We start from the raw sequence: 115,343 nt of genomic DNA, 5'->3' as shown, positions 1-115,343 counted from the left end.
ACCACGATGGATAAGTTTCATTAAATAACAATTTATAGACCATATCTACTTCTCCCATATCGTCTAAAACTCTTGACAACAATGGTGTTCCTAAAAAGCCTGTTCTTAAATGATAATCTGCATCTTTAAGCTTGCGTAACAAATTAGTCTGTGCGTTCTTGATTTTAGATTCAGGTAATAAATCGAATGCTAATGCCAATAAATAAGAGGTTTGGGTTTCTGTGACGCCTTTTACTTTTCCAGTCTCATCAAAAAACTTATCATCAAAGGCTTTTGCTACAGTTTGGTATAGTGCTTCGTATTTAGCTTGCTCTTCTGTTTTACCAAGAACTTCGGCAGTAAGAGCCGTTAATTTTGCAGAATGTGCAAAAAATGCCGTACCAATTAAATTTCTAGAAGTATCTCCTCTATTATCACCACTTTCAGGAAAAGGTTGCAACCAATCTGAAAACGACATCATATTAGAAATATGTTTATTTGACTTTTTTTGATGATACCTAACCCAATTTTTCATCATCTCAAAATTATCTTCTAAAAAACCTACATCGCCAGTTCGCATATAGATTTTCCAAGGAATAATTGTGCCTACATCACCCCAACCCGAACTTCCAATTTTATTGCCGCGAGAATCTGGAACCGTCCACGGAATGGCACCATCTTCTAGTTGCGCTTCACGTACACTTTGCAACCAACTTGCCCAGAATTTATAAACATCGGCATTAAACATAGATGTTGGCCCGAATACTTGTGCATCACCTGTCCAACCCAAACGTTCATTACGTTGTGGACAGTCGGTTGGGATATCTAAAAAATTTCCTCGCAAACCCCAAACAATGTTGCTTTGTAGCTGGTTCAATTTATCATGCGAAGAGGTAAACGTACCGTTATCTTCAAAATCGGAATACTGCACAATACCTGTTACCCAATCCTTCGTTGGTGTTTCTGAGGTATCAAAACCACTTAATTCAACAAATCGAAAACCATGAAACGTAAATTTTGGTTGATATTCAATATCTCCATCTTTCGCGGCAATATAATAATCTGTAGAATGTGCGCTTCTATAATTTTTAGTATAAAACGTACCATCTGGCGATAACATTTCGGCAAACCTTATTTTAAGGGTATCTCCTTTTTTCATTGGAACATTTACAACAGGTACACCTACCATATTTTGTTTTAAGTCAAATACAGCCACTCCGTCATTACTCGTAATATCTTGTGGTACTAACTTGATTTTATCTTTTACTGCAGTATGACGTTTTGGTTCTAACTTCACCTTAGCATCAAGAGCTGCAACTTCAACAGACATCCAATCTTTATCATCAAAATTAATAGTCGTCCAATCAGGCATTTCCAAATTCGCGTTGTAGATTTCGCCATCATAGATTTCAGCAAATTGAAGTGGTCCGTTGGTCATTCCTTTCCAACTATCATCAGAAACAATGATTTCTTTAGAACCATCACTCATCGTCATTTCTAACTGTGCTAAAACTTTTGGTGAAATTCTATTATCCCATGGTGTGGTTCCCCAAAGTAAACGACCAGAATACCAACCCGAAGCCAGTTCAACACCAATCATGTTTTGTCCTGATTCGATTAAATCCGTAACATCATAAGTTAAGGTCTCAATACGTTTGTCATACGTTGTAAAACCAGGCGACATCGCATCGTCTGAAACGTTTTCACCGTTTATAGACACATCAAACACGCCTTTAGAGGTAATGTATAAGCGCGCTGAAGTGACATCATCGGATAATTCAAATCCTTTTCTTAAATATTGTGGTTTGTGTATAAGCACTTTTCCTCGTCCTCTAATACTGTCCTTAGCGGTATCTAAACCAATCCAATTGGCTTTCCAATCGCTATTGTTTAATAAACCCAATTCAAAATGATTAGTTTCACTCCACGTTGAAGCTTCACCATCTTGATTCCAATATTTCACTTGCCAATAGACTTTTTGGCGGGATTCGAGTGGTTTTCCTTTATATGTAATCCAAGTTGATTGCTTCGACGTTTGCTTTTCTGAATCCCATAAATCTGCATTATCAGGTAATAAATCTGGACTACCTGCCACTACAATGTGATAAGCCGACTGACTTTTATTGCTTTCTGACACAGGCAACTTCCATGAAAATGTTGGGTTAGCATTATAAAACCCTAATGGATTTTCAAACCCTTCGGACACTGTTAAATCTAGTGCATTTTCTAATGAGCCTTTAGAGTCACAAGACATTATTACACTCAAAAAGACCAAAGCGCACGCGAAATATTTGAAATTTGATTTTTTAAACATGATTTAAAGTTTAGTTTGAAAGTTATACGTTCCTGGTGCTGCTAAAATCTCTATTGAATCACTATCAGAACTGATTAATTTTAAATTTGAAGTTTCTTTGAAAGCACCTCCATTTATGATTAAATTATCTTGTATTCCATAAGGAATTTGAATCTCAGCAGTTGTATTTGGTGGAATCACAACATCAAGGTTAAAAGTACTATTTTCTATTTTCCAAGATGATGCTGCTTTTCCATAAGGCGTTTTCACACTTGCAGAAGCCGATGTCAAAAACTCGGTATTCGGTAAAGGTGCAATTCTAATCTTCTTGTATCCTGGTTTTAATGACGCTAAACCAGCCATGCGCTCGTATAGCCATTGGCCAATGGCTCCGTATGCATAATGATTCAAACTATTCATTGGCTGTGGATTATAGCCATCTGCTTTACTATAACTATTCCAACGTTCCCACATGGTGGTTGCTCCTTGATTTATGGAATAAAACCAAGATGGATAGCTTTCCTTAAAGAGGATTTTATACATCAAATCTATCTCGCCCATATCATCTAATACCTTTGGTAAAACAGGTGTTCCTAAAAATCCTGTTCCTAAATGGTAATCGGCATTTTTAATTTCTTCAAGCAAATGATTTTGTGCTTTTAGCTTGGTTTCTGGTTTAAATAAATCGAAATAAATGCCTAGTAAATAACTTGTTTGGGTTTGTCTGTCTTGTTTAAACTTTCCGTTTTCATCAAAAAACTCATTTTCAAAAGCATTAGCAACAGCTTTATATAAGTCTACATATTTTTTTTCATCCTCTGTTTTGCCTATAACACCAGCAATTTTAGATATTAAATGTGCAGAATGCGCAAAATAAGCCGTATTAATTAATTCTTTTGGTGTATCGCCTCTATTTGCTTTTTTAAGTGTTTCAGATGGATAAGGTTGTAACCAATCTCCAAACGAATGCATTATTGGTATATAAGGTTTCTTTTTAACTTTTGATTGATAGTACCCAACCCATTTTTTAGCCGATTCATAGCTTTCTTCAAGTACTGTAATATCTCCTGTTGCATTATAAATATCCCAAGGAATAATTACAGCGGCATCACCCCAACCAGAACTTCCGTTTTTGGTTTGCAAAACATCGGGCACAATAAAAGGCACCATGCCATCTTTATGTTCAGACTGGTTTTCTCGAAGACTTTGCAACCAAGCTGTCCAAAATGCATGTGTATTATAATTGAACAATGCCGTTGGTGCAATTACCTGAGCATCTCCTGTCCAGCCTAAACGTTCATCACGTTGTGGGCAGTCTGTTGGAATATCGAAAAAATTACCTCGCAAACCCCAAGTATTATTATCTTGAAGTTGATTCAGTTTGTCATGTGAAGATGTAAATGTTCCTTTAGCTTCAAAATCTGAGTGCTGTACCAAACCTTGCACCCAATTTGATTCTGGCTTTACTTTTTCATCATAACCACTTAATTCCACATATTGAAAACCGTGGAAGGTGAATTTAGGTGTATATTCTATAACGCCGTCTTTAGATGCTATATAATAATCTGTAGAATGTGCCGAACGGTAATTTTTGGTGTAGAATGTTTTATCTGCTAATAACATTTCAGAAAACCGTATTTTCAAAGTATCTCCTTTTTTCATAGGTACTTTTACTCTTGGTACACCTACCATGTTCTGTTTCAAATTAAAAACAGCCGAATTATCATGTACAGAAATTATTTCTACATCATCAATAGTGGTTTTATTTTTTACTGCATGATGCCTTTTAGGTTCTAACTTTACACTAGAAGAGATTGATTCTGTCTCTACAGCTTCCCAAGATGCATCATCGAATTCCGCATTTCTCCAATTTGGAATTTCAAGATTTGAGTCGTAAACCTCGCCATCATAAATACTTGCTAATCGTATTGGTCCATTCGTAGTTCCTTTACAAGACTCGTCTGATATAATTGTTTGTTTAGAACCATCTTTCATTGTAACTTCTAACTGACATAATATTTTGGGTGATGCAAAATTTTCGTAAAGTGCTTTCCCTCTGCTAATTCTTCCTGAATGCCATCCAGAGGCTAACTCAACCGCTAAAGCGTTTTTACCGGCTTGTAAAAGTTCAGTAACATCATAAGTCAATGTTTCTATGCGATGATTGTATGGCGTCCAACCTGGTGGCATGACATCATCACTTACATTTTTTCCATTTAAATGTACATCAAAAACTCCTTTTGCCGTAATGTACAATCTTGCAGAAGCAACATCCGAAGACAACTCAAATCCTTTTCTTAAATATTGTGGTCTGTGCATTAAAAATTTTCGAACGCCTTTAATGCTATCTTTTGCAGTATCTAATCCTGCCCATTTGGCTTTCCAATCGGCATTATGTAGCAAGCCTAATTCAAAAGTATTTATGTCGCTCCAATCAGATACCTCTTCATCTTGGTTCCAATACTTTACTTGCCAAAACACCTTTTGTCGAGATTGTAACTCCGAACCTTGATACTTTACAAAAGTAGATTGCGAACTTTTTTGCTTTTTAGAATCCCATAAATCAGGATTATTTGGCAATAAATCCGATGAAGATGCCAGAACGATTTGGTATGCCGATTGCGATTTAATATCTTCTGAAACCGGCAATTGCCATGAAAATGTTGGCTTAGCATTGTAAAAACCTATCGGATTTACAAAATTTTCAGAAAGCACTAAAGATTCAGGTCTTTTTATCTCTTCTTGATTGCACGACACGCAAACAAAAAATGACACAAAGCAGCACCAAAATAATAAGGGAAGTTTTGATTTTTTTGATTGTTTCATTTTACAAACACTGAGCTATATTTTTAGAGCTCTCCTAAGATTGACATAGTAATTACCAAAGTCTAATTTTTTCATATAAAAACTATCCTGTACAATTGGGTATTCACTAAACAGAAAGTACAGGTCAGTTTTTAGGTAATGATATTTTAAATTTGGTATTTAACAATTAAATGATGCAAAAAAATGCACTAATACAATCAAAAAATTAATTAATTATGAGCAAAAACTACAATATTGCGGTTGTCCCAGGTGATGGCATTGGAAATGAAATTGTACCTGAAGGCTATAGAGTTTTAGAAGCAGTAGCCAAAAAGCATAACTTTGGTTTAACATCTAAAACCTTTGATTGGGGCGCAGGATACTATTTAAAGAATGGGAAATTCCTTCCAGATGGGGGCCTGGAAATACTTAAAAATTTTGATGCTGTATATTTTGGTTCAGTAGGATTGCCAGCTGTTGATGATACACTTCCAGCAAAAGATTACACGTTTAAAGTTCGAACGACTTTTAATCAATACGTCAATTACAGACCTGTGAGAACGTATCCTGGTGTACAAAGACCATTAAGAACTGAAAAGCACATCGATTTTATTATTATTAGAGAAAATGTAGAAGGCGAATTTGTTCAAATGGGAGGTCAGTATTTACCTGATGAGGCTAACGGCATGGGAATAGATACAAGTGTTTTTACTAGAAAAGGTATTGAACGTGTGGCACATTTTGCATTTAAATTGGCTAGAAAAAGACGCAACAAAGTAACACATATTACAAAGTCGAATACCTTGATTAACAGTTTATCTTATTGGGATCGTATTATTGGAGAAGTGGCCGCACAATATCCAGATGTAGTGCATGACCAAATGTATATTGATAATTGTACCGCTAGTTTTGTTTTAAAACCAGAGGTTTTTGATGTCGTTTTAACAACTAATCTTTTTGGTGATATTTTAAGTGATTTAGGCGGAGCAATTATGGGAAGTCTAGGTCTTGGAGGTAGTGGTAATATTAATCCTGAAAAAGAGTTTCCATCAATGTTTGAACCTATTCATGGTTCTGCGCCAGATATTGCTGGTCAAAACATTGCGAATCCTTATGGGCAAATCTGGTCCGCAGCTATCATGTTAGAGCATTTAGGCGAAGTTGAAGCTGCTAATAATATTATGGAAGCCATTGATAAATCTACCTCTGAAGGTGTTTTAACAATTGATTTAGGTGGAAATGCAAAAACATCCGATGTAGCAGATGCGGTTATTAAAAACCTTTAAAAAATGCAAATTGTTGATCTTACATTAACCTATACCAATAGTGCTACAGGCTTCTCAAAGGAAACCAGTAGAACTATTGAAAAACATGGATGGAACGCAAGTACTTTATCCTTCTATTCGCATTGCGGCACACATATGGATGCCCCTATTCATTTTAATGTAAGTAATCAAACTATTGATAAAATCCCTGTTTCAGATTTTGTAGGTAAAGCTTGGGTTATTGATGTTCGTCAAATAGGTCCAAAGGGATTAATAACAGTATACCATATTCCTAAAGATATTTTGAATACGTTTTCTTCTGGAGATAGTTTAATTTTTTGGACTGATTGGTCAAAATATGTCAACACCTCAAAATATAGAGACGACTTACCAAGAATAAGCGAAGACTTAGCTCGTTGGTGTGTTGAAAATAAAGTTAAAATGATTGGTGTTGAACCACCTTCAGTTGCTGACGTGAATAATATTGAAGAAGTCACTAAAATTCATCAAATATTATTAAAAGGAGTTGTGATTATAGAAGGGTTAACCAATCTTGAAAAATTACAATCAAATTGTGTAGAATTAATTGCTTTACCTCTAAAAATAGGAGGAGGCGATGGCGCGCCAGCAAGAGTTATAGCTATTGAAAAATATTAATGAGCATTCCAGTTACAGACATATTAAATAATTTACCTGAAGAAGACAGCACTAATTTTAGATCTAAAAATAAAACTTTATTCGAGGCTAACAACAAAGTTTGTATCGTTATAGATGATGATCCTACTGGAAATCAAACTGTTTATGGCATTCCGTTATTAACAGCTTGGGATGTTGATACTTTAGTTTATGAACTAAAGCAATCTTCAACTTTTTTTATTCTAACAAACTCTAGGAGTTTAAGTGCTAAAAATTCAAAAAAAATCTATAAGGAAATAGCCCTTAACATTAAAAAAGCTTCTGAAATTACTTATAAAAATTTTACGCTTGTAAGTAGAAGTGATTCTACTTTACGCGGCCATTTTCCGTTGGAACCTAAAACACTTAAAGATTCTTTGGGCTTAGACGAAGCAATTTCTGTTTTTATTCCGGTAATGTTTGAAGGCCATAGAGTTACCTTAAATGACACACACTTTATTATTGAGGGAGATGCTCTAATACCTGTTAGTGAAACACCTTTTTCGCAAGATCATTCTTTTAAATATTCACAATCAAATCTCAAAGCATATATTGAGGAAAAATCTCAAGGAGAAATCAAATCTTCAGAGGTGTATTCTTTTTCTTTGGACAGCATTAGAAATTCAGATGCAGAAGTCCTTTCCGAAAGTATTCTCAAAATTCCTACCGGTCGTTATTGTATTTTTAATAGCCTAAACTATTCCGATTTAGATAAAGTTGCACAAGCCCTATTGCTTGCCGAAAAATCTGGTAAACATGTTATTTATAGAACGTCAAGTTCATTTATACCTTCTTATATCGGTTTAGAGTCAAAGGGCTTAATTGACAAGGATAATTTGTTAAGCTATAAAACCAGTCATGGTGGATTAACTGTTGTTGGCTCTTATGTTAAAAAATCATCAGAACAACTTAAAAAGGCCTTAGAACTTTTTGATTCGAATACTATAATTGAGGTAGATATAGCAAGTATTTTAGGAGATGCTTCAAAGGATTACATAACATCTATAATTCAAAAAACGGATACCAATTTAAAATCTGGTAAGGATACTATTGTTTTTACCAGTAGAAAATTAGTAACCGGAAAAGATGCTTCATCGACTATAAACATAGCATCCACTATTTCTAACGCATTGGTTAGTATTATCAATGGTTTAAAAACAAGACCTAAGTACCTCATTGCCAAAGGTGGTATTACATCACATGATTTGGCTACTAAAGCTTTAAAAATGAAACGTTCTGAAGTCATTGGGCAAATAAAACAAGGTATTCCTGTTTGGAAAATGGGAAATGATACCAAATTCCCAAAATTACCTTTTATCGTATTTCCAGGTAATGTTGGAACTACGAATACATTAAAAGAAGTAATAACTAAACTATCATAATATGGGCACTCGCATACCAACAAAAAGATATGGCTTTTTTTTAGGATCATTTTTAATAACGCTTCTATTGTATGTTGATCGCGTGTGTATTTCATCAGCAAAAGATTCAATAAGTGCCGATTTAAGTCTTACCGATATTCAAATGGGATGGGTTTTAAGTGCATTTGCTTTGGGCTATGCCTTATTTCAGGTTCCTGGAGGTACGTTGGGAGACAAATTTGGTGTACGGAAAGTAATGACCACCATTATGGTGTTATGGTCAATTTTTACGGGATTAACAGGAGTTGCATGGAATTATATTTCTATGCTGTTTTTTAGGTTTGTTTTTGGAGCTGGAGAAGCAGGAGCTTTTCCAAATATTTCAAGAGCCGCTTTTTCTTGGGTGCCAACAAAAGAAAGAGGCATCTTTCAAGGTATAAACTTTTCTGGTTCCCGGCTAGGTGCTGCTTTCGCTTTGCCTTTAGTAGCATACTTAATTGATGCTTGGGGATGGAAAAATATATTTTATTTTTTCGGCGCCATAGGAGTCGTTTTCGCCGTATTGTTTTTTACATTTTTCAGAAATAAACCAGAGGAACACTCAGGTTTATCCGATATTGAAAAAGAATATATTGTGAAAAATAGACAGCAGGAAGTTGAAAAAATAGGAGGACATCTACCGATAAAAACGGTTTTAAGTTCTAAAAACGTGATACTGGCTATGATTCAGTACATAGGAAGTAACTTTATTTTCTTCTTTATGTTAACATGGTTATTCCCTTATATAAAGGTCAAATATGAACTTAGCTTGGTAACAACTGGTTTTTACGCTATGCTACCTCTATTAGCTGGTGCGGTAGGAAATTGGGTGTCTGGCTTTATGGTAGATAGCATTTATAAAAAAGGGAAATGGAAACAATCCAGACAAATACCAGCTACCATTGGTTTTATTTTAGTAGTAATTGGCATATTATCAAGTTTATATATGGACACTGCTTTAGCATCTGTTTTATGCTTATCTGTTGCTATTTTTGGTGCCGACATGACCTTAAGTCCATCTTGGTCGTTCTGCATGGATATTGGTGAAGAGAATTCTGGTAAAGTATCTGGCATGATGAACATGGCAGGGAATTTAGGAGCATTTTCAACAGCTTTGGCATTTCCCTACTTACGCGGATGGACAGGCTCTGACGAACCCTTCTTTTATGTTGCGGCTGTCTTGGGAGTAATAGCCATATTTTGTTGGTCTTTTATGAACCCAAACAAAAAACTAAATGATGACATCTAAATTAAAAGGGGTTGCTATAGGGGCAGGATATTTTAGTAAGTTTCAATATGAAGCGTGGACTCGTATTCCTGAAGTTGAAATAACGGCACTCTGTAATTCAAATTTAGAACGCGCAAAAGGTATTATGGAGCCTTATGGTGTTAAGAATCACTATACAGATTATAAAGAAATGATTCTTAAAGAACAACCAGATTTTGTAGACATCATAACACCACCTGAAACACATTTTGAAATGTGTAAGTTTGCCGCAGATCATGGTGTGCATATAATTTGTCAAAAACCTTTGGCTCCAACTATTGAGGAGTCACAAAAAATTGTGAATTATGTTTCTAAAAAAAATGTTCGATTTGTGGTACACGAAAATTTCAGGTTTCAACCTTGGCATAGAGAAATAAAGAATATTCTAGATCATGACAAAATTGGAGAGCTTTTCAGTCTTAACTTCAGGTCTCGTATGGGAGATGGTTGGGGAGAAGATGCCTATTTAGCAAGGCAACCCTATTTTAGAGATTATAAAAGGCTGCTTATTTATGAAACGGGTGTGCATTTTATAGATACCTTCCGATATCATGCCGGAGAAGTTAAAAGCGTATATGCTATTTTAAAAAGATTAAACTCCGTTATTAAGGGAGAAGATTCAGGTTTAATGTTATTAAATTTTGAAAACAACGCTCATGCTATTTGGGACGCAAATAGATATAATGAGAACAATTTTAAAAAATCCCGCTATACTTTTGGTGAATATTTAATTGATGGCTCTAAAGGCTCTATTCGGTTATATTCTGATGGTAACATTACTATTCAATATTTAGGAGAAAAAGAAAAAAAACATGAATATGTGCACAACGATATTGGTTTTGCAGGTGACTGTTGTTATATTTTCCAGAGGGATTTTGTCGATAAACTTATATCTGGAGATGAATTCGAAACCAGTGGAGAAAACTATTTAAAAACCCTACAAGCTCAAGACGCTGTCTATAAATCTGCAGAAATCAATAGACCTATATTTCTTTATAATTAATTATAAATACAAACAAAAGTCAGAAAAAATAAACTTTTCCTGAATCTGTAATAAATTATTATGCTATTACCTAGACCTTGTTTAAAGACTATATCTATTCAATAACTATTTTACTATTATATATACGTTGATTATCGCCAATAACCCTTAAGATATAAATCCCAGACTTAAATCTATTATCTGTATTTATTTCTATGGCACCTGATGTAATAGCGTTTGTATAAACAGTCTTACCTAAAATATCGTAGATAGTAACCGTCGCATTATTAAAACCTTTTAATGCTATTGTAAATTTATCATTAGCTGGATTTGGAAAAACCATTACTGAAAAAGGGTCAACATCTACCTCTGGAGTACTTAGTGTTGTTGATTCCACGAACCATTTAGCTCTATCATCATTGCCTGAAGAGTGAATGATTGTGCCGTCAGCGTGGTGATACAGGTATCTATTTAGGTTTCTAGTTTCAAAAGTATAAGTCCCATCTGCATTAGGAATAACCGTCCATATTTTATCAACATCAACCCTAGGCGGAGTAAAATTTGTGTTTATCATGGTACCTGCTGAACCTCCTGTAAATCTTAGGATGCCTCTATCACCATTATCGATATTGTAATAATCACCTGAGCCAGAAGCTATAAATTCCCATTCGCTTACCACACCATCTCCCGTGTCACTAGTAACAACAGCAGAACCATCAGACATTAAGTATTTTCCAGTTACAAAATTTTTCAATCTATAAATATCGCCTGATAAATCTGTTGGATCATCAATTTCTATATTAACAGTAATTTCGTTAGAAGTTACAGTTTCATTATTTGCATTATAGGCCACAGCCTGAATATCGTAAGCACCCTCTGTATCTGGTGTCCAATCTAAAGTATATGGCGCAGTGGTATCTTCTCCAAACAACGCACCATTAAGCAAAAACGCTACTTTAGAAATACTTCCATTCTCATCAACAGCGTCTGCGGAAATGGGTATTGTTTCACCTAAGTCATAAGTTTCATCATTAAACGGTGACGTTAATGATACTCTAAATGGTTCTTGAATGATATCTAAATCAATGATTTGTAAATACAATGGTCTCGTATCATCTGAATGCCCACTTTCCATTAAATAGTAGTATAATTTACCATCCGCTATATAAACTCTGCCATGTCTGAAAGTTCTACCTGTTGTAGGCTGATATACCGTTGTAAAATTATTAGTGCCACCTGCAGCTTTTTGTATTCGAACGCGACCGTTTGTTAGACCAATTAAAAATATATCATTACCAGCCGTGTAAATGGCTTCTGCTCCCGAAAAACTCTCTGTAGTAATAAAATCCGTAACACCTGCTGGTCTGTAAGTATGTAAATTCTTGGTCACATTAAATTCGTCATCCCTAACGCGACTAATAATGTGTTCATCTCCATTCTCGGTAACGGTCCAATCAAATCCTTGTACGATGTAAACTTGATTAGTTTGGGTCGTTTGTACGTAATCTCCTGGTTCCATTACTTTTATCTCATCAGCATTACGTAGCGGTAAAGTAATACTTGTACCTTCATGGTTTTTCCAATTAGTGGCACCACTTTGATCGTCAGCATACGCATAATACACGCCATTTTGATACTGATACTTATCTGTATTATTTCCAGAACGTCGTTGAAAACCGATTCTAATTTTTCCACCAACATATTTTAATCTTCCATACATGCCCCAATTATAATCTTGACCAAAATTACTAGCATTTTTATCTGCAAACTTTATAAAATCAGACCAAGTGGACGTAGCTGCATCATATTTTGCGAAGTGATAACCTCCATTTGAGCTTGAGCCCTTTCGCATCGAAAAAAACAAATCTCCTTGATTATTTAGAAAAAATTGCGGATAAGTAAACTCAGAAAATGCACCATAAATTTCAACACCGTTTAAACTTAAATGCTTATAACCACCATTAGTATTTTGAACAAATTTGTCTAAAGTGAATTCTGTATCAGGAACTGAGGCTGCATTTGCAATAGAATACGAATATCTAAAGTAATCATCACTTAAACTTCCGTCAGATGGTCTCGTATTAGTATAAGCATGCATATCAAAAAGCAGATGAATGGTTCCATCTAAAGGACTTACACCTACACCAATGGTATTATGAGATTCACCAATATACCATATATTACGCCAACCTGTATGTTTATGCGGAAACTCAATGGTAGCCACAGTCCCTGTAATGGTATTGTAACGGGTTAGCATCATATTTCTATTGGCCTTACCACCTTTATACCAAGTCATAAACACATATTCATTATATGTGGTTATGCAATCTCCATGCGCAGAAATTTGTGGCCCAAATTTATAGTCGTAACCTGTAGTTGAATTTGGTGCAGATTCATCATTTACTTGTACACCATCAAAGTGTAAAGCGATATCTGTAATTTCAACTTCATTTTCTAGAACTACTTGACCAGAAATAAAATAAGTAGTAAATAATAAAAGTAAACAGACATATTTGATACTCCAACTTGTCTTAAAGTATTTTTCTTTCATAGTTTTTAAAATCTAAACAGTTGAAAATACAGTGAAAATGCCTTTAAACTATCCTGTACTATAAGGTGAGTTGAATATCACAATTTAAATTTGGTTTCAGATCAATAAAAAAAGCTAGAGCTATTAAAACCTCTAGCTTCTTTAAGCAGTTGAGTGTTATTTATAATTTATCTAATCATAAGCTTTGTATGGAAAACCCTTTGGTTGTCATCAACAACTTTTATGAGGTATAGTCCTGATTTGAATTGCCCGTTATTTTCAATATTAATTTTATCAGAATCCATAGTATCTTGATAAACAATTTTTCCGAGCATATTGTAAATTATAACATTGGCTTTATTGACACTATTTAACTGAATGGTAAACGCGTCCTCAGCTGGATTTGGAAAAATCTTTGCCGAAAAGACATCAGCTTCAACCTCAGGAGTACTAAGCGTTGTTGATTCCACGATCCATTTTGATCTATCGTCCGTGTTTCCGACATGTTCAATTATACCATTAGCATTATGGTATATATAATTTGAACCGTTTCGAGTTTCAAACTGATACGTGCCATCAGTGCTATTATAGACTACTGTAAATTGTTTATCGGAATCTTCTCTTGGTGCGGCAAAACCAGTATTGATGATATCATTTGCTGGATTTCCTGCTGACCTTAAAATTCCTCGGTCAGATCTTTTGCTTTCGATATTATAATAAGCACCAGCCAGCACAAACTCCCATTCTTTATCTCCAGGAGCGACATTGGTACCATCATCAGCCTCAACCACATCTGCACCTACAGAATGTAGGTATTTCCCCGTGACGAAATTCTTGATGCGATAAATATCACCTGTTAAATCGTTAGGATCAAAAACTTGAATATTAACTGTAATTTCGGCAGAATTCACAGTTTCATTACTCGCGCTATAAGCTACAGCTTGAATATCATAAGCACTTTCCGTAGTTGGTGTCCAATCTAAAGTGTAAGGTTCTGTGGTATCTTCTCCGAACAAAGTACCATTAACTAAAAAATCCACTTTAGATATACTTCCATTTTCATCAATCGCATCGGCTGATATTTGAATAGTTTCTCCTATATCATAAGTTTCACCATCAAATGGTGATGTTAATGATACTCTAAATGGCTCTTGAACAATATCTAAATCAATGATTTGTAGGTATAACGGTTGCGCACTGCCTGAGGCATTTTCCATTAAATAATAGTATAATTTACCGTTATTAACATGTACACGCCCATGGTCAAAAGTTTTACCTGTTGTAGCCTGATATACGGTTGTAAAATTATTAGTGCCACCTTCCGTTTTTTCAACTTTAACTCTACCGTTACTTAAACTAATGATAAATACATCATCTCCGGCAGTGTAAATAGCATCCGCACCAGAAAAGTTTTCTGAGGTTATAAAATCGGTAGCACCAGCCGGTTTATAAGTATGTAAATTCTTCGTCACATTAAATTCGAGATCTCTTACTCGACTAATGATATGCACATCGCCATTATCGGTAACCGTCCAATCAAAACCTTGTACGATGTAAACTTGATCAGTCTGGGTAGTTTGCACATAATCTCCAGGTTCTATAACTTCTATAAAATCAGCATCGTAGAGTGGTAGACTAAAACTCTGTCCTTGATGATTTTTCCAATTAGAAGCGCCCGTCTGGTCATCAGAGTAGGCATAATATACCCCATTTTGTAATTGGTACTTATCATTGCTATTAGCAGATCTTCTTTGGAAACCCACACGCATTTTACCATTAACATACTTTAAACTACCATAAAGCCCCCAATTATAGTTAATACCTGGTTGGCTACTGGCATTTAATGCATTAAAATCCGTAAAATTAGACCATGTACTAGTACTGGCGTTATAAGTAGTAAATTTATATTTACCATTAGTATGACCACCCTCACGCATGTTCATCAAAAGTTCTCCTGCATCGTTTAGAAAAAAAGATGGATAGGTTAATCCATCAAATTCATTTTGATTTTCGTTACCCGTTAACTTTAAATGCTTGTAGCCACCACTTCCGTTTTGGACAAATTTATCTAAGGTAAAATCTACATCAGGAAGTGTTGCAGTATTTGCAATTGAATAGGAATATCTAAAATAATCATTGGCTAAACTCCCATCTGATGGCCTTGTTGCACTATAGGCATGCATATCGTACAATAAGTGTATGGTTCCGTCTAAAGGGCTTACACCAACAGCAATAGTATTGTGAGATTCTCCGAGCCACCACTTATTTTGAAAACCAGTGTGCGTATGCGGAAACTCAATAGTCGCCATCGTACCAGTAACGGTGTTGTACCGCGTTAGCATGACATGTCTATCTGTTTTTCCTCCACGATACCAAGTCATAAAAACATAATCCCCGTAAGTCTTTATACAATCGCCATGGGCAGAAATGTTCCGTCCGAAAACATAATCGTAAGTAGTGGTACTTCCATTATCAGATGATGTATTTGCCACTTTGCTTCCATTAAAGTGCAAACCAAAATCAGTAATATGTACTTCATTTTCTAAAACTACTTGTCCAAATTGGAGTTGAACAAAGCACAACGTAAGAAGAAGGCATAAGTTTTTTCTTAAAAGCCTTATGCTTAGTGTATTTTTTTTCATGCTTTTCTTTTTCTTTTTGTCTTCAAGTTGAAGAACGTTATAAAAATAGTTAGAAAAGCGATTCACAGTATCCTGCTCTATCCTGAGAAATAGTTAAAAAACTTACTCCATAAAGAATACTTCTTCCAGAGGAATAGAAACTGGTGAATTATCTGGATTCACCTCCATAATATCTGCCATAAAATCCCACCATTTTTTCACGATAGTATTTGATGCTAAATCTTGAGAACCTCCAGAACCTGAGACTTTTTGAAAAGCGAACAACATATTAGTTTCTTCGTCTAAAAAAATGGAATACTCACTAACACCATTAGCTTTTAAAAGCGCTTTAAGTTCTGGCCATAAATCACTATGCCTTTGAATATAAGCTTCTTTTTGACCCTTATTTAATTTCATTTTAAAGGCTAGTCTTTGCATTTCTCTATTTTTTATTCTTGTAATAAACAAATCATCCCATCTTTTATAATTAGAAAAGATGGGATGATTCTAAAAAACATGTTATATCAAATATATAATGTTTATTCTTTTATTATTTTTTTGGTGAGACTCTGACCGTTTTCTCCTTCTAATTTCACAATGTATAAACCACTATTTAATGAACTTACATCTAAATTAGCTGAAGTTGTATCATCTACAAGATTACTATTAATTACTTGTTTTCCAAGTAAGTCATACACAGAAATTTGTTTAATGCTTTGATTCAAGCCCTCTATTTTTAATTCATCTTTCACAGGGTTTGAGATAAAAACAGAACTCGCATCAAACTCTTCAGTGCTTAATGCTTCAACAAGAATGAAACGAATATCGTTAATTGTACCCCCATTTTGAAACAGTACTTGATCACCTGCTGCCGTTGGAGCTACACTATATCTTAAGTTTCCTTGTCCTACAGGTTTAGCGAACAATGCATTATTTCCAGCACCGCTCCAACCAGTCGCTTTTCTTCTTTGAAACTGGTCATAACCGTAGTTTGCATCATTTGTATCGCTTACCGGCAGACCAGGTCTAACATTAACTCTAATTTCAGGATCTGCTCCAGACCCATCATAAGTTGATTGATCTACAATCATGGTAAAGGCTCCAGGACCAGGTGTGATGTCTGCAGTAATTTCCACATATCCAGAAGAAGCTGGCTCTCTATGGTCTATTACAGTCCAAAGTTGTGTTGCATCATCACCTGCTAATTCTTCAGCCCATACTAACTCGCCAGAAGTACCATCAATGGTCATATAAAATTCCGTAGTCAGACCGCACGTTGCAAGTTTATAAACACCTGGTTCAAGCCATAGTTCAGGACAATTCTGAGCCTGTACTTGAAGCGCAGACATTGCAAATAATACAAATGCGCTAATTTTTAAAGTAATTTTTTTCATAATTTATTGTTTTAGTTAATTAAAATTTAGTCAGTTACAAGAACACTAACCCTTTAAAAGATAAATTTATATATATAATGTCAGTATAGTATCCTGCACTTACCTGCACCTATCTTAAATGAGTTACTATTAAGATTACTATTTTTTAGTTTTGGTTGAATACTGTAAAACATGCACAATTTTTATTGCGGTATTAATTCAATCAACTTAACACTATGTGGGGTCAAATCGATTTTTATACTGCTTAGGGAATAATCATTTTAAAAAGAACATATTGTAGTAAGGATATAACTTTTCACTTTAATCGTTATTCACTTTACTTTTCCACCACGTTTTGTTAGGTTGAAAATCTTCTGAAAGCACCTCCATTCTATGTCTTTCTAATGATGGCCACTTGTTCTTTATGGTATTAAGTCTTCTCTTTTCAGCTTTTGCCTTATCGAATTCAGGATCTTCAGTTGGAAACTTTGCGTTGACTTCTTTTAACCACGATATTAAATTGTCGCTGAGATTTTTGGCAATTTCTGAATGTTTAGAAATTACATTTAAAGTATCATGTTCTGTTGATGGTAATTTATAAAGCTCTTGACGTCCATCTTCCCAATAGTGAATCAATTTCCAACCCTCTAGTTGAATTACAGAACTTGGTTCTCCACCTTGATTACCGTAATGCGGATAATGCCAATACAAGGGTCTTTCTATTTTCAAATCTTCATCAGTCAATAAGGGTTTTAAGCTTAAACCATCTACATGTTGATCTTCATTAAGCGATAAATCTGCTAAATCTAATAGTGTTGGGTAAAAATCCGTTGCAATAACTGGATAATCTGTTTTAGCACCAACATTATTCAACCAAGGTACTCTAATAATAAAAGGCTCTTTTAAACCACCTTCCCATTGATAGCCTTTGCCCCCTCTTAGTGGTAAATTACTCGTAGCGTAATGATCTCCAGAAGCGACGCCACCATTATCTGATGTAAAAACCACAATAGTATTATCTGCGATTCCATTGGCTTCAAGAGCCTCTAGTACTAGCCCAACTGCGTCGTCCATAGTTTCTACTAAACCACCATAAATAGGATTGTCTTGAACTTGACGAATGGGTAAAACGCGCTCCATCATATAACCTTTATCTACAATTCCTATACTATCTGCTTTATTCCTGTATTTATTCCACTTCTCTTCTGTAGTTTGAATAGGTGCATGCACGGCATAAAAGGATAAAAAAGCAAAAAAGGTTGAATCTTTATTTTGACTGATAAAATTGGCTGTTTCCTTAGCTAATCGCATCGATAGGTTTTCTCCTTTCGCTTTGTTTGACAACTTAGGATTGTTCCAAGGTGAAAAAAAACCACCTCTAGGCGAACCTGCTTCTGTGCCTCCAATATTAATATCGAAACCATGGTCTTCTGGATAAGACCCTTCACCACCTAAATGCCACTTCCCTGCAAAGAATGTTGTATAACCGTTTTCCTTAAAAGCTTCCGCAATTGTAATTTCGCCTTGTGGCAATTGCCTAACATATTCGGCGGGCAACAGTTTATCATGTCGGTTTCTTGTGCGCCAATCTTCTCCAGCTTTGGCACCAATCCAATCCGTAATACCATGGCGTGCTGTAAATTTACCTGTCATGATGCTAGCCCTCGAAGGGCTGCAAACCCGACTTGAAGCATAACCATTAGTAAACATCACCCCGTCAGTAGCCAATCTATCTACGTTTGGAGTTTCGTAAAACGTGCTTCCAGTAATACCCAAATCATGATACCCTAAATCATCAACAAGAATAAAAAGAATATTGGGTTTACCATGTTTATTTACCTCCTCGTTTCTACAATTAAAAAAAAGGATTACACTTAATAATAAACTTCTAAAAACCTTAATCAACTTACAATTTAGGGAGGTTATATTTTAATGATTTTTTTTACAAAATAATTATTTTTATCAGAATTGGATATAAAATAAATACCGCTTTCTAAATCACTAACATCAATAATTTCTAATGATTTTGTTGTGTGTATCTCCTTGATGATGGCTCCAGAAAAATTAAAAATAGTTAAATTAGAATTTATAGGTAGGTTGCTAATTTCTATTTCCCCCATTGTTGGGTTTGGGTAAATTTTTGTTTCTGATTTGTTTACATCATTTATAGATAAAGCGTCGTAGCAGGAAGACTCTGGATTATTTAAATTAAATGCTGTACTATCAGAAACATCCGTTCTGCGCAATACCATTTTATCCATAAAAAAGAAACTAGACCTAGCATCTACAATAACGGAATAATTACCTGGAGCATTAAAAGTGGCCCATATAAACCTAAAAGAACTACCATCGTTTGTATTTGTAACGAAACCCCAACGCTGATCGACAGGGAGATTTACAGGGTGTCTATTCATAAAGGCTTTAAAATACCCATTAGTACTAGAACCTGCTGGACAATCTCTATCTGGATTACTGACACAACTAGGCCTTGGCTCTAACTGAGGAGTAGCCGTTGCATTGTTTTGATTAGTAGCATAAAAGTCATCAGCTACTATACGAAGCCATGCATCATTGTGTTCTCCTCCTGAGGTACCTGTACCTATTCTTCCGCGCCATGCGAGTCTGTAAGTACCAGGATTATTAATTTTTATATTGTAAGTAATAGGAGCTCCACTTAATGCATTGAAAGACTGTGGCCCATCCCAATATATATAATTTATGGTCGATCCAGGTAAATTGGGATCAGCTTCACTACCAGTTTGCCAATCTGACCCAGAAGGTAAGATACCGGATTCCATTTCAATAGTTAGTAACCCATTCTCCTCTTCAAAAGGTAATATACCATCGCAAGTTGCGGTTTGAGAAAACGTTTGATTGGATACTATTGAAAGTATAAATAGAAGCGCAATTTTGGATATTTTTTTTTTCATAATTTTATGATATTAGAAAATAATTATCTCTGCATTATTTAACTTTAAGCGTCACTTTTTGCAAGTCTTTTTCTGAGGAAGATGAACCAACTGAAATTGTGAATGTTCCAGGCTCAACTACTTTCTTCATCTCTTGATTTAAAATATTAAGCTCATCAAAACCTAAACTAAAGCTGACCGTTTTTGTCTCTCCTGGTTTTAAAGTGATACGCTCAAAACCTTTAAGCATTTTTAGGTAACGCCCAACCGAAGCATAATCATCTCGCACATACATTTGCACCACTTCATCGCCTTCTCTTTGCCCTGTATTTGTAACATCTACAGAAACCGTAGTTGAACCATCTGCATTGATGGTTGTGCTCTCAAGTTTAGGTATACCATGCTTAAAAGTGGTATAACTCAACCCAAAACCAAATGGATATAATGGCGATTTATCTGCATCTTTATATAAGCCTTTACCAGAACCTATAAAATCCGGTCGCTCTAAATACGTTACAGGCAACTGACCTACATCGCGAGGAAACGACACTGTAAGCTTACCACCTGGATTGGCATCTCCAAAAATAGCATCGGCAATGGCATCGCCAGAACGCATTCCTAAGTACCAAGTTTCCAGTATCGATGGAATATTTTCTGCTATATAGTTAATTGTTAAAGGACGACCATTTATTAAAACCACAATTACTGGTTTTCCTGTTTTATGGATAGCTTCCACCAATTCATTTTGGACTCCATATAAATCTAAATTTGAGCGGTCTGCACCTTCACCACCTGTCTTGCGAGAACCACCAACCACAAGCACAACAGCATCTGACTTTTTTGCGGCTGCAATAGCATCCGAAAATCCTTCTTTTGAATTGCTCAATAAATCACAACCTTTGGCGTAGTTTATTTGTACTTTGCCTTCAGTTTTACTCGTTAAGCCTTCTAAAACTGACGTGTAATACGGTGGTAATCCAGAATAGCCTCCTAATAGAGAATAAGTCCCTTTTTTTGGTTGTTCTTCATGAGCATTAGGTCCAATTACTGCTAAGGATTTAATATTATTGATATCTAGTGGCAATAAGTTATTGTCATTTTTCAATAAAATCATGGCCTTTTTTGCCATTTCATAAGAAAAGTCTTGATGCTCTTTTCTACCAGCATTTACAGTTTCCGTGTCAATCTCTTTTGGTTCTGTATCAAATAAACCCAATTTATATTTTGCAGTTAAAATACGAGACGTTGCTTTGTCAATATAAGTCATCAATTCAGGATTTTGTATAATCGTATCCTTCAATACATTGGTATGATATGCTGCTAGTTTTTCATTTTTTCCTATTACTAAATCCATATCTACACCTGCTTTTAAACCTAAGATAGCCGACTTGGCTCTAGTTTCAGCAATAAAATGCATGGTTCCTAACCTTGCAACATCATTATTATCAGAAACAATAAAACCGTCGAAGCCTAGCTCATCTCGTAAAATATCTTTTAGTAACCATGTATTCATATGGTTTGGCACGCCATTATAATCTTGATGCCCTGGCATAACAGAACCTACCTTTGCTTCCTTCACAGCGGCCTCAAAGGGTGGAAGATAAACCTCTCGCAAACGACGCTCAGACATATCACTAAAACCACCATTGATACCACGTCGATTTTCTGGATAACCAATAAAATGCTTAGCCGTTGCCATCACATGATTTTCATCAAATTGCTCATCACCAGTACCCTGTAAACCCTCGATAAATGCAACACCCATCTTAGACACCAAATAGGGGTCTTCCCCATAAGATTCTTCAACCCGACCATATCTTGGATCACCAGAAATTACATCTAAATTAGGTGAATAACAATGTGTAACACCTAAAGCACGCGCTTCTAGTGCTGTTTGAGAGGCCATTTTTTTGACCAGCTCGGGTTCCCAAGTAGAACCAGCGGCAATAGCTTGAGGATAAACCGTGGTGTTTCCATAATAGTCAAGAACAAGCCACATACCGTGCAATGCTTCTGCATACTTCATATACGGAATTCCTAAGCGTTCATTAGCTGGTGCATCTTGGGTCATTTCAGCAATCTTTTCCTCCAAAGTCATTTTGCTGATAAGACTTTCCACTTTTTTAGCAATTTCAGCATCTTTCTTACTCTTCGTTTGCTGGTTATTCGTTTCTGATTTACAGCAGAAAAAAGTTGTAACAATACATGCGACTAGCAGTAATTTCTTCATTTTTTATCTTTTAGTTTATTAGTCAAAATTTCGTATTCCTGGTACAATTTTAATATTGAGATAGTCTTGATTCTTTGGCCATTTTAAAATCACTAATTTTTGTGTATTAGCATCCCAAATATAATTAGTTGGATCAAAATAATTTGTTGATTTATAAGTTTCTAACCCCACATTTTTTAATGGATTATAATACATAACAATATCCGAATCTATGAGGATTGAAAATCCATCGGGATAATGTCGATTAGCGCCAACGAATATTTTTGAGGCGCCATTACTGTTGTCAGTTTTAATTTTTAAATCAAGCGTTCGCGTTGCATGATTAAAGAAAAATGAGCGGATATCGCCTGCTATCGCTTGCGGAAATGGTCTTGATATAACATCGGTAATGTACTTGCGTTCCACAGTACCAGCATCTGTACTATCACTAAAGATTGACCATGTTGATGGCCCACCAGGTAGAAAATGCTGCATGGTTCTGTTCCCTAAAAACCAGGCTTTGATTGTACCTACTCCCATACGATCAAAAACCTCAGCGGTTCTAATATAGAGCTCGCGATATTTTAACTGACCTAATTTACCTTCAATCAGCGTATCTGTGATTGCAAAGGTTGGAAAACCCCATTCACCTATAAGAATTGGTGCATTTAACATGTCTGATTCTTTATCAAACCGATCCATATTACGTTTGATAAAGTCAATATCGTTTTGGTATATATGTGGAGCAAAAATGATGTTCTTTCTGTTGATTGGTGACTTTATTTCTGAATATTGATTATTATCTATTTTATGTCCTTTATTCATAAAGATAGATTGAAACAATATCATCTTATCTGCATTGATTTTTTGGCTTTCATCAATAATTTCTTGATATAATGGAATGAGATATGTATTGGTTAAATCGTCATAAGAAATATCCATAGTTAGCTTCCGAGGTTCATTAACTACATCATAACCTAGGACTGAATCATCATTAGTAAATCGCTTCCAAATGACTTTCCATGCGTCAATATAGGTCTCGTATTCGTTTTTTTTATTCTGCCAAAACGCTTCCCACACAAATTTATCGACACCATAAACCGTCATTTTAAAAACCGTTTTTATACCATGGTGCCTCCCTAAATCAACAAGTGTGTCGAGTTTTTTAAGGTAATTTGGTTCAAGTTTGCCTCCAGGAAAGTTACTTAGCTTACCTAATTCTAAACGAATGACTTGAGTATTGGCACCCATTCTTACCATTCGCGCATAGTCATCACCGTTAAAAAATACTTCACCCTTATGATCATTTGTATTAATAACAAAACCTCGAGGAATGATATGCCGACCTTGCTCATCCCTAAGTCCATGTTTAATTTGCGAGTAGGCCAGAAATGGTGCTATAATACATATCCAAAAAACAACTTTTGATTTCATTAAACAAGGTATTACCTAATAGCAGAACAAGATAAGTTTCATAAATAGTATTTGTACCCTGTACTATACTGTATTTATGTTCTTAGGATTTTATTAAAAAATTATTGTTTAGCAAAGAAGACCGAAATTGAAATATTCCGGTCTTCTATTGTTTAAAAACTAGCTAACTCAAATACTAATTCTTATCTATATCCACTATTTGTTGGATCTGACTCCAATAAATTTGGGTTTAAATATTACTTATTCAAATAAATTGGTCACATAATATTTTATGTTTTTATTTGAATTATAAATTTTGTATTCCATGTTATCATCAACATCCAAAATGAACTATTAATAACCTGGATTTTGAGTTAAATTTGGATTTAGCTGTAATTCATTTAATGGAATTGGCAATAAAACGTGATAATCCTGTATATTTTCATCAGGATTATAAGTTATGAATTCCGCATTACGAACAACATCTAAATAAATACCCCATCTTATTAAATCGTATCTTCTGTGTGCTTCCGCTGCCAACTCCCATTTACGCTCATCATAAATAGCCTCTCTAAACGCTTGTTGACTTAGACCTAAAATAGCTTCAGCCTCTCCTACAGTCGCATAAGCACGCTCTCGTATACTCCTAATATACTCAAAAGCTGTATTAGCATTACCACCTGGACGTTCGTTTTCACATTCTGCAGCCATTAGATACACATCCGCCATTCTGAATACTAATCTATTATCTCCGTGATTAAATCTTGGGGAAGTCTCAAAATTAAGACTCATAAACTTAGGTATATATGTATGATTCAATTGAAAACCCTCATAAGAATCCATAATATTTAATGGTCTTCTTAAATCATTAGCAGGAAATTTATTAGCAAAGTCTAATGATGCAATCTGAAGTCCAGTACCATTAAATTCTTCTCCATTTGCAGTTAGAGCTGCCCTCAGAGGATCTCTATCATCTGAATTTGCTGGCTCATCTCTTATACGTGGATTAAAGAGACTTGGTCTCCAATAATTATTTCCAGCAAATGCACGGCCTGGAAATGCTGGCTCAAATTGTCCTGTAACATCCTTAGCAAAATCTAATGACCAAATAATTTCTGCATTATATTCGTTAGAAGGGTCAAACACTTCCGCATAAGTTGGTAATACGATATGAGGAGATCCATTGACAATCTCTAAACATTTATCTAAGCCCATTTGCCATTCTTCAGCTTTCATATGTATTTTTGCCTCAATAACAGCCGCTGCCCACTTAGAGGCTCTTCCTCTATCTTCATCTGGTAAAACAGATGGCAAATTATTTTGTGCAAACTCCAAGTCATCTAATACGCTTGCCAAAATAATATCTTTATCAGTTCTTCCTAGTGAACCAATCTCTTCTAGGGTAAGAACTTCTGTATAAAAAGGAGCATCACCCCAAAGGTTGGTAATATGCCAATAAGCCATAGCGCGCAGAAATCTCGCATTTGCGATAGTATTGGTCTGCACATCTTCAGAAATGGCTTCATTTCCTGAAACCCTATCAATAAAAACATTTGTATTTAAGATAACTCTATACAGATTCTGCCAAGTATCAGACACACTCATTTTTTGGTTTGAAATATCAGCGGTAGCCGCACTTAAACTGTAATTACCCATTACCTCAAAAATTGGATGTGAACGATTTGGCTCTATAATATCGACTCCGTTATCATACCAATTATCTAACCCTGCTTGTCCATAAATAGAGTTGTTTTTAATTAGCGAGTATATACCGGTAATACCCTGTTTTGCATCCTCATCAGTGGCAAAGAAATTTTCTGGAGTAATAATATCTCTTGGGTCTTCCTCTAAAAATTCTTCACAACCAAAACATGTGAACATAATTAAGGAAATACATAAAAATAATTTATTTGTTTTCATAATTCAATTTTTTTAAAAAGTTACGTTAAGTCCTAAACTTAAAACACTGGCATTAGGATACTCTCCTCTTGAAAATCCTTGGGCTAGGTTACCTAATCCTTGCCTACCAAAAGCACTGGTCTCAGGGTCAATTAATCTAAAATCTGAAAGTAATAGTAAATTGGTTCCAGTTGCATAAATCGCCATGCCATCTATACCTTTCCAGCCCATTTCTTTAACTGGTACATTATAAGTAAATCTAACATTTTTTAGACGCAAGTGTGTAGCGTCCTCGACATCAAAAGAATTGGGCTGATAAGCACCCTCAACAAATCCAGGTCTAGGAATATTAGAAGTTGGGTTATCAGGCGACCAATAATTAGCAACTTCTGCATACTTTGGAAGCTCCCCACGAATGAAAAAACTATTACGTGTTCTTAAATTATAAACTTCATTACCAACCGTTCCCTGAATATAAATACTTAAATCAAAGTTCTTGTAAGAAAAATTGTTTTCAAATCCAAAAATTAAATCTGGAAAAGGATTCCCAAGTACCTCAAAGTCTTCATTAGTTATAAAACCATCTCCATCTGTATCTTTATATTTTGGACCCCCAACAAAATTTGTAGCGGCATCTTGTCCTGAAGCATCAATTTCCTCTTGACTCTTCCAAGTTCCTAAAAACTGGACTCCCGTAAACACTGGTGCCGTTTCTCCAACGATTAACCTTAGGTTTCCAGCACCTAAAATCTCGTCTACAACTACGTCAATGAACTCCTCACCTCCTAGATCTAACACCTTATTTTTATTAGAAGAAAGCGTCAATGTAGAATTCCAATTAAAATTATCGTTATTGATATTAGTAGAATTTACTAGAAATTCCCATCCTTTATTTTCTAAAGAACCTATATTTTGTAATTGATTTGTATACCCTGTTTGTCTAGGTATAGTAACATCTAATAGTAAATCTTCTGTTTTTTTATAATAGTAATTAAATTCTGTAAAAACTCTACCTCCGAAAAGCGAAGCTTCTAAAGCAATATCAAAAGACGTTGTTGTTTCCCAAATTAAATTAGGATTTGCTGGTCTACCTAAGAGAAGACCAGGAAGCTCAATGCCATTAGTGGATGTGTTTGCCTCGGCATAAACGGCTAAAGTGCTGTATGGATCTATAGCTTGGTTACCTGCTTGACCATAACTAGCTCTTAGTTTTAGATCACTAAATATGTCTTGATCTTGCATAAATGACTCTTCACTAATTTTCCATGCAGCCGCTATAGAGGGGTAAAAATTATATTTATTACCAGGTGCAAACACAGAACTACCATCACTTCTACCAACCAATGTTAACAAATACTTGTCTTTATATGTATAATTAAGCCTACCGAAAAAAGAAACAAGTGTTCTTTGACTATAACCAGAACTCACTATATTTCTTGTAGGATCAGTTCCTAATCCTAAAGAGTTGAATGATGTGGCATCCGTAGTAAACCCAAAAGCCTGAGCTGAAGCAGTTTCGATAACATCTTTCTGGAAAGAGGCACCACCTAAAACCGTATAACTATGATCCTCTCCGACTGTTCCAGAATACTGCACGGTATTTTCGTTATTCCAATTAATAGTTGATATAGTACTTATTCTAGCATTACTGTCTCCAACTTGTAAATCTGGTCTTTGGCTAGACGTAAATTCGTTCCTTTTAGAATTGGTAATATCTGGATTAAAAGTAGAGCGGATAATTAAATTTTTTATAGGACTATATTCTAGATATATCGTTGCTAATAAATTGCTAGAAATAGTCTCATCTATATCTAGTTTTGCTGTTGCAACAGGATTGTTAAATGGATTTCCGGTTACTTCATTAGCCCCATTGAAAGAACCATCGTCGTTGTAAACAGGTTGGGTTGGCAAAATACCTAGAAGACCGCTATATCCAACTACACCATTGTCCAGTTTAATTCTTGAATAATTAATACGAGTTCCCGCTTTTAAATTATCAGTTATTTTAAAATCTAAATTAGACCTAAAGATATATTTTTGTATTCCTGAATTCTCAATAAGACCATCTTGATCGAAAAAATTTAACGAATTATAATAACTTACACTTCCGTTTTCTGAAGAACCAGCTATAGAAACATCTACATTCGTAATAGGTGATGGATCTAATAAAAGGTCTAAATAGTCATTATCTGGGTAATCCGTTGGATCCCCAGGAAATGGCTCGGCTACACCTCTTAATATAGCATCCTGATTGGTGTATTCAATTTGTTGTTCCTGACTTAAATAGTCTGGTCTTTCAGGTACTAACTGTGTGCTTGTAAAAATACCTACATTAATTTGTGGTTTACCACCACCAATATTAGCACCACTTTTTGTGGTTACTAAAATTACGCCATTCGCACCTCTTGACCCATAAATAGCAACAGATGAGGCATCTTTTAAGACCTCAATAGATTTGACATCATTTGCATTAAGATTGTTTAAATTAAAGTTTGTTCCAACAATAATACCATCAATAACCCAAAGTGGTTCGTTACTACCAGTAATGGAATTACCTCCACGCACTCTGATGGCGGTACCAGCACCTGGTGCACCACTAGTTTGCGTTACTTGTACACCTGCTGCCCTACCCTGCAGGGCTTGATCAACTCTTGAAACTGGCACATCAGCTACATCTTGAGCACTAACCGAAGAAACAGAACCTGTTAAGTCAGATTTTTTTTGGGTTCCATAACCAATGACAACTACTTCATCTAGTTTGTTGTCTGGTTCTAAATTGACATTAATTGTAAGTTGATTTCCTACGACTATCTCTTTTGAGAGATAACCGACATAAGAAAACACGAGTGTGCTTTCTTCGCTTGCCGTGATAGTGTAACTACCATCAAGATCTGTACTTGTTCCTGTTGTGGTTCCTTTAACTAAGACTGTAGCACCAGGAAGAGGGAGTCCTTCTGCTGTAACCGTACCGCTAACGGTTTGCGCGCCCGACATTGCAATAAATGAGCATGCAACCATAAGACACAGCCATGTTTTAGGAAAACCCAAACATTTGTTCAATTTGATTAATAAATTCATAAAAATATTGTTTGATTGTTATTAGTCTTCTAAATTATTATGAAAATATTTGAAAACTATCCTGTTCTATCCTACTCTATTGTATAAGGGCAATCAAGATGCATGTGAAGCTTAATGTGAGTAAACGGTAAAGACTAGAAAAGTGACATAAAAAACATCTCGTCGTATTTTTATAAATCCTTTAATTTTATAATTCTGTATTCAATCTTATAGTTTCCTGAACCTATAATTACTGCACCTCCCTTAATTTCGAGTGAATTTTGCTTTTTGAAATCTTTAACTGATTGACCATTTATTTCTAGGGTTTCAAGTTCAGAAGACGTGACTACAAGCTTAGCTTTGGTGTTAAAAGGCACTTCCAAATTCATATTTAACACGTTATCATTAGCATTCCATTTATTGATAATATTGCCATAAGGTGTTGGGATAGACACCTCTGTATTTGTTATGTTACTCGGAAATTCTGGATTAACCAGAAACAGCTTGTATCCGGGGTTTGATTCCGAAGACTTTATACCTCCTAAAGATTCGTAAAAATAAGCTGCGAAACCACTATGCATAGGATGATTAAGTGAATTAGTTGGCCCCTCCATTTCTTCCCAAACAAATTGGCGTTCTGGCCAGGTAGTGAATCCTGAATTCATCACATAAGCCTGACTCGGAAAATCTGGCGTTGTCAATATTCGGTATGCTAAATCTGCTCTTCCATACTTACTTAAAACAGTGTATATATATCTGTTACCATGAATTCCTGTAGCATGATGTCCTCCTTTCACTACAACTACATCGTGAACCAATCCGTTCACTACATTTTCAATTTGTTTTTCGGGCACCATATTAAATTGCAAAGCTTGAACCGTAGCTGTTTGACTTTGATACCATTTATATTTTGTATTAGGAATACTAACTAAAAACTCTTTATTAAAGGCTTTCTTTAAGGCTTCTTTTTCAGCATTCATTTTAGCCTCGTACTGATCATCATTATTCATTTTAGCGAACATTTCCATAATACCCAAAACATCATAGAAATACGCATTTGCAGAAATAATAGGGTCGCACTCCATGGCACTTGGATTCTTTCGTCTATCCCAGAGCGGTGGACACCAATCACCCATACCATCTTGCATGATCCCATTTTCGTCTTTAAAATTCAAGTAGAAATCGGTCAAGTTTTTCATGTCCTCATAGTATTCCGTTACGATAGCATCATCACCATAATACTTGTAATTATACCAAGGCAAATACATGGTAGCCACTCCCCAATCTATTTTTGCATAGGTTGATGTACGTTTGCCAGGTGCAATCATTGTTGGCACTTGAAACTTAATTTCTGGATTATTATGACCCTTGGTTGGTCGCATTTGTGTGCGAATGTCTTCCATATATTTTTTGTAGAAATCGTACATATCGTAATTGTACAACGCATACTCGCAAAACGCATGTGCATCTCCCAACCATCCGCATTTTTCGCGGTGTGGACAATCCTCAGGAATTCCATGTAAGTTATCTACAATGGTCCATTTACTGATGCTGTGCATTTTGTTTAATAATTCATCTGAAGATGTAAAGCTTCCTGTCTCCTGAATGTTTGTCGCCACCAAAACTGCTTTAATCATAGTAGCATCGGGTTTAGATGAAATACCTTTAATTTTGGCATATCTAAAACCATGGTAACTAAATTTTGGTTCCCAAGACTCGATGCCATCCCCTTTACAGATGTACTTATATATTTGAGGCATCCCATTGGCCCCACCACCTGTTGAACCTTGGAAAATATCTTTACCGTTACTTAGCAAGGCTTCTGTTGTGATGACTTCAATCAATTGCCCTTCTTTTTCTTGAACATTTAATTTTACCCAACCCGCAATATTCTGGCCAAAATCGACAATCCATTCTCCATCTGCTCCTTTAAACACCTTTTGAGGTTCAAATTCTTTTAATCTTTTAATTGGCGGAATTTGACTCGCACTTATTTTTTTAACCTTTGGTAATGCTACTTTAGCATTTCCCCAGGTTTTATCATCATAGTTAACTGTCGTCCAATCACCTAATTCATAACGTGCATCGTAAGTATCACCACCATAAATATTATTGAATACAGTTGGACCTGTAGTTTCTTTCCAGGTTTCGTCTGTGTAGAAATCTGCTGATGTGCCATCTGTATATTTCAATTTTACCAAAAGCTTAACCGCTGGTGAACCATAAGACACACCTTTTTTATTTGATTCTGGATCTCGGTTCCAAGAAATATTTTGACCGTAAAACCCGTTTCCTAAAATAATTCCAAAGGCATTCTTTCCAGATTTTAGTTCTTCGGTAATATCATAGTTAACATAATAGGCTTGCTTATCGTAGTTTGAAGGTGCAGGATCTAAAACATGGTCGCCTACTTTTTCTCCATTTAGGTACAACTCATAATAGCCTAACCCGCAGATATACGCTTGTGCATTTTTAATGGTTTTTTCAATAGCAACCTCATTTCTAAAATAACTAGCTGCAAATCCATCAACAGGTTCTGGTTTTTCCATTCTTCCTGTTTTGTAATCTCTAAAACGGTGTTCTGAAGTTCGTGTATCTTCATTCAAGGTAATCCATTTTGAATCTCCCCAATTATCAGAAGTCATCAATCCAGTTTCGAATGTTTGAACTTTTGACCAATTTGAAGTTGCTCCAGTTTCATCCCAAATTTTCACTTTCCAATAGTACGTTTTCATTGGTTCTATTGAGTTGCCTTTGTACTTAACAAAAGTGGATTGCTCACTACTTACTTTATCTGAATTCCATATATCAGCGTCATTTTCATTTAATTTTTTTTCTGATAACGCTACCAAAATATGATAAGCCGATTGTGATTTATTGTAACCTTCAGCATTAACAATCCATGAAAACAATGGTTGTTCACTTTCTATAGTTAATGGATTTTCTTTTGAATCAACAGTTAATTTTTCTAAAGATATTGGTGTTGTTAAGGTAGAACCCTGTTTACAGGATATAGAGAAAACAGCTATTAAAAAAATTGAAAATAGGGCTTGTTTGTTTACCATTATAATATTACATGGATGGATATTGATTTTGTGTATTATTTAAAAACTAAAGATATTAGAAAACACTAAAAGAGCTATCCTGTACTATGATGTTAGAGAAAAAGAAAACTATCAAAATCATGTAAGTACAGGATGGCAAAATTTTATGAATATCTTAATTTTAAGGAAGTAACAAGATTTTTTGTAGCAAAGTCTCAAAGAACCAATATAAACTTTAATACCAAATTAAAATGACAAAAAGTAATCTACTAAATCTAAAAAATATAGCTTTAATTCTATTATTAACTATTTCTATTTCTTGCTCTACAAATGACGTAATAGATTCATCAGTTGATGAATCTACCTTACAAGAATCAACAGACTTGACGGAATTACATGCAAAAGCAAGTTGTGACACATCGTTTCCAAACCTTGGTCCAGGATCACCTCAGTCCTGTTCTGATGTATCGAGTCCTAATAATAAGGGAACCCTAGACTGTAGAACTAGTGAAAGTTATGGAGGTTATGATAATATTTCAGGAGGTTGGGGTAGATACAAAATTATAGGAGGCACTATAAGATATAATAATACTAAAACTAGAGTGGAACGATTTTTCAACAACCTTTCTCGCAGCCCCAATAAAGAAACAGTACTTACTGGCAGGTTTAGAATTTATGATTTAAGCGATGGCAATACATGTATTATTCAATCTCATGCAGGCGGTATAATTAAAAAAGGGGTTGAGGCACTTAAAAAGAATAGTAGTGCACAATTTTTATTATACGCCAGAAAAGTTACAGAAAAAGGTGTTGATAAAATTAGATTAGAAACTCATGTAACGACAAATCCTTACACACCAAGTGGAGGAGGTCGAACAATAACAAATTTCAAAACCATTAACTACGGGCAAGAATATACTTTTAGATATGAAACAGGATATAATTCATCTAACACAGCATTTTCGAAAATAAAAGTTGGAGGTACAGAAAAACACATAGTACATAACCATACTACTGAAAGAGTTTATACAAGATATGGTGCTTATGGCACAAGTGATACTGGAGATAAAACTGCACATATTCAATTTAAAGACATTAATCATTGTAGAGATTAAAACAGAATTTCAAAATAAGCAATACTAATTATATAATAAAAAAGGAGACTCTTTAACTACAGTCTCCTTTTCTTAAAGCTCGTCTTAGAAGTATTCTTAAACACGTTCTAATTTTATAGGATAGGCCTTGTTGGCATTCCATTGGCAGACGTATACGTTTTCATCATTATCGACACAGACATCGTGGCAATGACGAAAAATAGGTCGGTCCTGAACCATGCGTTGTAACTTTCCTTTCTTATACTTAGGCTTTGTTCCGCCTGGATTAGACACTACTTTTCCTTTTTCATCTAAAATAGTTACAAAACCTGATTTAGGACTTGTTTTAAATGGATGTGTACTTTGGTCGCTTTCTACATAATCGGTTTCTGAAGACCAACACACGCCAGAGTATAAGTTTTTATTATGAATTACAGGACGACATACAAAGGCTCCTGGCAAATCTATTTGCTCAATATATGTACCATCTAGTGTAAACCGTTTAAAGCAATTTGCAGCTCTCGATGTGATTAGTAAAGTGGGCTCGCCATCACCTCTGTAATCGATACAAACACCATGTGCCGTTTGAAATTGGTCTTTTTCCGTACCTCTACCACTTCCTATTTTTCGAATAAACTCACCATCTTTTGTAAATTGAAGAATATAATTTGAGCCATAGCCATCTGCTATATAAATATCGCCATTAGGACCAATGGCACTCTCCGTTGGCTTAAACGCATCTTTTTTTTCATAAGCTCCGTATTTAGAGGGATGCCCGATAATCATCAACTCTCTGCCGTCTGTTGTTGTTTTAATGACGCTTTCTCCTTTAGCATCACAGATAAATAAAAAATCTTCGGAACCGTCATTCCATAACGACAAACCATGACCACCTTTATAACGAATTCCCCAAGAATCGAGAAGCTTTCCTGATTTGTCATAAATCAAAATATTATTCTTGGTGTTGTCACCTACCATAATCAATCGGCCTTTAGAGTCCATAACCATTTCATGACAATTTTTCACAGGTGTTACGGCTCTATCTAAATCTCCCCATGATTTATGCACTTTATATTTAAAATCTCCATGACCTATAATGGTATCATACATTTTCGGCTTCGACTTTAAAATATTAAAATGAGGAACAATCGCTAAACCTATACCTGCTTTGGCTGTGGTGTTGATAAATGTTCTACGACCGATTTTAGACTTTGTCATGATTGCAATACATTTTTAAGCGACATTTTCTTTTGATGATTTTATTTCTTTTCCGAACAAATCCAATATAGGCTGACCCTTTCCATCTGGTGTGGTGTAAAATGGCCTGCCTTCGATTTCGTAATGGGTTTGAGAATCGATACCTAATGCGTGATAAATAGATTGATGCACTTGATCTATTACCACTTTATTTTCTATAGAAACACAGGGTCTTTCATCTGCTGTTTTTCCGTAAACCAATCCTTTTTGAACACCACCTCCCCAAATTAATATGGAACCACCATCTGTAAAATGACGATGCATCCCATAATGGCGAATATGCTCTATTTTATCTGGTTGTCTACTTGCTTGATCCTTAACTTCTTCTCCTGGCCTTCCTTCCATAATGGCATCTCTACTAAATTCACTCGCCAAAATAACCAAGGTTCTATCTAAGTGACCAGATTCATCTAAATCTTTAATTAATTGTGCCACTGGTCTATCAATTAAAGCTTTCATTTGTTTTGCTCTGGTATGTCCGTTAGCATGTGTATCCCAACCTAAAAATGGCTCATATTCTGTTGACACACTAATAAATCGTCCTCCGTTTTCAATCAAACGTTTTGCTAATAAACAACCCAACCCAAAACGACCTGTATTGTAGGTGTCATATTTTTCTTTAGATTCTTGAGATAAATCAAATACTTTGGCTTCTGGCGAATTTAAAAGTCGGTACGACTGTTCCATAGAGCGCATTAGCGATTCTCTTTGATAGTCGCCAGCCTGCTCCATCACTTCACTTTTATTAGCCAATTCTTTATAAAGTTTGTAGCGTGCTTCAAAACGTTTTAAGGACATGCCTTGTGGTGGACGTACACTATCTAAACCTTCAGATGGATCTGGAATTAAAAATGGCCCGTATTCGCTTCCTAAAAATCCGGCTGTATGAAACGCTTTTAATTCTTCGGCTTCGCCCATTGTAAAACGTTGTCCCATTGAAATAAAAGGTGGGATTACAGGATTTGCTGGCCCTAATTCTTTTGCAATCCATGCTCCAATATGAGGTGCTTGAACCGATTGCGGTGGTTCATAACAAGTGTGCCAATGAAATTGATGTCTTGTATGTAAAATGTGTCCTAAATCGGCTGCTTTATATGATCTTATAATAGCTCCTTTGTCCATTACATCTCCAATAGATTGTAATCCTTCGGAAAACTCTAGTCCATCAACTACTGTGGGATGTTTTGGAAATGTACTTAATACTCTATTGGTCTCTAAACCTTTTTCGAAAGGTGCATAAGCTTTAGGGTCAAATGTTTCGGTATGCGCCATACCGCCAGCCATCCAAAGTAAAATAACACTATCTGCTGTGGCTGCTCTTTTCTGAACTTCGGGCGAACAGGAACTTAAAAAACTTGCTAAAGGAATGCTTGTTGCAGAAGCCGCCAAACTTGCTGCAGTCATCTTTTTTATAAATTCTCTACGCGAATTAACCTTGCTATTTTTATCCTTCATAATTCAAAAGCGATTCTTACTAGTTTATAAATTGAAATTCAGGCGACATCAAAACCGACCAAATCACATCTTGTACTTGTGCTATGCTTGGTTCATTCCCTAAAGCCTCAATTAAAATCTTTTGTTCGTCAGAAGATGGATGCCTTCCTAATAATTTCTGATACAGCATATCTATAATTGCATTGCTATCATTTCCATAGGTATCGCGCCATTGTTTTGCTCCTTCTTCTAAAATACCATTGAAAAAAGCACCATTTGTAAGTTCCAAAGCTTGCAATAACGTTGCTTGCTCTTCTCTTGTCGTAGCGACGATTTCTCGATTAGGTCTTCCTAAAGCTTTTAAAAACGGATGTTGTTTTACCAAACTTGCTCTTACAAAGGTCTCTTTATGTTCTTTAAATGTAAATTCTAATAGCTTACTCCAATTATTTGTTCCGTAATCACGAACTTCCATCCATTTACTATCATCAAAATTTAAATTTACCCAGTTACTTTGAGGCGCTTTGTTTGTACTTACCCAAGTTTTGTCTGAAAATACCTTAAACGTTTTACCATCTTCAAAATCTACTTTCATTGCAAATAATATACTGGCAGGATTATCAATCTTTCCTAGGTTATTACCTTCTATCGCAATTACATTATTTCCCTTTGTCAAAAGTTTAGTAATATCAAATTTCCCAACATCAGTCCAATTATTGCCCTCTCCTACTGGCTTTCCGTTAATGAATAATTTATAAGCATCATCCACAGAAATTAAAATTGAAGCTTGTTTTATATCATCTTTTAATAGCTTGAATTCCTTTCTAAAATACCGTTTACCAGGTAATGGTAATACTGTGTTTGTTAAATCCTTTTCATGATGCCAAATACGTAACGCTCGCATTTTTTCTTCATTAGGATTAAATTCTACCGCTACATAAACTGGTGCAATTACCTGACTAATAGCATCCGAAAATTGTTCTGCACTTAAGCGTCTTAAAACAGGTCCTTCAAAAACATAGTTTTGCTTTAGATGTTCTGATGATTTATAATTGACCGCAGGTAAATGGTATGCCTTAGAGGTCATGATTCGCTTTATTAAATGCTTTAAGTCTGTACCCGAATCAATAAAATCCGCAGCTAACCAATCGAGCAATTCAGCATTCCAAGGGTCGTTATCCATTTCATCAACAGGTTCAATAATGCCTCTACCTATTAAACGTTCCCAAATACGGTTGGTAATGGTTCTGTACAACCTCCCATTCTTTTTGTCAATCATTATTTTAGAAAGCTTAAAGAGACGTTCTTTTAGAGTTGTGCCTTCAACACTGCCAAGTTCAGGATATAAAAAATTGACTTTTGCTATTTTACCAATAGGTTTATCACACCTATTGAGTTCTAAAGGTTCTTCCGCAAAAATTGAAGCAAAACCATAGGCTTGATCTAAAGTTAGATTACTCACAAAGCTATTATGACAAGACGCACATTTTACATTGACACCCATTAACGATTGACCAATATTTTGAGCTGCTTGCATTTCTGTACGTTGACTGGAATTTACCACACCTCTCCATTGAATTCCTTTTATAAACCCTTCAGATTCTTTGTCTGGATTCAATAATTCGGTTACCATGTGGTCATAAGATTTATTATCCTTTAAAGCATTATACAACCATTCTGTAATTTGAAATCTACCTTTAGTTATAAAACCTGTACCACTGTAATCGTTTCGTAATAAATCATTCCAAAAGCTTAACCAATGTTGTGTGTAATTTTCGGAATCATTTAATAAGTCATCAATTAAACGTTCTCTTTTATTAGAATTATTATCCGCTACAAACGCATCTATAAATTCAGGTTCTGGCAGTAAACCAATAACATCCATGTAGGCTCTTTTAATAAACTTACGATCATCGATTAAGGCTTGCCAAGACACATCGTTGTCATCAAAATAAGTACTTACAATTTTATCTATGGGATGCGATTCTTCAGAAACTTTTGGTAATTCTGGTTTTACTAAAGCCAATTCAGCTTCTGGAAATATTTTAACAGCCTGATCTGACCAATGTGCTCCTTCGTCTATCCAAAGCTTCACAAGTGCTATTTCATCTGATGTTAGCAATTTACCTTTTGTTGGCATCACGTCCTTATGATTTGCTGGAAGCGAAATGCGTTTGTAAATTTCACTTTCTTCTGGCTTACCTGGCACGACTGCTAATCCTGTTTTTCCTCCTTTAAAAACACCTGCTTTTGTTTCGAGAATGAGTTCACCTTTTTGTTTATTTTCACTATGACATTGGTAGCATCTATGTGCAAAAAGCCCTCTCACTTCTAGGTTTAATTTATCTTTTTGTAATTCTGATAATGTATCTACCGATTTAAGTTCGGCCAGTAAAGCTCCAGATTCCTTACTTGTATAATTATCTTTATTTCCAGGTAATACTGAAGCAAGGTAACCTTCTCCATGCGTCAAGTTCGCCCCTAAATGTCCTGCAATAGTCAATAAAACGACTGTCATGAAAAATACAATGCGATAGGCTTTTAAATTTACAGGTGATTTTTTTAAGCTTGATTTTAAAACTAAGGCAGTAATCAAAGCTAAAACTGCAGTGGCGATTCCTGTGTATTGATGATTATCTACTAAATTGCCTGTATAGTCTTCTTGAGTTTTTAAGAACCAGCCAAACAGTGCCGAGAGAACAGCAAAACCTGCACCAATACAAACCATAAAACTGATGCCATCTCTAAGTCCTTTTCGCTTTCCTTTTAAGGTTAGCAATTCTAAAATAAAACCCGTGAATAAAAGTCCAATAGGAAAATGCACCAATAAAGGATGTAAGCGCCCAAGAAATTGAAGAATCCAATTTGAGTTTTCCATAAGTCAAGTATAATTAACTTATGATTATTTTGTATCCTGTACCTTACTGTATTTTAACTGACAGCTATTGAAATAAGCAATTCATTGACATCTTTTTCAAAGAATATTTCAAAAGGAATGGCTTCAACACCAGGCACCATATTAAAGGTTCTAGCGCCTTCAATGTCTTTTATTTTTAGAGGCACGTTAGCATTTATGGTCACTAAACCATCTGGTTTTTCAATCGTAATTTCTCTATCCGAAATTTTGGTAACAACTTCGGTATTTGGCGAAACGATAGGCAGTACAAATGCTGTTGGCTCAGTAATATCTTGTTTTGAACTGACCTTTATTTGTGTTATATCCGCAGAACACTTGTATGTAATATCAAAATCAGAGGCCGTTTCTGTCACTTCTTCTCGACCTACATTTTTCAACTTAACTTCAGCTAATAATTCAATCGGTCCATTTTCATCTTTTGAAGTGATTGTTGCTGGTAAATCGTATAAATTGGTGTACCAAACATCTTCTTTATAAACCTCAACTCTGGGTGTTAAGCAGATATCTTTTCCTGGTTGAGGTTGTTGATTATTCTTTTCAACCAAAGCATATTCTGCCATACTCGCAGCACACAACAATCCTACCTTATTGTGATATAAAAGACCTAATGCTCCACCTGAAGCCTGACGATAATCATATTCATAATGATACTCTGCATCATAAGCACTTACAGTCCCTCTCCAATCGCCTCTTGCGAATAGAAAAACATCTAGGTCTTTAAAATGTTTTACACCATCAGCTGTCATTCTTGGTAAACTCGTACTTGAATTAATTTCTGGTAAATGGTCCCAATGGTCTAACAGTGCTGCTAAAGGTTTTGCATGTGTAAATGTATGATGCACACATGGTGGAATGCCTGCCTCTATAAAACCGGGTCCGCCATGAATTAAACCATCTGCTGTACAACGTTGTAATAATTCTGTGTTTTTCACGGCTGCAGTTCCGAATGCTGGGTTAATATGCGACATCATGCCAAAGGCTGGTTGACTGCCATCACAGGTTCTGCTTCCCCAATACGTCCATTTATACATTCTGTTGCCCCAACTATTATCCCAACCACCATCTGGCAACATAAACTCTAAATGGCTATTTAAAGATTTGGTTAAAATTTCAAGTAGTTCTTTATCATTCTTTTTAAGTGCATACATGACCAAACTGTTTAAAGTTTCCTCTACATTATATCCTAAGTCTACGCCATGGAACCCTTTTTCACTCAGTTTACTGGAACTCTTTTTGCATTCGCCAAATAGTAATCCTTCATTAGGTGTAAAATAAGCTTTTACTTGTTCCGCCAGTTCTTTACTCTTTGCTTTAAAATCATCTCTTTTTACAACGTCTCCTACTAAATCCAAACCATAAACTGCTGTCCCAGGATAATTAATATTAGTGAAATCAATGGTGAATGTATAGTAAATGTACTGCCCTGCTTTTTCTAGTCGCTTCGTCCAAGCTGTTCGTGTGACTTCATCTAAAACATGACCATGATAGTGTAATGCTTCTGCCAAAGCGATGGCTCCAAAAATGGTAATGCCTTTCCAAGATTTTGGGTTTTTAATAACCGTCCAAGCTCCGTTGTCTTGAGACACATTATTTTCTGCCCAAAGCATAACTAACTTAGCCCCTTCAACATATTTTTCATCTCCTGTTTTGTCAGCCATATATAAAAAAGGATACACAGCATCCATACAACGCCCATGGATATGCGTACAAGACGGACAACCTAATGCGCCATGTTCATCTATATTTGATGGATTATTGATTTGTACTTTCAACATGCCATCTGACCAATCTTTTAATAAACTTGAGATTAAGTTTTTAAATTCTAAAGAATGTTCTGGATGCTCAGCACAAGCATTTAATAATCCAGACATGGGAAGCGACAAACCTACTCCTGCAAGTGTTGATAGTTGAATAAAGTTGCGTCTTTTCATTTAGTATATGTTTTGCATATGTGTAATTTAAAAAAACACCTCACATAAACTATCCTGTTTTGTCCTGTAGTTTTGAACAAAAAAGGCCGTCTTGTAAGACAGCCTCTTTTAATTAATCATAAATATTAGTTTATTATCAGTTTAGTCTGAACGGTTTTATTATCATCCGTTGTAGCAGTTACGATGTATAAACCAGAAGTTAAATTTCTATTATTTCTAACTTCAATTTTTCCGTTAGTAGTTAATCCTTGATAAACTACCTTTCCTAACAAATTGTATATTTTAACCTCTGCATTAACATTGTCATTTAATGCTATGGTAAACTCGCTATTTGCCGGGTTTGGATATACTTTTATCGAAGTCGCACTTAATTCATTATCCTCAATACTTAAAGATTCACTTGTAGGTATGGCTTCCCATACGCTTCTAGTATCTGACTCAGGAACTGGAATGTGTGTTACAGTTCCATCCATTTCATGATACATAAATCTACCGCTAGTACCAGATTCAAATCTATAGGTATCATCAACATCGTTATAATGTAAAGTCCACACTTTATCACCAGAACTTGTAGTTGTACCTGTGCTTAAAACTACATATGGACCTCCTGGACCTCCAGAACCTGGCGCACGTAATATACCGTTAACTTCACTATCTATATTTACAAATGCGCCTTGTTGCACAAATGTCCAATGTGTGTTTAGCGGTTCACCAGAATTTGTCATCGTAACTGGTGTAGCTGACGCTTCTGCATCAGTTAAGAATTGGCCTGTAGCTACATTTCTAAATCTAAAAACGTCATCACTAGGTGGTGGACCTGAGTTATCTACAACTTCAACTTTCTCATAAGTCGTATTTGCCCATCTCATTTGCGCTCTACCTCCTCTTACACGATATGCTCCATATCTAATACCAGATTCTGTACCTCTTTCTGGATCTGGAATATTCCAATTAAATGCTTCTCCTCCAATTACCGCGTCACAATAATGAATTTTCAAAGCTGGGTCATTAGGGTCTTCTCTAAAACCTATCTCTAGCTCAAAATCTATTTCTTCATTTTTATTGACCTGTTTTAGAAAAACAACTTCTCTCCCACTACCTGATCCACCGCGTTCTAAGATGCGTTCGGCATAAATATCGAACGCCACTTGCTTGTCTGCGTTAATACCTGTACCGTAAACAGGATGTGCTCTATATAAACAGATAGCAGGATCTGGAGGACCTCCACCACCAGTATGCTTTCCTTTGGCCTGCGCTAAGTAACTTCCGTCTTGGCCAAAAGAGCCACCATCACCAACTTCAAGAATTCTAAAAACTCCAGTGAATCTTGCATAACTTCCCACACCTGTTTCTTGTGATCTAGGTAAAGAACGCTCTATTCTGGGTTGTAAGGTACCTGGAGCATCCCAGTGGTTTGACCCATCGGTAATATTATAAACACCCCAAGTTTTTCCATATAAATCAACTTCTGAGTAATCGGAATAGCAACTTCTGTCGTCAGCAGTTCCAACATTAACAGAGTTCGGTATATCTACATTTCTAGTATTATTGTTTTCAAATTCACCTGAAGCAGGACAAGTTAGATCTGGATTTGTATCTTCATCCGGAGCTGTTTCTACAGGTGTTTCTGTAAAAGGAATGAGCTCCCAATTACTTCTATCATCCGTTTCCGGAACAACAACATGGGTAACCGTTCCGTTGGCATCATGATACATAAATCTACCACTATTGCCTGATTGAAATCTATAGGTATCATTCGTTGTGTTATGTTGTATTGTCCACACTTTATCAGCATCAGCTGCTGGTGCAGATGTAGCCGTACTAACAACAACATAAGGACCTCCTGGCCCACCAGCACCAGGTCCGCGTAATATTCCCAAAATTTCACTATCTATATTATAAAATGCACCACTTTCTACAAAAGTAAAATGGGTACTTTGATCTTCTTCACCTAAATTTGTCATAGTAACTGCTGTGGCACTTACTCCTGCATCAGTTAAAAATTGCCCAGTCTCTACATTTCTCAACCTAAAAATATCATCAGAAGGTGGTGCGTCTTGCGCAGTTATGCTTAGTGAGCATAACATAACAACCAAAAATAATATGGCCTTAAACGTAATTTTTTTCATAGCTTTTTTTAATTTTTGTCTAATGGTATTAAATTTAGCTAAAAAAAGTATCCTGAACTATGCTGAATTGAACCATAATGACATTTTATTTTTTTTAAAGTCAATATTTAAGGATAAACGAAATGTATAAAAGAATAATAAAGAGCCAATTAATTAAGTGTTTTTATAACTACTGGTCCGATTAAACCAGAACCGTCTAATTCAGTTTCATTTTTTTTAGGTGGATTGGTTGTCCAAGATTTCTTTTTGCCTTTTGGTCTTTGATTATCAAAAATGAGCTGATTACGCCATGTATTGGTCACTTTTATCTCTAATCGATTTTCACCATTGGTCACAAATTCACTAATATCAAAAGTAAAAGGAGGTGTCCATTTTACACCGACTTTCTTATCATTACACCAAAGCTCTCCTATATCCGAAACAGCTCCTAATTCGATAATAGTTTGTTTACCTGAAGATTGTAAATTGAAGGTTTTGGAATATGTTGTAGTTCCTGAATAGTGCTTAACAGCATAATTGTCTAATTCGGGAAGCGATTTTAATTCTGGAATTTGAATCGACTTCGGAGTATCCCAACCGTCATCAAAATTTAATTGCCAGTTGGTTTGAAGTGATTGCTCATTTACTACAATGGTTTTAGATGTTTTCTTACCATTTTGATAAAACGTATATACTCCTGCTTTTGAAGCAAGCAAATTATCGTCTTTCCAAAATATACTCGGAAAATCTTCTGTATCATGAATGTTGTACCATCCTGTTTCCGCATTTAAAATAACTTCATTATCAAAAGTTACTTTTGAAGCATAAGGCAATTTATCTCCTTTTGAAAACACCACAATTGCACTGCCACTTGGTGCAAAAGATAAGGTCACATTTGTTCTATCATTTGATGTACTCCAAACTTTTGCTTCTTGTTGTTCTCCATTAAAAGCATTCCAAATCTGTGGATTCCTATCGTTTATTCTAAAACTTAAGGTTGCATCGACTGGTCTATCATGATTTGATGCTATAAAGTAGATATGAGCATCAGCAGTTTCACGATGTATCCAATTAATGTCTAATGTTTCTGGCACGATAACGTCTTGTTCTATGCGCTCAGCTTCTAGAACCTCATCAAGTGATTTTCCCCAATATACTTTTCCTTTTCCTACTTGCTTTACGCCTTCTTCTGAAGCGCCCCATAATTCGTTAGCTATTGTAGCTAGTTCTTGTAAATCATTTTCATCATCCATTAAGCTAGGTGAATCCAATGGTTTATTTCCTAGAATTACAGCGCCATCCAACACTAATTCTTTAAGTTTCTTTGCTGTAGATAATAACATGCTTTGCGAATCTCTTAGTGTAATAACACGGTAATCTCCAGCATTCTCAACATGAATTTTACCATTTTCAACACTCAACTTATCGTGTAATATTTCAGCATTTAAATAGTCAAAACGATAACCATTAGGAAATTCATCCAAGTCAAAAGGTGGTCGCTCAAAATGGTCACCATAGTATCTCAATACATCGGCAACATATTCACCTTGTTGCAAAACATACTGGTTTCGAGCTAAATAATCCGTCCAATCTTTCATATATGGCCACCAAGTTTGTTGACGCACTAAAGGAAAACCAATATTACCACCAAAACTAGAGCCAGGAAATACATCGGTTTGTGGTGTATGCGAAAAGGTATGAAACACCAAATGATTGACACCCTTGGTAAAATTATAGTCGATTAAATATTTAACCGAAAACGGATGTTCATTCCATTTCACACCCAATTGTGTGCAAGCTTCAGCAGCCAAAACTGGCTTATTATATAGGTGTACTGCAGATGCAGCATTATAAATAGGCTTCGCATACTCATTTTGATCCGATGGTGCTTTAGGATACCAAAACTCAGTCATAGGAATATCACTAACACCATAATACCGCATGGGATCTATAGGTAGCACTTCGCCACCTGCTCCTTCGGTATACACTTCCGCTCCCATATCATGCGCAACCGTTGCAAAGTGCTTAAAGAAATTATCAATAAACACTTCATCCATCGTATGACGTAAATCTCTTAAAAACTTAGTCGTTATTTCAGGGCTTTCAACAATATTACCCATTGTAGCAGGCAAATAGGTTTTCATGCTATACCCTCTACGATTTTCGAACTCGGCAAACATATCCTCTGAATTCATAGTCCAAGTAGGCACATGGCTTTCCCAGCTATCAATTAACAAACCGTGTAATTTTCCATCACCAATTGGACCTCCATCTTTAATTAAGTTTCCAATCATGCCGTTTCTTAAATGGTTTTCAATGGCAACTTTATCCAACTTACTAGATTCCCAACCCGTAGCTTCGGGTACTGCAGGTTTATTGGTTAATCGCATGTTGATATGTCCAAAACGTACAATGGTCCAGTTGCCTTCGGGAACGTCCCAAATTAATTGGCCTTCGGAAGTCATTTTATCAGAGAGGTTAATAATCGATTCAGATTTAATTATGGTATTTTGGGAATAATCAATTTGTACATCGTCTTTAAGACGACGCAATACTTTAGCTGCCTTAGCTTGGTGATTATGTAGTTTTGGATTTGAACTCAATCGAACAAATTCTGGCGCAATATTATGATTGCCTTGAAACGTAAAAACGAATGTATTTGATGTGGTTTCAGGAATTGCTAATGTGAGATGTTTCCGTCGATCGTTCCAGTTGGCATCAGGTAGCTTTACCGTTGTAATTGTTTTTAGTTGGCCATCAATTATGGCTTCAACTTTAAGAGCTACATCTACTTTTGGATATTGCGTACCTACAATGATATGACGTAGTTGCGGAAAGGTAATAGTGCGTAATGTCACTGCATTATCAAAAACCGTTTTCACCCAAGAATTAGCATCGTTTACTTTTGAAATCCCTTGAGTTCTAAAGGTCTTTAAAGGCTTATCTAAATACGTGTTTTTTCTTGTAACGATTAGCTTAGAATATGGATTGAAGATAGCTTCCCAAGGCACTATCTTATTATTCGTTTCAATTTTTGATGGATTTAAAGGTTCTAAATCATCACCTTCAGGTGTTGGAAAAGCTAATACTTGAATATCTTGATAGTTATAATCTGGTGTTGTGTATAACGAATCTAATTCTAATACCTCATTATAGGTTTTTCCACCTGAAACTCTATAAACTGACTCAACCACCTCGCGTTGTGCCTCTTCCACAGGCACCCAAGGACCACCAGTCATGGACCAACCTGGACAATTTTGCATGGTGAATTTTAAACCTAAACGCTTACATTCATCTGCTGCATGCCGAATCATGTCTTCCCATTCTGGTGATAGAATTTTAATGGGATCTACATTTGGGAATGGTCGTCCGTTTTTATTAAAAAGATGAATACCTTGTAAACCAGCAGCTTTTATAGCTTCTAAATCTAAGGTTAAACCTTCTTTACTAATGTTATTTCCGTTAATATGAAACCAAGTTTCTGGGTGGTAATTTATTGATGGTGATTTGAAATTCTCTGATAATTCTTCAAAACTAATTTCAGATTTCACATCTAAAGTTTCCGATATTTTAGGTTGGCAACTTAAAACTGAAACTAGTATAATATAATTGAAAAATTTGATCTTCATTTTACGAATCTTTTAAAAAATAAAGTAACTGTTTTTTTTTATTAAAAGTATCCTGCTGAATCATGTAGAAAATATTTGTAAAACCTATTTTAATATACGTTAGTCATTTATTAAAGTTTCCTTGTTAACTAAAAATATAACTTCCTTATGTTGAAATACTTATCTGTCAGGATACTACAGAACAGTTGAATCATATAATAGCTTTATCTTTGATTGAAAATTATATTGACTTATGAAAAAACCAAAACTTATATACAAACTCTTATCAATTGTTGCATTAATCGTTTTTGTAGCTTTCTCTTCTTGTACAAAAGATGGGCTTGAAGTGTACTCTGAAGACATAATTGTTTATGAAACCCCAGACCCAGACCCAGATCCAGATCCAGACCCAGATCCAAGTGCTGTAGTTGTAGCTGAGGATGAAGATACAAGCACAGATTTAGCTTGTCCATCTTCAGGTGAATTTCAAAACGACAATACTAGAAATGTAGATGTGCAAAATCCTGCTAATGTGGGTGGGGTTGATGATAGAAGTTGTTACTCGGATTACTCAGAAAGTATTATTGATGGTACTACTTGGGGAATTTATAATATTACTGATGGGTCTAATCACTGGGATGCACCAGGCACCTTACAACCTCGAATAGAACGCGCATCAGCCGTAGCAAACGCTAATGTAGGGTCATTTGTTAAATTTAACGGAGATTTCAGAATCCTTGAAGTAGCGGATGCAGGATCTTTTGGTCAAGATGGAACTTACATAGCACAGGCTAAAGGGCAACATACAGGCGGAGGCGGCTCTCCTGACCCTGCTATTTGCTTATATAGAGCACATCCTGTTTACGGTACTGGTATTAATGCTGACAAACAAGTGGCGTTCGATATTTATGCAGAACGCATCTTAGAACGCGGTGGATCAGGTACCGGTAGAGAAGTTGTTTTTCTAAAGCAAGTAAATAAAAACGAAATAGTTTCATTTGAACTAGAAGTAGGATTTAGAGAAGACCCTAGTAATCCTGCTTTAAAAATACATTATTGCAATGCTGTAATTGGAGGAGAAGCATTTAATTGGAATATCCCAGAACCAGAAAGAGGTACGCAATCAAAAATGAGATATGGTGCTTACCGTGTTAGAGGAGGTAGAGCACAAATTAGATGGGCCAACACCACACTTGATTATAATTAGTCTAATTTTATAAATACTTTAAAATTAGCAATCATTAAGTTATTATGAAAAACAACAGGAGAGATGCCATTAAGAAGCTCATAATGGCACCTCTCCTGTTATCTTTTCCTGCATTATGGAGTGCTTCTTCTTCTACAGGAAGAACTGAAACTGCATCTTCAAAACGATTGCAATACAGCGTTAACGCCTATTCCTTTAATGATGAGTTTCGAAGTGGTGAAATGGACCTCTTTGATATGATGGAATTTGCTTCGGATATTGGTCTCAATGCAGTGGATCTGACCGCTTACTATTTCTCATCCTATCCCAAACTCCCAAAAAAATCTGAACTTTTTGCTTTAAAAAAGCGAGCGTTGGAACTAGGTCTTAACATCTCCTGGACTGGGATACGAAACAATTTCGTAACCGCAGATGTAGAAGCAAGAAATCGAGATTTGAAAATGATTAAAGACTGGCTAGATATTTCTTCTACCATTGGCTCCTCTATTTTACGGATTTTTACAGGGAGAAACCAACTTGAAGGATACACTAAAGAACAAGTAAAAACGTGGTTGGTCGATGCCTTTAAAGATTGTGCTCAGCATGGTGCAGACGTTGGTGTAATTGCTGCTTTACAAAACCATAATGAGTTCTTATTTACGGCAGATGAAGTTATCAGTATCATTGAACGCGTAGACTCTGAATGGTTCGGTCTTATTCTTGATATTTCTGGTCTTAGGACCACGAGCGACCCTTATGCTGAGGCAGAAAAATTGGCGCCTTATGCCAATTATTGGTTTATTAAAGAACATGTATATCACAATCAAGTGAAAAGACCTACCGACATGGCAAAGATGGCAGCCATGATAAAACGACATAATTTTCGTGGTTATGTATCGTTTGAAAGCCTATCCGATGGTAACCCTAAGGAGATTATCAAAGAAATGCTAGCGGAGTTTAAAATGGAATTCAATAAAAGCTAGCCATTGCTATACAACATTACGGGTATCTGTAATCTATGTGGTATTTTGATTAATCGAATTCAATAGTTCTGCTCGGCTCAAAACCTATACGATGTGCTTGAACTTGTACTTTTTGGCCTTCTGAAAGCTCTATTGGATTTTGATAAACCCTCCAAGACTTCGGTATTTTTTCATCTTTAATAATTTTATAACCAATGGAAGACCCTTCAGTTTCGCAACTGATGCTTAGTTTCCCATTTTCAAAATTCAAAATAGGTTCTGAAGTTTTAGGTTTGCTGTCTTTTCCGGACCATAAACTATCCACCAGTGTTCTTTCTTCAAGGTTTGGAGTATCTTTAATTTCATTTAACCATCGATCCATTTCTGTACTCAATTCATTAAGCTTTTCTTTATACTCAGGATTACCAGCTAAATTATTTAATTCAAAAGGGTCTGTCTTACAGTCAAATAATTCTTCTTTGGGTTTGTTGTCTCTGAACCATTGCTTTTGAGCTTCATTGAGTTTGCCTTCGTCTCGCAGTTTCAATAATTCTTGCATAGCCGGAATGCGTTCTCTATATGTTATGGGCAGATAATAGCCTTGTTCTGGTCTGTAATTTCTTATGTATTTAAACTGTTTATCTCTTACCGCCCTGATGACATCGGTTTCGGCATCAAAACGGTCGGCAGCTGCATGAATATAATTGCGTTTCTCAGCTTTATAATCGCCTAAAAAAGATTGGCCTTGCATATACGATTTTGGTTCTTCGCCAATAAGCGACAATAAAGTTGGTGCAAAATCTACAAAACTAATTAACTGATTGTCTTTGGTACCTGCTTGCAATTTTTCAGGAAATCGAATAATCATAGGTGTGTTTAAACCTGAATCGTAGATCAATCGCTTTTCTCTAGGTAATGGCCCTCCATGATCTCCGTAAAAAAACACAATGGTATTCTCAAGTAAACCATCATCTTCCAATTGTTTTAAAACTGCTCCCACTTGCCTATCCATTTCCGCAATATTATTGTACAGTTTCCACATGTCACGTTGGGTTACCTCATTATCTACTAAGTAAGGCGGAATGTTAAACTTAGTATCCTTAGGAATATGTACAGGTGTTTCTTCTTCGATCATACGATTATTAGCATGCGAAGCTCCTTTATTTTTCCAATTATAAGAGCTATCTCCAGCATGATACAATCGTGTTTCAATTTCTCGAAATCCATACGGCTCAAACAAACCCGATTCGTGTGTTTCGGTAAAGTTAATCACTGAAAAGAAAGACTGATTATGCTTTCTATTTCGCCAATGGGCATAGGGACTACTCTCGTCCCAGGATGTAACTGGTGCTTTAAATTGATAATCGGTTTTATAATTGTTAGAGCAATAATAGCCTTTTTTACGAAGTAATTCACTTATCATCCTCACATCAGACGGCGGTATTGCTTCATATTTTGGCACTCCTATTTCATCGTTATAGGAATTAGTTCGCATATGGTTTGCACCAATACTCGATGGATACATACCTGTTGCTATAGCTGCTCTACTTGGTGCACAAACTCCTGAAGTAGAATACAGGTTCGGATATATTACGCCCTCTTCAGCTAATTTACTCAGGTTAGGTGTTGCAACGGTAGTATCTCCAAAAGGCGGAATATAAGCTCCCATATCTTCGGTGACTAACCAAAGTATATTTGGGCGTTTGGGTAACTCCAAAGTGGCTTCATCTTTAATTTGTGCATTGGACCCATCTTTTGATTGACACCCTACCAAAAAGACAAATATTATAAGTAATGCTTGAAAAAATTTCATATCGTAACAGTTGAAAAAAATAAAAAGGATAATAATGAATTCAATATCCTATTTTTCTTTTTTTAGATTTCAATTTATTCTAACTTCAATATTTCACTTCCTGCCAATAAAAATGCACCTGTTCCAAAGTTTTGCCATGAATCTACTGAAGCTGGCTCTGGGAAAGCACCAATGTTTTGTACCCATCCTACGCGACCATCTTCGTGTTGAGATGCAGCTAAAGCTTTCCACGCTTTTTTAACAGCAGGTGTATATTTTTTATCTAACAAACCATTGTTAATTCCCCATGCTAACGCAAATGTGTGGAAGCCACTGCCACTCACCTCGCCATGATCGTAAGATTCTGGACTCAATAAACTTGTTCTCCATAAGCCATCTTCTGGCTGAATTTCTAATATTTTAGCAGCCATTTCTTTAAACAAATTCACATAGAATCCTCTATGCTCATAATCTTCTGGCATATCTTCTAACAGTAATGCTAAACCACCAATTACCCAGCCATTTCCTCTAGACCAAAACACTTTTTTACCGTTTGGTTCTTTTCTATCATTATCATTGCCTTTCCAAACAAAGCGCATATCTCTTGCGAATAATTTTTCTTCTTTGTCGTACAATCTATTATAGGTTTCCATATAGTACTTATGCATTTCGTCTAAGTACTTTGGCTGCTCTGTTTGCTTAGCATATAAATTGATTACTGGTGGTGCCATAAACAGGGCGTCGCACCACCACCATAGAATGGTTTTGTCTTCTTTACTTTTATTGGTTCCATCTTTCCAATTATTATCTTCATAAAGATGTGCATCCAAAAATTGTTTTGTAGGCTCTAAATCTGCAAAATTTCTTCGTTTTTCATTCTCAGCAACATACAGATAGCTATATGAAATAGCGACATCATCTGCATGGTGCAAGCGTTTGAATGTATTCCAATTATTCTTTACGGCTTGATTTTTTAGAGCTGCCATATACATCATATTTTTTGTTGTATTATGCGCTCGTGCAACACCTGTGTAATAGGCACCATTGGTCCAATCTGAAGGATGTAATGCAAAAATAGGATGTGCTTCTTGCCATTCTAAGGCCTTAATCATAGATTCTTTAATCTGAGTTTCGTTAAAAACATCCTTTTGTTCTAAGGTTGTTTTTTGAGCTTCAGAACAAGTAAAAAGAATTAATGCTGTTGCAATTGCTAAGATTGATTTATTCATTTGAAGTCTATTTTTTTAATTTAAATGTTGTTTCTAAATACTCTTGTGATGAAGTTCCTATTTTAACAGTATAATCTCCAGCTTCTAACACTTTTTCCATTGAAATTCCTGTAAACTCTAACATTTTAGGTGTAATCGTAAAGATGACAGTTTTACTTTCGCCAGCGTCTAATTCTATTTTTTCGAAACCTTTGAGTTCTTTATCTGGTCTTGTTACGGAACCTATTTCGTCTTTAATGTATAGTTGAACGACTTCTTTTGCTTTCATGCTGCCCTCATTGGTCACCTTAACACTCACCTCAAGTTCTGTCTCTGGTGTTATTTCTCCACTAGAAATTGAAATGTCCGAATATTTAAAATCACCATAGCTTAAACCATGACCAAACGGATAAATTGGTCCATCTTCTAAAAATAAATATTCTTTTTTATAATTAATCTCCTTCATACTGTAATGAAACGGTAATTGCCCAATAGACCTCGGAATGGTAACAGGTGATTTACCAGATGGTGACACCTCTCCAAATATAATTTTTGCTGTGGACTCATCTCCAAATTCACTTAAATCCCAGGTGTCTAAAATGGCATCAGCTTCCTTAGCAATTGTATTAATAGATAAGGTTCGACGATGTTTTAAAACAACGATTACAGGTTTTCCTAAGGCTTTGATTTTTTCAACAAGTTCGTCTTGTGGCCCAACTGGGTCAATAGTTGCGCGATCACCTTTAGTGCTGTTACTAAAATAAGCTTCCTTTGCGGTAAACTTATCACCACCTAAAAACAAGATTGTTACATCAGCACCTCGAGCCATATTGACCATGTTAGCAATAGCTTTTGGATCTTTTTCCAACAGCTTTGGCGCACCACCTTTTTCGTTAGTGAGGTTGAAACCCTTTTCAGCTACATATTTAATATTGGAACCTGAAACAGACTCAAACATCGCTTTAGTATCATCACTTAATAATGGGCCTAATAGTGCAATTTTAGTCGACTTATCTTTACTTAGTGGTAATGCATTATTTTCATTTTTTAATAAAATAATGGATTCTAAATCTGACTCTTTTGCTAATTCTAGAGACGATTCAGCACGCACACCTTTTTTCGTTTCTTCTATATCGATATATGGATTATCGAAAAGCCCAAGGATGAATTTTGTTCTCAAAACACGTCTTACAGATCTGTCAATTAGTTTTTCTAACTCTGGATTTTTCTTTACCATTTCTGGTAAATATGAATAGGAATCCTCTGCATACAAATCAATATCAATCCCTGCTTCTAATCCCATTTGTGCTGCAGCTTCTGGCGACTCTGCCACTCCCATAAAGTAGTATAAACGTGCAATGTCATTAGAATCTGATACTACATAACCTTCAAATCCCCATTGGTCTCGTAGCACACCTGTTAATAATTCTGGGTTTCCGTGGCTTGCAACACCATTTAAATCTCCGTGTGATGCCATAATACCCAAAGATCGTGCTTCTTTTACTGCAGCCTCAAACGGTGGATAAATTTCATCTATAAGCGTTCTTTCAGAAATCTCTACAGCTGCAAAATTAGAGCCTCCTAGAACTTGTCCGTAACCTGCAAAATGTTTCGCCACGGCTCCAATATGCGTTCTATTTCCTAAACCTTCGTAATTACCTTGTACACCGATTATAGCATTTTTAACCATCTGTGTTGTTAAATAAGTATCTTCACCAAAAGCCTCACTCATACGACCAAATCGAGGGTCGCGTACAATATCTGCCTCTGGTGAGTGACACATGTGCATGCCTCTTAATCTGGCTTCTCTACCTACCACATCCCATTGTCGTTGTACAAGCTCAGGATTAAACGATGCTGCAGATGTCATTGGGCGCCCAAATCTGGTACAGCCTTCAGCATCTACTCCGTTATAAGATTCCGTAACAAACAACGCTGGAATTCCCCAACGGTTATTTTCAATAATATATTTTTGAAGTTCGTTATTTAATTTAGCGGCTGCCAAAGGGTCAATATGCTCTCCCGGATTTTTGATTCCGGCAATACCTAATTTTAATTTCTCAATGACTTTATCAGACAATTTTAAATTACCATTTTCATCTGGTTTTGCTCCAATATTGGCATGAAAAATTCGCATTTGTGCTACTTTTTCTTCAAGCGATAACTTCGGAAGCAAAGATTCAACACGTTCGTCTATGGATAAGGACGCATCTTTATAATCTTTTTCTACGGAATCAGAACAAGATAATACTGATACTACTAGAGCTGTAAATAATATGATTGACTTTCTTTTCATTGTTGGTGTAATAATATTAGCGGATGTATTTGTTTTATTTAAATCTAAATCTATTAATTTTTAAATTTTCAACTGAAGCTGCTTTAAATACCAAACATATGGTTTGACCATTGTGCAATTCTTTCGTATTGAAACTTTTAGTTTTAAAGGCTTTTGTGTTGTTTGACTCAAACTTGCAGGTCGCCAAAAGTTTCCCGCTTGGATTACTTTCTCTAACTTCAATTTCAGTATCTATCTTGGATAAAAACTCGAATTCAATACTACTTTTTTTATCTAGATTCTGAATATTTGGATACGTGACAAAACTATTGACTTTATTGGACTCAATAGAAAAACCACCTATTACATTTTCTAGTTTAAGGACATTATTTGCTTTAAAAAAATCTTCAGCTTCAATAGCACCATTGTTTGCATCATACCGGCCTACACCAACACCATCTACTCTTATGGTAGCGATTTCACCATTATCCTTATAATGGACATAACTTATAAAGGAATCCCTAAACCATCTGTTTCCTGTCTGGCTAATATCGCAATACACAAAATACGATTGGTTGTGCCATTCGAAAAAACTACCATGACGACCTTGTAAAAAACCATTTGGCCAAGTTGGACTATCGTAACTTTTTGCAAAACTACTTTCCTTGATAATTGTATCTACATAATCATAAGGGCCGTATAAATTATCAGATATGGCATAAAAACAGCCCCAAGATAAATAGTATTTTCCCTTATACTTATGCACAAATGGTTTATCATCCGTTGGCATGACGTTATTTTTTCCGTCTCTGTTATATGGTCCTTGTGGGTTATTTATGATAATTTTTTTTGGCTTTTCTGCCAAACTTATCATATCGTCATTGAGCTTAGCCACATAATAATCCCATACTCCAAAAAAGATATAATGTTCTCCATTCTCTTCAAAAATGGACATGTCATACTCGTGGGTTGGAGTTAAATCTGACGTTAATAACGGTTTCCCTAATGGGTCTTTCCATGGCCCAACAGGAGAGTCACCAACTACAACTCCCGTTTGCTCGTTACCCTCGGAAAAATACCAATAGTACTTTCCGTTATTATAGGCTGCATCTGTTGCCCAACATCTTGAATAATCCTTTCCTATATACGTGTCTTTTGGATGAAGCACACTACGTTTTGTCCAATTGACTAAATCTCGTGAGGACCACACCCACCAATCTTCCATAATAAATTTATTATTTTCTATAGATTTATCATGCGAAGCATAGACATATGCAGTATCATTAAAAATATGAATATGAGGGTCGTTTAAGCCTTTGTTGGGTACTATTGGGTTTTGAGCGTAAAGCGAAAAAGCATACAAAAAAAAGAAGACAACTAATGAAAACCTTAAATGCATGCGCTGTGACTTTAGATCCAAATAGTTAATGGATTTATAATTGAATAAATATAGGATTTGACCTTTTGGCAAGCGTCCTGTCCTATCCTGTATTATTTGTTGTTTTATTTACAAGAATCAAATAATGTAAGACATAAAAAGAAAGTTGTGATATACCTGAACATTGTATTCTATTTAATAACAATTTTTTTGAAAAGCCTATTCGCTTCATTATATAGCTCTAAAAAATAAAGGCCTTTAGCAATCTTAGAAAAATCTACTATATTTTGAGACACTTTTCCTTTTTCCAAAACTTGACCATGTAAGCTCACTAATTTATATTCTAGATTATTAATCTTAGATTTTATATTGAAAACGCCATGACTAGGATTTGGGTAAACTGAAATATTTTGAGCGTCAAATTCATTAATGCTTAGAGGTGCTATTAGTTCAAATTCAATTTTATCTGGTTCACTTGATAATGATCTTCGCTGTGTTAATCTTACGGTATTTAAACCTAGATTCAGCGTAATATCTGGAATTCTGGTTTCTAAATACACACTCCAGTCAAATGTTCGGGTAATTAAGACATCATCGAACAAGGTTTCATTAATTTCAATATCCATGATGGAATCATCTCTATTTCTATTTGCAGCAAAAAGAATAAAATCATAAGTCCCTGCTTCAGTTACTTCAAATACGTGCTCAATAAACTGATTTGACGAAAACGAATCTATATATTCACCACCTGATGCCACAGGATTTGTACCTATATTAATATCAGTTGATGCTGTTGTAAAGTCCTCTGCTTCCAACGATATATTATCAGTGGTATCTGTCACATCCTCTTCGGACAAGGTAAATTCCATAAAATATAATGGACGTTTGTCGCCGACGCCTGGTGTGTTATTACCCGTATTTTCCATTAAATACACGTACAATTTATCTCCTTCAACAAAGGCATCAAAATGTGAATAATTTATAGCATCCGTATTGGTATATATAATTTTCCAGTCATTTTCTCCTTCTAAAGTGGTTTTAATATTTACTTTACCACCTAATAATTCCACCATAAAAACATGGTTCATATAACTATATATTTCGCCACGAACTGATGGGTGTGGAATCAAAACATCTAAATTACTAGAGAAATTAGTATCAGTAGCCAACTTATAATAGTGTACGTTTCTATTATCAACGCGTTGTACAAAATGAATCGCACCATTCTCAGTAACAGTCCAAGCCGGATCACTATTGCTTCTTGGATTAGTTTCCGTGCCGTAATCATCTCCCGGCTGTGCTATTTGTACAGGATCTAAGTTTGGGTCTATGTTATTTACTATTGGTAAAGAAATTGGATTATCATCTACATCGTACCACTGCGTTGACTGATTTTGTGGTATACCGTTGGTGTAAGCATAATATAGTCCACTATTTAACATATAGCCATTGCTGGTATTTGCATCATTATTAGTAGAGTATCTTATTGAAAACCCAGAATAAAACTTGCCATTTAAAAACCGTTCACCTCCATACATATTGTTTCTATTTGGTAATGGTAACGTCCCGTCATGGAATAACCAATTATTAGTCCATCCGGTTCCATTGTAATGCGCCATCAAAATATCTCCATTACCAGAACCTCCTTTTCTATATCGAGCTATTAAACTTCCATCGTCTGCTCTATGAATCATAGGATAAGTCATCCTTTCATAATCTTGTCCGATCTTTAAATAATTCTGTTTAGCGTTGAATAAACTCAAATTAAACTGTGCATCTGGAACAAATGCAGCATTGGCTAATGAGACAGAATAATTAAAAAAATCATTAGGCAAAGCTGCTGCAGTATATGCGTGCATATCGTATATGATATGAATTGTATTGTCTATTGTACTAATTCCTATTGCAGCTGTATTGTGAGAATCGCCTCTAATGCCTGTACCATTTAAAAGCTCTCCATTTTGTCCAACATGTTGATGTGGAAACTCTATGGTTACCCAACTTGAGTTTGGCACGCTTAAATTTTTTCTTGATAACATTAAGTTACGCGTATCCATTCCGCCTTTATACCAAGTCACAAATGCATACCCATTTACAACATCTACACAATCACCATGAGGTGAAATTCTTTGTGAAAATCTATAATTGACATCTTTAGTTCCTGCGAAAAATAAACCTCCTTCACCAGCTCCTGTTACTTCTGATAATTCTTCTAAGTTGGCTGCAAGTTGCTGTTCTTGTCCCCAATTTAAGAATGAAAAAAAACACAGTATCCATATTAAGTAGAATTTTTTCATACATTATTAGATAAAAATGCCAGTAATAATTTTACTGGCATTGCTTGTTTAAAACGAATTTATTTTTAGTTGTATCGTGTGCTTTCCTGGTGATAATCTAATAGATTCAAAAGCAGATGGTACTTTTTCTCCATTATGAATTAAGTCCTTTCCATCTAAACCGTTTAGAGAAAATTCGGCAACCATGTTTCCTGGAATTTCAATTTCGTAGGTCTGTAATCTGGCTCCGTTATAAGTGTATTTACCTTTGATTGTGCCTCTAACGGTTGGTACTTCTATCTCGCTCGATTTTAATTTGCTCATCTGCGGCTTAATTGTTGCCACACCAAATCCTGGTGTTTTAGGTTTAATTCCCCATAATCCTCTTGGGATGACATTTGCAGGTACGGCTCCCCAAGCATGGTTCCAATCTAGATTATTCTTGTATTTGTTGTCCCAAGCTTCTAGCGTAATCGTAGAACCAATTTTCACCATATTATACCAACTTCTATCAGAGGTATCCGTTAATAAATCTAGTGCGTAATCAGCTTCACCAGCATTATATAAACCATCCATCAAAAATTGAGCACCATATACACTACAAGCCAACCCTCTGGATTTTACATAATTTACAACAGATTCAAAATGCTCTTCTGGAACTAATCCAAAGGCTAAAGGCATCATATTAGCATGAAGCGAGGCATGGTCTGTACCTATACCATCGACGTAGATACCACGTTCTGCATCGAACATCTGTTCATTAACTGCTTTTTTAGCTTTGACTGCTCTATATTCAAAGTCCAAAGCTTCTTGTGTTTTCCCAAGAATCTTTGCAAACTCTGCCATGATTTTCATGTTCTCATAAAAGAATGAGTTAATTACCGTACTATAAGGTTTAAACACAAAACCATCGCGTTCCCCTTTAGTTTTGCTTCCATTAAAGTTCGCTCCAGGCCAATCCACTATATCCGTTAATGGCTTTTTATAACCCTCTGGGAAACCTAATTTTTTCATGAATTCCGCATCAACCTTAGTCGATGTTATGAGACCATCCTCATTAGATAATTCGAATAATGATTTATGTTTCAAAGGTTCGTAATAACGCTCAATAAGTTCGGTATTACCTGTGTACATGTAGTCTGCATAAATCAATAAAGGGACATGTTGTTGCCACTCTGTTGGCCATGTAGGATTCTTCATAAAATACTCAATAGTTCGTCTGCCAATGGCAAACTCTCTATCTGTTGTATAATGGCTTAATTGATTTAAATAGGCATCAGCTTCATAAGGAATACGTTCTCTATCACCATCTACATAAAGCCCATTAAATGTGGTAGCTTTAATTGAGTATTTACATAAATCCCAAACTTGATTTAAAATATCGTTATTACTCTCAAAACTACTGGTTTCTTCATCCCAATAGGTATGAAATGCTAATTGCGTAAAATCTTCAGCTTTAAGGTCGTTTTGAGCACCTTCTACCTCTGCGTATCTAAATGGTACTAGAGGTGGAAAACCGTCTGGTAAAGGCACGGCTTTATTCGCTCTGGTATTACGTTCGTCTTCATGAACTTTAATCTGGTATTTCGTCTGACCAGGTTTTACATCCACTTTAATTTCTTGATAGCGAATATTACTTTTTTTAGGTGGTGTTCTATTTAAGTTCCCATTATCATCGGCCATTTCACCTACATGTATGGTTAAGGTGTGCGGTGTTTTAGCGTTATAGGTAAAATCCATGGTTGCAAAAGCCGCTTTCCCAAAATCAATGAAATAAAAATCACCTCTTTTTTCAAACTTTGCTGGTTTAACTTCTGTGGTAACGAATTTATTTTCTGTTGAAATGATGTAACTATCGCTCTTTCCTGTAGTAAACTGTTGTGCTTCTGCATAGTCAACTAATCTGTTGGCTTCATCCCAAATTCTAACTTTCCAATAATAGGTTTTTCCAATTTCTAAAGCTTTACCTTCATACTCAACATCCGTAGATTTTATAGATGCCACTCTACCACTATCCCAAACATTTCCATTATTATTATCAATATCAGTCTTATTTGATGCTACTAAAATTTGATAAGCTCCTTGGTATTTTGCACCTAAAGGGACTGTCCACCCGAATTCTGGTTTTAAATCGAAAATCTTTACATCTTTACTTGGCTCTCTTATTAATTCTACCGTTAAATCTGTAGGTGCAGCTCTAAATTTGTTGCTGTTTTTTTTGATTAGCTCATCCGTTTTAGCTCTTAAGTTATCTAAGATGTCTTTGTATTTCTTCTTACCAACAAGATTTTTAATTTCTTGTGAATCCTTCTCTAAATCATAGAGCTCTTCAATGGACTTATCGTTAACATATCTGAAGTATTTCCATTTTTTAGTTCTAACACCTTCACTTGGAGGAATTTCACTAAAGTCCCAAATATGTTCGATTAAAATAGTGTCTCTATCGATGGTTTTTGTTTCTTTATTAACGATAGGCATGAGGCTCTTTCCTTGCCATGTTTCCGGAGCTTCTATTCCCGCTAAATCAACGATTGTAGATGGCACATCAATATTTAGTGCCATATCACTAACATCTTGATGGGTATTTGCTCTAGGATCAAAAACGATTAGTGGCACACGAATGGAGTTATCATACATTAACCATTTTCCAGCCAATTTACGTTCTCCCAAAAAATAACCATTATCACCCATAACTATGATGACTGTATTCTTATCGAGTCCTTTTTCTTTTAATTTAGCTCTGATTTTTTTGATTTCTAAATCGATTCCAGAAATCATACGGTAGTAGCCTTTTAAACTGTGTTGATATTTTTTTGGAGTATCGTAACGCCATGTCCAACGTAACCAATTAAATCCTTTCTTTACAATGTCTGGTTGCGCATCAAAATATTTATCATCTCCAAGTTGTGGTCCAGGAATCACTGCGTTTTCTAAAAGTTTATCTGTAGTATTCTGCCAGAAATATTGTTCTGGAGCTCCATCATGAGCATGAGGTGCACTAAAACTTAATGACAGACAGAATGGCTTTTCATTCGTCGCATTATGATCAATAAAATCGAGTGCTTTTTGACCTGTATAACGTGTTAAATGCACCGTATCATTATCTAGTGTTTTATAATAATAGCCTCTTCTGTCCTTATATCGGTTATTTCTGTCGTAAGATTCAAACTCGTCAAACTGCTTATCTAAATCATCATAACGCACGCCATACTTACCATAAAAACCTGTGTGATATCCATTATTTTTGAGAAGCGTTGGGTATGAATCATCCATATATTCGCTTCTAATGTTTCCTGTTTGAAAGTTAAAGTTATGAGCGCGCTCATGCAAACCCGTTAAAATACTCGCTCTACTTGCCGCACAAATTGGTGTTGTTACTATGGCATTATTGAAGTACGTTCCTGACTTAGCTAAATTGTCCATTTCAGGAGTTTCAACAAACTTATTCCCAGCATAGCCGATTGCGTCAAAACGCTGATCGTCTGTAAGAATAAATATTATATTAGGCTTTTCGTTACCATTCTTTTGTTGCGCATTTAATGGGCTCAAAGCATATAAAATGCCGGTAATTAGGATTAAAAAACTCTTTTTTCGCATAGGAGGTGATCTTAAATCAAGTTGTTGTATTTACGATTATTGTACTCTTAAATCAAAGTAGCTAAAAATAAAATTTCGCAAAGTAAATTCTGTCCTGCTGTGTCCTGAAAGCTTGCTAATTTTAAATATTAGAAAAATCCTTACCAATCGTCAGTTCTAAAAACAGAAACAGGCCATCCTGATTTAGTCATTAAGTTGTTTTCAAAACAATCTTCAAAACCATACCTAACGGCAATTGGCTTAGCAACATTTTGACTATGTAGAATTATCTTCTTATTGTTCTTGTCTGTAATGGCGCGTGCCTCATAAAAGATATTGTCTGAACCAGCAACCTCAAAACCTTTGATATTTTTATTTTCTATGAAAATATCATTATCGTAAAAGTTAAAAGAAAGCACTACTGACTTATTTTTTTCAACCGACATTGAGCGAAACTCTGGACTTCTGTATTTCAAATCCTTTAATTTATACTGATTCGTAAGTGCCATATTTGCTAACCTTTTAGCTACTATCTCTTTTTTTGAAGGGTGAATATCATTACAGTCTCCAGCATCGGTGCTTACAACCATTCCAGTATTTGATATTTCTTGGGAAATTTTCAATTGAGCCTCACGAATTAAATTAGCTCCCATTCCTGGAGCATTTTTATGGATGGCATAGTCGAAAGGTGCTATTTGCACAAAATAGAAGGGTAATTTATTATCTTTCCATTGATGCCTCCATGAAGAAATTAAATCTTTCATGTAGTTCTTATAAGGCAACGGATTAGTTCTATTTGACTCTCCTTGATACCAAAGAAATCCTTTGATTTTAAAGTCTTTAAAAGGATAAATCATGGCATTATAAAGAAAAGAAGGTTTCTTTTGTTTATTCTGTTCTACAGGTAAAGTTTTTGAAAATTTTACGTCTTCATACTCTAATAATTTTTCCTTTGGCATCCAACATTCTATTCTTGTACCTCCCCAAGCAGATTCAATAATTCCGATAGGGACATTGAGTTGTTCAAATAATTTTACTCCAAAAATATATCCAATTGCACTGAATGAATGCGCGGACGCTTTATTTGATACTTCCCATTCACCATTAACATCAAAACTTGGAGAAACACTTGCGGTCCTTTGATTGTTGAATAACCTAATAAATTCATTAGTTGAATTATCAAGATACTCTTCAGCATTTAAAACCTTGGATTTACCTAAACCTTTCATAGGCATTTCCATATTGGATTGGCCCGAACAGAGCCAAACTTCTCCGATAAGAATATTTTTTATTTTTACCGTGGCACTTCCTATAATCTCTAAGGTTTCTTTATTAAAAGAAGCCGTTTTTGTCTTAATTTTGGCATACCAAAATCCGTTTTTATCTACAACAACTGTAACACTTTTCCCCCAACTTGAGTTTATACGTATTGCAGTCCCAGGAACATCCTTACCCCAAATTGGAACCTGCCCATTTTGTTGTAAAACCATATTGTCTCCAAAAAATGATGGCAACTCTATTTGTGCATTTAACAATGCACTACAAAGAAAAAAAAGAAGTAAAAAAAACCTGAAATTCATTTTTAATTAACTATTTTTAAATAAGGTCTCATCCCATTTAACAATATCATTCTTATACATAGCATCAAGTCCCATTTGAACACAGACGGCAGCTTTTGCACCAGTCACAACGTTTGATTCAGGAATTTTATTATTCGTTATTGACGACTTAAAATCAAGTAATGCCTGTTTACTTGGATCTAAATGCTCAACATCAATTTTATAGCCTTTATCTTTATCCCATTGAACGGTAGCTCCGCTTACACCATCTACATCTCCAAGAACTTTATTCTTCTTTTTACCCTCTGGATAAAACCATGCATTTTTCATATCAATGATTATGGTGCCCTTATCACCAATGACCTTTATTTGGTAACCATCTTTAGCATTACTAGTTAAGTAAGTGAAATTCGCTTTAACTCCATTTGGGTAGCTATATATAAGATGTACATTATCATACGTTTCTCTTCCATCTTTCCAGTAATCAACACCTCCGATACCCATCACTTGATTTGGGGTTTCATTAAGTACCCAATTGACAAAATCGATTTGGTGCGAGCCTAATTCGGCGGTAAGTCCTCCAGAAAATTCTCGGTACATTCTCCAATTTATTGCTTTTTCGAACTTTGGATCAGGAACTGGTCTTCTCCAATTGCCATGCCTATTCCATTGACATTCAAATGCAGTAATATCCCCAACTTTTCCCTCTTTAATTAAATCAACAACATGCGTATAAAGCCTTGAACTATGATATTGATGCCCTGTTTGAAATATGTTTTTAGAGTGCTTTGCTTTATTCACCAAATCACGAATGCCGTCATAACCTTTAGCCAATGTCTTTTCGCAAAATACATGCTTGCCTGCATCGAGTGCATCAATTGTAATCTTAGAATGGGTATTAAAAGGTGTTGCGACAATGACAGCATCGATATCCTTATTATCCAGTAGCTTTCGGTAATCTGAATAGCCTTTGGGTTTTGAATTCGCTTTGGCTAAACCTTTATTTAATCTAAATGGTAAAACGTCGCAACCAGCAATTACATTTACATGGTCAATTCCGTTAATCATTGACATGAGTCCACTTCCTCGAACTCCTGTACCAATAACACCAATATTAATAGTTGTATTAGCATTTATATTAGATAGTATATTCCCATATAAATATGAAGTACCAGCTATACCTGCAGTTGCCACAGTCGTTTTCTTAATAAATGCGCGTCTTTTCAAATTTTATAGTTTAGGTTCCCAGCCTGGTTCGTAAGTTCTAGTCCACAACTTCATGGCTTCTCTGTTGTACATTTTACCTGTTTTATCATCAATATCAAATCCATCATTAATTCTGTAAGCAATATTGGCATAATGCACCATAGCCATACTTTTACTGGCATCATCAATTGGAGCTGTTAGTTTGGCTTTACCTCTAATAGAATCAAACAAATTTTGAACATGTTTTGTTGACATATCTCCACCACCACCTAAAGCGTTTCCTGCTTCTTTTGATGCTGAATTATACTCTTTTACTACCTTGCCTTTACGATCGTATAATAGATACTTACCTCTATCTACAAATACAGAGCCTTCTGTACCATAAATCACGGTGCCTCTGCCGGTTCCATAGGTGCTATAACTATTTCTAGATTTTCCGTCCCATTTAATCACTTTATTGTCGGCAAACTTAAACATTGCCTCCATATCATCGTACATTTCCCAACCATCCTCTAAAAAATGACGTTTTTCTGCTTCTACATATACATGCTGCGGAAAATCGACCTGTAAAGCCCAACGTGCTACATCCAACTCATGAGTTCCATTATTACCAGCTTCGGCTGTTCCATAGTCCCAACCATACCAATGCCAATTGTAGTTCCAAGTCTCAGAGGTATAATCTCGTCTTGGTGCTGGCCCTTGCCACAAATCCCAATCTAAACCTTCTGGTATGGCGGCACTTTTCTGAACAGGTACTTTACCTCGTCCATTATTATAAAATGCAACAGCCTTGTAAGGTTTACCTATGACTCCATTATGGATTTCTCTTATAATTTCTCTGGTATGACCTGAAGAACGTTGTTGGTTACCCATTTGAACCACTTTATTAAAATGCTTGGCTGCTTGCACAAGCTGTTCATTCTCATACATGTTATGACTACAAGGTTTTTCGACGTATACATGCTTACCCGCTTTCATTGCCATGATTGAACCTGGTGTATGCCAATGGTCCGGTGTGGCATTTATTAGGACATCTACATTTTTATCGTCTAATACTTTTCTAATATCATTCTCCAAAGCAGGGTCATAATCGATGTGTTCTCTAAACCCTTTTAAGGCCTTTGAACGTTGGTTTTCCATAACATCACATAAGTAGAGTAATTTGGCATTACTTTCCTTTGAAGCTATTGGAGACTTAAACGCATTTAAACGTCTTCCCAAACCAGCAATGGCAACGTTTAAGCGATCGTTTGCGCCGATAATATTCCCATAACTTCTAGCAGACATGGCATTAACACCACCTGTTAAACTAACTCCAATTGCTGCTACAGTTGTCTTTTTAATAAAATCTCTACGGTTATTTCCCATCTTACTCGTTTTTTGCTTTTGGAACTTTAATTTTAATATTTCTAAATGCTACCCTATCACCATGGTCTTGCAATAAAATCTGTCCTTTTTCTAAAGTTCCAAAATTTGGCCACTTCTCGTATTTACTTTCTGAAACTAATTTTAAAAAGTCATCACTTCCTCGCTCATACTCTAAAACTTTGACATCGTTAATCCAATGTTCTACATGATTATCAATAGACTTTATGTAGGCTGTATTCCATTCTCCGATGGGTTTGATGGGTTTGTCAGTATTTGCTTGAATTAAATCGTATAAAGAACATACGGTTCTACTGCCTTTATGAGACCCCCTTTTAGCATCTTCGTGACGTTCATCATCTAAGATTTGATACTCTAAACCAATTGATGAACCTGGACCTTTATTAATTTCGGTATCTACATAGTATTTAATGCCACTATTAGCACCAGGTGTTAATTTAAAATCGACTAGCAGTTCGAAATTATCGTAATCTTGAGTTGTTACGATATCACCACCCGCTTCAGATTCTCCGCCTCCTGATGCTAAGACAATAAGCTCTCCATTTTCCATGACCCAACCTTTATCTGGGAATGCCTCTAGTTTAGCACCTCGCCATCCGTTGGTGGTTTTACCATCCCAAAGCATTTTCCAACCTGATTTTTGTTCGTTAACCGTTAAGTTGTTTTTTGTAATTATAGGTTTTAAAGGTGATTCTGTAGTATATTGAGAAAGATTCTCAGTCAAAATCTTAGCATTCTTCCACATCACTTGCTTACCGATTTTGTCCTTGCTTTTACCAATAGAGTGGACTTGTAAGCCAAAAAAGCCGCTTGCCGTTTTATCGTCAATTAAATAAGATGCAGGAATACTATTAATCCAAGTTTTTATAGTATTGCCTATGGCTTCAACCCTGTAGTGATTCCATTCATTTTGTTTAAAGGCCTTTTGCGCTTCTGGATTATTCTCTAGAGTATGTAGCCATTTACGTCGTTTTTCATCATAAATCCCACCACTCCATGCACGCTTTGATGGGTCTATCTCTACTTGATACCCATGAACCATTCCATCTCTGTAATATGGCACACTATTACTACGAATCTGAATCCCTGAATTCATGGTGGAATCGACTTTAAAATCAATTTCAAAAATAAAATCTCCATACATTTCATTAGTAGTTAAAAATGTATTTGGTGTATTAGCGGCTGTTGTTCCTATAACGACTCCGTCTTCAACTATATACTTTGCTTCACCGCCTTTAATATTCCATCCCTCTAAGGAATTGTTATTAATAAGATTTGTCCACGGTATGTCTTCTTTTTGCTCCTTACAAGAATATAAAACTAGACTAATAAGAATGCAACTGATTATTGTTGTAATGAATTGAAATTTTCTCACTTGAAATTATTTTTAGTTAATACCATTTGCCATTTTAAATTACTGTAATAGAAATTGATGATTGGTATAAGATAAGGTTTATTAAGAAACCCTTCATTATATAGCTTATAATGAAGGGTTTGAATTATACTTATAACTACTTAGTTAAAATTAGAGTCTAATGACCAAATACAAAGAACTTTTAGTCCACTGTTAAATCAACTACAAATTCTTCAAATCTCACGTTTCTGTCTCTAATAACAATTGTATCATTTACCTGATGCATTAATTCAAATGTTGATGTTGTTGTTGATATTAATGTACCAAATGACCTTACCTCAGTTACTTCAACATCTTGTTCTAAATACTGAAAATCTAAGTAAATTACGTCTCTACTTTCTCCTCCCCATTCATCTCCATCTTCTACAAAGCTGCCTGTGCCCGTTACGACAATATTGCTATCCGGATCAGCATTGGAAACAGTAATTTCTTCATTACCGTTAAATGTCAATCGTAAAGACAACTGAACATCAGTAGCAATACCAGGTCGTCGAACGTCAATAGTGGTAGTTACTTCACTCCTTCCTGAAGTTGCTAATGGAAGAAGTTCATCTTGTACAACAAAATCTGCTCTATAAACTGTAGAGCCTTCAATGTTCTCTGATACTGTTTCTGTGGGATCTCCATTTTCAAAAACTGTTACTGATTCGTTAAATCCCGTAGCTGCATCCTCACCACGTCTTAAATATATACCATCATATTTATTGATAAATTTAATACCGAAAAGCGTATAATCTTTTGGTAAGGGATCCCAGTCTTCATCTCTTATTTTAATAGGATTGTCAACCAAAGGAACACCTGTTAAAAGCGAATCTAGTTCTTCAAAATCTGTAATTCTTAATGGGATTACATAATGCACTTCTTCAAACTCTGCAAATGACAGTGGATCGTCAAAGAAAGCATCTGAAAGCTGCACCGGAATGCGTCCATCTATAGAACCCGAAGGAATTGTTACTGGGCTTTCCTGTTCAATGGTATAGTAAGAAGCTGGCAAGATCTTAACATTTACAGTATCTACACCTAGAGCAGCTGCATCTATTAAATCAGGGGCTAACTCAAAATGTACTCTTCGGTCTTTATCATTATTGTAAACTCCTGACATGATGACACCAATTTCAAATCGTCCATTATTATCGTTTTCGTTAAAACCCAAATCATACTTACCCTGAATTAATGTTCTTACGGGCGTTTGAAACGGAAAATACACTGAAGTTGAGCCAAAGTCGTCAAAATCATTTTCCTGATTCTCGCAGGCCATTACGCTAAAGGCAATTGCGCATATTATTAAATATTTTATTTTCATGTCAAAATTTTTTAATCTTTTTAAATATACAAATTTATTCTACCAGCCCATATTTTGCTCAAGTTCAGAAAATTTTAAAATCTCCGAATTTGGAATAGGCATATAAGTAGCAAATGGTTGAAAATTTCTAACTTCCACAGATGGTAACTCAGCATAATTATTTCCGTCGAAAAAATAACCTTTAGCTGGTCCATTTAATGGTAATCCCCATCTTCTCATATCCCAGAACCTATGTCCTTCAAAACTTAGCTCTATACGGCGTTCATTTCTAATAAGCTCTCGCATATCCTCTTGAGATGCAATAGATGCTAAGTAATTATCTGGTTGCGTAATTCCTGCTCTATTGCGTATTGCTGCAATCACATCACGAGCAGTAATACCATCAACTGGGTTGTCAGGACCACCAATTTCATTAGCTGCTTCAGCCAATATTAAAAACAATTCAGTATATCTAAAATACACATTAGCATGGCTCTGACCTTGAGCAGTTCCATTATCATTAATAAGAACATCTGGACGTAATAACTTTTTAAGGTAATATCCAGTAGTTGTAGACTGCTCAGGAATAGAATCTAACCTATCATTTCCTCCACCAACACCGGTATTAATTATATCACCACCAGCTCCAAAGGAAGCACCATTAACAATAACATATTTTTCTAATCTTGGGTCTCTATTGTTATAAGGGTTTTGAGGGTCAAAACCATTAGCCTCGGTTGCAGGAAAACCATCTTGCATTGGAAATGCCATTACAAAGTTATGTGTTGGATTAATTTCACCATTTCCATTAATTGAAGGTGGAAACATACGTTCTTCATAATTAAAAGTATTACCCCCAATAGAACCGCGCCAAAGTGATTCACTACTCTGAATATTGTCATCAGATATATAAAACTCATTACCTGTTGGATCTAAACCTGCAGTACCACCAATAGTATTTAAAATTTGAGCGGCATTAGTTGCTGCCATATCATAATAGCTTTGACTATCTAAAAATGATGGGCTCGCAGCAAAAAGTGCCAAACGTGCTTTTAATGCTCTTACAATTCTCCCAGAAATACGCAAATCAAAAAAGTTGTCATTTACTATTCCATATTTATCAAAATCAAAGTTTTCTAATTCTGAATACCACGGATCTACTTGTCCTGCGCTTAAACCATAATCTGTTGGTAATAAATTAAGTGCTTCATCAAAATCTGCCATAATAGCCTGAACAGAAGCTTCAAATGATAAACGCGGTACATTAAAGTTACCATCAGGTTCAATAAACTCAGTATAGTATGGAATACCTAGTAGTTGTCCAGATTGTCCAATACCAGCATGCGCTTGAAGTACATAATAATGATGTAATCCTCTTAATGCCAAGGCCTCTCCCTTCATGCGCATTTCAAACATTGTGTTAATTAATGTGTCTCTGCTCCATTGTGTTTCTCCTGTATCAATAACGTCTAAGAATCTGTTTACCCAGAATACACGTTCAAAACTACCCCAACGGGCTGCAGGGTTAAATTGTGCATTTAACTCACCAAGCGCCATTCTTTTAAAGTTGTTATTTAAAATATTATTAACAGCATCATCTGTAGCTGCTTCAGAAAATGAATATTGATTCACTAAACCCGCATATCCATTTAATAATACACCTTCTGCTGCATTTGGATTCGTGAGAATAAAATCAAAATCCAACCTATTTTCTTCAATAGGATCAAGATCACAAGAAATCATGCCGGTTAAAACCGACATAACCATTATAAATTTTATTAAATTCTTCATTTTATTTATCTTAATTTTCTAATTATCTTAAAAGGATGCTCTTATACCTAAAGTAAAAGATCTAGATAGTGGTGTACTGCCTATTCTTAACCTACGAATATCTTTATTTTTACCTATTTCAAACAAATTAGTTCCAGACAGATTTAGACTAAAATTGTCCATGCCTAAATCTTTACAAAGAGCATCCTCAAATTCATATGTTAACTGTGCGCGGTTAATGTTAAAGTAACTTGTGTCGAAAAGCCAAAATGTAGATTGTCTAAAATTATTTTGATTTGTTTGTGCTGATAATCTTGGAAATGTTGCCGTACTTGCTGTTTGTGGTGTCCATCGTCCAAGAACGACTTCTGAATATTTATCCGCCCCATCTACTGAATAATATTCGTTAAAACTACTATTTAACTTATTACCATGAGCTCCTGATTGACCTACACCCAAAATAAATAAGTTGAATCTTTTATAATTTAAGTTAAGGTTTAGCGCATAAGTCCATGGATTACTAGATTGCCCGATTGCTCTTCTGTCATCATTATCTATAATATTATCCCCATTTAGATCCTCGTATTTTATATCTCCAGGTTGAACATTACCAAATTGAGGAACAGGTAAACCAGCATTTAAATTACCATCTGTATCAAAATCTGCTTCAGCATAAAAACCTTGGTCAACTAATCCAAAAATTGTAGAAATCTCTCTTCCTTGTGTTTGTAGATAATCTTCAGCAAATACTTCAGATCTTATGGACCTTTCAGTTTGGCTATATAGCACATTTGCACCTAAAGTAATTGACAAATCTTTATAAGTTTTATTAAAATTCATACCGATTTCGAAACCAGTGTATAAATTCTTATTGAAATTATTATATGGTCTAAACGTATCATAAAAAGACGGGTATTGATCTTGAATAAATGTTATTTGTTTGTCTAATTCTGTTTTAAAATAGTTAGCTTCTATCCAAAGAGAATTCATCACATACGTTTCGAAACCTAAATTTAAGTCTATACGTTCTTCAAATGTTAAATCAAGATTTTCTCCTTGTGTAATATCTATTCTTCGATTAGTATTACCATCCGCCCAACTAACATTATTGCCAAAAGAATAGTTTACATCATATAAATAGTAAGCGCTAGCATCATTATCAACAGTACCTCCAGCATTAAGAGCAGTAATACCTCGATCTGACTTTAAAACACCACCAGACGCTTTTAACTTAAGGTAATTAATAAATTTACTATTCTTCAAAAAAGGTTCTTCACTTATAATGTAAGCTATACCTGACGTTGGTGAAAATGCTCCTCTATTTCCTTTCGGTAGTTTTATTGAATTGACATAGGTTCCTGTAAAATCAAAAAATAGTTTCTTTTTGTAATCAAAAGCCGTTTGAAAGCCTAAGTGCGCATTAACATCTGTTTGAATAACATCATTTCGCCTTTGTGAATTATAAAAACCCAATAAAGTGGTATTTAAAGAATAGTCCTTGGCAAAAGTAGTATCATAGTTTATAAGTCCATAAAAACCAAATCGGGATAAAAAACCATTGGTAGTAGTCTCTTGTCTTTGATCTTGTCTATCTTCACCAAAAACATTAAGACCTGTTATACGGTCACCATCCCAAATTGGTTCATAGGTTTTAAATTGGTTCTCTATAGATAAATTATAAGAATCAAAAAAATCAAAACTAACATAGGTTTTAGCTGATAAACCTTTTGCTATCCTATCTAAATTAAAATTGATTGTGTTGTTAAACTGCGTAGAACGAAAAACGGTATCTCGATAACCACCTCCAATAGCTAAAGCTATGGGTGCATCTGACCCAAACTGTTGAGTTGAACCTAAAAGAAACCCATCAAAGATGTTTGCTGCTTGTAATTGTCCTGCAACTGTAGGGTCGCTTGTATCTATTAAATCAACAGGTAATAATGGTGAATAAGCGTTTGGTCTGAACGTAGTACCTGCGCTTAATAAATCGGCTCTAGACCCTCTAGTTTTGCTTATAACTGCAATTCCATCAAGACTGCTTGTAATCCAATCGTTTATTTTAAAATCCAAGTTACCTCTTATATTAAAACGGTTAGTTCCTGCATTTATATCTTCATTAATATCCACCCATGCTCCCTCACTATTCCATCCTGCGTTAACATAATATTGATTTTTATCATTACCACCTGAAAATTCAGCTATAACATTTGTGAAATTGACTAAACGTTGAACGTATTCCTTAGAATAAAGGTCTACATCTGGATTTTTATAAATATTAGAACTTGTTCTAAACTCCTGGATAAGTGCTGGACTATAAAAATTATCTAACCCGTCATTATTTCTTGCTTCATTAAAAAGTGTCATATACGCCGCTGAACCTAAATAATTAGGCAAAGAGATGGGTGTTCTAATACCAGAACGAATATTTACGTTAACTTCTTTTTTATTAGCTTCTCCACGTTTGGTATTAATAACAATAACACCATTTCTTCCTTGACTACCATAGAGGGCGACAGAATTAGCATCTCTAAGTACAGTTATCTGCTCTACCTCTTCCATATTTAGGATATTAGGATCACGACCAATGACACCATCAATAACAAAAACAGCATCGCCTACACCTCCTATACCTCTAATATTATCAGAACCTCTAACCCCTAACATCAATCCGTTAATATAATCTCTAACCACTTGGGTATTGTCATAAGTTAATCGGTCTTTCGTGTTAATTGAAGATACTGCACCAACAATATTACGCCTGTATTTAGTGGCAACTCCCATTTTTAATTCGTCATCTTCCGAAGCGAGAAAAGGAGATTTTTTCATGATAATATTATCAGTTAAATCAGACATAGTAATAATGGCTGATATATAGCCCTTTTTTTCAAGTAAAACGGACTCATCATCTAATAATGCAATTTTAAACTGTCCATTAACATCCGAAGATGTCTTATTTCCACTTGGGCTAGAAACATTAACTCCTTCTATGGGGTTACCTTGCTCATCAACCACATTTGCAATTACTTGTTTATCATTTGTTTGAGCCATTGCAACATTGCATATGCAAAACAGCATTATGCTTAATAAAGTAAGCAACCTAGATAATTTATCAATCTTCATTTTTTTCTTTAAATTAATTATAACGAATTTGTAAAAGACTACCTCTACCATCCTGGATTTTGAGGGAAGCCTTCGTAAATTTGTGTTTGTTCAGCGGGAAATGGTAACCAATAATGCTGAGGGAACTCACAAATTCTGTCTACAAGAAGTGTTTCTGTGAAATTACTTCTGTCTTGAGGAAAATCTAAGGCTAATTTTCTTCTATATTTATCTAAATGAGCTACTCCCCATCGTCTAATATCGACCCATCGGTGTGCTTCATAACTTAATTCAACCGATCTTTCTCTTCTTAATTCATCCATGAACTTGTTGTTATCTCCAACTATATTAGGGTGTACATTAGGTATACCAGCTCTATTACGCAATAAATTAATAGCGCCCTCAGCCGACAACCCATAAGAACTAGGAACTGCTGTTGCACCCCTAGAGGCATGTAATGCTTCAGCATACATTAAATAAACATCTGTTAGTCTCATATGCATTCGTACTCCAACGTATTGATCTATAATAGGATTCCATCTAGTATGATACTTACCATCAACTTTAGGGTAAAATTTTGTCCACATATACCCTGTATTATTTACTATTTTGATGTTTTCAGCACCAGTACTGCGGTGGAAACCTTTTTGACTGGAATTTTCAAACCAAAGTTGAGCAGCTACATGATTTGGATCTCCAGCTCCGGGATCTATAATTTGTCCATCGATAATATGCCATCTATAAAAACGTGGATCACGGTTTTCAAAAGGCTGAGTAGGGTCGTACGTTGGTGGGCCAAAATTACCACTAAGATCATCTTCTATAGACAGTCCATTAGCCATACCAAAATTGTTGTGAATAAAATTATGTGTAGGACTAATAACTTCATATCCAGCAGAAGTGGTATGAATCGCTCTATTTACTCCTGATGCCATGAATCTTGTGGCTTGTCCTCGACTACCACCAGTTGCAGAAAATATAAATTCTGTACTTCCCGGCCATGTACCAGGTGCAGGTGATCTCCAAAACACATCATCGTAGTTTTCCCAAGACGCTAAGGCATAACGGCCTTGGTCGGCTAATTGAAGAATTCCAGAAAAAGCTTCAACAGCCATATCACATAACTCTGTATCATAGTCATATGTATTTATACTTACATTGTTACCTTTCATTAATGGACTTGCTGCTAAAAGCAAGTTTTTGCCTTGAAAAGCATATGCTGTACCTTTAGTAAGCCTACCTCTATTTTCGCCTTGCGTAAGTTGTCCATAAGGCTCAAGGTCCCAATTTACAGGCAATAATTGAATGGCTTTTATATAGTCTTCATTAGCACGTAAAGCAACTTCTTTGTAGGTCTCTGGACGTGGTATTCTAAAATCATCTATTATAACTCTATCAATATATGGATAACGTCCCCAAAATTTCATAATCTCATTATGGAAAAATGCTCTAAAAAAATAAGCTTGTCCAAGAATAACATCTTTTTCTGCTTGAGTTGCATTTACCATTAAATCCCTATTCTCAACATTCTCGATTACAATATTAGCCTTACGGATACCGCGTAAGCTTCCATCATATAACCCTGGTCTTTGTCTATTAAACGCATTAGTGTTTGCGACATTAGCGGAGTTAGTCCCTGTAGATCCATAATCAGCATTATAATGGTTATTTAAGTAACAAAAATTATCTCTTATAACATCATTGAATCTTCCGGCATCAATGTCACCACTTGCTTTTGTAGGTCTATCAACAAATCCATCATCTCCCAAAAGAAAGTCTTGAAAGGTATGCGTCTGTTGTTCATATGACACCACCAAGGCATACATTTCTTCAACAAAACCTTGCGCATTATTAAAGGTGGAAAAAACAACCTCTTCATCTATGACAGCATCTGGCGCCACATCTAAATAATCCTCGCATGAAAATGGGAATACTAATCCTAAGATTATTAATAGTTTTACTTTATAATTTTTCATAATTTCTTTTTTTTAAAAATTCATACTAAAACCAAAGTTAAATGTTCTTAAGGTAGGGTAATCTCCTCTTGATTGTCCTCCTCCATCTCTGTTGAACTCTCTATCATCGGGCAAATTAGACCATAAAAACAGGTTATTCCCATTTGCAAAGAATTGAAGTTTTTTCAGTCCAAGTTTTTCACAGGTCTCTCTTGGTATATCATAAGATAAAGTAACTGCCCTAAGCCTTGTTAATGACGCATCTAACCAATTATCTCTAGGATTTGCTGCTCCTGGAACTCCAAAAGATGGTTGAGTATCTGTATTATTTGGCGTATCCACGGTCCAATAATCTAAATCTTGCTCAAAGATTAACGGTGTTGAATTACTAAAAGTTTGGTTACTGAACAATCTAGACGCATTTTGGGTACCATACAACTGCCCTGAAATACTAAAACCTTTGTATCGTGCACCCAAAGTAAGGCCCCAAGTTCTTTGAGGTTGATTTGGATAACCGAAAGGTGCATTATCGAAATTAGAATTATAAACACCATCTCCGTCAAAATCTACAAGATCATAATACCCAGGACGTACAGTACTTTGATTTTCATTTAGCGGAGTTGAACTATAAATATCGTCCCAATTAGTCAATATACCTGCAGGAATCCCTGTTCTTCCTTGACCAATATTAAAACCAGCAGCATTAAGATAAGCAGCCCTCAATTCTGGGTCATCTCTTACAATTACTTTATCTATAGCTTGTGTAAAATTAAAATCACCAGATAGCGTTAAACCGTTATCAAAAGTATAACTTGAACCAAGAACAATCTCATAACCCCTTACCTCAACGACACCTCTATTAACATACGGAGGGGTTGCTCCCACAAAATCTGGTGTAGTTTGACTATTAGCAATTACAATATTATCGCGATCTTCTGCAAAATAATCTACCTCACCGGTTAACAAACCATTAAATAAATTAAACTCAGCACCTATGTTATATTTAACAGCTGACTCCCACTGAAGGTTTGGATTTCCAACAAGAGTTTCTCTGTAAAACGTGTAGGGAGAATTTCCTTGATAATCACTTGGTACTAAAAATGCAGAATCACCAGACTCCCATTGCGTAATATAAGTCCATCTTGCTGCTTCATCAGTCGTGATAAAAGTATCATCACCAACAATACCATAAGACCCTCTAAATTTAAGTAAATTTAACCAATCTATATTTTCCATAAAGGCTTCGTTTGAGACTGTCCAACCCAATGCAAGAGATGGGAATAAGTCGAAACGAAATCCCGGACCAAATTGTTCAGAGCCATTGTAAGCACCGTTAATATCTAAAAAGTATCTAGAATCGTAATTATAAGTAACTCTTCCTACCCAGTCTTCACGGTATGTTGGAAAAGCGAAAATCCCAGTACCATTTGCAGCCTCCTGTCTTCTCACTAAAAATAGACCAGTTATGTTATGCTTTTCATCAAAAGTTCTATTATAATTCAATGAAGCATCATAAACCATTCTTCGTCTTCGTGTGTTATCCTCTACTTGTGAATTTCCTAAAGTCCATGGTGGTTGAACATAACCAAATCGCGTATCTTCATCTTCTAGAGGCTCAATGTTCTCTATATCGCCATCGTATATCCTAAAAATTACACCTCCTAAACCTCCATCATTTAAGTTTTGTCTACTTCTTTGAGTATTATCTAGAGAAAATCGTCCTTGAAACGACAGGCCTTCTGTTATAAAATCTAATTTTTGTTTTAGTATAAAATCAGTATTGACTTGAAAGGTTCTAAATTGACTGTAACCATTAGCAGATAAAGTAACAAAAGGGTTATTGTAGACATTAAAATAACTAAAAGGATGTCCATACAACCCATCTGGATATACCGGTGTGTAAAGACTTGGCGCTATTAGGTAAAGTCCATTAGTTACATTACCTAAGCTACCAGGCGTCTCTCTAATACCATAAAAGCCAGCAAGATTAACGGACAACTCCGTAGTCTTTGTAATATTAAAATCGATATTACTTCTAAAGTTAAATCTATCATATCGATACTCACCGAAATAGCCTCTTCCACTATCGTATCTTCCTCCATCAAAAATATCTTCTACTGTTTGATAAGCTAAACTCCCAAAATATTTAGCCGTTTTATTACCACCACGTATAGACAAGTTAATTCTATAATCTTGTGCGAAATCTTTCAATAATTCATCTTCCCAATCGACATTAGGATAAATATAACTTTCCTCTAAACTAGCAGGATTACGATATCTATCTACAATATCTAGTGGCGTATAATTATTCCATGTATTTGGAGATTGAGCTATTCCTCTTAAAATAGCACTATTTGCTTCTAATAAAGCATCATAAGAATCTAATTTATTTGGTAACTGAGAAACGGTTTTAATGGTTGTGTTAACATTTAGCGACAGTTGCGCTTTTCCTGTTTGACCTCGCTTAGTGGTAATTAAAATTACCCCATTAGCACCTTCTACACCAAAAACCGCCGTAGCAGAAGCATCTTTAAGCACCGATAAATTTTCGATATCGTTCATATCTATATCGTTCATTGACCTCTTAACACCATCTACAAGTACAAGAGGGTCGCCATTACCATTCCATGAACTTCGACCACGAATAAAAATCCTAATATTATCTTCACCAGGAACACCACTACCTTGTATAGCGGTAACACCTGGTAAATTTCCTTGCAATGCTTGTTCAACATTAGCTATACCAAGATTCCTTTCCATCAATTCCTCACCTTTTATCTGTGTAATAGCGGCTACTACACTCTCTTTTTTCTGGGTACCATAACCAATAACGACTACCTCATCTAAAGCGGAGACATCCTCTTCCAAGACTATATCGATGGTTGTTCTACCATTAATTTGAATTTCCTGTGTTTTAAAACCTACATAAGAGAATATTAAAATTTCTTCACCCAAAGTTAATTCAAACGAATATTTTCCATCAAAATCTGTTGATGCACCATTGGTAGTTCCTTTTTGCACTACACTTACACCTGGTATTGGCATCCCACTAGCATCTATCACAACGCCAGAAACCCTATCTTGAGCCTCTAAATTAATCGCAGTAAAACTGGAAAACACGATTGCCAGTAGTAATGCAAACCCAGAAACAGGAAATTGCTTTTTTAATTTTTGTTTCATATTCAGTTTAAGTTTCAACATTATAGTTAGTCATCATTTACCAAAATAATTAAACTTTAACGCACTAAAGACAAATCATAATGATATGTTAACAATAATATGAATAACATTATTTATCACTATCCTGTACTATACTGCCAAACCTACTTTTTACATAGATTCTGGTTACATTTAACATCTTTATGCTTTAGACTCTCTGGATTGTTCAGATTAGTTATTTAAAATTCAAATTAAATCGCCTATTTTTTTAATTATTACTAACTAAAACACTAATCACTTATTGGAGTTTTTTAGTATCATTATTGATACTAAAAATTAACAACAACATGCTCTAATATGTAATAGAAAATAATTTAAAAAAATAGAAGTACTACGCATTCATTTTAATAATTTATGGTCTTATTTTTCCCATAGACCTTCCATTTCTTCCAGCGCTTTTCCTTTTGTTTCAGGAACTAATTTCCAAACAAAAATCATAGCTAATAAAGACATAGTACCATAAATCCAATAAGCAAACCCATGATTAAACTGCTCTGTTAAATAGGTGTTATCGTCCATCATTGGGAATGTCAACGATACTAAATAATTAGATATCCACTGTGCTGCTACAGCTATTGCCATGGCTTTACCTCTAATTTTATTAGGAAATATTTCTGACAGTAAAACCCAAGTTATAGGTCCCCAACTCATAGCAAAACTTGCTACATAAAGCATCATACATGCCAAGGCTAAATAACCCGTTGCGCCACCGTAAAACACAAATCCTAATGAAAACATGGCTATGGACATTCCCAAGGCACCAATGATCATCAATGGTTTTCTACCATAATTATCTACGGTTCTAATTGCTATTATGGTGAATAGAAAGTTTACAATACCAACTATAATAGTAAGCAACAACGCACCATCTGTATTTGGATCTATATTCTTAAAAATTTCTGGCGCATAATATAATACCACATTAATTCCAACAAACTGTTGAAAAATTGATAGTGTTATCCCAATAATGATCACCAACCACCCAAAAGATAAAAGCTTACCAGAGTGTTGTACTACGGACCCTTTTATTTCTTCTAATATTCGATTCCCTTCTTTTTGTCCATTGACTTTTATAAGCACATCTAATGCTTCTTCTGGCTTGTTTTTGAGCATTAATGAACGTGGTGTATCAGGCACAAAAAATAAAAGTCCGAGAAATAATCCAGCGGGAATAACTTCTGATGCAAACATCCATCGCCATCCGACTTCGTTTAACCATGCGTCCGAACCTCCGCCTCTTGAAATAAAATAATTCACAAAATAAACCACCATAAAACCACCAACAATGGCCAGTTGATTATAAGACACCAATTGACCTCTACTCTTAGCTGGTGCAATTTCTGAAATGTATAGTGGTGATAGCATTGATGCTAATCCCACACCTATACCACCAAGAATTCTATAAAAAATAAAGATGTTAGAGAATGTATGATCTAATTCTCCTATTGGTTTGATAAACATCTCAGGCATTGCAGATCCAAGGGCTGATATTAAAAATAAAATTGCCGCAAGTATTAATCCTTTTTTCCTGCCCAGCCTTTTACTAACGAGTCCACCAAAAAGTCCACCAATAATGCAACCTATTAAAGCACTTGACACTATAAAACCTTTAAAAGCACTTGCAGCTTTTTCTGATAATCCTTTGGGAATTACAAAAAAGCTATCCAAGGAACCTACTGTTCCTGAAATGACTCCTGTATCATACCCAAAAAGTAGTCCTCCTAGCGTGGCGACTAATGTTAGTTTTAAAAGATATCCTGATTTTGCTGATGTTGCCATAATTAGTTTAGTTAGTTAGTTTTTATGCCTATATAGACCTTTAATGTTGTAAAACCCTGAAAGATCTTCAACTTTAAATATATTGATTAATTATATTTTCGAACAACTCTTGCTTGCCACTTTGTAGTTGAAGCTCACCATTCTCTTGTGCGATTTTATACAAATCTTGCATTGATAATTTACCCTCTTCAAAATCTTTCCCCTTTCCAGAATCAAAAGATGCATAGCGCTCTTTTCTCAATTTTTCATAAGGTGAAGACGTCATAATTTTATCTGCAATGAGTAACGCTCTTGCAAAGGTATCTGCACCTCCAATGTGTGCATGGAACACATCTTCCATATCCGTTGAATTTCTTCTAATTTTTGCATCAAAATTAATTCCGCCACCTTGTAAACCACCAGCTTTTAAGAATACCAACATGGCTTCAGTAGTTTCTTGTAGATTATTAGGGAATTGATCGGTGTCCCAACCATTTTGATAATCTCCTCTGTTAGCATCCAAACTTCCGAGCATCCCAGCATTAGCAGCAACTTCCAATTCGTGTTGAAACGTATGTTGTGCTAACGTGGCGTGATTGACTTCAATATTCATTTTGAAATCATTTTCTAAGCCATATTTGTGTAGAAATCCAATTGCTGTAGCACAATCAAAATCGTATTGATGCTTCATTGGCTCCATTGGTTTTGGCTCTATAAAGAAATTACCCTTAAATCCTTGAGAACGCGCATAATCTCTAGCCATCGTTAAGAATTGACCCATATGGTCCAATTCACGTCCCATATCTGTATTTAATAAGGACATATAACCTTCTCTTCCTCCCCAAAACACATAGTTTTCGCCACCTAATTGGATAGTCGCATCTAAGGCCAATTTTATTTGTCCTCCTGCTCTTGCCACAACATCAAAATCAGGGTTAGTCGAAGCGCCATTCATATAGCGTGGATTCGAAAAACAGTTGGCAGTTCCCCACAATAGTTTTATACCAGATGCTTTTTGCTTATCCTTTATATAATCTGTAATTGTTGCCAACCGTTCTTCAGATTCAGCAAATGTTGCTCCTTCTTGGATTAAATCGTAATCATGAAAACAGAAATAATCAAATCCCATTTTACTTATAAATTCAAAAGCAGCATCTGCTTTATCTTTTGCAGCTTGAACTGAGTCAGAAGATTGATCCCAAGCAAAATTTTGCGTCCCAGGACCAAAAGGATCTCCACCTTGTCCACAGAACGTATGCCAATACGCTATGGCGAATTTAAAATGCTCACGCATTGTTTTTCCAGCAACCACTTGTTCTGGATTGTAATATTTAAATGCTAAAGGATTGTTTGATTCCTTACCTTCATATTTAATCTCACCGATTCCTTTATAATATTCTTTGTTTCCTATAATTGCCATTATGACTTATTTTGTGTTCTACTTTATTTAATATGAGTTCTAATTCTTTTTTCCAGTTGTTGTATGCTTCTAAATAGGGTGTTTTGTCCTTAAAAGGCATAAATGTCATCACGTGGTCATTATCCATAATTACCTTTCCAAAAGCTTCAAAGTCTCCTTTATGTAAATTTGCAGCTCGTGCTGCTCCAATAGCGCCTGTGGTATTGTAAATTTCTATTTCTTGTTCAATTAAAGTCGCTACAGTGTTTGCAAATATTTCGGAACGAAATAAATTATCATTCCCAGCACGAATGACGCTTGGTTTTATGCCGTCTGAAGTCATAATTTCCATACCATACACAAATGAAAATGCAATACCTTCTAAAGCCGCTCTGCACATGTGCCCCTTATGATGATTGTTTAGATTCATATTAACAATGCGCGTTCCTATTTCCTTGTTGTCCAACATACGCTCTGCGCCATTTCCAAAAGGAATTAGACATACACCATCCGAACCTACAGGGATTTCCGCTGCCAGGTTATTCATATCCTCATACGAAGTCACCGACAGATTATTCAACAACCAACGGTACTGAATACCTGCTCCATTTATACATAACAGTTTTCCTATTCTAGCATCGTCGTCTTCCTTATAGTTGACATGTGCAAAGTTGTTAACTCTAGCACTTTCTTTCACAGATAGACTATCTGTAACGGCATAAACAACACCTGATGTACCACCTGTTGCAGCCACTTCACCTGGATTAAATACATTTAGGGATAGTGCATTATTTGGCTGGTCTCCTGCCCTATAAAAAATTGGTGTTCCCGCTGCCAATCCACTTTCAGACTCTCCTTTTTCATCTACTAAAGATTGAATGCCAAAAGTTTCAATAATGTCTGGCACAAGTTCTATATCAAAACCATAATATTCCAAAAGAAAATCTGCCACATTATTATTTTTAAAATCCCAGAAGATGCCTTCCGATAATCCTGATATGGTCGTGTTTATGGTATTTGAAAATCTGTAAGCTATATAATCGCCAGGCAACATAAACTTATAAATGCTTTTGTAAATATCTGGTTCATTATCTTTTACCCATTTTAATTTTGAAGCGGTAAAATTTGCAGGTGAGTTTAAAAGTTGTGATGAGCATTTATCTTGGCCAATGTTATTAAAGGCTTTATTTCCAATATTTACTGCTCTACTATCGCACCAAATGATACTCTTACGAAGTGGATTACCTTCTTTATCAATCAAAACCAATCCGTGCATTTGGTAGGATATCCCAATACCTTTTATTTGCGACCTAGTAACATTATATTCCTTTTTTAATCGTTTGATTGCGGCACATACATGAAGCCACCAATCGTTTGGTTTTTGTTCTGCCCACCCATTTTTTTGTGCAAACATCCCCATTTCTTCTTTGGGTTCTTGCACAACACCTAAGCTTTTGCCTGATTCTACTTCTACTAAAGCAGCTTTAATAGATGAACTTCCTATGTCTAATCCTAAGTAATAATTCATTTATGGGTAAACTCTTAATGTTAATCTAATGGCTTTTTAGACTCTTTGGGAATAGGTTAATATTTATTTGCACTACTTTATACCAAAGCTATGTTCCTTCAAGACAAGGTAGAACTAAAACGACATAAATTAACCTTCTAAAGTCCATTTAGAATAATTTGAAGAACAATGTAGTCTTGTAAATAATATAGTATATCCTGTACTGTGCTGTCTTTTAATAACAAATAAATATCTTACAAACCGAACAATCGAGGTAAAAACATTGATATTTCAGGTATAAAACTAATCAGCATCAACACGACTAGCATAATTGCCAAGAACGGCAATAATGGTTTTATAACTTGGGTAACCGAGACTTTGGCGACACCACTGCCCACAAAGAGTAGTGTTCCCACAGGAGGTGTACAAATTCCAATACACAGATTTAATACAATCACAATACCAAAGTGAACAGGATCCATCCCAAGAGCAGTGACGACTGGCAAGAATATTGGTGTAAATATTAAAACTGCAGGTGTCATATCCATGAACGTTCCAATAATTAATAAAATGACATTGATCGCTAAGAAAATGGCAAACTTATTATTTAAGGATTCCAATAAAAAGGAACTGATCATTTCCGGAATACCCTCAAAAGAGAACAACCATGACATTGCCATCGACGTGCAGATCAAAAACATGACTACAGCTGTAGTTTTTGCACTAGATAACAATACGCCTTTAAAATCCTTTATTTTCATATCACCATAGGCTAAGGATAATATTGCTGCATACAAAACTGCAATTACTGAAGCTTCAGTCGCCGTAAAAATACCTGCGACTATCCCACCAACTACAATAACCAATAATAATAAACTGAAAAAAGCTTTTCTGAAAAACGTCCAAATTTCAAAAAACGTGGCACGCTTTCCTTTAGGATAGCCTTTGCTAATTGCAATAAAAGCAACATAGCCCATAATGGCAAAACCCAACAAAATTCCTGGAAGATAACCAGCAATAAATAAAGCTGCTACGGAGGCCGTTCCACCACTAGCCAAGGCATAAACAATAAGAATATTACTAGGTGGTATTAATAATCCAGTCGTTGAAGCTGTTATGTTTACAGATGCACTTAGGGTTCTAGGATAACCTTCTTCCTCCATTCGGTCTGTCATTATACTGCCAATCGCAGATGCTGCTGCAAGCGCAGAACCTGAAATAGCACCAAACAACATCGATGCCAAAATATTTACATAAGCTAATCCTCCTGGAAGACTGGACACTAATGATTTAGCGAAATTTATGAGTCGATTGGCAATGCCGCCTCGTTTCATGATATCACCAGCGAGGATAAAGAAAGGAATCGCCAATAAGGCAAAGCTATCAATACCCGTGGTCATTCGCTGAGCAATGGTGGTTAGACCAGGTAATTTATCAATATTGAGTAGCAGGCTCAATGTAGTTGCTATACCAATACTGTAGGCTACTGGTACCTTAAGCAACAATAGCGTAAAGAAACTTACAAACAAAACGATAATACTTATAACTTCTATGCTCATGATTGATTTTCTTTTTTGTTGTTATAAATATTTGAAATGTGATAGACAGAAAAGCACATGATCAGAAAACCACTAAAGGGCATGATGGCATAAACATAACCCAATGGAATTCGCAATGTTCCTGAAAGCTGTTCCAGGTGCAAGGTGGTATAGACCAGATTCAATCCACCAATAACCATAACAATAAGTGCAAATAAAAATATAAGTACCTCTATAAGAATCGAAGCTTTTTTTTGATTCGCTTTGGAGAATTTTTGATACAAAAAGTCCATGGACAAATGCTCTTTTTTTCCATTGAGATATGCAGCACCTAAAATGGTCATCCAAATCAATGCGAATCGCGCAAACTCCTCGGTCCAGGTGAATGATGTTCCTAATAGATATCTTGAAAATACTTGGAACAAAACGTCGAGAACCAAAAGTGCAAAGATCACGATCATGATCCACTCAAGAATTCTACTTACTTTATTAAAAATAAGTTCAGATCTAGTCATTATTAATTATTTTTAATTTGAGTTACAATTGGTGCCATTTCTGGAAATTCCTTGACAAAGTCCTCGACTACTGATTTTGATTTTTCAGCAAATAGCGATTTTTCTGGAATGATAATCTCTACACCAGCTGCCTTGGCAACCCTCATGGATTCCTCAACAGAATCATTCCAAAATTTCTTTTGGGCTTGTGCAGATTCGTCTGCAGCCTCTTGCACCCATATTTTCTCTTGATCCGACAACTTATTCCAGAACTTAGTGCCAATTAAAAGGACATCTGGAACGGATGAATGTTGGTCCAAAGTGTAGTATTTACTAATCTCGTAATGATTGGACGACACAAATGATGGTGGGTTATTCTCAGCACCATCCACAACGCCTTGCTGAATGGCTGTGTACAATTCGCCATAGGCAAGCGGTGTTGCAGAGCCACCCATGGAATTCACCATGTTAATAGCCATTTGATTGTTCATCACCCTAATCTTAAGACCTTTTAAGTCCTCTGGTGTTCTAATGGCTTTTTCACTCGTATAAAAACTTCTGCTTCCAGCATCATAATAGCACAATCCACGTAACCAAAATTTACTCCCTTTCTCCAATATTGATTTCCCAACGTCGCCCTCAAGAACATCAAATTGATGTTGCTTATCTCGAAATAAATACGGAATTCCTAAAATATGATATTCAGGAACAAAATTAGACAAGGTCGCTGCACTTACCTTTGTTGCAGCTACAGATCCAATTTGTAATAATTCTAAGACCTCTCTTTCTGATCCCAATTGGGCATCAGGAAAAATTTTGACTTTTAAGGTGCCTTTGGATTTTGCTTCCAACGCTTTCTGGAATTCCAATATCCCTTTATGTACAGGATGAGATTGCGGTAAAGTATGACCAAGATACAGCACCTTGTTACTCGTTTCTTCCTTACAAGAAGACATGCTTGTAAGAAGCATCAGAAGAACTGCGATAGTTTTTAAAGGAATGTATCTCATTTTATTTTGAGGATATTGTAACGTTAACTTCTAATGGATGATTTAAGCATTTTGAAAAACGAGACAAATAATTGTTCCATTCTTCTTTAGATTGAAATTGTCCAGACTTTTTCCATCCAAAGCCAGCATAGTATTCAATAGCTCCAGATACATTAGACTCAACATATAGGTTACTTTGATCTTTTTTATCAGTAACATAGTTATCAAAATTCAATATACTTTGAGGATTAGCAAGGACCACGCCTTGCCCTAGTTCTGAATCATCAAAAGGTTCCCAATAGCTCATCCAACCTTGGACTTTATTCGTCGTAACCTCACCATCATTTTTGTGAAGTGTTAGACCTATTGAGACTTTATCTGTACCTTTTAATTCAACAATATGTCGCGTTAGGTTTTGTCCATAATCTAGTATAATGTGTTTTCTTTCTTGGATTGTTTTACCGTTAGCATCCCAATTCGCATAGTCTAGAATAAAGCTAGTTCTTATTGGACCATTGGTAATCGTTTTATAGTTGGTAAAGTTTTTAGAAACGGCATAAGTAGAATCTGTTTTTACAGCTATACCGCCAACACCGCGACTAACACCAACATGAAAATTATCTAAACCTTCACCTGTATCTTTGTGATAGGCTCCCTTCTCTATAGCATCTTTTGCATACCACTTGTTAATAATTGGATATTCTACACGTTTTAGCCATGCGTCCATGCCACTTGTTAAAGTACCTCCTTTGATGCCATCTTCAATCATTTGTTGTGCTACAGGTCCAAAAGTTCTAAAAGCCACTTTATTATTTTCCCACGCATAATCATCAGTTCGCTCAGGTACAAAACGAGAATAGCATCGCATAGAGGTGCTATCCGTTTTTTCTTCAGCTGGAATTATGTTTATTTTGAAAGTAGCTTCTGAGTTTGCTTGAATTTCTGGTTGAAAAAGCAGGACTCTATCTATGCCAACTTTTCCGTCATAGTCTACAATTTGCGATACTAAAATCTCGTTAGTTTCAGAATGTACGACTTCTAAGGATTGTCCGTTAAATTCAACTTCAGTAATATCAACTTCAACAGTTTCAAAAGCTCTATCTATATCCAAACTATTTTTCACCGTTACTGATAACACTTCTGATGATTTTTCAGCACAGGAGAAACAACACATAATCGATAAAAAAAGAGCGATTTTTTTCATATTACAATTCGTTTGAAGGTTTACCAATAGTGGCTAAGATACCACCATCTACATACAAAATATGACCATTTACAAAGTCACTCGCCTTAGCACTTAAAAATATTGCAGCACCTGCCAAATCATTTGGGTCTCCCCATTTTGCAGCTGGTGTTCTATTCACAATAAATTCATTAAATGGATGACCATCCACTCGTATTGGAGCGGTTTGTGATGTTGCAAAATAACCTGGTCCAATACCATTAACCTGAATGTTGAATCGTGCCCATTCGGTTGCCATATTTTTAGTAAGCATTACCAAGCCTCCTTTTGCCGCAGCATAAGCACCAACCGTATTTCGACCCAGTTCGCTCATCATAGAGCAAATGTTAATGATCTTACCTGCTTTACGTTCAATCATACCCTTAACAACATGCTTAGACACTATGAAAGGACTTACCAAATCGATATCCAAGACTTGTTTAAAATCTTCAACTTCCATATCCACTAATGGTGTGCGCTTGATAATACCAGCATTATTTACAAGGATGTCAATATTCCCGACTTCAGTTTCAATTTTCTTTATATTATTGATCACATCGTCCTCGCTAGCGACGTTGAATTTATAACCAATAGCATTAATACCATTTTTTTTGTATTCAGCAACAGCATTATCGATTTTTTCCTGAGAGGAATTACCGTTAACAATAATGGTGGCACCAGCCTTTCCCAGACCCATTGCCATTGCCATACCCAAACCATGCGTACTGCCAGTAACGAGTGCTACTTTTCCTTTTATATTGAATAGTTCTTGTGACATCTTATCTTAAATCCGTGATTTTTGCAACATCCATATCATTATAATCTAAGTTCTCACCTGCCATGCCCCAAATAAAGGTATAATTTGAAGTTCCTGATCCTGAGTGTATGGACCAAGGTGGTGAAATCACAGCTTGGTGATTGTGCATCCAAATATGACGGGTTTCTTGTGGTTGACCCATAAAATGGCAAACGGCTTGTTCTTCGGGTACGTCCAAATAAAAATAAATTTCCATTCTACGATCATGAACATGAGCTGGCATGGTATTCCAGACACTCCCTGTTTTTAACTCCGTCATTCCCATCTGTAATTGACATGTAGTAATAATACCACCAATAATCATTTGGCTTACCGTTCTATGGTTGGCTGTTTCCAAGCTTCCTAATTCAATTTTATTAGCTTCGTCTAAACTTGTTTTTTTTGTGGGATAGGCTTTGTGCGCTGGTGCAGAATTCATGTAGAATTTTGCAGGATTACTACTATCGTCACTTTTAAAGATCACCTCTTTTGCACCCATACCAATGTAAAGCGCATCTTTATGATTGATCTTAAACGATTCACCATCTGCAACTACACTTCCATCACCACCTACATTGATAATTCCTAATTCACGACGCTCTAAAAAGTAATGCGATTTTAAAGGGTCGATGGTATCTAAATTTAAATCTGAGGTTGGCACAGCACCACCAGCCATGTAACGGTCGTAATGTGTATAAACCCATTTTATTTTTCCATTTTGCATTAGATCATTAATTAAGAATTCATCTCTTAATTGTTGTGTATCGTATTGCTTTACTGCTTTTGGACTTGAAGCGTATCTTGTTTCGAATGTTGTTGACATATTATGTTATTTGTTTTTTTTTATTTAAACCTTTCTGGTTTTATAAATTTATAATGAACGTCTAATACCGAGTTCTAAACCACGTAATTCAGCAAGTCCTCGTAGACGTCCTATTCCTGAATAACCAGGGTTTGTTTTCTTTTTTAAATCGTCAAGCATTTTATGACCATGGTCTGGTCTAAAAGGCATGCGCAAATCTTTACGACCTGCTTTTGCTCGTTTTTGCTGTTCTAGCACCAAAGCTTTCATTACAGCATACATATCGACATCACCTTCTAGGTGATCGGCTTCATGAAAGTTACCATCTGTATCACGTTTTGTGGCTCTTAAATGTATAAAATGAATACGATCGCCTAAACGCTCTACCATACCTGCTAAGTCATTATCCGCTCTTACTCCAAATGAACCTGTGCAGAATGTGAGTCCATTATTAGGACTTTTAACAGCGTCGTATAAATCTACAATATCTTGTTCTGTACTCACCACTCTTGGTAATCCCAAGATAGGAAATGGTGGATCATCAGGATGTATGCACATCAAAACTCCCGATTTTTCGGCTGCAGGAATAATTTCAGACAGAAAAGAAAACAAATTTGCTTTCAGTTCTTTTGGACCAATATTGTTATAGGTTGCTAAAATGGTATTAAATTCATCAAGTGTATAACCCTCCTCAGCACCAGGTAAACCAGCTATGATATTTCTTACCAAGGTTTTTTGATCGTCTTCTGACGCATTTTCTAAATAACGCTTTGCATTTTCTTTTTGAGCTTCTGTATAATCATTTTCTGCACCTGGACGTTTCAACAAAAACAATTCAAAAGCTGCAAAAGCAGCCGCTTCAAATCGTAAGGCAGTTGATTTATCATCCACTTCATAATCCAAATTGGTTCGCGTCCAATCCAAAACTGGCATAAAATTATAACACACAATATCAATTCCGCATACACCTAAATTCAATAAGGTTTGCTTATAATTCTCAATATAAGTTTCAAATTGACCTGTTCTGGTCTTTATATTTTCGTGTATTGGTACACTTTCTACAACAGACCACGTTAGTCCTACACTTTCTATTTCAGCCTTACGTTTTTTAATTTCATCCATTGTCCAGATTTCTCCATTGGGAACATGATGTAATGCTGAAACAATACCTGTAGCACCAGATTGTTTTATATCTAAAAGCGAGACTGGGTCCTTAGGACCGTACCATCGCCAAGTTTGTTCAAGTTTTAAGCTCATATATTATTCTTTAAACACCACTGTAAGCTGCAAAGCCACCATCTATAGGCACTACGACACCCGTTACAAATTTTGATGCATCACTGCATAACCAAAGTGTTGTACCAACTAAATCTTCTGGTTCTCCATAACGACCCATTGGAGTTTGATCTATAATTTGCTGACCACGTTGAGTCAGACTACCATCCTCCTTAGTTAAAAGTGATCTGTTTTGGTCTGTTAGGAAAAATCCCGGTGCCAAAGCATTTACTCGAATCCCAACTTTAGAAAAATGTACGGCTAACCACTGGGTAAAGTTAGATACAGCAGCCTTTGCTCCGCTGTAGGCTGGAATTTTTGTCAATGGCGTAAAAGCATTCATAGATGAAATATTTAAAATGCTACAGCCATCTCGACCAACCATATCCTTTGCAAAGATTTGTGTTGGCAACAACGTACCAAGAAAATTTAAGTTAAATGTAAATTCGATGCCTTTTGCATCCAAATCGAAAAATGACTTAAATCCTTCTGTCGTATTATTAAGGTCTTCCATTTGAAAGAAAGGGTTACTGGTAGTACCCAAAGGATGGTTCCCACCTGCACCGTTGACAAGAATATCACATTTTCCAAAAGCATTATTAACTTCTTGTTTCGCCTTGATCAGAGAGTCTTTTTCTAAAACATTTGCTTCGACACCGATAGCTTTCCCACCCAATTTAGTAATGTCCTCAGCAACTTTATCTGCCGCTTCTTTTCTTAAATCCAATACTGCTACATTATGACCTTTTTTAGCCAACGCCTCCGCTAAAGTACTGCACAATACACCTCCTGCGCCTGTTAATACAATTGTTTTACTCATTTATCTGTTTTGAATAATTAAAGATTTATAATATATAAGGCTATCGTAAAATTAAATTGTTAACAAAAAATCCCCATCCTGTCCTGTCATGCTTTTTGTCAGACTTCAATTTGTGATTTATCGTACTGATAAAACTAAAAAATAGAATCCATCTTTAACTGAATTACAACTTAAAAATTGATAATCCGTACAATAACACCATTGTTTCGTACTGTATTCATCACTGCGTATTGCATTTTTGCTTAAAATGAATAGCACAAACGTATTTCAATACTCATATTCTTTTTGTCAATTTCAATATTATGGTCCATGAAATGCCAAAAATTTTAGTACATGGACACTAGATTGTTCAAATTACCGTCCAGAACTGAATTATACTTAAGCTAAAATCTTGGTAATTCAGGGCACCAAGTAAAATTAATAAATTATGTAAGCGAGAGTGGATAACGTAATTTCTATGATAGATCAATCGATTGCATAACAATTAAATCAATTCAAAGAAATTCTAATTAATAGAAAGTAGGACAGAGCAGGATAATAAAATCTTTTAACATAATTAACTTTGATTCATAACCTGGAATAATTCAGGTCTCAAAAAGACATCGACTCGTTTTATCAAACAATAAAGAATGTATCACATCAAGCACATACAAAATGGTCTATTTAATTATGTCGAATTGATGCATAATAGTAACACCTCTTACGGAAAAATATCACTAAACACTGGAGCAAGTTTACAGGAATTATTTATGAAAAATACTGCGGTTATTGATGAAAGAATGATCACAACAGACATTGAAGACTTTAAAAACAACAATACATTTAAAATTAAAGACAAGAAATTGGATGACTGTTTTATACTGAACACTATTGCGTTAACCTTTGCAACTCCAAGTTATGATCTGGCAATGAACGCATCATCAAATGAAACGTTTTTACAATTATATTGGCCCTCCAAGAGCGAATACCATAGCAATTGAACCTGCGACAGGCTTGTCTGGATAGTTTCAATAATAAAATGGGATTACAGGCTTTAGAGCCGAGTATAACGTATGGTATAGATTGGAATATTAAAATAATTACAAAGGAATAGTTAGCCATAAGATAATTGGTAAACCACAAAGAGATATTTCAGCAGAACAAACTAAGATACTCTGAAAGAATTGGGCACGACGCATTATAATTAAACTATTTAACTATCAAAATATGTTCAGAATTGACATGAATGGAAATTTTCAAGTATTAGATTATACCATCTTTATTTGTTATGCCTTGCTCATTTTAGGCGTCGGATTATGGGTTTCGCGAGATAAAAAAGGGCACCAAAAAAATGCTGAGGACTATTTTCTGGCGAGCAAATCTTTGCCATGGTGGGCTATTGGAGCTTCATTAATTGCTGCTAATATATCAGCAGAACAATTTATAGGCATGTCTGGTTCTGGATTTGCATTAGGACTAGCTATTGCCTCTTATGAGTGGATGGCCGCAATAACTTTAATAATCGTCGGTAAGTATTTCTTACCAATATTCATTGAGAAAGGCTTATATACCATTCCAGAGTTTGTAGAAAAACGATATTCAACAAATTTAAAAACGATTTTAGCTGTATTCTGGATTGGTTTATATGTATTTGTAAACCTCGCTTCTGTTTTGTATTTAGGTGCACTTGCACTGGAAACCATTATGGGAATCCCTATGATATATGGTGTCATTGGGCTTGCCATGTTTGCTGCAGCATATTCACTTTATGGTGGCCTTTCAGCCGTAGCATGGACAGACGTAATTCAGGTAGTCTTCCTTATAATAGGAGGATTAGTAACCACCTATTTAGCATTAAATACAGTTTCGGGTGGCGAAGGTATAATTGCCGGAATTCAAACAGTATACGAGGCTGCTCCCGATAGATTTGCTATGATTTTAGATAAATCTAATCCTGAGTTTACGAACTTACCAGGTATTGGTGTTCTAGTTGGTGGTCTTTGGGTAGCAAACTTATATTATTGGGGATTCAACCAATATATAATCCAAAGGACACTAGCAGCAAAATCATTAAAAGAATCTCAAAAGGGTATTTTATTGGCAGCTTTCTTGAAATTGCTAATTCCTGTGATAGTTGTTATTCCAGGAATTGCGGCATATGTCATGGTTAACGACCCTGAAATATTCGCCGGCCTAGGCGATGTTGGGCTTAAAAACGTCCCCTCTTCAGAGCAAGCAGATAAAGCCTATCCTTGGTTGTTGCAATTCTTACCAGTCGGCCTAAAAGGATTGGCATTTGCAGCTCTAACAGCCGCAATTGTTTCTTCTTTGGCATCTATGCTCAATTCAACATCGACGATATTTACAATGGACATTTACAAACAGTATATAAATAAAAACGCCGGCGATAAAGCAACAGTAAATATTGGTAGATTATCTGCCGCTGTAGCTCTTGTTATCGCCTCAATAACCGCACCTTTGCTTGGTGGTATTGATCAAGCTTTCCAATTTATACAAGAATATACAGGCGTTGTGAGTCCTGGTATTTTAGCCGTTTTCATGTTAGGTTTATTCTGGAAAAAAACAACAAATAAGGCTGCTATTATTGGAGCATTAACATCTATTCCTATTGCGATGTATTTTAAGGTAGCACCAAAAGGCTGGTCAGAGCGTTCATTCTTTATAAATTTACCTTGGATGGATCAAATGGGATATACTGCCATACTCACAATGATTGTAATTGCTACTGTTAGCTTGGTTCAGCATAAAGGAAAGAATGACGAAAAAGGGATTCCTATTTCAAAACAATTATTTAAGACAAGTCCTTTATTCAATATTGGGGCTTTTGCTGTATTGATTATCTTGGTGGCCCTTTATGCAATTTTCTGGAAGTAAAATGAATCTAGAATTTTAATAGAAACTAAATCATATGTTATTGCGTAGAAGATAAATAGTAAGAGTTCGTTGAACTATTATCAGCTTCTACTATTTTCTAAAAACGAAAAAACCAGACACTTATGTATCTGGTTTTCTTTGTAGCGGGAACTGGACTCGAACCAGTGACTTTCGGGTTATGAGTTCTCAAATGCTTCAAAAAACACCGTAAAATCAACCTTTTTCCCCTTCTTTTAGCTTAAAACGTTTTCAGTTTTGCATTCACTTTTTGTTAAACTTAATGCGACTAAGAATAACGATTATCACCCTAATATACTACTCAATTTAAACATAGGTAAATACATAGCAATTAGAATAAAACCAACAAACAATCCTACAAACATTATAATTACCGGCTCCATAACCGTCGACAAAACCTTAGAACGCTGCTGAACTCTAGAACTGTATTGACTATTCAATCGCTTGAACATAAATTCAGTTTGATTTGTCTCTTCGGACACTTTTACCAGAGCAATCATTTTATCATCAAATAGCTTGTACCCACTGAGGCTTTTGCTCAGTGCATCCCCTTTTAATAACTTTTGCTCTACATTTTCCAAAGCACTGATCAAGGGATAATAATCGATCATCTGTTTGACCAAATTGATACTGTTAACTACAGGGACTTTGGAAGCCGATAATAATGCGATCGCCTGGGTAAATTGCGACAAATAAACCGTCCTTACAAATTCACCCACAAATGGTATTTTAGAGATCAAAAGGTCTTTTCCTTTCTTATACCAGGTTTTATTGTTTAGCAATGGTCTTGATAGAAGCATTAGAAGTATAAAAACCAATAACAACCAGCCCTTACTTTTTATAAATGCCGAAATATTTACAACAAATAAGGTAATCGCTGGCAATTCTACATTTTGCTGCTTAAAAATATCCTCAAACATGGGCACAACAAATTGCAACATAAACACAACGACAAGTACTGCTGTAGTTAATATAATGCAAGGATAGGTAAGTGCATTGATCAATTGCTTGCGTTGTTCATTTTTTCGATTATAAAATGCGCCTAGTTGTTCCGTTATTTTTGCTATGGTGCCCGTTTCTTCACCGATTTTAACGGAATAGTATTCGTAATTGGAAAACTCCTTTTTTTCTTTTATGGATTCCGATAGACTTTTCCCCGTGGTGATATCATCAACAATGGCCTCTAAAATCGCTTTTGTCTTTGTGTTCTTTTGAGAATCCTTGATGAGGCCGATTGATGCTCTTAAGGTTATTCCTGCTTGCAGTAAAACACTCAATTCGGTATAAAAATCTTCCTTGATCTTGTTGGAAAAGGCTTTTTTTAAGACCAAGATTTCCTTTTCCAATAATGACGTGGACGTCTTTGCCTCTTTTGATAGGACCTGCTCACTTTTTATATGTTCTAATTGAAACGCCATTAGTCCATCAATCGTTTTGCATCATTTAACTTAAACACAAATAGATCAAGGTCTTTATGTTGCCTTGACATCGATAGTTTCATAGCATCAACTTTTCCCTGATATACTTGAACGCCATTGAAATAATAGCGCTGTTTATCTATTTTAAGATGAAAGCTGTCCTTGTCTCTTAGCACATAATTATCATGAAATTGATAAGACGTCGAATCCAATATAGTTTTAAACTTTAATACATTCTTTTTGTCATTGTAAAACAGCATATTGTAATTATTGATATCTATCCATAGTACTTCTTCCAAACGATTTAACTCTGTATTAAATTTCAAATTTTCCTGTATAGCCCACATGTGTTTTTGAACCAATGACAATACAGTAAAGGCCAAACCAATGACAACTGTAGAAATGATCATAACAATGACCATTTCATTTAAAGTAAAGGCCTTGACTTTGGTTTTCATCTTTTATAAAATATTTTCTCAATGGTTTTACCTGTAACCTCGTTGGTAGCTTTTAAGCCAATCTTTGAAGTGTTTTTCAAAGGCTCCATTGTTATCATCCAGTCTTCATAATCATCTTGGTAGGGCAAAGTGATCTTATCATTTATGTATAGATATTCAATGGCATTGATTTTGGATGTTATTGCTCTTCTGTTGTTTTTAATACTATTGGAAAACATATTGTTCAAAATAAGACTGGCAACCATAAAAATAACCATGACCAAAACTGTGGCTATCAAGGTTTCCATTAGGGTCGATGCGTTCATTTTTTTTAGTACAACCATTTCATTATAGCTTTTTTAGAATCCTCGAGATGTAGCCCCACAAAGGCATCTGGTAATTTACCATGGTCAATCCATGCATTATAAAGATGATTTTGATACACGGATCCCGCTTCCTTAATTATAAATTCATTGGTATACACGGATCCATAAACCGTACCTCTTAATTCTAAATTTTGTTCGCAATACACAACACCTTCAACAATAGCATTCGCACTAATTTTTATCTGGGCATCGTAGTTATTAGGAGCAGATTTTCCCAAAGCCATGATATGTCCCTCAATTTTAGAATGGTCCATGAGCGCAATACTTTTGGTAGCGCTGCCCTCTCCTTCTAGATAATCGTGAAGTAAAACCAAGGCGGAAGGATAACCCAAATCAACATACTCGTCTACATGGATACGTTCTGTAGCAAAAGCTTGAAACGTGCCTTGTACATTCGATTGAATTTCTATTATTGGTGCAACCAAGATCACATCCGTGAGTGTTGCACTTTTAGCTACGATGATTTTAGTTTGGGATTGTATGATGATATGGCCTGTAAGCGCTATGTCATCCAAATGCAAATCTGAATTGCTAAAGGCGATTTGCGGGGGATTCTTAAAGGAGTTACTGTACGATGTTGATGCTTCAAGACTAATAGGTTTAGCCATATCCAAAACTAGTCCATTGGTTTTTAGTGTATTTAAATGGCTTATTAAATCCGTATTAAGTTTAGGCAAACTTCCACTGCGTTTTATAGTGCCATTAACATAGGTGTCATTGAAATAAGAAGAGCCATTGATATTTCCAGATTTCACACCGCGTTTTGGTAAAAATGCATTACCATTTATGGTGGTATTTCCCACCAAGATCAAAGGTTTATTATTATCCGTAAGGTGTAATACATGACTATTTTGATTATGCCTTTCCCATCCTACCAATGCCGTTCTAACAAGCCTCTTATTTTTAATTTGGGCCTGAGACTGCACTATATCAAAACTTCCCCAGATACTTTTATATACGCTTAAGGACTTATAGGTTTCATCGTTTAGCCTAATGGCAATGGTATCATTTTGAGGTATCTCACTATACAACAGTGCTCCAATACCATTATTTACCAAAGCGACCGTTTCTATAGTATGGTAGGTCTTTATACGAAATTGCTTATGGACATGAATTAAGATGATAAACATCGACAACAACAATGCTATTACCATAGCAATAAATGTTACCAATTGTAATGTGCCTGCCCTGTACTTTTTCATTCCCCATTATTTAGAGCATAGGTTTTTGATTGGTTTTTGTAACGCATGGTAATGGCCTTTGTATTGCCGTACAATAAGGTCACGCTATCCTTGGCCTGTCCTTTTTTAAGTAGGTTTTGATTACCATTTATCGAAACTATGAACATTCTGTCTGAACCCTTTTTAACAATACCTTGATAACTAATTGTTTTCCATTGAATAGCTGGTCGTCTTTTAACCGTTTTTTTAGATTCTTTTTTTACTAATGTTCCTAAAAATGGATCTCTATTGACTTTGGCTATTGAAAAGGTATCCACTTTAGTGTTTATCTTAAAGTTGGTATTCACTACAAAGTCTTGTTGCTCAACTTCTGGCAACTCAGGATTTAAAGCCGTAATGATTTTATACGCGATAATTCCCCAAACAGCTAGGGTTAAGCCCAATAGCACATATGTTTTTTTCTTAGTCTTCAATGCTTAGGGATTGTGTGGTGTATTGGGTTTGGTACGCCGAATTAATGCCTTTGATACGCCATTGGTAAGTGCCAATGTCTAATGTCCTATTAAAATAAGTTGTAGTAATTATGGTATCTTCTACAATGAGCTCTGCCATATCAAAGTTAGGTTTGGCCACCTGCAATTGGTAAGATTCTGCAAATTCCAGAAGCTCCCAAGTAAAATTTACAGTTGTTGTGTCTAGAGCACTATTATTGGCAGGTGCTAGTATAATAACCACTTCATTAGAAATATCCTCTACCTCAATAAGTTGTTCGCAACTAAGAAGACAACACACAGAACTATATAAATACAGCTTTCTTATCATTATTAACGCATTAACATAGACATGAAAATTACGTTATACATGATTAAAGCCATTGAGCAAACTGCTTGGAAATACTAAGCAAATTGCTTAGTCTATCATCCATTAATATGACCTAGTAGAATTCACAGTTCTAAGCTATTAGAGGCTGTAAGCGCTTTAAAACTAAAAGCGCATACCGAAGTACACTCTTTTTAAAATTTAACATTACTCAATTAATATTCAATGGTTTAATTGCTATAAACTGGCCATCCACTAATTTGAGCGACTACCTCAATACCGTTCTAACTTTGGAACACTTTTATTGCAGTTTTAGATTTGGTACCTTCTTTACTACATTAACGCGATTACCAAAGCACTCTATATAGAGGTATATGATCAAATAAGAAATTACTTCTTTGGGTTAAACTCGATTGGAAAATAGGTTAAAGAGCTTACAGGTTTACCATCTATTTCACCAGCTATAAATTTTAAGTCACAATTATCTAAGATATCTATTGCCACTTTAAACAGTCCCAGACTATCATCTTCCAATGCATCAACATATTTTATATCTCCCGTATCAGTTACAACAAAACTTAAATAACTTGTTTTTGAGTCCTTAATTCCCTTTTTCTCTATAGCGTCTTGTATTTTACTTAAGTAACAATTAATCACATTTTGATTTGGCTGCTCTAGTTCAACTCTTTTATCTAAAGCTGTATAAGAGGCAACTACTTTCTTGTTTTCAGGAAGAGAAAATTCTTCATTATCTAATGTTCTTGGTGTAATTTTCACTGCTTCCTGTATTTCATAATACTCATCAAATTCCGTTATAGTTTTAATAGAAAGACATCCATCGACTTCTTTTAACTTTTCGTACCAGTTGCCAACCTTATGACCTTTAAATGAATCATAAGCAACCTTTATTTCATTGGAGTAATATACTTTAGACTTACCATAGTCCGAATCATATTCAACCATGAAACACGATTTGTCCAAAATAATCAATGTACTATCTAGATGTATTTTGGAGCCTTTATAATTAAAGTTTGCTCTTCTAGAATCACGATAAGTTATATACGGGTTTTCAACATAATTATCATACATGCGTTTAGAAACGTCATCGTAGGTATAAGAATACGTTTCTAAATTATCCTTATAATAGGTTGATTTGTATTTATTATTTGTAATAACATACTTAGCAATTGAACCTTTCTTAATATTCATTAATGAATCCAAATTGAAATTTTTATTTTTTGGTATTATCTTAATTTCATATTCAATTTCACCGCTAAAATTTTGAGCAATTGAATTAGTAGCAATTAGGATTGAAAGAATTAAAAATTTAAACTTCATTATTCGTATGTTTTATCTTAATAAATGTTCGAAATTAATAATAAAAAGAGCATACCCGAGTACACTCTTTTTTAAATTTCATATTATTTGTTCAATTAATATTCAATCGCTTAATTGTTATAAACTAGTCAGCTCTTCAGCTCTTCGAAGTTTGTAACTTCGAAAATAAGACTAGCTATTAACTGGTCATCCACTTATTTGACTGACTTCCCACTATTCCATTCAGCAAAAGACTCTTTTTCTAAATATCGTAAAATCATAGCAAATCTCTTTAAATCATAATTTATTGATTCTTCACTTCTTGATGTCAATCGACTAAGTTCTTCCCAGTCAAAAGTCAATTGACCTATAGTCATTTCAGGCTCTTTCTTAACATCAAAAATATATTCACTTTCAATATTCCAATAATAATCTTCATTTAAATTTATATTCTTTGGAAAATTTAAATCAATTTCGTCATAAAGTCTGCTCATAACTTTCAATAACTCTTTCTTTTCTATTTTCATCAATTATTCTGTTCTTAATTTCTATTGTAATGCTTCTAAGTACTCTTTCATAGCTTCCGAAATTCTTTCTCAGCTCTTTGAAGTTTGTAACTTCGAAAATAAAACTACCAAACAATGCTTTTCCAAAATGCTGTATCGTTACGCACATTGATTACTGGATTATTTACTAGTGAAACGTTCAATAGTCCATCTCCCAACACACAGTTGCTTGCACTAGAATACTTGTAATAAGAAGCTTTATCTACCAAGCCAGATCTAACAGGATTTAGATGAATATAATTCAATTTAGACCACATAAATTTTTCACTATAAATTTCTTCTGGATGACTGCCGTATTTCCAAAATTGATACGTTTTATTTCTGTTATGAGTTTCTGCGGCTTTGGCAAAATGTTCTATTAACCACTCCTTTCTACTTTCGCGACTTTCTTTTATGTGTTTAATAATGGCTTTTACGGTAAACTTTTTAAAATCCCTTATGATATCAGATAGGTTATTGTTTTGGCTTTGAATTATTAAATGAATATGATTGCTCATTATGACATAGCCAAAAATTACCAGCCCCTTTTCTTTAGCACAAAACTTTAAATTTTTTATTATGATATCCTTGTAAATTTGCCTTGTAAATACATCTACCCACTCTACTACCGTAAATGTTAAGTAATGAGGTTTACTTTGATCTCGTATCTTGTAGCCACCTGCTTCCATATTTTAAATATAAAAAAACTTCATTCAAAACGCTATGCGAAGTTTCAAACTTCGCATTTTAATATATACGTAAAACAAAGTTATATGTATTTAACAGTGTAGACTTCTTAAAGCTATTGTTCTATGTAATGCTGCAAAGTCACAGACTTCGCAGAGCTGGATTTAATAGTTCATATTTGGCTATCCACTAATTTGAGAGACTATCGTGACATTACAAGCTATTACTCACTTCTTTAATTTTAGAATTCGCCACTTCTCGTAAGCTATCTCTTTCAGAAACTTTGCCTACTGTGAAATATATATATTGAATTTTAGAGAACTTTTTTGTTCCGTCTTTTTTTATACTTTCCTATGGTAATACGAATAATTGCCATCATATAAATCTAAAACATATCGGAGGCTGATGTCAGGATGTTCTATCGATGGTAAAAATGGTAATTCGCCTACAATTCTATTTTTATCATTTTTTATATAAAATTTATGGTCTAATTCTCCTTTCGTTTTTTTGAATTGAGTGAATAATACACCGTCTGAGGGAATCTCATATTTTCTTCGATTACCTTTAAAGCTTTCTTCTTTACCGTTATCCTGATTGAAAACAACTATTACGACTCCATTAAAATTTTCGCTAATTATAAAATCTTCTTGAGCGCTATTTTGTTCACAACCAAATAAGGTCATCAAAAAGAATACTATAGAAAAATTAGTTTTCATAAATTAATTATTTTTAGTTCCAGTTGTAGCGTCCTGAGGGTTCTGTGATTGAAATCTTTTATTCCAGTCTTGGATTGTATAATTAGTACCATTATACCGAACTCCAGTAGCGCGACTACCAAACAAAGTTATATGTATTTAACAGCGTAGACTTCTTAAAGTTATTGTGCTATGTAATACTGCAAAGTCACAGACTTCACATATCTGGACTTCGCAGAGCTGTTTTTGAATCATTTTGCCTAATTATTAATATCTTGTAATCAATGCAGTTGTGAGGTACACACAAACCCATATCAAATCTTGAATATCTGGTATAATATTTGATATCGAATAAAAAAATAACCGAGAAGAGAATGGCTACTGATTTAAATAAAAGAAAATTGATTAATTATAGAGGCATTATAAGCTTTGAATTACCTGAAGATTGGATTGAAGAATATGACGATAATAATGGTGGTGCATTTTATGAAGACTTACCAAACTCTGGTACACTTAGAGTGAGACTTATTTCTATTAAAGTTCCGCAAAGCTCTAATAATATATATGCTACTGATGTATTAAATGATTTCTCTAGTAATAAAGAATCAAAGGCTATATTATTAACTAATAAAAACGCCTATAATATGTTTTATGAACAAGTTAAAGAGAATGAAATAGACATTACTGTATATTATTGGTCTTTAGTGCAATCAATTCAATACAATAAAACTAGATTAGCCAATTTTTCTTATACAATACTAACTGAAGAATTGGATAAAAAACACATAAAGCTAGAGATAGATTTTTTAACAAGTCAAATAGAAAACGCCATATTTGAACCTCTCTATACTGATATATCATAATCTTTGGACATACGCGCATCTTCAGTCAAACGAGTTCCTTTATTTGCCATATCTAAGGCATCATTACCAATATAAAACTCATCAACTTTCATATGATTTGTTTTTATAAATTTATTTAGCTGTTTGAAAAAATTGCTACTAGACTGTGTATTATAATTAGTGCTTATTGCACTTGCTATAATTGCGTCTTCTGATATATTGTAGCCCCCAAGACTAATGACTAAACTATTTATGTTTTCTAATTGGTCAATAGCGTATTTAATACCGCCTTTTCTTTGAGGGACTCTCCTAATTTGTAACTTTTCGTTTTGATTTAAAATCAAATATCTTTCATTAAAATTCCAATCTTTATGATTTACAAATCCTAAATCTGATTTATCCAACAAAGAATTTTTGGTGTCGGGTAATTCATCTAATAAACCGGCTCTAATATATTTTATTTTAAAAGAGGACTCGATAAAATTAAATAATTTTATCAAGTCCTTTTTTGTTTCTAAAAAGAATACTTTCTTACTCATTATTGACTTTTTGGGATTGTCAATAAGTGGTCATTGGGTTTTTGTGCCCTTATTCTTGCTGCGTTTGCAGCTTCCCTTGTTGTCATAGTTCCATTTGCTCGTGTATCGACTGTATTGACCCTTAACGTTCTCCCATTTCTAGTAGCTGTAATATCTGGATACGAACCGCCTCTTCTACCTCCACCGATAGGTTTTAAATATTCTTCCGCCATTCTGCCACCTCCTCCTGTAATTTCGTAACCTCTTGATTCTAGCTCACTCGCAATCGTAGCATTTTGTCTTCTAGTAGCTTCATTTCCTAATCTACCCCCTGTTTTCTTGGTAGCGGTTCGAGCTGAATTACGACTAGCAGAGACAACCCTATTACCAGCATTTGACACTTTAGTTTCAAGAGTAGCAATCTGACCTTCCATTGATAAAACTGGTCCTAAAAACATTAATGATTCACCAGCAGCCTCTTTTACAAAATCCCCATCATAATTGACGGTGACTTCCATCATGCCTTCAGGTAGGACCTCTGACATTCCATCTAGAGCAACTAAGGCTAATTTATCAGGAAGAACAGCTCCAGCTACTGTCGCTAATTTCTCAGAAGTACTGGCATTTGATGGCTTAAAGTCATTTTTTCCAAAAAAATAATTCCAAGTAGATTTTGCACCATCAATAAATCTCTCTCCCATAGACCTAGTATCAGGCGTTGGGCTAGCTGCAGACGGACCATCCCCACAATCTCCGTCAGGGCAACCACCACCAGCTTGAGGCATATTTCCATCTGGGTCAATAAAGAAAACGGGATTATCAAATGCATAATTGTAAGTACTATGTCTAGTCATTAATTCAGCCAAAGGGTCAATCTGCAACCATCTACCGATTGCTGGGTCATAATGTCTAGCCTGAAAATCATAAACACTGTAGCCTAATTCATCATTAAATTCTTTCCCGTTATACTTAAACTTACTCGCCACACTATTGACATTCGCACTCACGTTGGAGTTATACCCTTTATGTTTTAAGCCAAAGGGATAGTAGTTATTTTCTTCGATAATATCTAAAAGCCCTGTGTTTTGGTCTTTAGTATATGTCAGCCTTATATTCCCAAGGTGATCCTTATATTGATAGACATATTTGTGAGTCGCACCTTTTACAAATTGTCCAGGCGGCTCTACATAGCCTTCAGGATGAGAGAACATCTTCATGGCCCCATTCTCGTAGATAAAGTTACCTGCATATTCTGTAGTCGTACCTGTACTCACAATTTTTTTAAGCTTTACACCTGTGGCATCATAAATATACTGAATATTTCCTCCCGATAGGTTCACTTGTGTTGGTAAATTTAAATGGTTATAGGTAATATTCGATGAAATACCCTTATTGTAATCCCTTAACATGTTTCCATTACTGTCGTAGGTATACTCAGTAGTTATATTGGAACCATCCTTAAAGCCATAATTGTCATTGCCATTGTCCAATACTTTTTTTAGTCTATTACTTTTGGTCTCATAGGTATAGACCAATTTATCCATGTCACCAAATGCGGTAGCTGAGCTGTTTGTATGACCGCGCCTTGTAAGATCGGTTATATTGCCGTTCTTGTCATAATCGACAACAGCTAAACTATAGTTGTTATTACTTGCCGTACCGCTCGTAATCCTGTTAAGGGCATCATATCCATATCTGTACCACCTAAGGTTATTGTCACTCTGCGTCTTCCATGCGGTTTCGGCAATATTACCATTGTATAGTTCCGTACCACCATAGTCCTTAGTGTTGTAGTTGATCTTAAACGCGAAGAGGTCACTGCCAAGCGATGCCATATTGTTGATCTCCTTGAGCCATCCCCTGACATTATAGTCGTAGTCTACATTCTGTAATCTATTTGCATTCTGTTTTCCGCCAACGTTCTTGCGCTCAAGTTGCCCAAGGTCATCATAGTGGTTTGTTGCTATGACCTCGTCCAATGCCGCATTATTTATCTGCTGCCTATGATCCGTTAACCTATTGGCATCGTCGTAGAAGTACTTATCGTAAATCGTAACGTTTGTTACAGGAATAGTAAGCTTACTATGCGTAGTCATGGTTTCCGTAGCCCTACCATCAAAGGTGAGCTGGCTCTTTACCTTGTCCGTGGTATCCAAATAATTATTTTTGGAGTACACATAGATAGGCCTAGACTTGTCATCGTAATAGGTCACTGAGGTGATCCAGTCATTGGTACCCAATACTCTTACCTTGCTCCCCGTAGCGAGTCCCTTGACATTGGTTATTGGTGTAACGCCGTAGGCCGTCTCCGTATTTCCACCGTCCTTATCAAAGACATAACTATCGTAATAGTTGATTGTATATATCTTGTCCAATCCAAAATTCGGATAGACACTACTATCATTATGATAATACACCAGTGTTCCGCCTACAAGCCATGTATGATTGCTTTGTTTTGTGACCCATTGTGTACTTGTAGTATTAGCTCCATGTTGTAATGTGTTTCTATTGCTTCCACTAACCATTACTCCCGTATAGGCCACCCTACCAAAAATATCGTACTTGGTGAACAACCACCTGTTCTGCGCATCGAGATTGGCGTCTTGGGTCATGATGGGCTGATCCAATTTATTATAGATGATGTACTCCCATCCCTTTCCCGGTATCTTTTTTTCCACCAAACGATTACGGTCATCATATTTGTACTGATAGCACAATTCACTAAGCTCGGTAGCATCTGGTTTATTGGCATGTGGTTCTGCTTTTGGAGGCAGGACATAGGTAAGATTCCCATGATCGTCATAGACATAATAGGTGTCATGGGCACCATTGTTATAGGTGCGCTTTAAGACCACTTGCCCTTGCTTGTTCTTGAATTCCTCAGTGGTATTATTCTTTGTGCTCGTACCATTATGGTTCTCATCTGTAGTCACCGTTTTATAAAGTTCATTAGGGCCATAGTAGCTAGCTATTTGCAATACTGGCGCATAGGTCACCACACTGTTGGACACTTGCTTTGAAAGGGTCACATAATAGTATCTGACCTCATTGGTTTCATTGGTCTGATAATCCATCTCGATCACGTGACCATTGCCCAGCTTCCAGTCCTTGCCTGGTGCTCCTTGTTCCATCAACCTATTGAGCGGTGAATTTTCAAATTCCTTTTCTGAATAAGGATTAATATCCGCCGTGGTCATTCCAGAAAAGTCATCATTATACTTAGCGGCATCATAATGACTATTGGTGGCATTGAGGGCATTGGTCCGGTAAGAAGCGATATAATTGGGGTCGCTATAGGGCAGATATTCTTTTGACTGTCTTCCAAACCCATCATAATCTATGTGTGTGATGATATCTTCCGAGTTGCCACCTGCCCTGATGCCTACTTGTTGCATGGGCCTGCCCAAACCATCAAAATAAGTCACCGATTCGATCTTCTCCGCATTGGAAAGGGTTGTGACATCGCCGGTCGCTATTCTTGGTGTAATGTTATAAATATAGTTCTCGTTGCTCAATCCAGCGGTTTGAGGCGGGCTAACTGTTACTGCCAAGGTCCCTAGTACCCCATTTCTATTCGAAAAGCTAACACTTCCACTGCCAACCGCTCCCCATTGTATGACCGCGGTAAAGGTACTACCTGAATTGCCTGAAGTAATGACGGCACCGTTAGTAACCTGCCAAAGATCCTCAAGCCACCAAGTACCATCATTATACACATATGTATGAGTGGAGTTGGGCTCAACGTTGGTTGGGCCCGTTAAATTTTGGGCTGAAGCTATTGTTCCAAATGCCATGCAAAAAAGCACTACCAAGCACATTTTGCTTTTAAAGGATATTTTTAAATTTTTCATATGTTCTGGTATCAAAGTTGGTCGAGGTTATCTATTTGGAATATCATTTCATCAGTGGATGAATTGTTGGCGTAATAGGTAAGGGTTATCGTAATGCCCTCAGAGGTGCCGATGACGTTCATAGTTGCACTAATACCTTCCTGGTCAAGTTCATAATCAATGCTTCCTGTACCATTCTGAATGTTCCAGGAACCCGTCACCGAGATAAGATTAAAAGTTGTGCTTTGGGTCGTGCCTGGGTTTTGTTGTTCCCAAACAATAGCTGTTCCCTGCTTGGTGATATTCGATGATATTTCAACATCCGTGCCATTGACATTGAGCAAGAAGCTCTCTGCTACCCAGTCCATGGATGTGTTTTGTGAAAAGCCCTGTTGCGACATCGTTAAGAAACCGATGCACAAGAGCATGAGTCTATATGTTATTATAAGTTTCATATGTTCTAATTGTTTGGTTTGTAATTTATTGTTTGTAGTGATAGGCATTCTCGCTCATGACTTTTCCATCTTCATCCTTCACCCTTAACAATCGACCTGAGCTGTCGTACTCATAATAAACGGTATAGCCTTTTGGGTCCGTCATGCTTGTAACCCCTATTAAAGGATCATAGGTATAGGTGCTCACCATGGCATTTGGTAAACTGTTTCTTAAATTATCAAGCACCTCTCTTAAATCGCCTTCTTCTCCAATATATGTTTTTGACCCGTTAGAATTTACAATATCAATAGTTCTGTCATCATCTGAATTAGAATGAATTTGAATGTTGGACACATAACTAGAAATCTGAGAATACGTTGCATTCTCTATCTTGGCGACTGGCAAGGTCTTATCATAGCCATAGATATAACAGATATCCATGCCATCCGTCCTACTAAGTTCTAATGGATTACCAAAAGCGTCATAATCATAAAATTCTATGCGATTCTTTAAGGTTTCGGTATCTTTTGCAGTTTGTATGGTTTTGGGTTCTATGATACCGTTGCCCCAATCCTCATAAATCGTTTTTTGTTCGCTAATATTCTCCCATGAACCATTGATCTTTTTCTGGCTCGATGTAACCAATGGATCGGCAACACGATTGGCAATAGACAGATCAAATGAATGAGGCTCGGAAAGATCCTGGGGATATGTGAATTCTGTTCTGATCTCATCCCCTAAAGACGTATGTGTCGTTTCAAATACGTGCTTGATATGCTTGTAATCATTACTACTATCGTCGTCATAGTCATACATGACCTTTTGCTCAACGACGTTATTATCAAAATAAGTCTTGGTCGTTGATTCCAGCAGTTTGACCCAAGTACTTGGAATAAAGTAATAATTCCAATTAAAGGAGAATGTTTGCATGCCTCCTTGTAAATACTTTGATTTTTGACTTATAACCACACCACTACTAACTGCATTAGAGGGCACACCACCCAACTGACTATTATAGGAATCCGCATTAAAATGATCATCAAAGCTGTAGACATTTATGGTCTCGGATAATTTTTCGTTATTTGAACTGACAGCTTGGCTATTCAATAATAGACCACCTGTATAACTATAATCCACCAGAGGAGGTTTTGGTAATGCATTAGGTTGTGGTTGACCTTGGAAAGAAGGCAGGGAAAACTGTTGTAAGGTATGATGGTTTTCTAAGGGATCATCTGGATTTACGAATTCTTCTTTTACATATTCGTAGACGACCGATTTTCCTTTAAAGGTGCTGGTGTTGACCTCATAGTTGTTTGAATAATTCTTGTATGTACAATAAGTCCCATTATTTCCTCCTGGGCTTTCAGTGATTAAGTATTTTGGGAAATCCCTAAATACACCACTGGAAAACTGTGGTTCACTGGGACGCACATATGAGAAATCTCGTTTTAGGGCAATCGAATTATCGGAATCTCTAAGGGTAATACTGCTAGTTCTTAAATTCCCCGCTTTTTTGTTGGCCAAATAAATATCATTGTTTTGATACCAACTGATCTTTGCCCATATCTCTCCTTGAATTGGGTTACCCATCCTAACAAAATTTAAATAATACGTTTTATTTTGAGATAAAGGGTCCAAATCAACTGCCATATTATGATATAATGTTTGAACTTCCGCTCCATTCTGATCAGTTAACTCAATACTATAATATGGAGGATTTGGTAAGTTGGGGCTAGAGGTATTATTATATTGCCAATAAAACTCTAATTTATAATCAAATCCATCCCAATAATTTGATGGCATATTTAAGGCAAAAGATTGATTAAAAACAGTTGATGGGGTTACGGGAATATAAAGAGAGTCCTTGTAGAACTGGTTTTCGATGGCGTCAAGTTTATAATCATCGAGCTCATACTCAAATTCCTGGGAACCCCCTGTAGGTAGATGAACTGTTTTTAAAGAAGCTATTTGTGCATAATTTATATCTGGGGATTTATCTGCCCCTTCTTCCACTCGTAAATCGCCATTTATATCGTTATAAGTATATTGATGAATATATTCTTTGTTGTTTTTACTATTATATTTTCCCCAAAAATCTGTATCCTTTGATAGTCGATATGGTAACTCTTGGCCCAGGTAGTCATAATAATCAAATGAATAGGTTTTTCCTGAAAGTGTCTCCTCCAGACTGTCTAATCGTAAACGTTTAACAAGGCCATCATATAAAGGATCCGTAGGAGGTATATATATATCCGTTGCAGGTGGTCCAGAGCTAACCCAATACGATGTGTTTATAATATAATCCCTTATAGTCTTTATTGCTCCTCCGATCGAACTATTAACGGTTATATTATTTAGTTTTTTACCTCCAATATCTTGGCGTTCCTGCGTAGCATAATTAAAATTGATTTCCGCATTGTCATACGTGATCTGCGACAATAGTTTTTCATCCATGTTATAGACAATTCTTGAGACATTATCCACAATAGCCGTACAATCACCACTTGGAAGACCTTCCAATACTTGGCGGCTCTCGTTATGGCCTGAGATATAGCTATGGGTCGAGTTGATATATGCAAAATCCACAATCTTTCCAGAAGGGAATATTATTTGGTCCAAACGGTAAGATGGTATTTTGGTTCCCGACATGGAACCTTCAGAACCCGTTACTGAGAGATTTTCGTGCTGGAAACCAAATAAATACTTTATCCCTTGGTTATCGATCAACGTTGTACCATCAATGATCTTTATATCATCCTTGGGAATGGTCTGGCCAACACCATCATTATCCATGATGAACTTGCCTGAGTTATTTAACAAACGATAAGAGTAATAATCAGGCTGCAATTCTGAAATCGTGGTTTGGAATGTTGCCCTGCCCACTCTGGCCATATTGGCGGCATCAAGATAGTCTGCTTGTCCATGTTGTGGATGAAAGTTCGTTACATCAATATCCAACTGTGTTGTCGCTTGGTCATCCTCTCCAACTACTTCTCTAGACAATGAAATTCCACCGACACTAAGACTCCAGCCCAACCCCACGGAACTGGCAACCTCATTGACCTTAATACCCATACCATGGTAGTTTATGGTTATTGGAATGGAATAACCATCGACTTGAATGGTGTATAGTGGTACGGAATAACCTGCCACTCCGGTATAGCTTCCAGGCGGGATATCCACGAATTTGTCCATGACCATGGCCTCTGGAGCTTTGGGGGCATAGTCCTCTAATTCTTGAGCCAACAAGTATAATGGCATCAAAGAAAACATCAAAATGAGTAAAGGTGATAATCGATTTTTCATTGAAAAGCGGTTTAAACGGTTAACATTTTATCGACCTTATATACAGGTTGGAACAAGTTGTAGGAATTTTATGTATTTCAGCTAAATTCCATGATCAACTTTTGATAATTGTGTATGTGTGTCGAAATTAGATCATAAAGTTATGCGGGCTTCTTAAGACGGCATTGAGCATTCTGCTTAGAAATATTGAGCAGAATGCTCAATGCTAGAAACCATGTGGAGCCTACTTTAGTAATCGAATATTTTGGTCATTATCCCCTAAGAACTTGAATGGAGATTTACTATGGTAAAAAAAATCAACGTCCTTATAGTAGAGGACGAACCTTTGATCATTGGTGTCCTGTCAAATGCACTAAAAAAGATAGGGCAATTGAATCCTTTGATTGAGTTTAAGGTTACATCTGTCACGAATGCTGATGATGCTTGTTTTGAAGTTAAAAAGGCCGTCAATAGTGTCCCTATTGATTTTGTCCTTTTGGACATTAATATTCCGCATTCCAGTGATAGCACCATACTCTCAGGTGAAGATCTAGGGATCATGATCAGGGATTTCTTTCCTTGTGTCAAGATCATGGTCTTGACCAACCATTATGATAATTATCGTTTGAGTAATATCTTAAAATCCCTAAATCCAGAGGGCTTCATCATAAAAACGGATATTGATTTTGACCCCTTGGTGTCCGCAATAGAATGCGTATTGGATGATTCACCATTTTATAGCAAAAAGGTACTTCAACTAATGCGAAAGCAAATCGTTAATGATTTTACGCTTGACACCATAGACAGGCAAATGCTATATCATATCTCAAAGGGTGCGAAGACAAAGGACCTCATTAACATTGTGTGCTTATCAAAAAGTGCCATTGAATTCAGAAAACGCAATTTGAAGGCGCTCTTTGGTATAGATAGCGGTAATGACAGAAAACTTATTCTAAAAGCCGAACAACATGGATTCATATAAAAATAATTATTCCAGATTAAAAATAGAGAGGCTCAAAGTAAGTGCATTCAATCTACAAGAGGTGCTCATCGTTCTTCTGATTATCGGCGTGTTTATGCTCATTGCCCTACCTAATCTTATGCCACTCGTCGTTAAGGCAAAGAGTGTTGAGGCCCAGATACAACTAAAGTACATCTATAACAACCAGACCTCACATCGCTATCTATACTCCAAATACACGACCGACCTTTATGAACTGGATTTTGAGCCACCCAAAACCGTTAAGGATAATGGCACAAGTAATTATATCTATGAAGTCCTTAGCGCCGATAATACAAATTTCACAGCACGAGCTACGGCCATAACCGATTTTGATGGTGACGGAATTTTTAATGTATGGGAAATCAACGAAAACGGGACACCAAAACAAATCATTAAAGACTAATGCCAATCTTAAAAATCATATTGATATGCACTTTAGCATTGATCTTTTATCAAGACCTCAAGGAGCGGCAAGTGTATTGGTTTTTATTTCCATTATTTGCCGCGTGCAGTGCCGTTCTATTTTACACTAGTACCATACCTGAACTATTTTATGTTTCGGTTGGTATGAATATTATATGCATTTCCATACTCCTATTGATCGTGTTCTTATATTCAAGGCTAAAACTTAAGACCACATTTTATAAGACCATTGGACTTGGCGATGTACTGTTATTCGTTGGTCTAGTCTTCTCTTTTTCTACCATTTCATTTTTGGTAATTTTTGTGTTCTCGCTATTATTTGCCCTTGTCTCTCACCTTTTAGTTAAACAGTACTCTAAATTCCACACCGTACCATTGGCGGGATACATAAGCCTATTTTACGGTATTGCCTACATCTCCTATTGGACAGGATTGACACCTTCCTTATACGCATTCTGATCATGATAAAGGAAGACTTCAAAATACCAGTACATTTAACCCAGCTCATTAGCAGTGAACAGGCTTATCAGTACGGTGTTATTCCTGTGGATGTCCATGGTGATTGTTATACGTTTAAATGCCATGATAAGTCTAATGGTCTGCAACAGGAATTGGAAATCGTATTAGGAAAGCAAATCATACTTTTAGATGATTCCAAGGAAAATATAAAACAATATCTAGCCTCCAATTTTAGAAAACGAGAACAAGGCTATTCTAAAGCTTTTAGTTATTCTTCTGATTTTTTGGAAAAACTCTTGGCTACCGCCAAACACATTGGCAGTAGCGATATTCACTTTGAAATTTACGAGCAACGATGTCGTGTGCGCTTGAGACTGGATGGCAAACTCAAGGAATATTTTATTGTTGAGCAGGATCAATACCCTATTATAATCAATAAGTTGAAAATAAAGGCTGGATTGGATATTTCAGAAAAGCGTTTACCACAAGATGGTCGAATTTCCATAAAGACAGATATTGAGGAATTTGATATAAGGGTATCATCCTTACCAACTTTGCACGGCGAAAAAGTTGTACTCCGTATTTTAAGTAAGGATGCCGACCATATAGAACTGGGCGATCTAGGCTTTACCGATCATGAACTAAGCTCTTATTTGGAGACCATTAAAAAACCCAATGGTATTGTTCTTATTTCTGGACCAACAGGTTCTGGAAAGACCACGACGCTCTATGCTACACTAAAGCTTCTAAATGATGAAAAGACCAATATACTGACCATAGAGGATCCTATTGAATATACTTTGGAAGGGATAAACCAAGTGCAGCTTAAGGAAAATATAGGACTGGATTTTTCCAGAACATTGCGCACCTTTTTAAGGCAAGATCCAGATGTAATTATGGTTGGCGAAATTAGGGACGCAAAAACAGCTAATATGGCCATTAGAGCTGCTTTGACAGGCCATTTGGTCTTCTCAACAATACACACCAATTCGGCATGGGCAACAGTATCACGATTGATAGACATGGGTATTCCAGCGTTTTTGATTGCTAGCACCTTGAACGTTAGTGTCGCCCAAAGATTGGTGCGCAAACTATGCCCTAGTTGCAAGTTGGAAAAAGAAATCCAGATCTCAGATTTTCCAGAACAATTTAAAATCCCAAAAGGTCTTAGATCACATTTTGTGGCCTTGGGTTGCAGCGATTGTTATTTCACAGGATATCAAGGCAGAAAAGCCATTTACGAAATCATTCCAATAACAAAGTCCTTGATCGAGCTCATTAAGGACAATCGATTGGAAATTGACGATTATCTAAATGAAAAAGGTATTGCAACCCTTAAAACAAATGGAATAAAGCTACTGAAAAAGGGCGTGACGTCTATTGAAGAGGTCTACCCGCTATTGATAGAATAAGGACAGTGACCAATTATTAATGGAGGGCAAAAATTAAACAGATGAAACTACTTTTAAGATTGGTATTTGGTTTATGCATTGTAAGTGTTTGTTATTCGCAAGATGACCAAAGGCTAATCCATATTGACCAGCAGTTAAAGCAACTATCGGTTGATAATATTGGTTTAACTGAAAATCTTGATGCAAGCATTTCACTGAACGATGTCACCTTACCAAATTTTCTCTTGGCCGTCTCAAGTGTTCACGACGTGAACATCAATGTCTCGCCAGAACTTAATTCCATTAATATCAAGAACAATTTTTCTAGTGTTACGGTTTCCGATATGTTGTTGTTCTTATGCAAGGAATATAGCCTTACTATTGAGTTTACAAAAAATATTCTTTCTGTAAAACCCTATGTCAAACAAACTATAGAAGATATATATCCCTTAAAAATTGATTTCGATCCTATCGATGAAACCATATCCTTGGATGTAAGAAACAACAAGCTATACGAGGTATTTAAGGAAATCATGGATAAAAGTGCAAAAAATCTATTATATGCTCCTGATATGGAACATATGGAGATTACGGCCTACATCAAGCCTACAGATTTTGACACTGCCATGGATAAGATGGCATTGACAAATAACCTGATATTGACCAAGACCAAGGATAATTTTTATGTCTTTGATAAGATATTGAGCAATGATCAAAACAATAACAGCCTTAGCAACCGTATGAGTCCAAACTTAAGTTTTAAGGTAAAAGACTCCATACTTCAACGTCTTGAAGTTGATTTCAAAAATGCGCCCGTGAGTGATATCGTGGAGAGCATTGGAGCAGCCTTGGGAATAAATATCTTTATGGCATCACCCTTGGATGCTGCAGGTAACGCCACCTTAAATGCAAAATCTATAAGCTTCGATACCTTACTCGTCAAACTGTTTGAACAACAGGCTGTAAACTTTCAAAATGATAGCAAAGGCAGTGCACAGAACAGGAACAACGCATCGTTACCATCGGACAGGTTTACATTTAAAAAAGAAGATGATATCTACTTTTTTGGAACAGAAAAACAGTTAAGTGTTAGAAAGGTAGAGATTATAAGGCTGAAACATCGTTCCGTGAATATGATGGCAGATCCACAAAACATGACGCAAGGCAATGATATACGAGGAAACTACCAGGTTGCAGAACAAGGGTTTAGAAACCAACTGAATAATGGATTTAACAATAACAACCTAAATACTGCCAATACAAGGCCCCAAAACAGAAACTATACCACCAACTCAAATACGTTTACTGACAATCAAAATGCCAAGAGTATTCTAGACTTAATTCCTGAAGAGGTCACGGAAGGCCTTGATTGCAAGATCGATGTAGAGCTCAACAGCATATATGTTACCGGAACAGGTGCCAAGATTGAATACTTCAAAACGTTCATCAAAAATATAGACAAGGCCATTCCAGTAATTCTTATTGAAGTAATGATAGTGGAAGCACAAGTCTCCAATACCATTGAGGCTGGCGTCAGTTGGGGAATAGGCAATGAGCCTACAACCACGCAAGGCAATCTATACCCAACTGCCGATATTAATGTTGGTGCTGAGACCATCAATCGCATCATAAGTGGATTTAGTAGCACATCCGTTTTCAATTTTGGAAGGGTTGTTCCCAACTTTTTTGCTACAGTAAAGGCCATGGAAACCAATGGCGATCTAAAGATTAAATCAACACCCAAGCTTGCAACGCTAAATGGGCATAGGGCCTCGTTCTCAAACGGACAGACTTCCTATTATGCCGTAGTACAACGCAACATCATAGGCACAGACAACCCACAGACCTCTGAGATAAGAAACTATTTTCCTATTGATGCTAAATTGGGATTGGATATCAAACCTTATGTTACTGGAGATAAACAAGTATTATTGGATATTAATGTCATACAATCCAGTTTTGGTCAACGTATAGCAGAAGATGCACCGCCAGACATTAGCTCTCGTAACTTCTCCTCAGTTGTTAGGATGAAAGACCAAGATATTGCAGTGCTCGGAGGTCTTGAAGAAAACTATTCCAATAATTCTGGCTCTGGTGTACCATTTCTAGCAAGGATTCCATTGATTAAATGGCTATTTAGTAAGCGCGTGAGGGAGGGCAGAAAATCCAAGCTCACCGTCTTTATAAAACCAACCGTTATTTATTAATGTTCGAGAAGCTAATAACATATTTGAAATTTGGAAATCAATACCATGGTCTTGAACAGGTACAAATAAATGGTACATATTGTTTTTATGGAATTTCACTGAAAAAGAAAAAAAAACATCTCGATGTTGCATCAAGTTTTAAGGTTGAGGACATAGATGACTTAAAGGTTCATATCCCTAAAGACAAGCCTGTAAGTTTAGTGATAAATACCAATGCCGTCTTGACTAAACATGTTCAAGGTAAGGCTAATGAAAGTCTGAAGTTGGTTCAATTAGCCTTTCCCAATATAAAAATTGAGGATTTCTATTTCGAAACCATAAGTAACGGTGGACATCACTTGGTGTCGCTTTGCAGAAAGT

Annotated in this window: 76 protein-coding genes (2 of these 76 only partly in view); 17 read left to right on the top strand and 59 right to left on the bottom strand. The window is 35.7% G+C overall.

Translation table 11 applies throughout. The features are described 5' to 3' along the window. Together H7F21_RS06270 and H7F21_RS06265 are read right to left on the bottom strand one after the other, a co-directional pair. Nucleotides 1-2,293, bottom strand: the 5' portion of a protein-coding gene (locus H7F21_RS06270; RefSeq protein WP_185788346.1) for a family 78 glycoside hydrolase catalytic domain. The gene continues 479 nt to the left of window position 1, outside the view; the window shows 2,293 of its 2,772 coding nt (coding positions 1-2,293); the start codon lies at nt 2,291-2,293; its stop codon lies off the left edge, out of view. A gap of 3 nt (nt 2,294-2,296) precedes the next feature. Continuing rightward, nucleotides 2,297-5,098 (bottom strand): family 78 glycoside hydrolase catalytic domain, encoded by a 2,802-nt coding sequence (locus H7F21_RS06265; RefSeq protein WP_185788345.1) that lies wholly within the window; start codon nt 5,096-5,098, stop codon nt 2,297-2,299. Nucleotides 5,099-5,313: 215 nt separating this feature from the next. Here H7F21_RS06265 and H7F21_RS06260 point away from each other — a divergent pair, with 215 nt between their 5' ends. Genes H7F21_RS06260 through H7F21_RS06240 form a run of 5 tightly spaced genes read left to right on the top strand, consistent with a single transcriptional unit; the run spans nt 5,314 to nt 10,687 of the window. After that, nucleotides 5,314-6,363 carry an isocitrate/isopropylmalate dehydrogenase family protein gene (locus H7F21_RS06260; protein ID WP_185788344.1) on the top strand — a complete coding sequence of 350 codons (1,050 nt, stop codon included), beginning with the start codon at nt 5,314-5,316 and terminating at the stop codon, nt 6,361-6,363. A gap of 3 nt (nt 6,364-6,366) precedes the next feature. Then, nucleotides 6,367-6,999, top strand: a complete 633-nt coding sequence (locus H7F21_RS06255) for a cyclase family protein (protein WP_185788343.1) — start codon at nt 6,367-6,369, stop codon at nt 6,997-6,999. After that, complete coding sequence (locus H7F21_RS06250) at nt 6,999-8,399, top strand: four-carbon acid sugar kinase family protein (protein ID WP_185788342.1); 1,401 nt, start codon at nt 6,999-7,001, stop codon at nt 8,397-8,399. The genes H7F21_RS06255 and H7F21_RS06250 overlap by 1 nt, the downstream gene beginning before the upstream one ends. 1 nt (nt 8,400) lies before the next feature. Then, a complete protein-coding gene (locus H7F21_RS06245) occupies nt 8,401-9,666 on the top strand; it encodes an MFS transporter (protein ID WP_185788341.1) in 1,266 nt (421 codons plus the stop codon). Beyond that, the gene (locus tag H7F21_RS06240) at nt 9,653-10,687 is read left to right on the top strand and encodes a Gfo/Idh/MocA family protein (RefSeq protein ID WP_246431423.1); all 1,035 of its coding nucleotides are present in this window, start codon (nt 9,653-9,655) and stop codon (nt 10,685-10,687) included. Before H7F21_RS06245 ends, H7F21_RS06240 begins: the two co-directional genes overlap by 14 nt. 94 nt (nt 10,688-10,781) lie before the next feature. Here H7F21_RS06240 and H7F21_RS06235 read toward each other — a convergent pair whose 3' ends face one another. The 11 genes from H7F21_RS06235 to H7F21_RS06185 form a co-directional block, all read right to left on the bottom strand. Then, nucleotides 10,782-13,217, bottom strand: coding sequence for a BNR-4 repeat-containing protein (locus tag H7F21_RS06235; RefSeq protein WP_185788340.1), 2,436 nt, complete (start codon nt 13,215-13,217; stop codon nt 10,782-10,784). Between the two features lie 167 nt (nt 13,218-13,384). Next, nucleotides 13,385-15,838 carry a T9SS type A sorting domain-containing protein gene (locus H7F21_RS06230; RefSeq protein ID WP_185788339.1) on the bottom strand — a complete coding sequence of 818 codons (2,454 nt, stop codon included), beginning with the start codon at nt 15,836-15,838 and terminating at the stop codon, nt 13,385-13,387. 102 nt (nt 15,839-15,940) lie between these two features. Continuing rightward, complete coding sequence (gene rhaM, locus H7F21_RS06225; RefSeq protein ID WP_185788338.1) at nt 15,941-16,255, bottom strand: L-rhamnose mutarotase; 315 nt, start codon at nt 16,253-16,255, stop codon at nt 15,941-15,943. A gap of 101 nt (nt 16,256-16,356) precedes the next feature. Next, nucleotides 16,357-17,166, bottom strand: coding sequence for a T9SS type A sorting domain-containing protein (locus H7F21_RS06220; protein WP_185788337.1), 810 nt, complete (start codon nt 17,164-17,166; stop codon nt 16,357-16,359). Nucleotides 17,167-17,511: 345 nt separating this feature from the next. Further along, nucleotides 17,512-19,095 (bottom strand): sulfatase, encoded by a 1,584-nt coding sequence (locus H7F21_RS06215; RefSeq protein WP_185788336.1) that lies wholly within the window; start codon nt 19,093-19,095, stop codon nt 17,512-17,514. A gap of 17 nt (nt 19,096-19,112) precedes the next feature. After that, the gene (locus H7F21_RS06210; RefSeq protein ID WP_185788335.1) at nt 19,113-20,120 is read right to left on the bottom strand and encodes a T9SS type A sorting domain-containing protein; all 1,008 of its coding nucleotides are present in this window, start codon (nt 20,118-20,120) and stop codon (nt 19,113-19,115) included. Between the two features lie 34 nt (nt 20,121-20,154). Continuing rightward, entirely contained in the window at nt 20,155-22,329 is a 2,175-nt protein-coding gene (locus tag H7F21_RS06205) for a beta-xylosidase (RefSeq protein WP_185788334.1), read from the bottom strand. Nucleotides 22,330-22,347: 18 nt separating this feature from the next. Then, nucleotides 22,348-23,742 (bottom strand): cellulase family glycosylhydrolase, encoded by a 1,395-nt coding sequence (locus H7F21_RS06200; protein WP_185788333.1) that lies wholly within the window; start codon nt 23,740-23,742, stop codon nt 22,348-22,350. 333 nt (nt 23,743-24,075) lie between these two features. Then, nucleotides 24,076-25,641: a RagB/SusD family nutrient uptake outer membrane protein gene (locus H7F21_RS06195; RefSeq protein ID WP_185788332.1), complete on the bottom strand. Its 1,566-nt coding sequence runs from the start codon at nt 25,639-25,641 to the stop codon at nt 24,076-24,078. 12 nt (nt 25,642-25,653) lie between these two features. Then, complete coding sequence (locus H7F21_RS06190; protein WP_246431422.1) at nt 25,654-28,698, bottom strand: SusC/RagA family TonB-linked outer membrane protein; 3,045 nt, start codon at nt 28,696-28,698, stop codon at nt 25,654-25,656. A gap of 170 nt (nt 28,699-28,868) precedes the next feature. Then, nucleotides 28,869-31,742 (bottom strand): alpha-L-rhamnosidase, encoded by a 2,874-nt coding sequence (locus tag H7F21_RS06185; protein WP_185788331.1) that lies wholly within the window; start codon nt 31,740-31,742, stop codon nt 28,869-28,871. A 230-nt stretch (nt 31,743-31,972) separates the two neighbouring features. Here H7F21_RS06185 and H7F21_RS06180 point away from each other — a divergent pair, with 230 nt between their 5' ends. Further along, nucleotides 31,973-32,836, top strand: a complete 864-nt coding sequence (locus H7F21_RS06180; protein ID WP_185788330.1) for a hypothetical protein — start codon at nt 31,973-31,975, stop codon at nt 32,834-32,836. A 96-nt stretch (nt 32,837-32,932) separates the two neighbouring features. Here the strand turns inward: H7F21_RS06180 and H7F21_RS06175 are convergent, their stop codons facing one another. The 6 genes from H7F21_RS06175 to H7F21_RS06150 form a co-directional block, all read right to left on the bottom strand. Continuing rightward, nucleotides 32,933-34,033 (bottom strand): NHL repeat-containing protein, encoded by a 1,101-nt coding sequence (locus H7F21_RS06175; protein WP_185788329.1) that lies wholly within the window; start codon nt 34,031-34,033, stop codon nt 32,933-32,935. A gap of 15 nt (nt 34,034-34,048) precedes the next feature. Further along, nucleotides 34,049-35,527 carry a DUF1501 domain-containing protein gene (locus H7F21_RS06170; protein WP_185788328.1) on the bottom strand — a complete coding sequence of 493 codons (1,479 nt, stop codon included), beginning with the start codon at nt 35,525-35,527 and terminating at the stop codon, nt 34,049-34,051. 19 nt (nt 35,528-35,546) lie between these two features. Further along, entirely contained in the window at nt 35,547-38,384 is a 2,838-nt protein-coding gene (locus H7F21_RS06165; protein ID WP_185788327.1) for a DUF1549 domain-containing protein, read from the bottom strand. Between the two features lie 53 nt (nt 38,385-38,437). Beyond that, entirely contained in the window at nt 38,438-40,354 is a 1,917-nt protein-coding gene (locus H7F21_RS06160) for an ulvan lysase-like protein (protein WP_185788326.1), read from the bottom strand. 125 nt (nt 40,355-40,479) lie between these two features. Beyond that, complete coding sequence (locus tag H7F21_RS06155; RefSeq protein WP_185788325.1) at nt 40,480-42,483, bottom strand: T9SS type A sorting domain-containing protein; 2,004 nt, start codon at nt 42,481-42,483, stop codon at nt 40,480-40,482. A gap of 149 nt (nt 42,484-42,632) precedes the next feature. Next, nucleotides 42,633-46,091 (bottom strand): glycosyl hydrolase, encoded by a 3,459-nt coding sequence (locus tag H7F21_RS06150; protein WP_185788324.1) that lies wholly within the window; start codon nt 46,089-46,091, stop codon nt 42,633-42,635. A gap of 232 nt (nt 46,092-46,323) precedes the next feature. Between H7F21_RS06150 and H7F21_RS06145 the strand changes: the two genes are divergently transcribed. Both H7F21_RS06145 and H7F21_RS06140 read left to right on the top strand, forming a co-directional pair. Continuing rightward, entirely contained in the window at nt 46,324-47,277 is a 954-nt protein-coding gene (locus H7F21_RS06145) for a hypothetical protein (protein ID WP_185788323.1), read from the top strand. A 44-nt stretch (nt 47,278-47,321) separates the two neighbouring features. After that, on the top strand, nt 47,322-48,239 hold the full coding sequence (locus H7F21_RS06140; protein ID WP_185788322.1) for a sugar phosphate isomerase/epimerase family protein: 918 nt from the start codon (nt 47,322-47,324) through the stop codon (nt 48,237-48,239). Between the two features lie 49 nt (nt 48,240-48,288). On the opposite strand, the gene H7F21_RS06135 is transcribed toward H7F21_RS06140, so the two are convergent. The 26 genes from H7F21_RS06135 to H7F21_RS06010 form a co-directional block, all read right to left on the bottom strand. Further along, nucleotides 48,289-50,031 carry a sulfatase family protein gene (locus H7F21_RS06135; RefSeq protein WP_185788321.1) on the bottom strand — a complete coding sequence of 581 codons (1,743 nt, stop codon included), beginning with the start codon at nt 50,029-50,031 and terminating at the stop codon, nt 48,289-48,291. A gap of 74 nt (nt 50,032-50,105) precedes the next feature. Continuing rightward, nucleotides 50,106-51,239: a glycoside hydrolase family 88/105 protein gene (locus H7F21_RS06130; RefSeq protein ID WP_185788320.1), complete on the bottom strand. Its 1,134-nt coding sequence runs from the start codon at nt 51,237-51,239 to the stop codon at nt 50,106-50,108. Between the two features lie 7 nt (nt 51,240-51,246). Further along, the gene (locus H7F21_RS06125) at nt 51,247-53,514 is read right to left on the bottom strand and encodes a glycoside hydrolase family 3 N-terminal domain-containing protein (RefSeq protein WP_185788319.1); all 2,268 of its coding nucleotides are present in this window, start codon (nt 53,512-53,514) and stop codon (nt 51,247-51,249) included. Between the two features lie 34 nt (nt 53,515-53,548). Next, the gene (locus H7F21_RS06120) at nt 53,549-54,913 is read right to left on the bottom strand and encodes a family 43 glycosylhydrolase (RefSeq protein ID WP_246431421.1); all 1,365 of its coding nucleotides are present in this window, start codon (nt 54,911-54,913) and stop codon (nt 53,549-53,551) included. Nucleotides 54,914-55,062: 149 nt separating this feature from the next. Then, on the bottom strand, nt 55,063-57,168 hold the full coding sequence (locus H7F21_RS06115) for a BNR-4 repeat-containing protein (RefSeq protein WP_185788318.1): 2,106 nt from the start codon (nt 57,166-57,168) through the stop codon (nt 55,063-55,065). A 48-nt stretch (nt 57,169-57,216) separates the two neighbouring features. Beyond that, a complete protein-coding gene (locus tag H7F21_RS06110) occupies nt 57,217-60,744 on the bottom strand; it encodes a sulfatase-like hydrolase/transferase (protein WP_185788317.1) in 3,528 nt (1,175 codons plus the stop codon). 140 nt (nt 60,745-60,884) lie between these two features. Beyond that, a complete protein-coding gene (locus H7F21_RS06105) occupies nt 60,885-62,303 on the bottom strand; it encodes a sialate O-acetylesterase (protein WP_185788316.1) in 1,419 nt (472 codons plus the stop codon). Between the two features lie 6 nt (nt 62,304-62,309). Next, nucleotides 62,310-63,509, bottom strand: a complete 1,200-nt coding sequence (locus H7F21_RS06100) for a Gfo/Idh/MocA family protein (RefSeq protein WP_185788315.1) — start codon at nt 63,507-63,509, stop codon at nt 62,310-62,312. Nucleotides 63,510-63,512: 3 nt separating this feature from the next. After that, on the bottom strand, nt 63,513-64,856 hold the full coding sequence (locus H7F21_RS06095; RefSeq protein ID WP_185788314.1) for a Gfo/Idh/MocA family protein: 1,344 nt from the start codon (nt 64,854-64,856) through the stop codon (nt 63,513-63,515). A gap of 1 nt (nt 64,857) precedes the next feature. Then, nucleotides 64,858-66,249 carry a 3-keto-disaccharide hydrolase gene (locus H7F21_RS06090; protein ID WP_425509955.1) on the bottom strand — a complete coding sequence of 464 codons (1,392 nt, stop codon included), beginning with the start codon at nt 66,247-66,249 and terminating at the stop codon, nt 64,858-64,860. Nucleotides 66,250-66,430: 181 nt separating this feature from the next. Next, the gene (locus H7F21_RS06085; RefSeq protein WP_185788313.1) at nt 66,431-67,591 is read right to left on the bottom strand and encodes a DUF5627 domain-containing protein; all 1,161 of its coding nucleotides are present in this window, start codon (nt 67,589-67,591) and stop codon (nt 66,431-66,433) included. Between the two features lie 39 nt (nt 67,592-67,630). Beyond that, nucleotides 67,631-69,361: a RagB/SusD family nutrient uptake outer membrane protein gene (locus H7F21_RS06080; RefSeq protein ID WP_185788312.1), complete on the bottom strand. Its 1,731-nt coding sequence runs from the start codon at nt 69,359-69,361 to the stop codon at nt 67,631-67,633. A gap of 27 nt (nt 69,362-69,388) precedes the next feature. After that, nucleotides 69,389-72,388 carry a SusC/RagA family TonB-linked outer membrane protein gene (locus H7F21_RS06075; protein WP_185788311.1) on the bottom strand — a complete coding sequence of 1,000 codons (3,000 nt, stop codon included), beginning with the start codon at nt 72,386-72,388 and terminating at the stop codon, nt 69,389-69,391. Nucleotides 72,389-72,504: 116 nt separating this feature from the next. Next, nucleotides 72,505-74,415: a RagB/SusD family nutrient uptake outer membrane protein gene (locus H7F21_RS06070; protein WP_185788310.1), complete on the bottom strand. Its 1,911-nt coding sequence runs from the start codon at nt 74,413-74,415 to the stop codon at nt 72,505-72,507. 12 nt (nt 74,416-74,427) lie between these two features. After that, a complete protein-coding gene (locus H7F21_RS06065; RefSeq protein ID WP_185788309.1) occupies nt 74,428-77,574 on the bottom strand; it encodes a SusC/RagA family TonB-linked outer membrane protein in 3,147 nt (1,048 codons plus the stop codon). A gap of 399 nt (nt 77,575-77,973) precedes the next feature. Further along, complete coding sequence (xylE, locus tag H7F21_RS06060) at nt 77,974-79,392, bottom strand: D-xylose transporter XylE (protein ID WP_185788308.1); 1,419 nt, start codon at nt 79,390-79,392, stop codon at nt 77,974-77,976. A gap of 73 nt (nt 79,393-79,465) precedes the next feature. After that, nucleotides 79,466-80,791, bottom strand: a complete 1,326-nt coding sequence (xylA, locus tag H7F21_RS06055; RefSeq protein WP_185788307.1) for a xylose isomerase — start codon at nt 80,789-80,791, stop codon at nt 79,466-79,468. Further along, the gene (locus H7F21_RS06050; RefSeq protein WP_185788306.1) at nt 80,760-82,298 is read right to left on the bottom strand and encodes a xylulokinase; all 1,539 of its coding nucleotides are present in this window, start codon (nt 82,296-82,298) and stop codon (nt 80,760-80,762) included. Before H7F21_RS06050 ends, xylA begins: the two co-directional genes overlap by 32 nt. Before the next feature lie 233 nt (nt 82,299-82,531). Then, nucleotides 82,532-83,836: a TRAP transporter large permease gene (locus tag H7F21_RS06045; RefSeq protein WP_221892432.1), complete on the bottom strand. Its 1,305-nt coding sequence runs from the start codon at nt 83,834-83,836 to the stop codon at nt 82,532-82,534. Next, entirely contained in the window at nt 83,833-84,330 is a 498-nt protein-coding gene (locus tag H7F21_RS06040) for a TRAP transporter small permease (RefSeq protein WP_185788305.1), read from the bottom strand. Before H7F21_RS06040 ends, H7F21_RS06045 begins: the two co-directional genes overlap by 4 nt. Before the next feature lie 2 nt (nt 84,331-84,332). Next, nucleotides 84,333-85,319, bottom strand: a complete 987-nt coding sequence (locus H7F21_RS06035) for a TRAP transporter substrate-binding protein (protein ID WP_185788304.1) — start codon at nt 85,317-85,319, stop codon at nt 84,333-84,335. A 1-nt stretch (nt 85,320) separates the two neighbouring features. Beyond that, a complete protein-coding gene (locus H7F21_RS06030) occupies nt 85,321-86,502 on the bottom strand; it encodes a DUF4861 family protein (protein WP_185788303.1) in 1,182 nt (393 codons plus the stop codon). Nucleotide 86,503: 1 nt separating this feature from the next. After that, on the bottom strand, nt 86,504-87,298 hold the full coding sequence (locus tag H7F21_RS06025; protein WP_185788302.1) for a gluconate 5-dehydrogenase: 795 nt from the start codon (nt 87,296-87,298) through the stop codon (nt 86,504-86,506). A gap of 1 nt (nt 87,299) precedes the next feature. After that, entirely contained in the window at nt 87,300-88,139 is an 840-nt protein-coding gene (gene kduI, locus H7F21_RS06020) for a 5-dehydro-4-deoxy-D-glucuronate isomerase (protein WP_185788301.1), read from the bottom strand. A 48-nt stretch (nt 88,140-88,187) separates the two neighbouring features. Then, nucleotides 88,188-89,375: a mannonate dehydratase gene (uxuA, locus tag H7F21_RS06015; protein WP_185788300.1), complete on the bottom strand. Its 1,188-nt coding sequence runs from the start codon at nt 89,373-89,375 to the stop codon at nt 88,188-88,190. A gap of 10 nt (nt 89,376-89,385) precedes the next feature. Next, nucleotides 89,386-90,213, bottom strand: a complete 828-nt coding sequence (locus tag H7F21_RS06010; RefSeq protein ID WP_185788299.1) for an SDR family oxidoreductase — start codon at nt 90,211-90,213, stop codon at nt 89,386-89,388. 629 nt (nt 90,214-90,842) lie between these two features. Between H7F21_RS06010 and H7F21_RS06005 the strand changes: the two genes are divergently transcribed. Together H7F21_RS06005 and H7F21_RS06000 are read left to right on the top strand one after the other, a co-directional pair. Beyond that, on the top strand, nt 90,843-91,193 hold the full coding sequence (locus H7F21_RS06005) for a hypothetical protein (RefSeq protein ID WP_185788298.1): 351 nt from the start codon (nt 90,843-90,845) through the stop codon (nt 91,191-91,193). A 226-nt stretch (nt 91,194-91,419) separates the two neighbouring features. Continuing rightward, on the top strand, nt 91,420-93,087 hold the full coding sequence (locus tag H7F21_RS06000) for a sodium/sugar symporter (RefSeq protein ID WP_246431420.1): 1,668 nt from the start codon (nt 91,420-91,422) through the stop codon (nt 93,085-93,087). Between the two features lie 302 nt (nt 93,088-93,389). Here the strand turns inward: H7F21_RS06000 and H7F21_RS05995 are convergent, their stop codons facing one another. The 10 genes from H7F21_RS05995 to H7F21_RS05950 all read right to left on the bottom strand — a co-directional run bounded on the left by H7F21_RS05995 (nt 93,390) and on the right by H7F21_RS05950 (nt 100,611). Next, on the bottom strand, nt 93,390-94,523 hold the full coding sequence (locus tag H7F21_RS05995) for a type II secretion system F family protein (protein WP_185788297.1): 1,134 nt from the start codon (nt 94,521-94,523) through the stop codon (nt 93,390-93,392). After that, nucleotides 94,523-94,981: a PulJ/GspJ family protein gene (locus tag H7F21_RS05990; RefSeq protein WP_185788296.1), complete on the bottom strand. Its 459-nt coding sequence runs from the start codon at nt 94,979-94,981 to the stop codon at nt 94,523-94,525. Before H7F21_RS05990 ends, H7F21_RS05995 begins: the two co-directional genes overlap by 1 nt. Further along, on the bottom strand, nt 94,978-95,286 hold the full coding sequence (locus H7F21_RS05985; protein ID WP_246431419.1) for a hypothetical protein: 309 nt from the start codon (nt 95,284-95,286) through the stop codon (nt 94,978-94,980). Before H7F21_RS05985 ends, H7F21_RS05990 begins: the two co-directional genes overlap by 4 nt. A gap of 5 nt (nt 95,287-95,291) precedes the next feature. Further along, nucleotides 95,292-96,548, bottom strand: a complete 1,257-nt coding sequence (locus H7F21_RS05980; RefSeq protein WP_185788294.1) for a hypothetical protein — start codon at nt 96,546-96,548, stop codon at nt 95,292-95,294. Then, on the bottom strand, nt 96,545-97,000 hold the full coding sequence (locus H7F21_RS05975; RefSeq protein ID WP_185788293.1) for a hypothetical protein: 456 nt from the start codon (nt 96,998-97,000) through the stop codon (nt 96,545-96,547). Before H7F21_RS05975 ends, H7F21_RS05980 begins: the two co-directional genes overlap by 4 nt. After that, nucleotides 96,990-97,349: a hypothetical protein gene (locus H7F21_RS05970; protein ID WP_185788292.1), complete on the bottom strand. Its 360-nt coding sequence runs from the start codon at nt 97,347-97,349 to the stop codon at nt 96,990-96,992. The genes H7F21_RS05975 and H7F21_RS05970 overlap by 11 nt, the downstream gene beginning before the upstream one ends. A 387-nt stretch (nt 97,350-97,736) precedes the next feature. Then, nucleotides 97,737-98,684 carry an energy transducer TonB gene (locus H7F21_RS05965; protein WP_185788291.1) on the bottom strand — a complete coding sequence of 316 codons (948 nt, stop codon included), beginning with the start codon at nt 98,682-98,684 and terminating at the stop codon, nt 97,737-97,739. Between the two features lie 194 nt (nt 98,685-98,878). Continuing rightward, entirely contained in the window at nt 98,879-99,190 is a 312-nt protein-coding gene (locus H7F21_RS05960; RefSeq protein WP_185788290.1) for a hypothetical protein, read from the bottom strand. Nucleotides 99,191-99,294: 104 nt separating this feature from the next. Continuing rightward, on the bottom strand, nt 99,295-99,897 hold the full coding sequence (locus H7F21_RS05955; RefSeq protein ID WP_185788289.1) for an REP-associated tyrosine transposase: 603 nt from the start codon (nt 99,895-99,897) through the stop codon (nt 99,295-99,297). Nucleotides 99,898-100,236: 339 nt separating this feature from the next. Further along, nucleotides 100,237-100,611, bottom strand: a complete 375-nt coding sequence (locus H7F21_RS05950) for a DUF6843 domain-containing protein (RefSeq protein ID WP_185788288.1) — start codon at nt 100,609-100,611, stop codon at nt 100,237-100,239. 353 nt (nt 100,612-100,964) lie between these two features. Between H7F21_RS05950 and H7F21_RS05945 the strand changes: the two genes are divergently transcribed. After that, entirely contained in the window at nt 100,965-101,453 is a 489-nt protein-coding gene (locus H7F21_RS05945) for a hypothetical protein (RefSeq protein ID WP_185788287.1), read from the top strand. On the opposite strand, the gene H7F21_RS05940 is transcribed toward H7F21_RS05945, so the two are convergent. Genes H7F21_RS05940 through H7F21_RS05925 form a run of 4 tightly spaced genes read right to left on the bottom strand, consistent with a single transcriptional unit; the run spans nt 101,435 to nt 109,521 of the window. Then, complete coding sequence (locus H7F21_RS05940) at nt 101,435-101,971, bottom strand: hypothetical protein (protein ID WP_185788286.1); 537 nt, start codon at nt 101,969-101,971, stop codon at nt 101,435-101,437. The two genes, H7F21_RS05945 and H7F21_RS05940, sit on opposite strands and share 19 nt — an antisense overlap. Next, on the bottom strand, nt 101,971-105,801 hold the full coding sequence (locus H7F21_RS05935; RefSeq protein ID WP_185788285.1) for a DUF6443 domain-containing protein: 3,831 nt from the start codon (nt 105,799-105,801) through the stop codon (nt 101,971-101,973). Before H7F21_RS05935 ends, H7F21_RS05940 begins: the two co-directional genes overlap by 1 nt. 11 nt (nt 105,802-105,812) lie before the next feature. Further along, the gene (locus tag H7F21_RS05930) at nt 105,813-106,235 is read right to left on the bottom strand and encodes a hypothetical protein (protein WP_185788284.1); all 423 of its coding nucleotides are present in this window, start codon (nt 106,233-106,235) and stop codon (nt 105,813-105,815) included. A gap of 25 nt (nt 106,236-106,260) precedes the next feature. After that, nucleotides 106,261-109,521, bottom strand: a complete 3,261-nt coding sequence (locus H7F21_RS05925; protein WP_185788283.1) for an RHS repeat domain-containing protein — start codon at nt 109,519-109,521, stop codon at nt 106,261-106,263. 283 nt (nt 109,522-109,804) lie between these two features. Between H7F21_RS05925 and H7F21_RS05920 the strand changes: the two genes are divergently transcribed. The 6 genes in view from H7F21_RS05920 to H7F21_RS05895 are tightly spaced (at most 41 nt apart) and all read left to right on the top strand, a layout consistent with a single transcriptional unit that may run on beyond the window. Continuing rightward, complete coding sequence (locus H7F21_RS05920) at nt 109,805-110,482, top strand: response regulator (protein WP_185788282.1); 678 nt, start codon at nt 109,805-109,807, stop codon at nt 110,480-110,482. Continuing rightward, the gene (locus H7F21_RS05915) at nt 110,469-110,906 is read left to right on the top strand and encodes a type IV pilin protein (RefSeq protein WP_185788281.1); all 438 of its coding nucleotides are present in this window, start codon (nt 110,469-110,471) and stop codon (nt 110,904-110,906) included. Before H7F21_RS05920 ends, H7F21_RS05915 begins: the two co-directional genes overlap by 14 nt. Further along, a complete protein-coding gene (locus H7F21_RS05910) occupies nt 110,906-111,385 on the top strand; it encodes a hypothetical protein (RefSeq protein ID WP_185788280.1) in 480 nt (159 codons plus the stop codon). Before H7F21_RS05915 ends, H7F21_RS05910 begins: the two co-directional genes overlap by 1 nt. A 2-nt stretch (nt 111,386-111,387) precedes the next feature. After that, nucleotides 111,388-112,797 carry a GspE/PulE family protein gene (locus H7F21_RS05905; RefSeq protein WP_185788279.1) on the top strand — a complete coding sequence of 470 codons (1,410 nt, stop codon included), beginning with the start codon at nt 111,388-111,390 and terminating at the stop codon, nt 112,795-112,797. A 41-nt stretch (nt 112,798-112,838) separates the two neighbouring features. Further along, nucleotides 112,839-114,983 (top strand): type II secretion system protein GspD, encoded by a 2,145-nt coding sequence (locus tag H7F21_RS05900; protein WP_185788278.1) that lies wholly within the window; start codon nt 112,839-112,841, stop codon nt 114,981-114,983. Next, nucleotides 114,983-115,343: the start of a hypothetical protein gene (locus tag H7F21_RS05895; protein WP_185788277.1), read on the top strand. It continues 851 nt past the right edge of the window; only the first 361 of its 1,212 coding nucleotides appear in the window; the start codon lies at nt 114,983-114,985; its stop codon lies off the right edge, out of view. Before H7F21_RS05900 ends, H7F21_RS05895 begins: the two co-directional genes overlap by 1 nt.

Source organism: Winogradskyella flava, from assembly GCF_014243395.1.
GTDB lineage: Bacteria > Bacteroidota > Bacteroidia > Flavobacteriales > Flavobacteriaceae > Winogradskyella > Winogradskyella flava.
The sequence above is the reverse complement of the archived record's forward strand: the minus strand, read 5'-3'. Positions and strand labels throughout refer to the sequence as shown.

Bases quoted from the DNA above. Each gene is read 5' to 3' on its own strand.
- H7F21_RS06265 (WP_185788345.1), bottom strand. From the start codon at position 5,098: ATGAAACAATCAAAAAAATCAAAACTTCCCTTATTATTTTGGTGCTGC.
- H7F21_RS06260 (WP_185788344.1), top strand. From the start codon at position 5,314: ATGAGCAAAAACTACAATATTGCGGTTGTCCCAGGTGATGGCATTGGA.
- H7F21_RS06255 (WP_185788343.1), top strand. From the start codon at position 6,367: ATGCAAATTGTTGATCTTACATTAACCTATACCAATAGTGCTACAGGC.
- H7F21_RS06250 (WP_185788342.1), top strand. From the start codon at position 6,999: ATGAGCATTCCAGTTACAGACATATTAAATAATTTACCTGAAGAAGAC.
- H7F21_RS06245 (WP_185788341.1), top strand. From the start codon at position 8,401: ATGGGCACTCGCATACCAACAAAAAGATATGGCTTTTTTTTAGGATCA.
- H7F21_RS06240 (WP_246431423.1), top strand. From the start codon at position 9,653: ATGATGACATCTAAATTAAAAGGGGTTGCTATAGGGGCAGGATATTTT.
- H7F21_RS06235 (WP_185788340.1), bottom strand. From the start codon at position 13,217: ATGAAAGAAAAATACTTTAAGACAAGTTGGAGTATCAAATATGTCTGT.
- H7F21_RS06230 (WP_185788339.1), bottom strand. From the start codon at position 15,838: ATGAAAAAAAATACACTAAGCATAAGGCTTTTAAGAAAAAACTTATGC.
- rhaM (WP_185788338.1), bottom strand. From the start codon at position 16,255: ATGCAAAGACTAGCCTTTAAAATGAAATTAAATAAGGGTCAAAAAGAA.
- H7F21_RS06220 (WP_185788337.1), bottom strand. From the start codon at position 17,166: ATGTCTGCGCTTCAAGTACAGGCTCAGAATTGTCCTGAACTATGGCTT.
- H7F21_RS06210 (WP_185788335.1), bottom strand. From the start codon at position 20,120: ATGAAAAAAAAAATATCCAAAATTGCGCTTCTATTTATACTTTCAATA.
- H7F21_RS06205 (WP_185788334.1), bottom strand. From the start codon at position 22,329: ATGAAGAAATTACTGCTAGTCGCATGTATTGTTACAACTTTTTTCTGC.
- H7F21_RS06200 (WP_185788333.1), bottom strand. From the start codon at position 23,742: ATGAAATCAAAAGTTGTTTTTTGGATATGTATTATAGCACCATTTCTG.
- H7F21_RS06195 (WP_185788332.1), bottom strand. From the start codon at position 25,641: ATGAAAACAAATAAATTATTTTTATGTATTTCCTTAATTATGTTCACA.
- H7F21_RS06190 (WP_246431422.1), bottom strand. From the start codon at position 28,698: ATGAATTTATTAATCAAATTGAACAAATGTTTGGGTTTTCCTAAAACA.
- H7F21_RS06185 (WP_185788331.1), bottom strand. From the start codon at position 31,742: ATGGTAAACAAACAAGCCCTATTTTCAATTTTTTTAATAGCTGTTTTC.
- H7F21_RS06180 (WP_185788330.1), top strand. From the start codon at position 31,973: ATGACAAAAAGTAATCTACTAAATCTAAAAAATATAGCTTTAATTCTA.
- H7F21_RS06175 (WP_185788329.1), bottom strand. From the start codon at position 34,033: ATGACAAAGTCTAAAATCGGTCGTAGAACATTTATCAACACCACAGCC.
- H7F21_RS06170 (WP_185788328.1), bottom strand. From the start codon at position 35,527: ATGAAGGATAAAAATAGCAAGGTTAATTCGCGTAGAGAATTTATAAAA.
- H7F21_RS06165 (WP_185788327.1), bottom strand. From the start codon at position 38,384: ATGGAAAACTCAAATTGGATTCTTCAATTTCTTGGGCGCTTACATCCT.
- H7F21_RS06160 (WP_185788326.1), bottom strand. From the start codon at position 40,354: ATGAAAAGACGCAACTTTATTCAACTATCAACACTTGCAGGAGTAGGT.
- H7F21_RS06155 (WP_185788325.1), bottom strand. From the start codon at position 42,483: ATGAAAAAAATTACGTTTAAGGCCATATTATTTTTGGTTGTTATGTTA.
- H7F21_RS06150 (WP_185788324.1), bottom strand. From the start codon at position 46,091: ATGAAGATCAAATTTTTCAATTATATTATACTAGTTTCAGTTTTAAGT.
- H7F21_RS06145 (WP_185788323.1), top strand. From the start codon at position 46,324: ATGAAAAAACCAAAACTTATATACAAACTCTTATCAATTGTTGCATTA.
- H7F21_RS06140 (WP_185788322.1), top strand. From the start codon at position 47,322: ATGAAAAACAACAGGAGAGATGCCATTAAGAAGCTCATAATGGCACCT.
- H7F21_RS06135 (WP_185788321.1), bottom strand. From the start codon at position 50,031: ATGAAATTTTTTCAAGCATTACTTATAATATTTGTCTTTTTGGTAGGG.
- H7F21_RS06130 (WP_185788320.1), bottom strand. From the start codon at position 51,239: ATGAATAAATCAATCTTAGCAATTGCAACAGCATTAATTCTTTTTACT.
- H7F21_RS06125 (WP_185788319.1), bottom strand. From the start codon at position 53,514: ATGAAAAGAAAGTCAATCATATTATTTACAGCTCTAGTAGTATCAGTA.
- H7F21_RS06115 (WP_185788318.1), bottom strand. From the start codon at position 57,168: ATGAAAAAATTCTACTTAATATGGATACTGTGTTTTTTTTCATTCTTA.
- H7F21_RS06110 (WP_185788317.1), bottom strand. From the start codon at position 60,744: ATGCGAAAAAAGAGTTTTTTAATCCTAATTACCGGCATTTTATATGCT.
- H7F21_RS06105 (WP_185788316.1), bottom strand. From the start codon at position 62,303: ATGAATTTCAGGTTTTTTTTACTTCTTTTTTTTCTTTGTAGTGCATTG.
- H7F21_RS06095 (WP_185788314.1), bottom strand. From the start codon at position 64,856: ATGGGAAATAACCGTAGAGATTTTATTAAAAAGACAACTGTAGCAGCA.
- H7F21_RS06085 (WP_185788313.1), bottom strand. From the start codon at position 67,591: ATGAAAATAAAATATTTAATAATATGCGCAATTGCCTTTAGCGTAATG.
- H7F21_RS06080 (WP_185788312.1), bottom strand. From the start codon at position 69,361: ATGAAGAATTTAATAAAATTTATAATGGTTATGTCGGTTTTAACCGGC.
- H7F21_RS06075 (WP_185788311.1), bottom strand. From the start codon at position 72,388: ATGGCTCAAACAAATGATAAACAAGTAATTGCAAATGTGGTTGATGAG.
- H7F21_RS06070 (WP_185788310.1), bottom strand. From the start codon at position 74,415: ATGAAAAATTATAAAGTAAAACTATTAATAATCTTAGGATTAGTATTC.
- H7F21_RS06065 (WP_185788309.1), bottom strand. From the start codon at position 77,574: ATGAAACAAAAATTAAAAAAGCAATTTCCTGTTTCTGGGTTTGCATTA.
- xylE (WP_185788308.1), bottom strand. From the start codon at position 79,392: ATGGCAACATCAGCAAAATCAGGATATCTTTTAAAACTAACATTAGTC.
- xylA (WP_185788307.1), bottom strand. From the start codon at position 80,791: ATGGCAATTATAGGAAACAAAGAATATTATAAAGGAATCGGTGAGATT.
- H7F21_RS06050 (WP_185788306.1), bottom strand. From the start codon at position 82,298: ATGAATTATTACTTAGGATTAGACATAGGAAGTTCATCTATTAAAGCT.
- H7F21_RS06045 (WP_221892432.1), bottom strand. From the start codon at position 83,836: ATGAGCATAGAAGTTATAAGTATTATCGTTTTGTTTGTAAGTTTCTTT.
- H7F21_RS06040 (WP_185788305.1), bottom strand. From the start codon at position 84,330: ATGACTAGATCTGAACTTATTTTTAATAAAGTAAGTAGAATTCTTGAG.
- H7F21_RS06035 (WP_185788304.1), bottom strand. From the start codon at position 85,319: ATGAGATACATTCCTTTAAAAACTATCGCAGTTCTTCTGATGCTTCTT.
- H7F21_RS06030 (WP_185788303.1), bottom strand. From the start codon at position 86,502: ATGAAAAAAATCGCTCTTTTTTTATCGATTATGTGTTGTTTCTCCTGT.
- H7F21_RS06025 (WP_185788302.1), bottom strand. From the start codon at position 87,298: ATGTCACAAGAACTATTCAATATAAAAGGAAAAGTAGCACTCGTTACT.
- kduI (WP_185788301.1), bottom strand. From the start codon at position 88,139: ATGTCAACAACATTCGAAACAAGATACGCTTCAAGTCCAAAAGCAGTA.
- uxuA (WP_185788300.1), bottom strand. From the start codon at position 89,375: ATGAGCTTAAAACTTGAACAAACTTGGCGATGGTACGGTCCTAAGGAC.
- H7F21_RS06010 (WP_185788299.1), bottom strand. From the start codon at position 90,213: ATGAGTAAAACAATTGTATTAACAGGCGCAGGAGGTGTATTGTGCAGT.
- H7F21_RS06005 (WP_185788298.1), top strand. From the start codon at position 90,843: ATGTATCACATCAAGCACATACAAAATGGTCTATTTAATTATGTCGAA.
- H7F21_RS06000 (WP_246431420.1), top strand. From the start codon at position 91,420: ATGTTCAGAATTGACATGAATGGAAATTTTCAAGTATTAGATTATACC.
- H7F21_RS05995 (WP_185788297.1), bottom strand. From the start codon at position 94,523: ATGGCGTTTCAATTAGAACATATAAAAAGTGAGCAGGTCCTATCAAAA.
- H7F21_RS05990 (WP_185788296.1), bottom strand. From the start codon at position 94,981: ATGAAAACCAAAGTCAAGGCCTTTACTTTAAATGAAATGGTCATTGTT.
- H7F21_RS05985 (WP_246431419.1), bottom strand. From the start codon at position 95,286: ATGAACGCATCGACCCTAATGGAAACCTTGATAGCCACAGTTTTGGTC.
- H7F21_RS05980 (WP_185788294.1), bottom strand. From the start codon at position 96,548: ATGAAAAAGTACAGGGCAGGCACATTACAATTGGTAACATTTATTGCT.
- H7F21_RS05970 (WP_185788292.1), bottom strand. From the start codon at position 97,349: ATGATAAGAAAGCTGTATTTATATAGTTCTGTGTGTTGTCTTCTTAGT.
- H7F21_RS05965 (WP_185788291.1), bottom strand. From the start codon at position 98,684: ATGAAGTTTAAATTTTTAATTCTTTCAATCCTAATTGCTACTAATTCA.
- H7F21_RS05960 (WP_185788290.1), bottom strand. From the start codon at position 99,190: ATGAAAATAGAAAAGAAAGAGTTATTGAAAGTTATGAGCAGACTTTAT.
- H7F21_RS05955 (WP_185788289.1), bottom strand. From the start codon at position 99,897: ATGGAAGCAGGTGGCTACAAGATACGAGATCAAAGTAAACCTCATTAC.
- H7F21_RS05950 (WP_185788288.1), bottom strand. From the start codon at position 100,611: ATGAAAACTAATTTTTCTATAGTATTCTTTTTGATGACCTTATTTGGT.
- H7F21_RS05945 (WP_185788287.1), top strand. From the start codon at position 100,965: ATGGCTACTGATTTAAATAAAAGAAAATTGATTAATTATAGAGGCATT.
- H7F21_RS05940 (WP_185788286.1), bottom strand. From the start codon at position 101,971: ATGAGTAAGAAAGTATTCTTTTTAGAAACAAAAAAGGACTTGATAAAA.
- H7F21_RS05935 (WP_185788285.1), bottom strand. From the start codon at position 105,801: ATGAAAAATTTAAAAATATCCTTTAAAAGCAAAATGTGCTTGGTAGTG.
- H7F21_RS05930 (WP_185788284.1), bottom strand. From the start codon at position 106,235: ATGAAACTTATAATAACATATAGACTCATGCTCTTGTGCATCGGTTTC.
- H7F21_RS05925 (WP_185788283.1), bottom strand. From the start codon at position 109,521: ATGAAAAATCGATTATCACCTTTACTCATTTTGATGTTTTCTTTGATG.
- H7F21_RS05920 (WP_185788282.1), top strand. From the start codon at position 109,805: ATGGTAAAAAAAATCAACGTCCTTATAGTAGAGGACGAACCTTTGATC.
- H7F21_RS05915 (WP_185788281.1), top strand. From the start codon at position 110,469: ATGGATTCATATAAAAATAATTATTCCAGATTAAAAATAGAGAGGCTC.
- H7F21_RS05910 (WP_185788280.1), top strand. From the start codon at position 110,906: ATGCCAATCTTAAAAATCATATTGATATGCACTTTAGCATTGATCTTT.
- H7F21_RS05905 (WP_185788279.1), top strand. From the start codon at position 111,388: ATGATAAAGGAAGACTTCAAAATACCAGTACATTTAACCCAGCTCATT.
- H7F21_RS05900 (WP_185788278.1), top strand. From the start codon at position 112,839: ATGAAACTACTTTTAAGATTGGTATTTGGTTTATGCATTGTAAGTGTT.